Genomic DNA, 115,343 nt, shown 5'->3' with positions numbered 1-115,343 from the left:
AGTCCAAGCATCCGTTGCTGAACACGATGCTTCTCTTTGCCGTGGTAGCCCTCTGCTTCATCCCCGAGCTTGCATTCGCCCAGGACGATACCCGGGGCAAGGTCTGTGGGTTCTTCGGCAGCATCAAGACCATCCTGAATGCGGCGTCGATCGTCGTGGTGACGGTGGCCGTGATCTTCTCCGGCTACCAGATCGCATTTGCCCATAAACGCATTTCGGACGTCACTCCGGCCCTGATCGGTGGCGTGCTGATCGGCGCCGCCGCCCAGATCGCGAAGACCGTGGTCGGCAACAGCGATGCCGGTACGACGGATTCCTGCCCGGAAGTCGGCATGGTGATGCACGCCGTCCAGGTCGCCCTGAGTTTCCTGCATATCCATGCATAAGAACGTACTGTTCCGCGGCTGCACGCGCCCGCCCATGTTCATGGGCGTGCCCTACGTCCCATTTTTCATGGGTGCGGGTTCGTGCCTGCTGATGGCCATGTACTTCAATTACTTCTTCCTGCTGCTCATCCCCGTGGTGATCTTCATCATGCGGATGATGGCCAAGCGAGACGAGATGATTTTCCGTCTCCTTGGCCTGCGCCTGCAGTTCAGGACGCGAATCAGGAATCTCCCCGATCACGATGGCATGTGGGTGTTCACGCCCAACAACTATCGTGACCGCGCGAAGGAAAAGCGCAAAAAGTAGGCCCCCGCCCTGCACACCCTGCCAGGGCCTTTTCGAGCACCCACGGTACCGCCGCCATGTTCACGCCAGACGCACCGATCGCCACGCACATCACCCTGTCGAGCCACGTTTCCCCGACGGTCGTAAAAACGACCGGCGGCGACTACCTGTTGGTATGGCGCATGGATGGCCTTCCGTTCGTTGGGCGGGAAGAGTGGGAAATCGAGCACCGCCACAATTCGTTCAATCGCATGCTTCAGACATTGCGTGCGCCGGACTACCCGAACCTGGCGTTCTGGGTGCACGACGTGCGCCGCCGGCGCCCCATCCGCGATGCCTCCAAGTTCGGCCAGAAGTTCAACCAGACCCTGTCCGATGCGTACTTTGCGTCGCTGACCAGCCAGAAGCTCATGCAGAACGAGCTTTACGTCACCATGATCTACCGTCCCATCGTGGAAGGTAAGCGCTGGGTGGAAAAGAGCGCCAACATCGAACGGCTCGAGCAGGAACAGGCCCAGGCCATTTCGACCATCCTCGAACTGGCCGGCAACGTCGAGGCGGTGCTCAAGGACTACGCGCCCTACCGCCTCGGCTTGTACGAGGCGTCGAACGGCATCGTGTTCTCCGAGATCCTTGAGCACTTCGCGTACGTCCTGAATCGTACCGACGAGCCGGTGCCGGCACTCAAGGCACCGATCTACGATTACCTGCCCGTGAGCCGGCAGCGCTTCTCGGCGAAGACGGGCGACTTCGTTCTGACCACGCCCAGCGGCCAGAACCACTTCGGCGCGATCCTCAACCTCAAGGAATACGTCGAGGGGACCTACCCCGGCATCCTCAATGGCCTGAAGTACCTCGACTTCGAGTACGTCATCACCCACTCGTTCTCGCCCATGGGCCGCCAGAATGCGCTCTCGGCGCTGGAGCGGACCAAGGGCATGATGATTTCGTCGGGCGACAAGGCTGTCAGCCAGATCATCGAGCTCGACCACGCCATGGACCAGCTGGCTTCGGGCAACTTCGTGCTTGGCGAGTATCACTTCACGATGGCCGTCTACGCCGCGAGCCAGGAGCAGCTGTCGCAGAACCTGGCAGCGACGCGTGCCGAACTGTCCAACGCGGGCTTCGTCACCGTCAAGGAAGACCTGGCCGTCACGGCAGCGTTCTACGCCCAGTTCCCCGGTAACTGGAAGTACCGCACGCGCCTGGCCAACGTCAGCTCGCTCAACTTCCTTGGCCTGGCGCCCCTGCACAACTTCGCCACCGGCAAGAAGGACAACAATCCCTGGGGCCCCTGCGTCACCACGCTGCAGACCACCAACGGCCAGCCATACTTCTTCAACTTCCATGCGACCCACCCCGCCGAGAACTCCTTCGGTGAAAAGGCCATCGCCAACACCATGGTCATCGGTAAGTCGGGCACGGGTAAAACCGCACTCATCAATTTCCTGTTGAGCCAGGTGCAGAAGATGGACCCGGCACCGACGATCTTCTTCTTCGACAAGGACCGCGGCGCCGAGATCTTCGTGCGCGCCTGTGGCGGCAATTATCTTGCCCTCGAGAACGGGAAACCGACCGGCTTCAACCCGTTCCACTGTGAGCGCACGGAAGAAAACATCCACTTCCTTGTCGACCTCATCAAGGTGCTGGCGGGCAAGAGCGTCTACAGCTCGCGCGAAGAGGAAGAGGTCTACCGCGCCGTCGAGAACATGCTCGATACGCCGATGCACCTGCGCAGCATGACGAACTTCCAGAAGAGCCTGCCCAACATGGGCGACGACGGCATCTTCATCCGCATGCGCAAGTGGACGGCAGGCAACTCGCTGGGCTGGGTGTTCGACAACCCCCACGACACGGTCGACCTTACCCGCGCCAACATCATCGGTTTCGACTACACGGATATCATCGACAACCCGGAAGTCCGCGCTCCGGTGATCAACTATCTTCTGCACAGGCTGGAAGCCCTCATCGACGGGCGCCGGCTCATCTACGTCATGGACGAGTTCTGGAAGATCCTCGACGGCAAGGGTGGCCTGAAAGAGTTCGCGAAGAACAAGCAGAAGACCATCCGTAAGCAGAACGGCATGGGCATCTTCGCCACCCAGAGCCCGGAAGACGCGCTGGCCAGCGATATCTCGGCCGCGCTGATCGAACAGACCGCCACCATGATCCTGCTGCCCAACCCGAATGCGAGCCGGGAAGATTACGTGGAAGGCCTGAAGCTCACCGAAGCCGAGTACCAGGTGGTTGTCAGCCTGGACGAGCGCTCGCGCTGCTTCCTGGTGAAGCAAGGTCACGCCTCGGCCGTGTGCCAGCTGAACCTGCGCGGCCTGGATGACGCCCTCGCCGTCATCTCGGCCTCCACCGACAACATCGAAATCATGCACGAAGTCCTCAATGCACGGGCCGAGTCCGAAGGCGTCTCGCCGGACGACCTTCGCCCCGAGCAGTGGCTGTCCCTGTTCTACGAGAACCGGAAGGGCAGCGGCAAGGGAAGGCCTTCGCCCCGCCCCACCCCGACGTCCAAGCGCGTTGCGTAACGCCTGCCGGCCCGCCATGGAATCCAAGACATGAAGACCAAAACCTCATCCGCCTCCCGCCGTTTCATCGCCAAGAGCCTGCTCGCCGCAGCGCTGACGATAAGCAGCGTCTCCCACATCGACGATGCGAAGGCATCGGGCTGGCCCGTGGTCGACATCGCGGCGATCATGAATGCACTGCAGAACTACTACGACCAGTACGGCCGATGGATCGAGACCACGCAGCACTACGCCGCGACGATCGACCAGTACGCAAAGACGGTTGCCTTCTGGGACACCCAGTTCAACAAGCTCCAGCAGCTCAACTTCTCGCTGTTCAAGCTGCAGCATACGTTCACCGAAGTCGACCCCGACTTCGGCGCTGACGTCGAGTGCCCGGGTCGTGTGGCATCAAGTGGCGTGGCAGGCGTCCTTGACAAGGCGCTTTCAGTGCTTGTCCCGGACATGAAAGGCGATGTGGTGCAACAGCAGCAGAATATCTGCGTGCTGATCGTCGAGGCGAAAAATCAGAAGTACAACGACACCGTCAAGTATCTCAACGCGATCCAGGCGAAGGGGCAGGAGCTGGCCGCCGCGCAGTCCCTGGCAACGCTCACAGGCGGAAAGATGGGCAACATGACGGGCTTCCTCGGCCAGATCAGTCAGTTTGGTCAGACGCTAAACCAGTCGAAGAACGAGTGGGAAACCAACATGAAGCAGATCGACATGCAGATCGACATGCTGCTTACCATGCAGGCAAACCTCTCGCGACGCGCACTGAAAGGCTCGCCCAGTGTCATCGGGACGATCGTGAATGCCGGCGCACTCAAGGCTGCCTTCGACTAATAACCTGGCGCACGGAAAGCCCGAGCTCTAAGCACTCATCGCCGTCCCCCTCCTAAGGGGATGGCACAGGACAAGGCAGCATGCCAAATATCACTGGTTACATTTACTTTCGGCTGGTCTACGACTACCTCAACAAGAAGATCAACGACTTTGGTGTTGATCTCATGGGGAGGATGATGACGTGGGCGGCTGGCATTGCCATGATCCTGGTCACGCTCTGGATCATGATCCAGGGATACCGCCTTCTGACCGGCCAGTCGAAGGAGCCGCTGATGGCGACCGTCCTGAACATGGGACGCATCGCAGTGATCGTCGGCGCGGCCACGACCATGTCGGTCGCGGGCAAGGGGCTGCATGACTACCTCACCATCGGCCTCGACAAGGAGGTTCATGGTCTGTTTACCGGTGACGACAACAAGACGACCGCCGACTCCATCGACGCCAACCTGGCGTGGACGCAGCTGGCCCTGAGCGCCATCGACCAGGTACAAATCGTTCCAAATGACGCAGAAATGCTGTCCAGCAAGGAACGGACCACCTGGATCGCCACGTTCGGCAGCGCCAGCCCGCCGATGGCCGCCGGTGCCATGCTCCTGCTCTATCAGTTCGCCATGGCCCTGTTCATCGGCCTTGGGCCCCTGTTCATCCTCTGCCTGATATTCGATCAGACAAAGGACCTCTTCAGGCGCTGGCTCATGTACGGCATCGGCACCATTTTCTCCATGGCTCTACTCAGCGTGGTGTGCAGCATCGTCCTGGAACTCTCCGTCAAGATTGCGGAAGCCACCTGGGGCGCGCGAATCGTCAACAAGATCCTCGGCACGGACACCGAAGGCCTAAGCAGCCTCGCGATGCAGCAAGGCGGCATGGGCTTGCTTCTGACCACGCTGATCGTGTCGGTCCCGCCGATGGCGGCCATGTTCTTCCAGGGCACGCTTGGTAGCTTCCTGACCTACTCGGCATTCTCGGGTGCAGGCGGCGCGTTTGGGCCTAATGGGCAGCCGGCTGGGTCTTGGTCGTCGCATTCGGTTGCTAGAGACCCTGCGTCCACGATCGGAAATGATGGCGGCAAACAGTCAGCTGGCGCTTTTGCAAATCGCCACAGTGGTAACGCGCCCCCGCCGCAACTCGACCAAGTTAAGTCCGCCCCTCCGCAGTACCGAGTGTGATTTTATGAAGAACCTTTTTCTCGCATTTCTGCTGCTTGCGTATTCGGCATTGTCTTTCGCCGAGGGTGGGTGCCCACCTGGGCAGTATCCGCAACAAGGGCAGGGATGGAAGAGCTGCATACCTATTCCAGGACAATCGGGAGCGGTAGATGCACCTCAAGCTCGGTGGAGTGATCGGTGGCTGGCTTTCGCTACGGACACAGGACAGGGGATCCTCGGCACCTCGATCAACATGTCTACAATGAATCTCGCTGAGTCAGCCGCCATGGACAGCTGCAAAGCAAAGGGCGGTACGGCATGTAAAATTGCGCTCTCAATGTCTAACGGTTGTGGGTCGCTTGCTGTGGGCACCAAGGTATTGGTCACAGGCCACGGAGCGACGAGAGACGAGGCGGAGAAGGCAGCAATTACTAAGTGCTCAGAGGACGACACAAATTGCGCCACACTTGAATCTCTTTGTAGCATGGCCGTAAGGGTCCAGTGATCATTGGCGATTGCCACCGCTCGCTCTACGTATGTGCGGCCGAGCCGGCAATCGCTTTGGACGATCGCTCAATTACGATATCGGCACGATCCTCTCCATGGCTCTGCTCAGCGTGCTTGGGAGCATCGTCCTCGAATTGCCCGTCATGATTGCGGAAGCCACTTGGGGCGCACGAGTCGTCAACGAGATCCTCCACATCGGCATGGGAAGCGTAAGCAGCCTCGCGATGCATCGAAGCGGCATGGGCTCGCTGCTGACCACACTGATCGTCTCGGTACCCGCGATGGTGGTCATGTTCTCCCAGGGCACGCTTGGTAGCTTCCTGACCTACTCGGCATTCTCGGGTGCGGGTGGTGAATTTGGCACGAATGGGCAGCCAGCTGGGACGTGGTCGTCGCATTCGCTGAACCACAAGAATGATAGTGACTATGATTCGGGAGCTCGCAATGGTGGCAACCCTGGTGCACTCGGCTACCACGCAATGGGACCGACCACCGTCGGGGCACAGCCGGATCAAGTAAAAAGGCCAGGCCTATCATGAAATTCCTAGTTCTATCGATCCTCATCACTTTCGGGTTCATTCGTCCAGCATTTGCCGAAGACGGATGCCCGTCGGGGCAATATCCGCAACAAGGAAATGGATGGCGGTCTTGCGTTCCCGCCGGCAATTCAACCCCGCAAGGTAGCGATAGCCAGTTCGTGCAGCCGTACCGGGAAGCACGATGGATAGCGTTAACAGCAGATACGACGGAAGGTGTATTGGGCCATTCAGCTGATAGCCGAACCGAGGATGAGGCTGTGCGAAGTGCTATCGCTGATTGCACCGCGCAAGGCGGTCGTTCCTGCAAGGTGGTGACAAGCGCAAAGAACGGCTGTATTGCAATCGCGGTAGGCGATACACGTTTCGAGGCAGACAGCGGCCGGACGGCCGATGAAGCCAGCACGAAAGTCATCGACGAATGCACGAAATACCCTAGTAAGAACTGCAAAATTCTATATTCCGGCTGCGTGAAACCGGTTCTTCGCTGATCAAGACGAGTGACAAATATGCCGCAGATACTGCATCCAACGTATCTGTCGAATTAGGCCAATCAAGTAAAATCGCTCACACAATACCGTTTCTAGCCGATGAAGAAACTTTTACTCTTTCTCATGCTCCTAAGTTGCTCATCTGCGTGTTGGGCCGAAGGCGGATGTCCGCCTGGCCAGTACCCACAGCAGGGGCAAGGCTGGAGGAGCTGCGTCCCGATCCCGGGCCAATCAGGTGGTCAGAAGAATGAAGCTTCCGTACGTTGGCCTGAACGTTGGCAGGCCATCGCGACCGACACGACTAAGGCGATCCTAGGGACATCGAAAGACTTGTCATCGATGAGTGATGCTGAAAATTCGGCGATGGCCGACTGCAAGTCAAAAGGCGGAACTGATTGCCGCATCGCGATCTCATACGCAAACGGGTGCATCGCCATGTCCGTCGGAACGACGGTCCTCTCCACGGGCTATGGAATCTCAAAATCCGAAGCGGAGAAGTCGGCCGCGGCCGTTTGTACGAGGAAAGGCGATTCAACATGCTCCGTTTACTATTCTGAGTGTAGTTACGCCCAAAGACTGCAGTGATAGATGACGACTGATATGTAATGCGGGATCGATGATGAAACGCCTTGCACTACTTGTGCTTTCGTTCCTCTTCGCGCATGTCGCACACGCAGAGGGAGGCTGCCCACCCGGCCAATATCCGCAGCAAGGGAATGGTTGGCAGTCGTGCGTGCCTATGCCGCAAGGACCACCCGAGACACAAGGTCATCAGTTCGTCACACCGTACTACGAGGCCCGATGGGCGTCGCTCGCCGTGGATTCGACGAATGGGGCCTTTGGTAGCTCTGGTGAGAGCAAGACAGAAGGAGAGGCGCAAAAGAGCGCCGAGGCCGAGTGCGCCTCGAAGGGTGGTCGAACCTGCCACGCCATTGCTACATCAAAAAACTCGTGCGTAACAATGGTCGCAAGTGACACCGCCATCTTCGGTGACGGCGGACCCACGCAGAAAGCGGCTGAAGAGAAGGCCATGAAGAATTGCACAGCGTCGAATTCGACCAATTGCTATGTGTACTTCTCGAAGTGCGTAGAACCCGTCATCCGGTAGCGTAGCGTTCTTAGTAGTAGTACTGACCACCAATCAATCCTGACGATTCATGATGCAAGAGGTGGCCAAAGCTTAGTTCGGAGAGAGTGATGTTTTCGCTGGCAAGGCTTCCTTTTTTCATTCTGCTGATTGTCAGCTGTAGCACGTACGCAGAGGGAGGCTGCCCACCCGGACAGGTCCCACAGCAAGGGAACGGTTGGATGGCTTGCGTTCCATCTGGCAGTGCTTCACCAAGTGGATCGTCAAGTGAATTTGTCGGCCCTTCGTACGAGGCCCGCTGGATAGCCCTCGCAACCGACAACGCGAAGGCGCTTCTGGGTAAGTCGAGCGAAAGTAGGACCGAAGATGCAGCGAAAGGGAGCGCCATGTCCGACTGCGTGACCCAAGGTGGAACCGCTTGCCATGTTGTCGTAACCGCAAAAAATGGCTGCGTCGCAATGGTTGTTGGCGATCATCGACTAGCGACTGAATCGGCTCCCACAAAGAAAGCAGCCGAGGACAAGGCTACCCAATCGTGTGTCAGCAACCCGGATACCAACTGTAGCCTCTACTATTCGGCTTGCGTCGCTCCCATCCTTCGATGAAGCAGGCATGCTTTCAGTGTTCACCTGTTGTCGCAAGAAGTGGTCATATCGATGCGTCCATTGACGCAACATGTGAAGAGCCAAATCAATGACATCCCAGCAACCCTATAAAAGACCACACCAGGCACGTCATCGATGAACCGTCTACATATCGCGCTCGCTGCCAGCTTCGCCGTCGCCTCGCTCTCGGGCGTTGCCCAGGCAGCGGCCACCCTCCCCGTCCACCACCGCGACTACGCCACCGCCCCCATCGACGGTGGCCACCAATGCAAAGTCGGCATCGCCACCGATGCCGATGGCATGCACGCCAAGGGCCTGGTCTACGTCACGGATGGCAAATCCATCACGTGGTCGACCACCCTGAAGCTGCCGGAATTCACCGAGCAGGCGCGCGCCACGCATTGCGTGCAGTCGGGCAAGTCGCTCTACGTACTGGTACAGGGTGATACCAACACCTCTCCTTCCCTTTCGCAGACCCTGATGAACGTCGCGCAGCTTGATGCCACAACGGGCAAGGTGCAGGCCATGGAGTACGTGGACCTGGCTGATGTGAAGGGTGCTTTCAGCGCGTCGGTGGAAACCGACGCCAGTCATTTCCGGGTCACCACCCCGGAAACCATCGAAGTCACGGGCAAGTATGTCCTTACCGACGCACCGGACGCGTCTCACGACTTCAAGGTCACGGTGAAGATACCGCTGGCCAAGTAAACCCACCGATCCACCAGGAGTTACATCATGGGTAGCAAAGAACAGTTCATAGCCGACCTTTACCCGGCGGCGCTCAAGGTAAGCAAGGAAACCGGCCTCTCCGTGGAGCTCACGCTCGCGCAGGCCGCCGGCGAAACCGGCTGGGGCGAGAAAATCCTCCCCGGCACGCACAACCTGTTCAACATCAAGGCCGACCCCAGCTGGCACGGGCCGACCAAGACCTTCCACGTCTGGGAAATCGAACACGGCAAGAAGGTCTGGAAGGACCAGGACTTTCGTGTGTACGGCTCCTATGAAGAAGCCATCGCCGACCGTGCGAAGTTTCTCAAGGAGAACCCGCGCTACGGCAAGGCCGGCCTGTTCGACCCGGGCACCCTCGGCAACCTCGAGAAGGAAGCCGATGCGCTGAAGAAAGCCGGCTACGCGACGGACCCCGACTACGCCACCAACATGCGCGCGATCTACGCCGGCCGCACCATGCGCCACGGCATCGAGCTCGCCACCGGCCACGTGCAGGAAGCCGGCCACACCGCGCCCCATGCCACCACGAGCACCTCGCTCAAGCAAGGCGCCCACGGCGATCGCGTGCACGACATGCAGGCTGAACTTATCGCCGCGGGGTATGCCAAACAGCTGGGCAGCACCGTCGCCGATGGCAAGTTCGGCCAGCACACCGAGGAGGCGGTAAAGGCGTTCCAGCGCGACCATCACCTGAAGGACGACGGCATCGTCGGCAAGAACACCCAGGAAGCGATGCACAAAGCCGCGTCCCTTGCCGATCCCGCGCACGCAGGACACCCCGTGTTCCGCGATGCTCTGGCCGGTGTGCAGAAGATCGACGCGGAGCACCACCGTCCGTCCGGCCCAGACAGCCACCAGCTTGCCGGCGCGGTGGCGGCCACGGCCATCTGCACGGGCATGCAGCGCATCGACAGCGTGATGCTCGACGACCAGGCCACGCGCCTATTTGCCATACAGGGTGAGCTCAACTCCCCCTTCAAGCAGGTGGCCAGCGTGGATGTGCTGCAAGGACTGCAGACGCCCCTGGCGCAGAGCACGCAGCAGGTGGACCAGTACCTGCAGCAGGCACCGCAGGCGCAGCACACGCAAGGTCAGCAGCAGCCGGACGCGCCGCAGCCGCAACCTGCCCAGCCCGGCATGTGAGGTGAGAGGCTGTGAAGTCCCGACACGGCTCACAGCCTCGATCCATCGCTTCATCTAACCTAGGTCCACCCTGCCAAGCGGAGCCCATCACCACCATGAATTCCGGAACACGCCACCGCCTGGCAGCCCTCCTCCTGCTCTCCATGCCAGCCTGGGCCTGCGCGCAAATCGCCAACCCCTACGCCAAACCTGTCGCCGCACCGTCCGCTCCCCAGGATAAAGGAACCAAGATGGATGACCTCAAGTCCTTTGCGACGGGTGGCGCCAAGATCCTCGAATCGACGAAGGGCGACCTCACCGGCGATGGGCGCCAGGGTGCCGTGCTGATCATCGATCCGCCGGGCGGCGAGAACGCGAAGCTGGGTGAAGGCCCGGCGCGCGACGTGGTGCTGGTGGTCCCTGATACCGCAGGGCATTTCCAGAAAGCCGCATCGAACACACGCATCGTCCCCTGCGCCACCTGCGGTGGCGTCGCTGGCGATCCCTATGGCTACACAAAGATCACCAAGGGCCAGTTCACCATCGTCAACGGTGGTGGCAGCCGCGAGCGCTGGTCCGACGAATACACCTTCACCTGGTCGGCGGCTCGCAAGGACTGGCTGGCCAGCCACGTGCTGCGTAAGGTCACCGATAGCGACACGGGGAAGGAAAAGACCGTGGACCTCACGGCAAAGGACCTGGGCGACGTCTCCTTCAAGGACTTCGATCCGAGCCATCTCCCGGAGGCTACCCTGCCCTGATGCCACCCGTTCCACCACCGCCATGGCCGGCGGTGTGAAAGCCCAGGGCTGGGCCGCCTAGTAAGTAAAACAGGAGCTCCACATGGCGATTGATCGTGAAACACAAGTCCTTACCGACGCGTATGCGGCCGGTATCCGGGACCCGAAGGAACTGGCCAACTTCATGGCCCAGGTGACCCATGAGTCCAATGGGCTGAACCGGCTCGAAGAAAGCTTCCGCTACACCCGCAACACCCAGCAGATTCCCGTGCAATCGGCATGGCGCGAAGGCGCCGAGCCGCTTGAAGCCGCACGCAAGGAAGCCCTGCAAGGCAAGCCGGAAAAACTTGCCGAACTCATGTACGGCGGCCGCAACGGCAATGATGAGCCGGGCGACGGCTGGAAGTACCACGGCCGCGGCTACATCCAGCTCACCGGCAAGGACAACTACGCCGCGGCCGGCAAGGCGCTCGACCTCGACCTGGTCAAGCACCCGGAGCTTGCCGCCGAACCGCAGAACGCCTCGAAAATCGCTACCTGGTACTGGGAGAACCGCGTCCCGGAAGCGGCGCGCGATGACGTCAAGGCCGCCACCAAGGCCGTCAACGGCAAATACAACGGCCTCGAAGACCGCGAGCAGCGCTTCGCCGACTGGCAAAAGCGCCTCACCCCCGAGGTGATGGACCGCCTTGCCAGCGGCCAGGTCGGCCATGCGACTCCTACTCCCAGCGCCCCGCCTGCCGATCGCGCGCTCAAGGACGGCATGAACGGCGAAGACGTCCGCAAGCTCCAGGCTGACCTCGCCCGCCTCGGTTACAAGGACGCCCACGGCAACGATCTGCATACCGACGGCAAGTTCGGCCCCGGCACGAAGGCCGCCCTCGAATCCTTCCAGCGCGACCATAAGCTGGACGCCGACGGCGTGGCCGGCCCGAAAACCCGCGAGGCCATCGCTGCCCAGAAGCACATCGACAACCAGAAGCTCGACAAGGCGGCCCTGACGAACCCGGCCAACCCCGACAACGCGATGTTCGAGCAGGCCCGCAAGGGCGTCCACGCCATCGACGCCGCGATGAACCGTACACCCGACCAGGCCAGCGCCAACCTGTCGGCAGCCATTGCCGCACAAGCGAAGAAAGACGGCCTGAGCCAGATCGACCATGTTGTTCTCAGCGACGACGGCAGCAAGGCCTACGCGGTGCAAGGCGACCTGAACTCGCCACACAAGAAGATGGCCGAGGTGCAGACCGCCCAGGCTGTCAACACGCCGCTTGAGCAAAGTGCCTCGGCCATGGCTAACACCGTGCGCGCTCAGACTGAACCCAGCCAACAGCAACAACAAACGCAACAGCCTGGCCGGTAACCGGGTCGACCAATGAACTCGCCTCGCTCCCTCAAGGAATGCATCATGCGTCGACAGGCGACCTACCGCGCCATTGCAGGTCTTGCATTGCTCGCGGCGTTCCCAAGTGCGCAGGCCTCCGTCGATTCCTCGCTGTGCGAAAAGGGCGACGACGCCTTTATGTCGTGCCCCCTGGCCAAGGGCGGAAAAACCGTCTCCATGTGTGCAAAGGGCGGCCAGAGCTTCTATTACGTCTACGGGAAAGCAGGTGCGAAGCCCGAAATGCGCTGGCCCGCGCCAGGTACGCCCACCACGGGCCTGACCTTCTCTCACCTCTCGTATGCAGGTGCGACCGGCGGCGATGCCTTCGCCTTCTCCAGCAACGGCTACAAGTACATCGTTTACACGATCTCCGGCACCCAGATTGACGAAGGCGGCGTGATCGTTCTCAAGGATGGCGAAAAGGAGCCCATCAAGGACAGCGAGTGTGCGGCAGGCCGAAAGACAAATACCGAAAAGGACGATGTCTACAAAGCTGCGCGAAGCTTGCCTGACGATCAGGAAGTCTCAAATCACGGCCTGCCAAGGAAATAAGGAGATATGACGATGACTGCGGAACCCGCCAACTTCATGGGTCAGATGACCGTGGAATCCGGCAAGTTCACGAGCCGTTCGGAGGCCCGCCGTGCCGTGACAGCACTCGTCCTGACTGCAGCCCTGCTCTCGGCCGCCGTGGCCCAGGCCGCCACACCCACTCAGGCAGCGTCCGCCGGTGCGCGCCTCGCGAAGATGGCACCGGGCTCGACGAGCTCCTGCACGGTTGGCAAAAGCGGCAACCTGGATTGCCTGGTCGATACGGTACGGACCCGTGTTTCAGAGTGCGCCGGCGACTACGCATGGGGCCAGGTAAGTGAAAAAGATGGCGTGACCCTGGAATCCGCGTTCGATAAGGCCAAGGCAAAGCCCACGGTACACCTGGCCAGCCGCCAGTTCGTATGTGTGGCCGCCACCGCAGGCAACAACCAGATCCCCGACCGCTTCTACGTTATCGCCTTTCCGTTGAAGCGCGTACCTGGCTGCAAGGAGAACGATCTGTGCCAGGAACGCCAACAGACGTGGGTAGGCACGAAGCCCGAAGGCCCATGCCAATGGGTCGGCAAAGAGGGTGATTTCACCGGCGCATGCGCCGCGGGGTGGGTAAGCCCTGACAGCATCGAAGTCTTCTCGATGGGCCTTCAGTAAGCACACGAACACACAGGACTTACACATGAGCCGAATACTCCCCGGTACGCTACGCGTCGCACTTTTCCCGCTCGCTCTCATGGCGCTCCTGTCCGCCTGCCGGTCACCGGAGGCGCCGACGCCTTCCGCCGCTCCCGCGTCGCCGACTACCGTGGCGAGCGCGGTTGCGAATCCGACAGCAACGAACGCGCCCGGCGTCTGCCCGGCCCCCACGTTCGACGGTTTTCTCCCGGCCTTCATGCACAACGTCTCGGTGCAAGAACGCTACGCCGCCGATCCGCTCGAAAATGACACGATCGACCCGAACGCCGAACCGGAACCGGCGCCGGTGAAAAAAATGCTGACAAAGGCCCAGATCACGTTCCCCGTGATGCCTGACTCCGCTCGCCAGAAAAAGGATGGCCTGGTGTTGAAGCAATCGCCGGAGGGCGATGGCGGTTTTGCAGTCGAACTCGCGAAGCCGGATACCGATTACCAGATGACGTTTCACTTCCGATCGGCCGACGGCTGCTGGCAGCTGTATCGGACCGAGGATGATTCACTCTGACCAGGAGTTACACGCATGTCATATCAGGAAGTCATGGACACCATGCTACCCGCCCATGGGCGGACGGCACCTCACATCACCGGCCACTACGGCGAAGTGCGCCAGAAAGGCCCGCACGGCGGCTCGGACTTCAACTACGCCGGCGGCCAATCTGGCGTAAACCTTGAACACCCCGGCATCCACTCGCCCATCAGCGGCGAGGTCACCTTCGTCGGCGGCCAATACGGCACGATCAAGATCCGCGATGCCGATGGCAATAGCCATGAAATCCTGCACACCCAATCGCAGTCGGTAAAGGTGGGTCAGCACATCGAGGTAGGCGACGAGATCGGCCACATGGGTGGTCGCGGCCCGAAAGGCTCCGAGCAGTACGCGCAGCACGTCCACTACCAGATGAAAGACGCCAACGGGCACGCAGTAAATCCCGAAGAGTTCTGGCGCCACCGTTCGCCGGCGCACCCGGGCCACGCGCAACCGGTGCACGCAGCCGCAACGCATGCCGCGCTGCGCCACGGCGATAACAGCGAGCACGTGAAAGCCATCCAGACCCAGCTGAATCACCTCGGCTATCGCGACGAGCGCGGACACAAGCTCGTCCCGGATGGCGAATTCGGCACCCACACCAAAGCCGCCGTAGAAACCTTCCAGCGCGCCCACGGCCTCGAACCCGACGGCATCGTCGGCAAGAAGACCATGGACGCCATTCACGCGCAGGAGCGCCAGGGCCCGCGACTGGATTCGGAAGCGCATCCGGATCACCCGTTGTTCCGCCAGACCCAGGCGGCTGTCCACAAGCTGGACGCCGAACAGGGACGCACCCCGGACCACATCAGCGACCGCCTGTCGGCCGCGGCCGTCGTCGCCGCACGCAGGGAAGGCATGACCGGCGTCGACTCGGCCGTCCTGAACCAGGATGGCAGCAAGGTCTACGTCGTCCAGGGTGAGATGAACTCGCCGTTCAAGCAGCTGGCCGAAGTGAACACGCAGCAGGCGATCAACACCACGGTCGAACAGAGCTCGGTGCAGTGGAAACAGGTGGCCGACCAGCAGGCCGCGACCCAGGCCACGACACAGACGCCACACCAGCAAGCGACGCCCCAGCAGCAGCCCACACCGGGTCTGTAAAGGAGAAAGACTTGAACCTGAACCGATGGCGGCGACATGCCGCTACCGCCTCCCTGTTCCTTGCCCTGCCCTTTTCCGCTACCGGTGCCACCATGAACAAGCCTGACGTCAAGCTCAACCCGAACCCGCGCATGCGCTACGAGTTCACCGTGAAGGTGGATGGCGCGCCGGGCCCGTTCGATCGCATCGAAGGTGTCGTGGATTACCGCGTCGCCAACGAAGCCTGCGTACCCCTGACCCCGGTGGTGGGTGCCACTGTCGCACCCGAGAAGCGCGTGCCGATCACGCTGCAGCCGGCCGGCAATGGCCTGTACAAGGGCGAGATCTTCGCGGACCTGCTCCAGGACGAAGATTATTTCGGCAAGGGCGTGTGCCATTGGTCCGTGGTGGCCGCCAGCGCCAACCTGTTCGTCAAGCAGGTCGACTTCAGCGCCCCGCTGTTCAAGGACGAGCTGTTCAAGGGCAAGCCAGTCACCCGCTGGTACTCCAACCGTTCTTACGCCACCACGCAGATGGAACGCGTGGACACGGGCGAAGAGAACCGTGCCCAGTACCAGGATGAAGCCAGCGCGACGTTCTCCGTGACTGTCCATGCCGAGGAGATGCATCCGTGACGATCTCCTCCACTGACTACGCTTTACTCGCCCAAGACGCCTACCAGGATCCCGTCCTCAACAAGCCCAAGATCCTGGGCGGGGTGACGTACGAGGCCATCGATGCCGCAAACGATCCCGTCACCGGCTTTCAGGCGACGGCCTACCGGCGCTCAGATACCGGTGAAGTCGTCATCGCATACCGCGGGACGGAGTTCGATCGCGAACCCGTGCAGGATGGCGGTGTCGATGCAGGCATGGTGCTGGCCGGAATCAATATCCAGGCCCCGGAAGCCGAACTGTTTACCGCACGCGTCATGGAGAAGGCCAAGCTGGATGCTGACCTTCACCATCGCCCGCTGCAGGTGACCGTCACCGGCCATTCCCTCGGCGGCACCCTCGCCGAGATCAACGCCGCGAAATACGGCCTCCATGGCGAAACTTTCAACGCCTACGGCGCTGCCAGCCTCAAGGGCATCCCGGAAGGCGGCGACACGGTGATCGACCACGTCCGTGCCGGCGATCTCGTCAGCGCGGCCAGCCCGCACTACGGGCAGGTGCGCGTTTACGCGGCGCAGCAGGACATCGATACGCTGCAACACGCCGGCTATCGCGATGACAGCGGCATCCTCAGCCTGCGCAACCCGATCAAGGCCACGGATTTCGATGCCCACGCCATCGATAACTTCGTGCCCAACAGCAAGCTGCTCGGGCAGTCGATCATCTCACCGGAAAACGTGGCGCGCTACGACGCCCACAAAGGCATGGTCGACCGCTACCGCGATGACGTGGCCGATATCCGCAAGGGCATCTCGGCCCCGTGGGAAATCCCCAAGGCCATCGGCGAGCTGAAGGACACCCTGGAACACGAGGCCTTCGAACTGGCGGGTAAGGGCATCCTCGCGGTGGAGCACGGCTTCGAACATCTCAAGGAGGAGATCGGCGAAGGCATCCACGCCGTGGAGGAGAAAGCTTCCAGCGCGTGGCATACCCTCACCCATCCCAAGGAATGGTTCGAGCACGACAAACCCAAGGTGACCCTGGACCATCCGGACCACCCCGACCATGCCCTGTTCAAGCAGGCGCAGGGCGCGGTACACACACTCGATGCCTCGCACGGCCGCACTCCCGACAAGACCAGCGACCAGGTCGCCGGCTCGCTGGTGGTATCGGCACGCCGTGACGGCCTTGAGCGGGTAGACCGCGCTGTACTCAGCGATGACGCTAGCCGCCTGTACGGTGTGCAGGGTGCGGTGGACTCGCCGCTGAAGCAGGTCACCGAAGTGAACACCGCCACCGCCGCGCAGACATCGCTCCAGCAGAGCAGCGTGGCCTGGCAGCAACAGGCAGAGATCGCGCGCCGGACCCAGGCGACAAGCCAGGCTCAGCGCACGGACCAGCAGGTGCCGCCGCAGGCACCCGCGCACGGCATGTAATTCATACGGAAGAGAGAGATGAGTAAAACCAAGGGGTATTGGGCCGTTGGCGTGTTCGTGGCGGCCCTGTTGTCAGGCGAGCTGTTCGCGGGGTGGTTGACGCTACTGTTCCTGGGGCCGAGGGATGTCGCCCTCGGCTTCACCACGTACATTGCCCACCTGCGCGTGCTGGACGTGCCGCAGTGGGCGCCGTATGCATGGAAGATCAAGACCGCCGGCGCCGTCGGTTTCGGCATTCCCCTGCTTTGCTGGTTCGTCGTGCTGGTGCTGCTTCTCAGGAAGAAGAAGCAGGCCATGCACGGCGACGCCCGCTTTGCCCGCGCCGGTGACCTGCGCAAGCAAAAGATGCTCGATCCGGCCCCCAACGGCGTCCTCGTCGGCCGCTTCAAGGGCGACCTCGTCCGCCTGCCGGGCCAGCAGTTCGTGATCCTCGCCGCCCCCACCCGCTCGGGCAAGGGCGTGGGCGTCGTCATCCCCAACCTGCTGGACTACCAGGAATCGATCGTCGTCCTGGATATCAAGCAGGAAAACTTCGACCTGACGAGTGGCTGGCGCGCCAGCCAGGGCCAGGAGATCTACCTGTTCAATCCGTTTGCCGAAGATCGCCGCACGCACCGCTGGAACCCGCTGAGCTACGTCTCCAAGGATCCCGCCTTCCGCGTGTCGGACCTGATGAGCATCAGCTCGATGCTCTACCCGGATGGCTCCGACGACCAGAAGTTCTGGGTGAGCCAGGCCCGTAACGCCTTCATGGCCTTCTCCCTGTACCTGTGTGAGAAGTGGGACCACGACGAGGCCAACGGCCTGCCCGACATGCTCCGCGACAAGCCGACGCTGGGCATGATCTACCGCCTCTCGTCCGGCGACGGCACCGACCTGCGTGAGCTCTACAGCGCCCTGTCGCAGAAGCCGTTCCTCAGCGCCAACGCGAAGTCCGCCTTCGCCAACCTTCTGTCGCAGGCGGCCGAGACCTTCGCCTCCATCCTCGGCACCTTCAAGGAACCGTTGAACGCCTGGATCAACCCGGTGCTCGACGCGGCCACCAGCGAAGACGACTTCCTGCTCACCGATGTGCGCAAGAAGCGGATGACCATCTACATCGGCATCCAGCCCAACAAGCTGGCGGAAAGCCGGCTTATCGTGAACCTGTTCTTTAGCCAGCTCATCAACCTCAACACGAAAGAGCTGCCGCAGAACAATCCTGCCCTGAAGCACCAGTGCCTGCTCCTGATGGACGAATTCACCTCCATCGGCAAGGTGGAAATCATCGCCTCGGCAGTGTCGTACATGGCCGGCTACAACATCCGCCTGCTGCCGATCATCCAGAGCATGGCCCAGCTGGACGCTGTCTACGGTAAGGACGTCTCGCGCACGGTCATCACCAACCACGCCCTGCAGATCGTCTACGCCCCGCGCGAACAGCAGGATGCAAACGACTACTCGGAGATGCTCGGCTACACCACCGTGACCAAGAAGAACGTCACCAAGAGCAAGGGCGGCGACACCCACAGCAAGACGGAAGAAAAGCGCGCCCTCATGCTCCCGCAGGAACTGAAGGCCATGGGCACAGACAAGGAAGTGTTCTTCTATGAAGGCATCCCGCACCCGGTGATGTGCGAGAAGATCAAGTACTACCAGGACAAGTACTTCACGTCCCGGCTGATGAATAAGGCTGAGGTGCCGAAGCTGGCGGTGTAATACACGAATACCCACCTACCGAATGAATCTGCCGACCAGGAAATTGCCGTTGACGACCACGCGAGTCGCCTTGCTTTTCGCGCTCTGTTCGTGCGCCGCACTTTCTGCGTGCGGAAGCCGCGATTCGACGCCACAAATCACATCAACCCCCAATCCCAGGCAGGTGAACGTCGACATCGCCATCAAGGATGCACCGGGGCCGTTCGATTCGATGGCCGCGACCGCCTACTACGATGTTGGAAACATCGACTGCGCGCCGACTCGCCCTATCTCGGGTGCGCAGCTGGGGCCGCGAGAGCGCCTCTCCGTCGAGTTGCGCCAGACTGGCCCGCATCAATACGAAGCGACCATGCCGATCGATCCTTTCGTAGATCAGGACTACTACGGCCTCGGCGTGTGCCATTGGCGTGTGGTCGCGCTCACGGTCAAGGGCACACGGTTGAAACGGACCTTCTCGGCCATGCTGCCTGGTGATGAGCTGCTTGGTAGCGGTTCGTTCGCCACTTACTTTCAGAAGCAATCGTATCTTGATGCTGCAACACCCATGGACGTTCCGGGCGTCCACAACCTGAACCGGTTCGCGTCGCCGGACGACGCATTCTCTATCGACATCAGCGCCAGGGAGGCACGTAAATGACACAGGACACCGATACCTACGCCAGGCAAGCGTCCTCACGGCCACTGACATAAAAAAAGGGCGGCTGTGCGCCGCCCTTCTTGGTCCATGCGCAGGCGCTGGTTAGCGCGATACCGCCGGCTGACTCTGCTGCTGGCTCTGCTGTTGCTGCTGCTCCTGCGCCAATGGCGACGTGGCCTGGGCCGGCTGCTGCCAGTTCGCCCCGCTCTGCTCCAGCGGCTGCTTGACCGCCTGCGCGGTATCGACCTGCGCGATCTGCTTAAAGGGTGAGTTGAGGTCGCCCTGCACGGCGTAGGCGCGTGCGCCGTCGTCGCTGAGCATCACGTGATCGATCCGGGTCAGCCCGTTCGAGTGGGCCGCATTGGCCAGCGCCCCTGTGAGGTTGTGGCTTTGCTGATCCGTCGCACGTCCGTGCCTGGCGTCCAATCCGCTCACGCCCTTCAGGGCTTGCTGGTACATCGCGTTACCAGGATGCTCAGGGTCAGCGAGCGACGTGGCCGCTTTCGCCTGCGCGTGGTCGATGGCCTTGAGCGTGTTCCGGCCGGCGATGCCATCCACCGTCAGATGGTGATCGCGCTGGAACGCCTCGACGGCATGCTTCGTATTTGCGCCGAAGCCCGCATCCGGCGCCAATGGCTTGCCGTCGGCGCCTCGATAACCCAGCGCTGCCAGCTTGCCCTGCATGTCACGCACTTCTTGCGAATGATCATGCAGCCGCAGCGTGCCCTCTCTCTGCACGTGATCGACCCCGGCAGGTCCTGGCGCCGCACGCCCTTTGTGCTCGACGGTGACGCCATTCTCTTTCAGTACCCGATCCGCATCAGCCAGCCGGTCCAGGCTGGTTTTTTCATTCGCAAATCGCTCCTTCAGCGAGTCGTGCAACTCGGGCGACTTGCTGAAGAGCGTCTTGACGTGATTAATCTTGTAGTCCTGAACGGCGTCTACGATGTCCTTATCGCTTAGCTTCGAAAGATCGTAGTCCCTGCCAAATTTCTCTTTCATTCCGTTATCGAAGATGCCAGGCGTGAGGTCACGGCACTGCACCGACGTGCTCCAGAGCGCGTCCTGCACAGCCATGCCACGGCCCGACAAATCGATGCCTCGGCCCTTAAGGGCCGCCTCTTGTTCGCCATAGTGCGAACGCCCAATGAAGTCGTGCTGGTCGCGGCCGAAGCCGGGATCTGTCTTCGCCAGGTCGCGCCATTTGGCGTCAAACTCGGGCGTCGCCGGCGTCAGGCCTTTGAACTGCTGGCCATACGGCGACTGGTCAAGGTATTCCTTCAGCGTGCCCATCTTGGTTGAGAGCTGATAGGAGCCGTAGGAAACGCCGCCGTGGTCGCCCTTGCCGGTGGAGATGGTTCCCGCACCCGAGGGTCCTGATTCATAGCGCGCCGAGGTCTGGCCAAGATGCCAGCTTTCCGCGGTGCGCCGCGCCGCGTCGAGATCGTCCGTCATTCGCGTAACTCCTTCTTCCTATGCATCCGGCACCATGCCGGATGCTTTCTAACGGGTCATGCGGGCTTCGAGCGCGGCGGCACGCTGTGCCGTTTCGCGAAGATCGCATTGGTTCGAATCAAGCATCGATCCCGTGCCGCCATCCTTGTCGGGCGCGCAGGATGTGTCGCGGCTTGTGATCCACGCGCGCTCCTCGTTCCGAAGTGCCGTTCGCTGCACGTCGGTCATGGATTTGCGCAGGGCCTGGTATGCCGTATTGAGGCGCTTGTCCTGATAATCGTGTTCGGTGCCGATGCAGTCGTTCAGCGCCGCCGTGACGCCACCGGATGCCTTGACGCAAGCGTAATAGGCCGGGCGGAACGGCTTCGAATCATCAGTGGTGGTTTCGGCACCGGCAGCATGCGCGCTGAATGCGAGAAGCACGGTGGCGAAGGCCGCCATGCCAGGAACAGATGTGATCACGTAAAGCTCTCCCTATGCGTGTGTTTCGCCATGCCCCTGGATACTAGCGATCGCTGTCGCACTTCGTATCCTTCGGGACATCCCCGCCGTTGGGCTTGCGACCCAGAACGAGGTATTTGTTGAATTTCCCTTCGGCCGGCATGCCGGATGTGCGATACCAGACGAGTTGGCCGCCATAAGGGACCAGGTAACCTGATACATCGCTGAAGGCTGGGCATGCAGGGTAGCTGCCATCCGGTGAGTCTTCGGTACAAAAGCGGACGAAGAGCTTGCCGTCGCGCCATTGGCCCTTGAGCTGGCCCTGACTGCCGTCCTTCCGCGAGCCATCCGACCAGGTGCCTTCCACCTGGGGCGCCGTCGTCCGCAGGCTCATCTCGGCGTGATGGCCGAAACCGCAATCGCTGCGGTAAGCCCACTCACCGGCCAAGGACGTGCTGCCGCCCAGGCGCTTCTCGAGCTCATCAGCACGGAAGCTGGTTTGCGTGGTCGTGCACTCGTTCTTGACGAGATTGCCTGCCGAGACCTTGCACGCCGTATCGCGGCCTATGATCCACTGGCGTTCCTCGTTACGCAGCGCCTTGCGGCCTGCGTCATCGAGCGATTGCGAGAGCTTCTTGTAGGCCGCGTTCAGACGGATGTCCTGGGCGTCGTAGGCGGCGTTCGCCTCCTGGGGTGCCGGTGCGGCGGAAGCGGCGAAGGCCGTGGCAAGTGCCGTGGCACCAAGAAGCGAGAGCACGCGCATGAAAACTCCTGTAAATGCCCGAATATCACTATAGGAGCGAGGGTAGCAGAGCATGGGCTGAGGATTCCGTGACCATCCGGCCACTTCCTTCCCTCGGTGAAATCCTGAGGGCCGTAGGGGCCTGCCCGAGATGCGTCGCAGCCGAGGCCTACGGCGCCGGTGACCTGGCGCGATGTACCGTGGCGACGGCCCGGCGACGAGGCCAGCCACCCCTCACCCAGGAGCACGACATGACGATGGATCGCGAATCGCAGCTGGCGATATTTGCCTACAAGGCCGGCATGACCCACGCCACGGAACTGGCGAACTTCCTGGCCCAGGTCGGCCACGAATCCAACGGCCTCACCCGGCTGGACGAGAGCTTCCGCTACACACGGGGCATCGAGCAGATCCCGGTGCGCTCGGCCTGGCGCGAAGGTCCCGAGTTGCTGGACGAAGCGCGCCTCCGCGCCCTGCAGGGAAAGCCTGAGATGCTGGCCGAACTCATGTACGGCGGCCGCCTCGGCAACGACACGCCAGGCGATGGCTGGCGGTACCACGGCCGCGGCTACATCCAGCTGACTGGCAAGGCGAACTATCGCGCCGCATCGAAGGCGCTGGACGTGGATCTCGTACAGCGCCCCTGCCTTGCCGCCGAATCGGAAACGGCCGCGTGCATCGCCATCTGGTACTGGCTCACCCGTGTGCCCACCACAGCGCGCCGGGACGTCCGCGCCGCCACGAAGGCGATCAATGGTGGCTACAACGGGCTGGCCGATCGCACGACGCGCTTCCATGCGTGGGCTGGGCGGCTTACCCCCACGGCGATGCTGGCCATTGCAGCGGGGCGCGCCCTTCCGCCGGCGGCCGACGCTGCGTCGCGCCAGCCTGCCTACGCGCACGGCTAGCGCGCGGCGGGAAGCCGCAGGCGGCGCGTCGACCCGGTATCATGGTCGGCCGGCGCGCCATGGGCGGCGCGCCATCGTTACTAAGCGTCGGAAAATCATGGCTTTAGCAGAAGACATCGGCTCGGCAGCAGGGCATACGCCGTTCATGCGCCAGTACCTGGGCGCCAAGGCAGAACACCCGGACATCCTGCTGTTTTTCCGGATGGGCGACTTCTACGAGCTGTTCTACGACGACGCCCGCAAGGCGGCCCGCCTGCTCGATATCACGCTGACCCAGCGCGGCCAGTCGGCCGGTGCGCCCATCCCCATGGCGGGCGTGCCGTATCACGCCGTGGAAGGCTATCTGGCGCGGCTGGTCAAGCTCGGCGAATCCGTCGCCCTGTGCGAGCAGATCGGTGATCCGGCCCTGTCCAAGGGGCCGGTGAAGCGCGAAGTCGTGCGTATCGTCACGCCGGGCACCGTCACCGATGCGGCGCTGATGGAAGAGCGCCGCGACAACCTGCTGCTCTCCATCGCCGCCGGCCCGAAGGGCTACGGCATGGCCTGGGTGGACCTGTCCACCGGCCGTTTCCTGCTCACTGAAACCAACAGCGCCGAAGGCCTGGCCGCCGAACTCGCGCGCCTGCAGCCGGCGGAAACGCTGGTCAGCGAGGACGTGGCCTGGCCGAAGCTGGTCACCACCCTGCCCGGCGTGCGCAAGCGCCAGCCCTGGCACTTCGATGGCGATGCCGCCACGCGCGAGCTGTGCCGCTTCTTCAAGACGCGCGACCTGCGCGGCTTCGGCGTGGATGGCCTCCCGCTGGCCGTCGCCGCCGCGGGCTGCCTGCTCGGCTACGTGGAAGAAACCCAGAAAAGCGCGCTGCCGCACCTCACCGGCATGGCCGTGGAGAACGCCAGCGAGACGATCGCCATGGACGCGGCCACCCGCCGCAACCTGGAAATCGACACGCACCAGAGCGGCAACGTCGACAACACGCTGCTCGGCGTGCTCGATGAAACCGTCACCCCCATGGGCGCCCGCCTGCTGCGCCGCTGGCTGAACCGTCCGCTGCGCGATCGCACCCTGCTGCGCGGTCGCCACCAGGCGATCGGTGCGCTCATCGATGCGCGCCGCCATGGCAGCCTGCGCGAACAACTGCGCGGCGTCGGCGACCTGGAGCGCATCCTGGCCCGCGTGGCGTTGCGCTCCGCGCGCCCGCGTGACCTCTCCACCCTGCGCGATGGCCTGGCCGCCGCGCCGCGCCTGCGCGAAGAGATCAATGGCGTCGACAGCCCGCTGCTGCACGACCTGGTGCAGCGCATCGGCGACCACGCCGACACCGCCGCCCTGCTCGCCCGCGCCATCATCGAGCAGCCGCCGGTGCTGCTGCGCGATGGCGGCGTGCTGGCCGACGGCTACGACGACGACCTCGACGAACTGCGCCGCCTCTCCACCAACGCCGACCAGTTCCTGGTCGACATGGAAGAGCGCGAAAAGGCCGCCAGCGGCATCCCGACCCTGAAGGTCGGCTACAACCGCGTGCACGGCTACTACATCGAGATCACCAAGGCGCACGCCGAAAAGGCGCCGACGCATTACACGCGCCGGCAGACCACGAAGAACGCCGAGCGCTACATCACCGAAGAGCTGAAGCAGTTCGAAGACAAGGTGCTGTCGGCGAAGGAACGCTCGCTGATGCGCGAGCGCGCGCTGTACGAGTTGCTGCTCGACAAGCTCACCGAACAGCTGCCGGCCTTGAAGATTGCCGCCTCGGCCATGGCCGATCTCGACGTCCTGGCCAACCTGGCCGAACGCGCCGAGACGCTGGACTGGGCGCAGCCGGTGCTCACCGACGTGCCGGGTATCGAGATCGAACGCGGCCGCCACCCGGTGGTGGAGAAGGTGCGCGACGAGCCCTTCGAGCCGAACGACCTGAAGCTCGAGAAGACCCGGCGCATGCTGGTCATCACCGGGCCGAACATGGGTGGTAAATCCACCTATATGCGCCAGAACGCGTTGATCGTGCTGCTCGCCCACGTGGGCAGCTACGTGCCGGCATCGGCGGCGGTGATCGGCCCGATCGATCGCATCTTCACCCGCATCGGCGCGGGCGACGACCTGTCGCGCGGGCAGTCCACCTTCATGGTGGAGATGAGCGAGACGGCGAATATCCTGCACAACGCGACCGAGTGCAGCCTGGTGCTGATGGACGAAGTCGGCCGCGGCACGAGCACGTACGACGGCCTGTCGCTGGCCCGTGCGGCGGCGGTGCACCTGGCGGCGACGAGCTGCGCCTTCACGCTGTTCGCCACGCATTATTTCGAGCTCACCGAACTCGCTGGCGAATACCGCACCATCGCCAACGTGCACCTGGACGCCGTGGAATACGGCGACCAGCTGGTCTTCATGCACACGGTGAAGGAAGGCCCGGCCAACCGCAGCTTCGGCTTGCAGGTGGCCGCGCTGGCCGGCCTGCCGAAGACGGTGATTGCCGATGCGCGGCGTTACCTCTCGGCGCTGGAACAGGGTCACGAGGTGACTGCCGCGGTGGCCGCTCCGGCCACGCCCGCGCCGCAGATGGGCCTGTTCGCCCCGCCCTTGCCAAGCCCGGTGGAAGAGCTGCTGCGCAGCGTCGACCCGGACAACCTCAGCCCGCGCGAGGCGCTGGACCAGCTGTACAAGCTGCGGAAGATGCTGCGCTAAGGCGATTGACCGGATCTATCGGAACGATCCGAACAATCAAATTCCCCATGGACGGGGGCGGTTCTATAGTCCCTCCATCGCGGCATCCATCGACTCTCCATCATCGGTGCCGTGATGCCTTCCGCCCCGCCCTGTGAATTCAGCAGCCCGGGGGCCGGGGCGGGAGGCGCTCCTCAGTAGGGCTTGTTGCTGGTGACACCGCCCAGGCCGTACTGCCGGGCCTCGATCAGCGTCCGCATCAGCACGATGAACAGGTCCGCGCTGAACAGCGACAGGTAGTGCACGCCCCACAAGGTGTTGCCCTTGTCATCGAGCAGGCGCAGCGAGCCCGACGTCGTTCCCTCGTCCACCGACGCGATATCGGCGATGGGAATCAGGCGGTCCTCAAACTCGACGCCCAGTGGGCTCAGCAGGAACGGCTTGGCTTCCACGTTCGGTACGCTGCGTCCATCGCGCCGCGCCTGGCGTTCTTCGTCGGAGACGGTGTGGAAAACGATGCCCTCGCCCGCTTCAAGCGCGCGCAGCGTCAGGGGGCCGCGTTCGCGCAGCTGCCCTTCGATAATCGCGCCGCGCAACCGGAACGCATCGCCCACGTTGTCGAGCACGTCCACCCACGGTGCGAGCGCATCGCGGCGAAAGGCGAGCGCGTTGATCAGGCCACCCTGGTGGCCGGTGCGGTACAGATACAGATCGCCCATGGCGGCGAAGGGCACGAAGTCCTGCTTCTTCGTCCGCGTGTGCAGCACCACCACGCCACGATCGTGCAGCGCCAGCACCGTGCGCGGCTCCATCGCCTTCCACGCCACCGCCGCCAGCAGGCCGGCGACGCACAGCAGCGCGCCCACGGTGGTGATGGTCGGGTGGGCCGAGAGCTGGCCACCGCCAGCCACCGCCAGCGGTAAGCCGACGCCCAGCACCAGCAACAGCGCGGCCACGCCCAACACGACGGCATGCCCTCGCGTCCGGCCATGTCGACTGACGAGCCGGCCCGGTGCGATGCCTGACGCTGAAACCATGCGAATCCCTCCGCCGGTGGGGGACTCACCGGGATGCCCGAGGCTACAAAATCTCAGGCCCAAATGAAACCGGTAGCACCCCACCCCGCCTGACGATTACAAGGTCTTCTTGAGGTCCTGGATCAGGCGGCGGTCGCGCTTGGTCGGGCGCGCGTCAGGCCGCAGGAGCGCGCCGCCGGTGAGCCGGCGATCCTCACGCATGCGCGCCCGCTCGGCGATGCTCTCGTCGGTCTCCCGGTAGAGCTTCTGCGCCTCGGGGGCCGGTCCACGCTTCTGCGCCAGCGCCACCACCTCGCATACCAGCCGCTCCTCGCCACGACGAATCTGCAGCTCGTCGCCGGCCTGCACGGTCTTGGCCGGTTTGCAGGTCGTCCCGTTCACTTCCACCTTGCCGCCGACGATGGCTTCCTTGGCCAGGCTGCGGGTCTTGAAGAAGCGCGCGGCCCACAGCCATACGTCGGCGCGGACGCCCGTGTTTGTCGTTGCATCGGTCATGGGCGAAGTGTGCGGTCGCCGGGTGAGAAACCCAAGCGTCAGGCGGGCAGGAGCAGGTTGCCGAGTGGAATGGTGACCAGGGACAGCAGGATACCCGCGCCCAGCACGGTATTCGCCAGGCGCGGCTCCAGCCCGTGCTGGTCGGCGAGGATCGCCGCCGAAATCATCGGCGCCATCGCCGCCTGCAGCACGCCCACGGTGAGGATCACCCCACCCACGCCCGCCGCGAGGCCCAGGCCCAGCGCGATCAGCGGCGCCAGCACCAGCTTCCAGCCAAGGCCGGCGACGAGGGCGCCGATCTGGTCCTTCTGCAGGTGCAGCTTGAACTGCAGGCCCACGGAAAACAGGGCCAATGGCGTAAGGGTCTGGCCGATCTGCATCAGCAGCTTGTCCACCGCCGCCGGCCACCCGCCAAGCACGCCGACGATCACGCCCACCACCAGGCACAGGAACGGCGGAAACGTCAGCACGCGCTTCGCAATCATCGCGCCGCTCGCGCCCTTCCCCGAATACATCGAGGCGACGATGATCCCGCCAGCTGCAAGCAACGGAAAGCAGCCCAGCTGGTCGGCGATCACCGCCACTGAAAGGCCTGCCTTGCCGTGCAGCGCCTCCATCATGGGGTAACCCATGAAGGAGGTATTGCCGAGGCCGCACACCAGGGTGAGGCAGCCAATGCGCTGCGCCGACCAGTGGAACAGCCGGCCCAGCGTGGCGAACAGCGCCCACGAGCCGAAGAAGGTAATCCACATCGCCGCCACCGGAAACCACAGGTGCGGATCCACGGTGACATGCGGTACCAGCCCCAACACCAGGGCTGGCAACGCGATGTTCAACACCCACCAGTTAATGCCCGGGACGATGCCGTCAGGCAGGTTGGCGTACCGCCGGCAGAGGATGCCGAGGGCAAGGCAGACGAAGAGGATGAGCAGCGCGGACAGTAGTGTTAGCCCAGCAACACGCGATTCACACGCTGCACGAAACCGGCAGGATCCGCCAGCTGCGCACCCGCCGTGATCTCGGCCTGCTCAAGCAGCAGGTTGGCGAGGTCGCCGGCCTTGGTGTCGTCGGCTTCGGTGGCCAGGCGCTTTACCAGCGGGTGCTCGGGGTTGAGCTCGAGGGCGGGCTTCGATTCGGGCACGTCCTGGCCGGCTTCGCGCAGCAGGCGGGCCAGGTGCGGGGCGAGGTCGAAGTCGGCCAGCGCCAGGCACGACGGCGAATCGGTGAGGCGTGCGGAGACGCGCACGTCGCTCACCTTGTCGCCGAGCAGGCCCTTGGTGCGTTCCAGCAGCGGTGCCGCTTCCGTGTTGGCGGCTTCCTGCTTCGCCTTGTCGGCTTCGTCGAGCGGGAAGTCACCCTTGGCGACGTTGCGCAGGCGCTTGCCTTCGTACTCGGTGAGGTAGCCGAGCATCCATTCGTCGATGCGGTCGGACATCAGCAGGACTTCGATGCCCTTGGCCTTCAGCGCTTCGATCTGCGGGCTACCGGCGGCGGCGATGTAGCTATCGGCGGTGACGTACCAGATGGCATCCTGGCCGACGGCCATGCGGCCGATGTAGTCGTCCAGCGACACGGTCTTCTCCGCGCCCTCGCCCTTGGTCGACGCGAAGCGCAGCAGCCTGGCGATGCGCTCGCGGTTCGACGCGTCTTCCACGATGCCTTCCTTCAGCGTGTTGCCGAAGCCGGCCAGGAAGGTGGCGAATTTTTCCGGCTCGTCGCGCGCGATCTTGTCGAGCAGGTCGAGCACGCGCTTCGTGCACGCCGCCTTGATCTTCTCGAGCTGACGGTTCTGCTGGAGGATTTCGCGGCTCACGTTCAGCGGCAGGTCGTCGGCATCCACCACGCCGCGCACGAAGCGCAGGTAGTTGGGCAGCAGCTCTTCCGCGGCGTCCATGATGAAGACGCGCTTGATGTACAGCTTCAGGCCCTTGCGCTCGTCGCGGCCGCCCATCATCAGGTCGAACGGCGGCTGTTCCGGCACGTAAAGCAGCGTGGTGAAGCTCTGGCTGCCTTCGACGCGGTTGTGCGTCCACGCAAGCGGGTCGTTGAAGTCGTGGCCGAGGGCCTTGTAGAAGTTCTTGTACTCCTCGTCGGTGATCTCGCTCTTCGGACGCGCCCACAGCGCGGAGGCGGAGTTCACCGTCACCCATTCGGTCGGATCCGGCTTGCCGTCCTTCTCTTCCGGCATGCGGATCGGGAAGGCGACGTGGTCGGAATACTTGGTGACCAGCTGGCGCAGCTGCCAGGCCTTGAGGAACTCGTCCTCGTCGGCCTTCAGGTGCAGCACCACGGTGGTGCCGCGCTCGACGACGTTCATGTCCTCAAGCAGGTATTCGCCCTTGCCATCGCTTTCCCAGCGCACGCCGAATTCGGTGGGCTGGCCGGCGCGGCGGGTCACCACCGTGACCTTGTCGGCCACGACGAACGCGGAATAGAAACCCACGCCGAACTGGCCGATGAGGCGCGAGTCGGCCTTCTGCTCGCCCGAGAGGGCTTCCAGGTAGCGACGGGTGCCCGAGCTGGCGATGGTGCCGATATTGGCGACCACGTCCTCACGGGTCATGCCGATGCCGTTGTCGCGCACGCTGATGGTGCGGGCGTCCGGATCCCAGGTGACCTGGATGCGCAGCTCGGCGTCTTCGGTCACCAGGCCGGGGTTGGCGATGGCTTCGAAGCGGAGCTTGTCGCAGGCGTCGGAGGCGTTGGAGATGAGCTCGCGGAGGAAGATTTCCTTGTGCGAGTACAGGGAGTGGGTGACCAGGTGCAGGACCTGGGCGACCTCGGCTTCGAATTTGCGGGTTTCCTGGCTCACGGTGCCGTTCCTTCAAGGTAGGAAGACCCCGAATTATGGGGGCGGCCGGGCCATAAAAAAACCGCCCCGAAGGGCGGCTTGGGTTGGGTCAGCGAGCGTTCTGCAGCGCCGCGATCCGCTCCTCGATGGGCGGGTGGCTCATGAACAGCCGCTTCACGCCCGAGGCCAGGTGGCCGGAGATGCCGAAGGCCTGGATGGTCTGGGGCAGCGACGTATCGCCGTGGTTGGCCGACAGGCGCTGGAGGGCCGAGATCATCGACGCACGGCCGGCCAGGTTCGCACCGGCGGCATCGGCGCGGAACTCGCGCCAGCGGGAGAACCACATGACGATCATCGAGGCGAACAGGCCAAAGACGATCTGCAGCACCATCACGGTGACGAAATAGCCGATGCCGCCCTCGCCTTCGCGCTCGCGGCCGCCGCTCATCCAGCTGTCGATCAGGCGGCCGACCACGCGGGCCAGCACGATCACCAGCGTATTGAGCACGCCCTGGATCAGGGTCAGGGTGACCATGTCGCCATTGGCGACGTGGCCGATCTCGTGGCCGAGCACGGCCGATACCTGCTCACGATCCATCTGCTGCAGCAGGCCGGTGCTCACCGCCACCAGGGCGTTATTGCGCGACATACCGGTGGCGAAGGCATTCATTTCCGGCGCGTCGTACACCGCCACCTCGGGCATGCCGATACCCGCCTGCTCGGCGTGGCGGCGCACCGTGGCCAGCAGCCAGCGCTCGGTTTCGTTCGCCGGCTCGGTGATCACCTTGGCGCCGGTGCTCATCTTCGCCATCCATTTGGAGATGGCCAGTGAGATAAAGGCACCGCCCATGCCGAAGACGGAGGCGAAGATAATCAGGCCACCCAGGCCCATGCCGCGCTGGGCGGCCCACTGGTCGATACCCAGCAGGCGGCACACGATGGTGAGCAACGTGATGACGGCGAGGTTGGTGAGGACGAACAGGACAATGCGTTTGAACATGGTTGCTCTCTCTAAAAGCGGCTGGCTGTAGGGCGCCGCCTGCCCTAAGTTTTCGGGGCGAATGGGGAATGATTCAATCCCGGCAACCCGCACCGCCCGCCGCAAGCGGGCGGCGCCGGGTAGCGATCGCCTACACTGTGGCGATCTTCTCCCTGTCGCCGTGAGAAACGTCTCAACCCATGCCTGATTGCCTCGCATGAGCTACCGCGGACGCTTCGCCCCCTCACCCACCGGGGCCCTGCACTTCGGCTCCCTGGTGGCCGCCGTGGCCAGCTGGCTGGTGGCCCGGTACCACGGTGGGCAGTGGCTGCTGCGCATGGAAGACATCGATCCGCCGCGCGAGGTTCCCGGTTCGGCGGAACGCATCCTGGCGACCCTCGATGCGTTCGGCCTGGTGACGGATGCGCCGGTGCTTTTCCAGTCCACCCGGAACGACGCCTACGAGGCCGCCTTCGTGCGCCTGCGCGACGCGGGGCACCTGTTCCCCTGCTGGTGCAGCCGTGCTGACCTGGCCGTCCATGGCGGCCTGCATCGCGACGGCCACTGCATCGCCCCGCCCGACCCCACCCGGCCGCCCGCCTGGCGCCTGCGCTCACCGGACCGCACGATCCACTGGGTGGACGACCTGCAGGGCCCACAAGCGGAAAACCTGCGCGAGGTGGCCGGTGACTTCGTCATCCGTCGCGTCGAGGGCCTTTGGGCCTACCAGCTGGCCTGCGTGGTCGACGATGCCTTCCAGGGGGTGAGCCACGTCGTCCGCGGCGCGGACCTGCTCGAATCCACGGCCCGGCAGATCTACCTGCAGGAACTGCTCGGCCTGCCCACGCCGGGTTACCTGCACCTGCCCCTGGTGCTGGATGCCACCGGGCGCAAGCTCTCCAAATCGGACCAGGCCCTGCCCGTGGACCCGTCCCAGCCCTTGCCCGCCCTGCGCCAGGCCCTGGCCTGGCTGGGCGTGGCGGCCCCCGACGCCGCCGATTCGGCCGGCACGCTGGCGGCAGCGCTGGGGGGATTCAAGCCTGCGTCGCTTCGCCGCAGTAGTCTTACCGCCATCGGGACGTTATAAAACCCGATTGCCCGCAAGGCGGGCCACCCCTCTTACAGGACCCTGGCGAGACATGAAAAGCGGCACGACGCAACGCACGGCACTGGTCACCGGCGGCACCGGCGGCATCGGCACGGCGATCGTCCGTTACCTCGCCCAACAAGGCCACCGGGTCGCCACGAACTACCGTGACGAAGCCAAGGCCGCGGCGTGGCGCGAAGACATGATCCGCGACGGGATCGACGTGGTGATGGTGCACGGCGACGTCGCCGACCCGACCTCGGCGGCCAACATGGTCCGCGGCGTCGAGGAACTCGCCGGCCCGGTGGAGATCCTGGTGAACAACGCCGGCATCACCCGCGACACCACGTTCCACAAGATGGATTACCAGCAGTGGACCGAGGTGGTGAACACCAACCTCAACGCGGTGTTCAACGTGACGCGCCCGGTGATCGAAGGCATGCGCTCGCGCCAGTGGGGCCGCATTGTCCAGATCAGCTCGATCAACGGGCAGAAGGGCCAGTACGGCCAGGCCAACTACGCGGCGGCCAAGGCCGGCGTGCATGGCTTCACCATTTCGCTCGCGCAGGAAAACGCCCGCTTCGGCATCACGGTGAATACCGTCTCGCCCGGCTACGTCGGTACCGACCTGGTCATGGCGGTGCCCGAAGACGTGCGCTCGAAGATCATCGCGCAGATCCCGATCGGTCGCCTCGGCCGCCCGGAAGAGATCGCGCATGCGGTGGCCTTCCTCACCGCGGAAGAATCCAGCTGGATCACCGGCTCCAACCTGGCCATCAACGGTGGCCATTACATGGGTTGGTAAGCGGCCACGCCTTTACGACAGCTTGAGGTCGTCCAGGCTGGCCGGTTCCTTGATCACCACCTTATTGTGGTGGGCACGGAACTTGGCCATCACCTTGTAAGCGACGCGGCGCGCACGCATCACCGAGCCCAATGGTCGGTGGTCGACCACGCCATGCCAGGGGCTGAAGGCGAGGCCGTCATCGATGGCCGCACGGCGGGCGTCATCCCACGCTGGCTGCGGCTTCAGCACCAGTCGCGCGACTTCCAGATAAGGGCTCTTCTCTTCCGGCCACGGCACCGAGGCGTCTTCAATCGGCATGGTGTCCGCGTCCGTGTAGAACTGCACGCGCAGGTCCCACTCGCCGCCTTCCGCGGCGAAGTGCTCCACCATCGCGTCACGCAGGCCGTTGGGCTTGCCGTTGACGTTGAGCGTGGCATCGGTGAGCGCGGTGAGGTTGGGCGAGCGCGGCGCGACGGACACTTTCACCACGTAATCGCCAAAGCGCATCGGCACCTGGCTGTAGTAGGTGTCGCCGAGCGGATTGGTCTCCGGCTGGCCGCCGAGCGCGAGCAGCGTGGTGCTCTTGCCGCCAAAGGCTTCGATCACTTTCTCGGTACCGCGCAATACGGCCGACAGCGCTTTCTTCGCGCCCTCCGCCCGATCTGTCGTGGCGGCGGCGAGTTTCAGCGTGCTGGCAAATTTCTTCGCATTCGGCGCCTGGAACGCGGGCCCGTTGACCATGACGAAATCCTGCGTGGTCGCGTCTTCGCTGCCGGGCAGGCGCTCGCCTTCCACGCCGATGATCTTGATCGCCATGCCGCGCGGCGTGGACACGCTGTCGTCGAGGATGTCGCCCGGCACGGTGGAGAGGCGCATGACCACCGGGTAGGTTCCCGGCCTGGCGAAGATACCCTGCCCCAGTTCGCGCGGCAGATCGGCGGGGACGATGAGTTCACCGATGAGCAAGGCGTGGCTCTTCGCATGCACCGAGCGCACTGCGTGGCCTTCGTGTTCAAGCGTGGTCTGGTTGATGCCGGTGAGCGTCTCGATCAGCTCCTCCGCCGTTTCCATTTCGTCCGGCTCGATCTGCTCCAGCGTCTCGTGGTAACGCAACGGCGGCGGGGAGAGGGACAGGGGCATGGCGCGGCATCCGGACGGTGTGTCCTCCGATCGTCGCGCCAACGCCGTGAAGGCGCAGAAAATAACGGGCGTAACAGAGGTGTTACATGAGCTTGTAGCTGAACGTGAGGTTCCAGCGGGTCTGGCGGCTGTTCGTCTCCGGCGGCTTGTCACCCGTGGGCCGGGCCAGGGCAAAGTCGACGGCGTAGTGCTTGCCGTCCGAGGCACGCAGGCCCACCGCGGCGGAGTCCAGCCGATCGATCAGCGGGCGCGCGCCGTTGAGATACACGCGGGCGGCCTGGTAGACGACATAGGGCGTCAGCGCGGTGACCCACTTCGAGCTCACGGTGAAACCGCGATTGAGCTCGGCGGAGCCGGCCCAGCCACTGTCGCCGGCCGCGTCGCCGGGGTCGTAGGCATAGGCAAAACTCGGCCCACCAAAGTTGATCTGCTCGGTGGAGGGCAAGGCATCGTGGCTGTATTGCCCGGTGGCGCGGAACACCGTGCCGAAGCCATGCGGCCACGGATCGGCGATGGCGAGATTCATGGTGTAGCGGGTGAACTTCACGTCGGGCGTGGCGACCAGCAGCTGCACGGGAAGATTGGTGACCGCGCGCGAGTACGCGCCCAGCGCATCGAACCCGTGCGCCACCGCGATGCTGAACTGCCGCGTGCGCTTGCCGGTCACCTTCACCCAGCTGAGTTCCGCATTGGCGACACGCACGCTGGATTGCAGGGCGATGATGGCGCCGGAGTCGATGTTGCGGTAGCGATCGTCCTGGCGCGAGGCATACGCGCCGAGGGTGAGGTTCATGCGTTCGCTGTTGGTCAGCTTCAACGGATAGACGGCCGAAAGCGCGAGCCGATCCTGCGCCAGCCGATGGTCGAGATACGACGGCAACTGGTTGTCGGTATCGGGACGCCCCCAATAACGGCTCGCATCGACCCGGCCCTGCCAGCCATCGGAACCGAACGGTTCCAGCCAGCTGGCCGTGTAGAGACGCTGGCCACCGCCGTTGGGAAACAGCGTGGATACGCTGAGCTGCTCACCCAGCGGCGTGGCACCGTTTTCCAGCAGGCTGAAGATGCCTTGCGTGCCCGGGTGATTGAAGTCGAGGCCGTAGCTGAGGTCGTAACGCTGGCGGGTGACATCGAGCACCAGGGTGGTCGCGCCATCGGTGGTCGTGGGCGACGGCACGCTCGCGCTCACCTTCGCACCGGGCAGCTGGCCGAGCAGTTGCGTGTAGCGCTCGAACGTCGATTGCCGCAGGGGCCGCTCGCCGACGACATGCGCGGCGATGTCACGCATGCGCTTCGTCATATTGCCGGCGTCGCCACGCACGTCCACCTGGGCCACGTAGCCTTCGACGACGGTGACGCGAACCACGCCCTGGGCGAAGTCCTGGCTCGGTACGAAGGCGAACGACAGCGCGTAGCCGTGCTGGCGGTAGAGTTCGGTCACCTTGTTCGCAGCGGCGACGAGGTCGCCTACCGTGACGGCTTTACCGCGCATCGGCGCGAACAACGCGGCGACGTCGGCGAAGGGCACCGACTTCACGCCGACGACGTCAAAGCGCGACGGGGTGATCGGCGTGGCGAGCAGAGCTTCCAGCGCCGCGGTGGGGGCCTGCACGCTGACCTGCACGGGTGCCTGTTTCGGGGTTTCCGTGCGCGGCAGGGTCTGGAGGGGGTTGGCGGGAGCGCGCACCTGCGCCTGGATAGAGCTGACGACGGCCATGCCGAGCAGGCAACCGAACCACCGGTTCATGGAATTCCTTTACATGGACAGAGCAAGACCGGTGCCGGCGTTGCGCCGCCGGCACCGTTCCCTGAAGGCATGCGAGGACGGCGTTGCGCCGCCCCCGCCCTGCCTCACCGCGAGGCGGCGTCGCGGTGGAGGAGTCCCTTCACACCGCCTAACAGCCCGCCCAGCGGGTCCGTAGACCCTGCGCCGTTGTTGCCACCGGTTGTGTTGTTCAGCGAGGTGGCCGTGGCCACGCCGTTGACGACGGTGTTGAGCTTGTTGGTGAGTGGCGCGAGCGGTGCGCTCGATGCCACGGTGCTCACTCCGTTACCCACCTGCGTGACCGTCGTTGCGACCGCGTTGGTGACCGGAGCCACCGGCGCGAGCGCACCGGTGCCCACGTTGCCGACCACCGTACCCACTGACGCGACCGTGGCGCCGGTACCCACCAGGGTCGTGCCCACCGGGTTCGCATCGGGCGCCTTGCCTGCACCGGTGGCGAGCGTGCTGCCCAGCGTGTTCAGCGTGCCGCTGGTGGCATTCAACGTGTTACCCAGCGTGGTGCCCACGGCGCCTGCCGCGCCAGGTGCCTGCGAGGACGACACCGTCGAGGCGAGCGAGCCGACGCCGGTACCGAGGCCCTTGACCACCCCGCCACCACCGGTGCCAACCGCGGCGACCAGGTTAGTCGAGCTATCCGGCGTGGCCGCCGTGCCCAGCGAGGCAACGACAGGCGTGACAACATCGCTGACGGCCTTCGTGAGGGCGTTGGCCGAGCTGGTATTGAGCGCGCCGCCGAGCTGGGTGCCGAGATGCTCCACGCCGGTGCCTGCCGTCGAGACGACGGTACCGAGCGTGCTGGTGATCGGCGTGATTGGCGAGCCCGCGCCGACCGAGGCTACGCCGCCGCCGAGGTCATTCACCGCCGAGCCGGTCTGGGTGACCACGTTGCCGAGCGTACCGGTCGTGGTGCCCAGCGGGTCGCTGATGTTACCGGTCTGGCCGAGGCCATTGGTGACGCCATTGCCAAGCGTGGTGACCGCACCGCCGAGATCCTGCACGGCGTCGCCCACCGAGTTGGTGAGGCCGTTGGTGCCACCGAGCACCGTCGTGCCAGGCACCTGCACGCCGACGCCGGTGACCGTCGTGCCTACCGAGGCGATGATGCCGCCCAGGCCGGTCGCCACGGCCCCGACGGCGTTGCTGGCTGCCACTGGGGTGCCACCGGTGCCGCCGGTACCACCGCCTGTGCCGCCACCCGTACCACCACCGTTACCGCCGCCGGTGCCACCGCCATCGCCACCCCCGGTGCCGCCACCGGTGCCACCGGTGCCGCCGGTGCCGCCGGTGCCGCCGCCCGAACCACCGCCAGTACCGCCTGTACCTCCGCCGGAGCCGCCGCCGGTGCCGGTGCCGCCACCGTTGTCACCGCTGCCGCCCGTGCCGCCGGAACCGCCGCCTGCGTCGCTGCCACCGCCCGCGCCGCCCGGGTTAACGACGCTGCCGGAACCGCCGCCGGAATGCGTGGAACCGTGGCCGCTGCACGCCGCCATGGACATGGCCGCAGCGAATACCGCGCTGGCCAGCAACGTGCGGGTGAAGACCTTGCCGATCGACTGCTCGTTCATGATTCCCCTCCTCATGCCTCGGAATGTGCCCCCTGCCAGAGGAGGTCGCGAACCCATGAGACGGCCATCACAAAAACCCGCTTACGCAAATTAGGCCACTAGGTAAACATACGTAGCGCGTTTTCGGCCGCTTGTTTACGAACCGAGAAAGGCACAACACAGACGTGTCATGGGACCTTAGTTATGCCCTAGGAATCGCAGCTATCTGGCGATGAAAAGCCGCATGCGCCTCGCCCATGCGACGCAGGCCTTGCCGCGTCATGCCTGTGATCGCTTCAAGCGAGAGCGCCACCTGCTTGCATTCCACGCTGTCCGCATCGTGGATAAGGTCGGCCAGAAACTCCGACACGCTACGCGCGCACTGCACCCATTCCTTCGCTTCATTCATCAGCTGCTCGGCCGAGGGCTCATGGACCTTTTTCATGACTTACTCCTTTACTAACGCCACACCGCGTCCTGACGCGGCACGACAGATCACGCACCTGCCGTGCCGCGGACCATCGGACTCGCGGGTTCATCGGCTGTCCGTGTCCGGACACCGGGTGGCTTGATTGATGACGTTTTCGCGGCGACGTCCGTCCGTGAGGCGCACCAGGCATGGCGCCTGCCTCATTCGATCAAGAATTGCCTCAAAGAGAGGACGCGTCGCGGTGCTTCAACCGTGCCTGCGCGTCATGCAGGCGGCCCGTGGACCGCTGAGATGCCGCCTGGGGGATTCGGCGGGCGAGCTAGTACCGTATGATCAGTGGTAGCCACTGTTCAACTCCTTTCTAGTTGGATGTGGTTAGCGAGTCGGGGGTGTCTCACCACGCCCGGCTCGCGACTTTCACCGCCTTGAGCGATGGTTGCCTGCACGGTGCGAATCAACGTGAATGCAGGCAACGAAAACGACGTTAGCAAAACGATTCGTTGTTGTCTTTGAGAAAGAGGGACAACAGGCAAAAAACGCCTCAAAAAGCCCGCTTTCGCGAAATTCCTCATGCTCAGCGCGTCGTTTCCATAACGACGCCGCGTCGAAGTAGCTGTTTTCTTTGAGCCTCTACTTAATGCGTTCCGCGTAGTGCGAGCATCCGCCGAACGGATGACTTCACGGAACGGGCATGACGCTTGATTGGAAGCGCTTTGGGGCAGGCCTGGGAGGCCTTGGCGCGCTGCTGCTCGCCCCTTATCTCGCCGGCACGACTATTTTGCTGTCGCTCGGTTTATCGCTGGAGTTACTACGTTTCGACCTTGCGTGGTCGTACTGGCTCGCGCTGGATGTTCCAGCGTATGCGCGGTATGCGACGCGCATACGCTGGGCGGGATGGATCGGCTTTGCGCTTGGGCCCCTCGCATGGGTCATCGTCATCGGCCGCCCATGGTTGCGCGACCGACACCTACAGCCGCCAAAAAAACCACCGGCGTTTGCTTCGCGCTCCGCGCTTCGCGAGCTATGGCCGAAGGCGCATCCCGCACGCCTACCCGCGGATGCGTCGCTGTTGATCGTCGCACCCGACTACGGTGCGGCCGCTGCCGCGCTTCTTCCCGCCCTACGCGATAATGTCGAGCCGATGCTTGCCGTCGACATCGACGGCGCGTTGCACGCCATGGCGGCGACGTGGCGTGCGGCCCATTGCCCGGTGCATCAAATCGCACCGCTTGGCGGTGGCACACCCTGGAATCCCCTCGCCCACCTATGCCAGCACCACCGCCTCCAGCGTGACGATGCCCGCCAGCTGGTCGCCCTCTGGTACGCGCCCGACAAGGTGGACGTCTTCATCCACAGTCTCGTTGAAAACGCCTTCCTGGCACTCCTTGGCGTGGCTGATGACGTTCTCCGCAACGCGGGCGATGTGGCGGGGCCCGCCCCGGGCGACGTCGCACGCCTGGCAAACCTTCCGCTCACGCGCACCACCATCGATCGCCTTGCGCGTATTCCGGGGCTCCGGCCAGAAACGCTCGATGCATTACACGCGTGGCTGAGCGTCGACGAGGCGACGCTTGCCGAGGTCGCGCAACATCTGCGTGCGCCCCTCACTCTTTTCCTCGATCCCGTGATCGACCGACACACGCGGGGTCCGCTCCAGCCACTCGACGGAACGGTATTCCTGCACGTTCCGTACGCACGCCGCGCTGACCTTGCACCCCTGTACGACGCCCTACGGCTCCAGCTTCGCCAGGAGCGACTGCTGATCGTGCACGGCCTGGACCTGTTTCCGTCACCGCCTCTTATGGCGCGCCAGATCGCTACGATCGTGTCGTTGAAGCGAATGCTCGCCACCTGCGCACCCCATGCCGACACCTTCGCGCAACGGTTCGCTCTGTTGACTTGGCTAGGGCCCGGCGAACGCGCCGGCGCGGATCAGGAGATCGACGCCATCGCCACATTCCTCACCGCCCGCGGCCAGCACGGCAAGCGCGTCACGGGCGACGACACGCGTGCCGCCTTCCGTCGGCTGCGTGCAGGCCAGCAAGTCGTGATCTCGCCCCGCCTGGATCGACCCGTCCGCTGCAAGCCCGTCACCGCTCACGCCGAAACGCGCCGCCAAGCTCCCGATACCCCACAAGGAACGTCCGTGCCCGTACCCAAACCGATTGCCGCCCTGCTCGCTTCGTTTGCCGCTGTCGCGGTGGAGCAAGCCGTGGCCGCGCCCGCTGGTGGCTGGTTCACTCGTGAGCCTCCCGCTGAACAGCAAGCCACTCCGACGAAGGTAGTGAACCTCGGACCGCACCGTTTCCGCCTCCCGATGAATCTCTTTGACGGGCAGAACGGGTTCAATCCCGGCAAGACGGAGATATGGATGGCGTGGTCGTGGCCCGAACTCCAGCCGCTGCCGATGGGCGTGAACTACCACGACGACATGACGATGTTCATTTCGACTATCAAGGTGGGCGTCCATCATCTTGACGCGCTCGACGACGCGAAGTACGCACATCGCTTGCAGGCGTACATCGAACCGCATCTTTCCGACCCGATCCTCCGGCAGAATCCGGCGGAGAATCTGAACATGCGGATCAAGGGCGCCCCGGTGCACGGGCTCACACCGTACTTCATGGACTTCGAGCGGCTAAGCGCGTTCTACGCATCGCTATACGGCCCGGGGACGCCTGCCGCAGAACCCGGCGGCCTCAACGAGGACTGGTACCTACGCACGGACGCCAACGGCAAGCCGCTCACGGTCATCATGTGTGATCCGCGGGAGATCCCGAACGGGACGTACCTCGAGGGCGGCCGCATCGTCGATGCGCCGGTCAACGGCCGCCGGGCAACGTGCTCGCACGTATTCCTGCTACCCGACTATAAGGCCATCGTCAGAATTCGATATCAGCGCATTGTCCTCCATGACTGGCGCCGTATTGAAGACCTCGTCAAGCACACGCTGCGCCAGGCGCAGGTGTCCGAATGATGAACGCAGCGGGACTCTCCGACGCCGACATCAGCATTCTGGGCTACTACGCGCAGCAGGAGAACAGGGAGCTGTACTGGAACTACCTCGCCCAGCTCCCAGGCAATGATGGGTACGGCCGGCTTGCGCTGGGTGTGGTGCGTAACGACAACATGCCAGGCGCAACAGCCAACGCCTACGCGGCTGCCTACGCGCGCGACCACAACGGCCGAGTACTCACGGAACGCGAGTGGGATCAGTTTGGTGTCGACCTCGTCAAGCTAGACTATCAGGCCCGGGTGCAGCACATGGCTGACAGTCGTCGCGATCGCTCGCTGAATCTTCCGGCCAAAGACGTGCAGATCGCTCACGATGCTGCGTTCGACAAGATCCACGTCGACCCCAACGCCTGGACCCCCCGAAAGCTTCTCGAGGCTTCCCGCGCCCACGGCGAAGCGGAGGCCGAGAGGGTCTGGACGAACATGCTCAACAACGATGCGATGGGCCTGTACCGCGGCAAGGACACCCTCCTGCAACTCGCCACCCAGGAAGGCATGCCGGTCGCGGAGCGCCTTGAGTACGCGCGCGACATGGGCCAGGCCTACACTGCGGCGATCAACCAGCGTCCCAACGACAATCCCAATGTCATCGGGACATCGGACCATTACTACATGCGTGACCGTCAGGGCGAATGGGCGGAGCTGCATCACGCGTCGCCGACCATCGGCGTCCAGTTCAACCAGATGCGCGACGTGAACGACGCCGGTCTGCGCGACCGCCTTGAGGATACGCATCACCTGCGCATGGAACGCGGCGAGGCGCGGAAGGCGTTCCACCCCGACGACCCCAGGCAGCTGGTGTCATCACCCCACCCGCTCGCCGAGGCGCGGCCACGTAGCTCCCTGCCCAGGGCCGGCGAAGACCCTCTCTACGCCGCCATGCGTCGCCAACTGCCCTTCGACGTATCGGACGACAAGGTGGCCGAGGTGGCGCTCCAGGCGCGGCATGCAGGCATTCGCGAGCCACGCCAGATGGAACACATAGGCCTCTACGACAACACCATCATCTGCCAGCGCATTAACGCCGGACCCTGGGCCGAGGTAACCCTCAGTTCCCCCGCCCCGCCCATGGAACAGAGCCTTGCCCGGGCACAGCAGGTGGATCAGCAGGCGATGGAGGCCCAGATGCAGCAGCAACAGATGGCCATGCAGCAATCCGGCCCCGTCATGAGCATGTAGCAAAAAAAACGCCTCCCGAAGGAGGCGTTCCGCGAAGCGAACCGGTCTAAGCCGTTTTCAATGCACGGTGAAAAGCTTGTCGAAGCCCGCGATGCGCAGGGTGTTGCGCAGGTCCGCGCTGGCGTTGACGATGCGAATTTCCGCGCGCTCGCCGCCGGCGTGCTCGCGCAGCAGCATCAGCATGCCCAGCGCGGAGCTGTCCATGCCGGTGACCTGCTCCAGGTCGAGCACGTAGCTGCGCGACTGGGCCACGTCGCCCAGGCAGGCGTCGTGGAAGGCGCGGTGGATGGAGAAGTCGAAGCGCTCGCCCAGGTGCAGGGTGAGGCAGCCGTGTTCGGTATCGTTATGGATGGTGATGGACATGGTGCTTCCCCTTAGAACAGGTCGATGTCGCCGGCAGCCATGGACTGCTGCAGCGCCGGGCCACGCGAACGCAGGCGGGCACGCTCGCGCTGGTCGGCCAGGCGGGCACGCACGCGCTGGGCGCGGGAGCTGAGTTCGGCGGCGTCGGCCGGCGCGCAGGCCAGCTCTTCGATGTCGCGGGTGCAGTCAGCGGTGATTTCCTGCAGCTCGACCAGGCGCGAACGGGTCTGGTGGAGCAGCTGGCTGAGGATGTCTTCGAACTGCAGCGAGCGGATGGTGGTGGACACGTCGTTGCCGAGGCCACGGTTGATCGTGGCGGCTTCGTCGGCAGCCGCGCTGGTACGCGCATTGCTCTCGGTGATCGTCGACATCATCGTGTCGATGTCGCCCTTCGCCTGCAGGGCCACGTTCATGTCCTGCGAGGCCATGCGGCCGACCAGCTCGCGCAGCTGCTCCATTGCGGTGCGCGAACGCTCCACGTGGGTGCCGATCTTCTCGTTGAACTGGTTGCTGTGCTGGGCGAGGTTGCGGATCTCACCGGCCACCACGGCGAAGCCACGGCCGGATTCACCAGCGCGGGCGGCTTCGATGGCGGCGTTGAGCGCCAGCAGGTTGGTTTCTTCGGCGATGGTGTTCACGTTCTTGAGCAGCGCGAACACGGCGTCCATTTCCTTCGCCATGCCGTCGATGCGGTAGACGATGCGCAGGCTTTCGCGCGACAGCTGCACGATCAGGCCGACGAAGTGCTCCAGCAGGCCGGCGGTGCGAGCGGCGAAGTCCTGTACCGAGATGCCCTTGCCGCCGCCTTCGATAATTTCGCTGAGCAGCTTCTGCTGCTTGCCGGTCTTCTGCGACAGGCCGTTGAAGCCGCCGCCGAGCTCGGCCACGGCGTCGCGGACGAGGTCGAGGGCCTGGTGCAGCTCACGGCTGGCGTGGCCCAGTTCGTCGACGATGGCGCTGCGCACGTCTTCCATGGCTTCGCGCACGGACTGTGCGTCGGCCGGCAGGGTGTCATTCACCACCAGCTCCACCAGCGGCTCCTCGAAGCGCGGGCGCAGGGCGATCGCGATCCAGGTGGCGGTGAGCAGCGCAACCACCAGCGGCGCGACCCACGCGGCGTGGAACACCAGCACGAGGAGCAGCGCCACCGCGCTGACCGCGATACCGGTGATGCGTTCGTTCTTCGGAATGACCATGGTGATGTCTCTTCGTCCTTCAGGTGCCAACGCGTGCGACGGTGGCGGGGATGGGGGTATGGGCAAGCGCGAGCAGGCGCAGGGCGATCTGGTCCAGCGGCAGCATCTCGGCCGCCGCGCCAGCCTTCCAGGCGGCGCCAGGCATGCCCCAGACCACGGAGCTGGCTTCGTCCTGCACGAGGGTATGGGCGCCGATCTCTTTCAGCTCGGCGAGGCCGCGCGCACCGTCGTCGCCCATGCCGGTGAGCAGGCAGCCCACGGTGGCGGCGCCGACACTGGCAGCCATGGAACGGAACAGCACGTCCACGGCGGGCTTGTGCCGGTTCACCGGAGGGCCGTCGTGCAGGCGGCAGACGTGGCGCGCACCGTCCCACATCACCAGCAGGTGCTGGCTGCCGGGGGCAATGTAGACGTGGCCGGCCTGGATCGGCTGGCCGTCGCGCGCTTCGCAGACCTTCATGGCCGACACACCGTCCATGCGGGCGGCGAACGGACCACTGAAGGCGGCGGGAATATGCTGGGTGATGACGATCGGCGGTGCGGTCGGCGGCATCGCCTCGAGCACCACGCGGATGGCTTCGGTACCGCCCGTGGAGGCACCGATGGCGATGATGCGCTGGCCACCACGGCTGCCCGGGGTCTGCGCGCGCGGCAGCACGGCATCGGCGGAAAGGCGCGGGGCCACGTCCAGCTTCGACAGCGACAGGTCGAGCTTTTCAATCTTGGTGACGGTGGCGCGCTCGCGCGGGTTCGCGCCGGCGGCCAGGCGCACTTTCGCGCAGATTTCCGGCGCGTGCTCCATGAAGGTGTTGGCGAGGTCGGCGGCCGGCTTGGTGAAAAAGTCCACCGCGCCCAGTTCCAGCGCGCGCAGGGTCACGTCCGCGCCGCGCTCGGTCAGCGTGGAGACCATCACCACCGGCATCGGCCGCAGGCGCATCAGGTTCTCGAGGAACGTGAGGCCGTCCATGCGCGGCATTTCCACGTCCAGCGTCAGCACGTCCGGGTTCAGCGCCTTGATCTTCTCGCGCGCGATCAGCGGATCCGGCGCGGTGCCCACCACCTCGATGCCCGGATCGGACTCGAGCATGGCGGTCAGCACCTTACGGACCAGGGCCGAGTCGTCGACGATGAGAACGCGTACTTTCTGCATGGGCACTGGGAACTCGGGTGGCAAGGTGTCCCGCAGCGGCGAGGCGGCGGGACAGGAACGGGCGGGGGAACCCTTCGACGCTAAGCGTCAGAAAAGCTCGACATCTCCCTTTATCGGATCGTTTTCCAATCGCTTGAGGTATCGCTTCTCACGATCGGCGAGCTGGGTGTCGTGGACAGCGCGCAGCTGGCGCACCCGGACCTTGCCGCTGACCGGGAAAAACTGCACGTGGCGCGGGTAGATATCGCCGACATCGGCCGCGCAGAGCTTCAGTTTTTCGGTGGCGATATAGCGCTGCACGAAGGCGATATTGCGCTGGCCGATATCGGTCATGGTGGCCAGCACGCGCCCACCACCGAAGATTTTCACTTCGAGGTCGTCGCGACGGCCGCCGGCCTTGAGGATGGCGTTGATCAGCTGTTCCATCGCGTCGTTGCCGTAGCGCGCGGCGCGGCCCACGGTGGAACCCCAGCTATCGCGGTCGTTGTTGGCCGGCTCCGGCAGCATGAAGTGGTTCATGCCGCCAATGCGGCGGCGCGTATCGCGCACGCACGCGGAGACGCACGAACCCAGCACCGTGGAGATCATTTCTTCCTGCGTGCTGACGTAGTACTCGCCCGGCAGGATCTTCACCGTGACCACGTCCAGGGCAGGATCCCAGAACCGGCGGACGTGCTCAAACCCCGGCAGGACACTCTTTGGATCGAAGCCGGCGAAAGTGCGCGGCTGCGCGACGAACGTGTCGCTCATGTACGTTTCCGGTAGACCGTGCGACCGATCAGATCAAAGTCGTCGGATAGTCCGTACATGGATTCCGAGTGACCGAGGAACAGGTAACCCCGGCTTTCCAGCATGCCGGCGTATCTAGCGAACAGGCGCTGTTTCGTCGGTTTGTCGAAATAGATAACGACGTTGCGGCAGAAAATGGCGTCGAACTTGCCCTGCATGGGCCATTCATGGAGCAGGTTGAGCGGCTGGATGGTCACCAGCTCGCGCAGGCGCGGGTGCACCTGGGCGTAGCCGTCGTAAGCACCTTCGCCGCGCATGAACCAGCGGCGACGGCGCGCGTCATCCACGCCACCCAGGCGATCCACCGGGTAGACACCCTTGCGGGCGGCTTCCAGGGCCTGCGGCGACAGGTCGGTGGCGAGGATCTTCGCGTCCACCGTGGAACCGGTGCGCTCGATGGCCTCGGCCAGCACCATGGCGAGCGCATAGGGCTCCTCACCCGTGGAGCAGCCGGCGGACCAGATGCGCAGGCGGCCGCCGTTCTTTTTCTTGTCCTCGAGCCAGCGCGGGAGCAGGTCCGCCACGAGCATGTCGTAGTGGTGCATCTCGCGGAAGAACGAGGTGACATTGGTGCTGATGCAGCTGGCCAGTTCGCCCAGCTCGGCGTCCGGATCGCGGCGCAGCAGGTCGCAGTACGCCGCGAAACCCGGCAGGTTCAGCGCGCGCAGGCGGCGCAACAGGCGCCCCTGCACGAGCTGGCGCTTGTGGTCGCCCAGCGAGATACCGCATTGCTGCAGCACGAACTCACGCAGGAAGGCGAATTCCGCCTCCCCGAGGCTCGGACCGCCTACGCCCGCCTGTACGGCGGCATCGCCGTTAGTGACGAGCGCATTCATCGATCAGAATTCCTTCCATGCACCGGCGTCAGCCGCCGGCTCGGAGGGACGCTGCGCACGGGCGATCGGCTGGCTGCGCACGGCGGCAAACACGGTTTCCATCTCTTCCTTGGTCGGGTCCTTGCGCGCGGCCTTGGCCGCGGTGCCGCCCTGGCCGTTGACCTTGAAGAACGACACCTGGCGGCTGAGCTCCGTGGCCTGCTCGTGCATGGCACGGGCGGCAGCGGCGGACTCTTCCACGAGCGCGGCGTTCTGCTGGGTCATTTCGTCCATCTGCAGCACGGCATGGTTGACCTGGTCGATCCCGGCCGACTGCTCGGAGCTGGCAGCGGCGATTTCGGCCACGATATCGGTGACCTTCTTCACGCTATCCACGATTTCGGCCAGCGCCTTGCCGGACTGGTCGACCAGCTGCGAACCGGCCTGCACCTTGTTTGCGCTGTCGTTGATGAGCGCCTTGATTTCCTTGGCCGCATTGGCCGAGCGGCCGGAGAGGTTGCGCACCTCGGTGGCCACCACGGCGAAGCCGCGGCCCTGCTCACCCGCACGCGCCGCTTCCACCGCGGCATTGAGCGCCAGCAGGTTGGTCTGGAAGGCGATTTCGTCGATGAGGCTGACGATGTCGGAGATCTTCTTCGACGAGCTGCTGATTTCGCGCATGGCGATGACGGTCTGGGCGACGACTTCACCGCCCTTCTCCGCCTGCTCGCGTGCACCACGGGCCAGCTGGTTGGCGTGGCTGGCGTTCTCGGCGTTCTGCTTCACGGTGGAGGTCATTTCCTCCATCGACGAAGCGGTTTCTTCCAGGCTCGAGGCCTGTTCCTGCGTGCGCTGCGAGAGGTCGTCGTTACCGCGCGAGATCTGCTGCGCGGCCGTGCTGACCGAACCCGAGCCGTGGCGCACTTCGGAGACGATGGCGGCGAGGCGCTCGTCCATGGTCTTGAACGCGGACTGGAGCTGGCCCAGTTCGTCGCTGCGGGTCACCTTGATGTCGTGGCCCAGCTTGCCTTCGGCAATCTCGTGGGCGACGGCCACCGTCTTCGTGAGCGTGGCGATGATCGAACGCACCACCAGCACGCCGATGAGCAGGCAGATGAACAGGCCGACGGAAAGCGAACCGATCGACAGTGCGCGGATCGTCTTGTACTGCGCGGTTTCCTTCGCGTAGATGCCCTCGGCTTCGATGCGCTTGGCTTCGATCAGCTTGTTGAGCTTGTCCTGGCGATCCATCAGCAGCGGGCGAACCTGCAGCTCGAGCACGTCGGAGGCGCCGTTGTCGCCCTGCTTCAGGGCGTCGACCATGTCGGCCTTGGCCGAGTTGTAGTCGTCGTTCGTCGCCTGCCACTTGTCGTAGAGCTTCTTGATGTCGTCGGACATCGGCAGCTTGACGAAGTCGGCCTTCAACTTGGTCATTTCTTCCTGGTACTTGTCGAACTCGGCGAGCTTTTGGTTCACCTGGTCTTTCTGGTCAACCTTGGCGGCCGCTTCGCCGAGCACGACGAAGGCCATGAGGGCGCGGGTGTTCACGCGGCTCAGCATTTCCGACGGGGCGAGCTCTTCCTCATAGATCTGGCGCATGCCTTCGTTCTGGAAGTACATGGCACCCAGGCCGACGGCGGCACCACCGAGCAGCATGGCCGTGAGCAGGCCGAGCACGCCGTACAGGCGCCCGCGAACAGTCAGGGCGGGGATCTTCAGCTTCAACTTCTTCATTACGATTCCAGTTCGAGAGCTTAGGCAACGGCTTTGGTGTCGGCAGAAGCCAGCGCGGCTTCCAGCATCTGGGCGTCCTGCGGCTGCAGCAGGCGGTCCACGTCGAGCAGGAGCACCATGCGCTCGCCGGCAGACGTCAGGCCCTTCAGGTATTCGGTATCGACGGTGGTGCCCATGTCGGGCACCGGGCGGATGCCCGAGGCGACGACTTCGACCACGTCGGAGACGGCGTCCACGACCACGCCGAACTGGCGGCCGGCCACCATGACGATGACGCACACGGTGGTGGCGGTGTATTCCTCGCGGGCCAGGCCGAAGCGCAGGCGCAGGTCCAGCACGGGGACGATGGCGCCGCGCAGGTTGAGCACGCCGAGCACGTAGCTGGGTGCCTGGGGAATACGGGTGACCGGTGTCCAGCCACGGATTTCACGGACGGCGAGGATATCGACGCCGTATTCCTCGTTGCCGAGATTCACGGTGAGGTACTGCGCGGCTTCGTCGGCCACGGTGGCGGTGCTGGCTGGCTGGTTCATTCTGTTCCCACTGCGGATGGGGCGGCGTTCGGGACCCCTCAAAGGGGTATCGGCCAGCCCGCCCCATTCTTGAGGGGGAATTTGAGACAAAACCCAGCGGGTCAGGCGGCTTTGCGGCGGCCCTGGAGGCGGACGAGGCCCGCGATATCGGCGATCAGGGCGACGGAGCCGTCGGCCAGGATCGTGGCACCGGAAATGCCCGCCACGCGGCGGTAATTGGCTTCGAGGGACTTCACCACGGCCTGCTGCTGGCCAATGAGTTCATCGACGAACAGGCCAATGCGGGTGCCCTCGCCTTCCACCACGATGACGATGCCGGCGTCGACCGCGCGGCGCTCGCCTTCACAGCCGAACACGTCGTACAGGCGAACGATGGGCAGCCATTCGTCGCGGAAGCGGAACAGCTCGCCGCCGCCGACCACGCTGCGCACCGCGTCGGCCTTCACCTGCACCGACTCCACGATGGAGACCAGCGGCACGATGTAGGTCTCCTCGCCCACCGCGGCGGTGAGGCCGTCGATGATGGCCAGGGTGAGCGGCAGGGTGATGGTGAAGCGGGTGCCCTCGCCGGCGCGGCTGCTGATCGCCACCGTGCCACCAAGGTCCATGACGTTGCGACGGACCACGTCCATGCCCACGCCACGGCCCGAAAGGTCGGTGGTGGCGGCGGCGGTGGAGAAGCCCGCTTCGAAAATGAGGTCGGCCACCTGGTCGTCGGTCATGCCGTCGCCCGAGGTGATGATGTTGCGCTGGACGGCCTTGGCCACGATGGCGTCGCGGTTGAGGCCCGCGCCGTCGTCGCTGACTTTCACGACGATGGAGCCGCCACGATGGAAGGCCTCCATGCGCAGCGTGCCGGTATCGCCCTTGCCGGCGGCCAGGCGCTTCGCCGGCACTTCCAGGCCATGGTCGATCGCGTTGCGCACGAGATGGACCAGCGGATCGCCGATCTTCTCCAGCACCGTCTTGTCCAGCTCGGTGCCTTCGCCACGCATGTCCAGCACCACTTTCTTGTCCAGCTTCTGGGCCAGGTCGCGGACCAGGCGCGGGAAGCGGTTGAACACCGTGCTGATCGGCAGCATGCGGATGCTCATCACGCTTTCCTGCAGCTCGCGCGTGTGGCGGCCCAGCTGGGCAAGGCCCTGGCGGAGCATTTCCAGCTGCGATTCCTGCACGCCGTCGTGGAACTGGCTGAGCATGGACTGGGTGATCACCAGCTCGCCAACGAGGTTGATCAGGGTGTCGATTTTCTCAATGCCAACGCGGACCGAGCTGGCCTCGCTGTTGGCGGCCGGGTCACGCACGGCGCGGGGCGCCGCGGCGGGGGCCGGCGAAGCGACCGCGACAGCCTCGATGGCCGGCGCCGCGATACGCGGGGTAATCGTGAGGTCGCAATCACCGTCCACCCAGTCGAACACGCCTTCCACCGCGGAGCGCTTCGCGCCGGCCGCCAGGTGAAGCGTGTAAGCGAGGTACGACGACGACGGATCCATGTCCGCCAGCGACGGCAGCTTGGAGGCGTCGGCGGCGACGGTCAGCGGGCCCATGCCTTCGAGCTCGCGGAACATGCGCGCCGGGTCGTTACCGGTTTTCAGCAGGTAATCGAACGGACGGAACGCGATGTCCCAGCCTTCGATGGTTTCAGTCGGCGCAGCGGCCTTGGCCGCGGCGGCCGCCGGGGCGGCAGAACCACCCGAGACCATGGCCGACAGTTCGGCGAGCAGGCCCTGGCTTTCCGCCGTGGCGCCCGGCTGGCCGGCCATCTGCAGGGACAGCATGTCGCGGATGATGTCGCCCGAGCGCAGCAGCAGCTCCACCACGGCCTTTTCCATCGGACGGCGGCCGCTGCGGACCTCGTCCATCAGGTTTTCAGCGACGTGGGTGAACGCGGCGACGTCGGCAAAACCGAACGTGGCCGCGCCGCCCTTGATCGAATGGGCGGCGCGGAACACGACGTTGATCAGTTCCGGATCCTCCGCACCCTCGTCCAGCGCAAGCAGCGCCTGCTCCATGGCGTCGAGACCGTCGAGGCTCTCTTCGTGGAACGCCTTGTGGAATTGCGCCAGATCGACTTTGGACATGGAGGTGCCTTCGAATTACCGGAACGTCTGGATCAGTGGATTAACCGAGCACGCGGGCGACAGTCGCCAGCAGCTGGTCGGGGTCGAACGGCTTCACCAGCCAGCCGGTGGCGCCGGCGGCCTTGCCTTCCATCTTCTTGTTCGTGTCCGACTCGGTGGTCAGCATGAGGATGGGCACGCCGGCATAGCCGGACATGGTGCGCATCTCGCGGACCATGGAGATGCCGTCCATCACCGGCATGTTGACGTCGGCCAGCACCAGGTCGAACTTGTGCACACCGGCCTGGTCGAGCGCCGCGCGGCCGTTATCGGCCTCTTCGACATCGTGGCCCGCGCCACGCAGGGTGAAGGCCACCATGCTGCGCATGGAGGCCGAGTCGTCTACCGCAAGAATCTTAGCCATCGGTCACTACCTTCAGTTCACGCCGGCGTGGGCCGGCAGTTCAATCAATGCATGAAGCCCCAGCACCGCGACACCGCGGCGGAGGGTATCGCTGGCGCCCGTCCAGGCCACCGGCACGCTGGCGGCGCGGGCGTCACGGCTGAATGCCGCCAGCACCTGCAGGGCGGCCGCGTCCACCTGGGCCACCGCGCTGCCGTCAAGCTGCACGGCCGCACCGGCGTTGAGCGCCGCCAGCAGGGTATCGCGCAGGGCCGGCGCGGCGGTGAGGCGCAGGTCCGCTTCCAGCGCGAGAGGCGCCTGGGTCGCGTTTTGAGTCGATTTCTTTGCCATGGTCCTGCCGTGCCCGGGGGTCGTTCGGATGGCTTATCGGCCCTTGGGGGCAAACCTTTAGCGAGACCGAGGGGCATGCGACCTAGAACACATGCCGCCCGTCCGTCTGGGAGGACACCAGTTCGCAAAGTGGCCGCTCCGCCCGGTGCTTCCTGCCAACGTAGCGGCCAACCGATCGGCCATCGATCTGCGACGGCATCGCGTACAGCGTGGTGATGGAGAAAAATCCGACGCTGACATACTGAAGAACCATCAATGCGCCGTGGCCGACCGACAGGGCCAGCTTGGTCTTCGACGTCTTTTCGGCCTCGTAGATCGTGCCCGTCTGCTGAAGCTTGAGCCACGCGAGCTCTGCAACGGATAGAGGCTCCTTCCTGATCTGCCTTGCTACCCTCGCTACCCACCGGCCGTGGCGAGCCATGATGTGGACTTCGCCCCAGCCGGCGTTTCTTCCATGGTCGTGAAATCCGCGCGCGAGTCGGATGGGCATGTGCTCAGCCGGATAGTCGCCAGACAGATTTTTCGTATCCAGGAAACCGAGATCGGCACACCCGTTCACTTCCCATCTGTCGTTTAAATGCGGACTTGGCGCCGTGGCCAAGCCACCGGGCGCGAGAATTTGAGTCATCCCTGAGGTTCCGTTGACAATCCATGGGGTAAGCACTAATTTTTATATCAAACCCACCGACGATTTACCCACCCGAGAGGCTGTAGGGCGTGGTAGCTACTAGGGGTCTGGAGCCTGAGGCCGAAAGGTCCATCCAGTTCGAGCGAGGATCCGGATTTCCGGGTCGGTCAGCCATCTCCGTATGGCGACCGCGGGCGGCGCTCAAACTCTGAGGGGAGCCTATGGCTCCCCTCTCCTTTTGTGCTTCCCGCGTTTTCGTCGGCGCTCGCTCAGGGTGCCTTTGGCGGCAGGATCAGCATGGCGTCGCCGTAGCTGAAGAAGCGGTAGCGCTGGAGCACGGCGTAGCGGTAGGCATCCAGGATCACCTCTTTACCGGCGAGTGCCGAGACCAGCATCAGCAGGGTGGACTGCGGCAGGTGGAAGTTGGTGACCAGCGCATCGACGCTGGTGATCTTGTAGCCCGGGAAGATGAAGATCTGGGTTTCGCCGGCGAACGGGCGCAGCACGCCCTCAACGGTGGCGCTTTCCAGCGCGCGCACCACCGTGGTGCCCACGGCGATGACGCGATGGCCCGCCGCGCGGGTGGCACGGATTTTCTCGACCAGTTCGGCGCCGACGTTCAGCCACTCGCGGTGCATCACGTGGTCCTGCACGTTCTCCGCACGCATGGGCTGGAAGGTGCCCGCGCCCACGTGCAGAGTGACGTAGCCGAAATCCACGCCCTTGGCGCGAAGCTTCTCCAGCAGGGCTTCATCGAAATGCAGGCCGGCGGTGGGTGCGGCCACGGCACCAGGCTCGCGGGCGAACACCGTCTGGTAGCGCTCCATGTCGGTGTCGTCGACGCTGCGCTCGATGTACGGCGGCAGCGGCATTTCGCCGAGGCGGCTGAGCAGGCGCTCCAACGGCTCCTCGATGTCGAAGCGCAGGTTGAAGAACTCACCGTCGCGGCCCATCACCGTGATCCGGGTACCGTCGGCCAGCTCGATGATGCCGCCTTCTTTCGGCTTCTTGCTCACGCCCAGCTGGGCGCGGGCTTCGTGCGCGCCGGTGACGCGCTCGATCAGGATCTCCACGGCGCCGCCGCTGTCCTTGCGGCCGTAAAGGCGGGCCGGAAGCACGCGGGTGTCGTTGAAGACCATCAGGTCGCCTGGCTGGACCAGGTCCGGCAGGTCGTAGAACTTCCGGTTGGCCTTCGACCGGCCGGCCACGTCCAGCACCAGCAGCCGGCTCCCCGAGCGGCGCTCGAGCGGCATCTGGGCAATCAGGTCGGGCGGGAGATCGAAGTCGAAGTCGGATTTCTTCACGTACGGCGGCCGGGGGAACGGGGGGCTGGGATTATGGCGCAATCCGGCGGCGACGGCGGCGGACCACCGCCCAGCCCAGGCCGGCCACGGCCAGCACGGCCACGCCGATCTCCAGCGGCAGCCAGTGACGGACGAAGTGTTTCACCGCCCGGACCTGCTGCGCGCGCTTGAGCACCCGGGCCGCCGCGAAGTCCGGCTCTTCACAGGACCAGCCGAAATCGGACGCCCATTCGACGTACGGTCCCTCCTTCACGTAGCGGGCGTAGTAGGCCTGCGCACGGCGCTGGCGGTCGTTCAGCGGGTGGCCCAGGTCGCCGTCGCGCAGCTCGTCATAGTCGGGCGGCCCCTCGAGCATCCAGTGGGTGGCCTGGCACAGGGTGGCGGCGAACGCCTGCGAGCGCGGCGGCAGCAGGTCGGCGGCCGACACGGCGCGGTCGGCGGCGACGTAGCGGTAATGCAGGCGGTGGCCCACCGTGGGCGCGCTCCCCTTGAAGCGCTGGCGCTCGCCGTCGGTGACGTATTCGCCATTGAGCGACACGGCCGACTGGCCGCTGCCGCCCTGGAACAGGCCGCCATTGTCGAAGTAATCGGGGCCCTGCTCGTAGCCGAGCAGCTCCATGCCGTTCTCGCGGGCGATTACCGCGGCCTGGTAGCGGGCCTCGGCCTTGGTGATGTCGGACCAGGCGCTGTCGCCCTCGTGCACGGCTCGCGCATAGGCCTTGGCCTTCGCCACGAGGTCGACATCGCCGAAGCGCTCGTCGCCGGCGGCCGGCAGGTAGGCGTACGCGTCGTCATAGCGGCCGGCGCGCATCAGCCGGCGCGCGAGCAGGTAGCGCAGGTGGTCGTCGATCGTCGTGCCCGCATAGGACGCCTGGGCGTCACTGGCCTTGGGTGCCGGCGAATAGGCCTTCGCATGGTCGTCGACGAAGGTCTTCAGCTCCTCCACCGTCAGCACGCGCTCGGCGACGTACGCGGCGTCGTTGCCGTAGCCCATGCCGGTGCTGCTCAGCTCGTCGTAGGTGTTGCCGTCGCCACCGACCGCCCTGGCCGCTTCGTAAAAGCGCGTCAGCGCATCGATGTAGTCCCCGCGAGACAGCGCAAGCACGCCGCGCTCGCCCATCAGCCGGTGGATGCTACCCGGCGCCAGCGAGGCCTTGGGGTCATCGGCGGCCGGGAACGCTTTCGCGGCTTCCGCGTACGCCGCGGTGGCGGCGTTGCCGTCGCCCTTGCGCAGCGCCAGCTTGGCGCGCACCCACGCGGCGAGCGGGCCCTCAGCCTTGCCGACGAGCTTCTCGGCATCGTCGTAGCGCCCGGACTCGTAGGCCAGCGAGGCGAGGCGGTCCGCGGAGGCCACCTTGTCCGCGCCGTTAGCCATGATCGCCTCGACCAGCGGCGCCAGCACCGGCGAGGGCTGGCCCTTGTAGTTCTGCGGCTCGATGCGGGCGAGTGCATAGGCCACGAGCAGCCGCTGCGATACCGGACCATCGATGATCGACGCCGCCTGGCCATCGTTGGAGAGCACGGCGGCGGCGATCGCCTCCAGCGAATCCACTGCGTTGCCCGAACCGTGCCCGGCCTGCGCGGCGTACAGCGCGATGGCGTGCTTGAGATCGGCCGGGGCGATGTCGCGCGTGCAATCGTCGACGTGGGCGAAGTGGCTCCACGTGCAGGGCGTCTTGCCGGCGAACAGGCTGAGCCGCGCTTCTTCGCCGAAGCTCGCGACGCCCAGGCCCTGCGCATCGGACGCGCCGGCGAGCACACGCGCACGCACCTGCTGGAAAGCCCTGGCTGCCGCATCGCGTTCGGCGCCGAACGCCGGCGACCCCGCGGCCTTCGTCGCGCGCAACGCATGCGCTTCGCCGAGCATGTACGCGGCCCATGCGCCACGCGCCTTCGCCTGCTCCGCCGGCAACGCCAGCACCTTCTCGAAGCTGGCCTGCGCCGCATCCAGCGCCGAGGCATCGAACGTCGTGCACGGCGGCCGCGCCGTCGCGTCGCCGTACTCGTTCTGTTCGGCCGGCGGGCAAGACGCGGTCGCCCGGTTGTAGTCGACCGCACCAGCGACGTACTGGCGCACGTCGTCCGGGAGGCCATCGCCCGCGGCGTAAGCGGCCGCGCCATCCGCCGAGCCCATCAGCGACGCCACCTTCGCCTGCTGGTCGTCCGGCAGGTCCTGGCGCTTGGGCGCATCGCCGTATCGCGGTGTTTCGGCGGCGTCCATCGCGTCCGCGGCCGGGAGCAGGTGCTGCACTTCAAAGGTGAACGTATTCTGCGGCGCCGCCTTCAGCGATGTCGCGCGGTCGTCCAGCATCTGGGTGGGAAATTCCGGGCCACAGGCCCAGGCGACGGCACCGAGGGTGGCCAGGACCAGGCCGGCGGCGAGCGCGTTGTGCTTCAGCATCGTGGGCTTCATCAGGAAACAGGGATTCCGGGCAGGGTCATGGTGGTCAGCGTGCCGGCGCTGCAGCGCGCCCAGCCGATCGCACGGGTGGCGTGGCTGGGCACGGGGCGGGCTTGTGTAGTGACGAGGGAAAGCGTGGCGCCGGCTTTCGCGAGGCGGTAGCCGTCGATGCCGTCGGCGAGGGCGCAGCCCGCTGGCAGGTCGACGCGCAGCGGTGCCGTGGCATCGGTGCCGGCCGTGTTCTCGAGCACGACGTCGCGGGCGCCGTCGCCCGCGTCGCGCAAACGCAGGCGCAGCGGCGCGTCGTCGAGATGCCCGGCAACAACGCCTCGCCACGTGGCCAGGCTCCAGGCGCGGCTGTCGTCGGCGGTGGGCAAGCGGAACCAGACGATGCCTTCGAGGTGGGGCACGCGTGCCGCCTGCAGCTCGCGCACGAAGCCCAGGACGGTGCCGGGCGCCGCGTACAATTCCGACGCACCGGCTCCTCCGGCGAGCGCCGCCTTTTCGCTTTCGACGGCCAGCAACGACCCATCCGCGTTCCAGCTCACCCGCGAGGCGTAGGTCGGCAAGGCGACGCGGAACGGCTTGCGCGTATGGCTCGCGAATCGACGCACCCAACCGGCCGCGACGGCGGGATCGAACAGGCCGGCCTGCGGCGCCTGCACGGCATGCACCTGCACAACCGATGCATCAGGGACCGCCAGCAGGCCGTCCAGCGCGGGTGAGCCGAGCCAGGTGGGCAAGGCGGTGATCGACAACGGCGTGTCGCCCAGCGCGGGTTTCAGTTGCGCCAGGAAGGCGGTGTACGCGGGAAGGCGTGCCGTCGGGCAGTCGTAGTCGATCTCGATGCCCGCGGCGCCCGGCCATTGCCGGGCCAGTTGCGCGATGCGTTCGCGCAGCGCGTCGCCGTCGAAGCGATCCAGCCGGCCATCGATGCGCACGACGAGCACCACCGGCCGGCCGCTGGCGGCCAGCGCTTCCCGGTCAGGCGCGAACGCCTGCAGGCGCCCATCGCGGGCAACCTGGGCGAGCAGCACGCGCCAGGCGTGGACGAGATCGCGCGACGCAGCCACGGACTCCCGCAACGCGGGCGTCCACTGGCGCTGCCAGATGTAGGCGTCATGGGTGAACGGCACGGCCGGCCGCCCGCAACCGGCGAGCGCCAGGGCGACGAAGCAGGCTATGACGATGTGCAGCGTGCGCGCCAATCCGATGGCTCCCGTGAGATGTCGCGGACTTTAGCAGCGCGCATGCCATCCGATCTGTAGGCATGTGCCGCGACCCCGCGTCGGCACGCCCCCGAGCTTAAAGCCAGCCCTTCTGACGGGCCAGCCGGTAGGCCTCGATCCGGTTCGCCGCGCCCAGCTTGCCGATCGCCTCGGACAGATAGTTGCGAACGGTGCCGTGCGACAGGTTCAGCTGGGTGCCGATGTCGCTGGCCGACTGCCCTTCCCCGGCCAGGCGCAGCACCTGGCGCTCGCGATCGTTCAGCGGGTCCGCTTCGGACCACGCCTCAAGGGCTAGCTGCGGGTCGATCGCCCTGCCCCCGCGGTGGACCAGGCGCAGCGACTCGGCGAGGTTCTCCGCCGGCGCGTCCTTGAGCAGGTAGCCGCTGACGCCCGCGTCCAGCGCGCGGCGCAGGAAGCCCGGGCGCGCAAACGTGGTGACGATGACCACCTTGATCGGCAGTTCGTGGCGATGCACGCGCTGGGCGATTTCCAGGCCGGTGAGGCCCGGCATCTCGATGTCGGTGACCAGTACATCGGGCTTCAGCCGCTGCAGCTCGCGCCAGGCGGATTCGCCATCGGCTGCCGAGCCCAGCACTTCGATGTCGGATTCGAGGCTGAGCAAGGCCGTCAGCGCGCCACGCACCATGGCCTGGTCTTCGGCGAGCAGCACGCGGATCATGCGATGCGCTCCGCAAGCGCCGTCAGCTCAATGGCCAGCGCCGTACCCTGCTTCACCGGCGAATCGATGGCCAGGCGGCCGCCGATCTGGCGCACCCGCTCGCGCATGCCCGATACCCCATTGCCATGCGCGGCGAGGCCGCCGCAACCGTTGTCCGTGATGCGCATCGAAAAGACCTGTCCTTCCTGGGTAATGACAACCCGCGCCTCGGTGGCACGGGAATGACGATGGATGTTGGTGACCGCTTCGCGCAGCACCAGCGACAGCGCCGCTTCCGCCGGTGCGGGCAACGCGAGCTCGGCGGGCTTTTCGATCGCCAGCGCGATGCCGGAGGCTTCGAGCATCAGCCGCGCGGAGATCAGTTCGCAACCGAGGTCCCCGGCGCGCATGCCGGTCACGGCATTGCGAACCTCGGCGAGGGCGTGCCGCGCCACGCGCTCGACCTCGTCCATTTCCTGCTGCGCGCGTGGCGGGTCGACCAGCGCCACGCGCCGCGCCAGCTCGGACTTCAGCGTAATGAGCGACAAGGTGTGGCCGAGCAGGTCGTGCAGGTCGCGGCCGATGCGTTCGCGCTCGGCCAGCGTTGCCAGGCGGGTGATTTCAGCCTGGCTGAGGCGCAGTTGCACATCCCGGCGGATGGCGCGGGCGTAGAGGTAATTACCGACGCCCGTGATGATGCCGACGAAGGGCAGGATGTACGCCTGCACCGTCGGGATGTTGAACCAATGGACCCACAGCGGCGTCACCAGGCTGGCGATCAATGTACCGATCAGCCAGGGACGCGGGCTCGGGGCGAAGGCGAGCATCGACAACGCAATGACGATGTAGCCGATGGACACCGGATTCACGATCCACAGCGCGAAGCCCATCACGATGATGGCGCCGGCGTTCCACACCATGTCGCGCAACGGCCCGAAGAAGACGCGCAGGTAACAGGTGGCGTAGACAGCCATCGACAGCACGGACGGGAGGATCCACTCCCAGTGCACACCCTTGACGGCCCACGGCGCCGAAATCAACGCATACAGCCAGAACATCTGCAGGATGCAGGTCCAGCGAAGGTATATCGGCGAATTCAGCGTCCCCATCAACGAATCGGGGCGCGGATGCTTCCACCAGTTCACGACGCAAGCCTGCGCGGTTCACTGTTGAGGTCAGCCCGGTCCGCCGCGATAAGCGGCACGCGGATCTGCACGCGCGTGCCCTTGCCGCGCTCGGATTCGAAAGCCACCGAGCCCCCCAGTGCACGCACGCGCTCGCGGATACCGCTGATGCCGTTGCCTTCGGCACTCACGCCGCCGCAACCGTTGTCGGCGATGCATAGCGCCAGCTCCTTGCCGACCACCTGCACCTTCGCTTCGGCCACGGTGGCCTTGGCATGGCGGTGGATATTGGTCACTGCCTCGCGCAGCACCAGGGCCAGCTCGTTCTCCATGCGCGCGGGGAGCGCGGGAAGTTCGGTGATGTAATCGAAGCGGATGGACGATGCGCCGAGCAGCAGGCGCGCCGATGCGAGTTCGGCAGCCACGCCCGTGGCACGGATGCCCGTCACCGCGGAGCGCACTTCCGCCAGGGCGTGGCGGGCGACGCGCTCGGCGTCTTCCATCTCACGCCGGGCGGCGTCCACGTCGCGATCCAGCAGGCGGCGGGAAAGCTCCAGCTTCAGCGTGATCAACGACAGCGTGTGGCCAAGCAGGTCGTGCAGGTCGCGGCCGATGCGCTCGCGCTCCGCGGTGGCAGCCAGGCGGCGCACTTCGTCGTGGGAGAGCTTGAGCTCCCATTCCTTCTGGCCGTTTACCCGCCACAGCAGGTTGGCGACGCTGACGAACGAGTAGACCAGGCTGAGGATCAGCGTCGGCTGCCAGCCCCAGCGCTGCACCAGCGTGGCAACGGCGATGTAAGCGGCGAGGATCCCCACCACGCGCAACAGGCACACCAGCGGCCGGCCGGTGAACGCCATGAACGACCCGGCGAAGATCACGTACGAGGTGCCGGCGGAACCGTTGACGTTGATGGTGACAAAACCGAGCAGCGCCATCGCCAGCCCGTACCACACCGTGTCACGGCACGGCCGCGTATATGCCAGCGCGTACAGGGCGAGAAAGGTGGGGAACGACCACCCCGTCACCCACCACCAGTTGGCGTCGAGGGTCCGCTCGAAGCCGAGGTCGGCAAACGCCCAGACCACCCACACCAGGTTGAACAGCGAGGCAGTGCGCGCCTTGCCCCGGCCTTCAAGGCGGGTCCACAACGAATCAGGGGCCGGCTTGAACCACGACAGGAGCATGGGCGGATCCGGGGAAAGACGTTCAGCCATGCTACTTCAACCGACGCGGCGCAGGCGACGGGCGGCCAGGCTAAGGAACACCGCCGTGAAGCCGACCAGCACGAGCACGTGGATCCACTCCCCGCCTTGCCCCATGCCGATCGCCGAGAGCGCCAGCTGGTCCAGGTGGTAGGCCGGCCAGATGGGGCCAAGCGCCTGCAGCACCTTGGGCATCATCGACAGCGGGAACCACAGGCCGGACAGGAACGCCATCGGCAGGTAGATCAGGTTGACCAGGCCGGGGGCGCTCTGCCCCTTCGCCAGCGTGCCGACCAGCAGGCCCAGCGAGCAGAACGGCAGCACGCCGAGCACCTCGGTGACGAAGAACGCGGCGATATTGCCGGCACCCAGCTGCACGCCGCCAACGAAATGGGCCAGGCATAGCATCAATACGCTCACCACCGCGGCCATCATCATCGCCATGCACATCTTGCCCACGAGGTAGGCGGCCGGCGGCATCGGCAAGGCGCGTTTCAGGGTCAGCAGGCCGTGCTCGCGGTCGATCGCCAGCGACACGCCGAAGCCGAACAGGCCCGGTGCCATCACACCGAAGGTGCCGTACGAGGCCAGCAGGAAGCGCGTAGCGTCCGGCGAGTTGTGTGCGGCGAGCACGATGCCGAACATGAGGTAGAACACCGACGGGAAGAGCATGGTCGGCAGCAGGAACCCGGGCAGGCGCAGGTAGCGGATGATTTCCGCGCGCGCTTCCTGCACGTACGCGTTGACCAGCTGGCCGGTGCTCATCGCCGGGGTAGCGGTGCCATCGATGACGTTCATGCGGCCTCCTGCGCGGCATCGGCCGCTTCGCTGTCGCGGGTGATTTCGGTAAAGGCTTCGGCCAGGCCGGCGCGCTGCACTTCCAGTTCGCTGAGGTCGGCGTCGACGGCAAGCAGGCGACGCACGACCGCTTCGGCCTGGGTGGTGGCGATATTCAGGCGCCCCTGCTGCAGCGAGACGGTGTCGACCTCCGGCCACGCGGCGACGGTGTCGGCGGGCGTGGCGGTGATGCAGCGGATGCGGCGCACGGCGACGTGGGCGCGCAGGGCATCCACGGTGCCTTCGGAAACGACGCGGCCCTTGGCGATGACGCAGACCCGGTCGGCCAGCGCTTCGGCTTCTTCCAGGTAATGCGTGGTGAGCACCACCGACGCGCCGCTGGCGACCAGCTGGCGGATCGACGCCCACAGCGCCTGGCGCGAGGTGATGTCCATGCCGACCGTCGGCTCGTCCAGGAACAGCAGTTCCGGATGGCCGGCCAGCGCCATGGCGAACTGCACCCGGCGTTGCTGGCCGCCCGACAGCGCGACGTAACGGCGGTCCAGCAGGTCGGTGATGCCGGCCAGGCCCGCGCACTCGGCCACGGACCGCGGCTGGGGGTAGTAGCTGGCGGTAAGGCGCAGCAGTTCCTTCACCTTCAACGTGGGCGGCAGGTTGGCCGACTGCAGCATGACGCCGATCCGGCGGCGGGCGTCGATGTCCTGCGGGTCACGGCCGAACAGGCTGACGGTGCCGCTGTCCGCCCGGTGCAGGCCAAGCAAGAGGCTGATGCTGGTGGTCTTGCCGGCCCCGTTCGGGCCCAGCAGGGCGAGCAGCTCGCCGCGGTGGATGGTGAGGTCGATGCCGTCCAGCGCGGTGACCGCGCCGTACCGCTTGTGGACGCCTTCGAGGCGGGCGATGCAGGTGTCTTGGTTCATGGTGTCCTCCCTTGCGACGCAACATAAACCGGCGCAACCCGTTGGCGGCAGTCGATTGCGTCATTGTGCGGATGTGACAACCGTCACCCGGGGGTTACGGGGCCAAAAACCGCATGCTATGCTCGGCCAATAATCCCTTTAAAGATAGATAGTTAGAAGCACATTAAGGGATTCTCGGCATGCACTTATCTGGGCGAGGAAGGTTATGAACGTCATTGGTACCCTGCGCGAGATGCGCGACTTCGGCGGCAAGGCCCGCACCACCGGCCTGCCCGACGCGACCATCGAACGCTTTGCGGCCCATGACGCCAGCCTGCGCCGTGCGATTGAAGAAGCCGCCGTGTATCACAAGGCGCTGCGCGCCGACATGGACGCCTTCCTGCGCATGGACGAAGCCGACCAGATCCAGCACCTGCAGTGCGGCCTGGTGAACTTCTATCCGGACGACGGCGTGAACCCGTACGTGCCGGCCGCGGCGTTCGGCCCTTGGGTCGTCACGCTGAAGGGCGCCGTGCTCCACGACGACGGCGGCTACGGCATGCTCGGCTTCGGCCACAACCCGGAACACATCCTCGAAGCGATGTCGCGCCCGCAGGTGATGGCCAACGTCATGACGGCCAACGTCTCGCAACTGCGCTTGTGCGAAGCCCTGCGCAAGGAGCTGGGCCATGTGCGCGGCAGCAACCCGTACTCGCATTTCCTGTGCCTGAATTCCGGCTCGGAATCGGTGACGCTGGCCGGCCGCATCGCCGACGTCAACGCGCGCCTGATGACCGACCCGGGTGCACGCCACGCCGGCCGCACCATCAAGCGGCTCGCGGTGAAGGGCGCCTTCCACGGCCGCACCGAGCGTCCGGCCATCTACTCGGATTCGTCGCGCCGCAATTACCAGCAGCACCTGGCCAGCTTCCGTAACGAAGACACGCTGATCACGGTGGAGCCGTACAACGTTGCTTCGCTGAAGGCCGCCTTCGCCGAAGCCGACCGCAACGGCTGGTTCATCGAAGCCATGTTCCTCGAGCCGGTGATGGGCGAAGGCGACCCGGGCCGCGCGCTGACGCCGGAGTTCTACGCCGCCGCCCGCGAGCTCACCCGTGAGCACGGCACCCTGCTGCTGGTCGATTCGATCCAGGCCGGCCTGCGTGCGCATGGCGTGCTGTCGATCATCGATTACCCGGGCTTCGAGACACTCGACGCGCCGGACCTGGAAACCTTCTCCAAGGCGCTGAACGCCGGCCAGTACCCGCTCTCCGTGCTGGCCGTCTCCGAGCGCGTCGCCGGCCTGTACCGCAAGGGCATCTACGGCAACACCATGACCGCCAACCCGCGCGCCCTGGATGTGGCCGTGGCGACCATGGCCGAGCTCACCGACGAGGTGCGCACCAACATCCGCGAGCGCGGCAAGGAATTCCTGCAGAAGCTTGAAGGCCTGAAGTCCGAACTCGGCGGCCTGATCACCAAGGTGCAGGGCACCGGCCTGCTGTTCTCCTGCGAGCTGGCCCCGGAGTTCAAGTGCTACGGCGAAGGCTCCACCGAGGAATACATGCGCGAGCGCGGCATCGGCGTGATCCACGGCGGCGCCAACTCCCTGCGCTTCACCCCGCACTTCCGCGTCACCAGCGCCGAGGTGGACCTGATCATCGACGAGGTGCGCCACGCCCTCCGCGAAGGCCCGCGCCGCGCGGCCGAAAAGGCCGCTTAACGCCCGCTTGAGAAAAAGCGTAAGCTCCGTGACGCCGGCTTCCCGGCGTCACGTGGGGGTTTCGCCATGCGTACGCAGTGTCGTGTCGTTATCGTTTCCATCCTCTTCGTTTTCGCCGGTTCCGCGCTTGCGGCCCAGGCCAAGAAAGACCTGACACCGCAGCAGCAGCGGATGTCCACCTGCAACACCCAGGCCACCGGCAAAAAGGGTGACGAGCGCAAAGCCTTCATGTCCAGCTGCCTTAAAGGCGAGCAGCCGGCGGCCGCGCCCAAGATGACCCAGCAGGACAAGATGAAGAAGTGCAATGCCGACGCCTCCGCCAAGACCCTCAAGGGCGATGAGCGGAAGACGTTCATGAGCACGTGCCTGAAGGGTTGACCCGTTGCCGTAGGGGCGCACGCCGTGCGCTCCTACGACGGCGTGGATGTCGCGTGCGACAATGGGCGCATCGCCCCTGCTACGTCGCCTGCCCATGAAAATCGTCGAAGTCCGCCATCCCCTCATCCAGCACAAGCTCGGCCTGATGCGTGCCGCCGGCATCAGCACGAAGGAATTCCGTGAGCTGGCCTCCGAAGTGGCCGCCTTGCTGACGTACGAAGCCACGGCGGACATGGAAACCGAGTGCAAGATGATCCAGGGCTGGGCTGGCCCGGTGGAGGTCACGCACATCAAGGGCAAGAAGGTCACCATCGTGCCGATCCTGCGCGCGGGCCTCGGCATGCTCAGCGGCGTGCTGGAAATGATCCCCGCCGCCAAGGTGAGCGTGGTCGGCCTGCAGCGTGATGAAGAAACCCTGCAGCCGGTGGCGTACTACGAGAAGCTCAGCGGCCGCATGGATGAGCGCACCGCCATCATCGTGGACCCGATGCTCGCCACGGCCGGCACGCTGGTCGCGACGGTGGACATGCTGAAGGCGGCCGGCGCGAAGCGGATCAAGGGCCTGTTCCTCGTGGCCGCGCCGGAGGGCCTGAAGCGCATCGAGGCCGCCCACCCGGATATCGAGATCTACGTAGCCTCGATCGACGATCACCTGAACGAGCTGGGCTACATCCTCCCGGGCCTGGGCGACGCCGGCGACAAGATCTTCGGTACGAAACAAAAGGCGGAATAACGCCCTCGCCTACCGGGTCCGCCGTCACACCGGCTGTCACAAACTTGCGGCAGAATCCTGCGGCGGGCCTGACAGGGGGAGCGCCGCCGCAGGGGATTGCGGGCGTCTTGGGTCGCGTACAACTCAACGACTCGAGGGGATTTTCGAATGCGTTCGACCAAACAGCAGCGCGCCCTGTGGGCGGCGCTCGCCGGCCTCATGGCCGCATCGTCGCTCCAGGCGGCGGATCTTTCCATCACCCAGTTCCGCGTCCGCGGCCCCGCTGGCGGCAACGACGAATTCGTCGAAGTCCAGAACAGCGGCACGGCCCCGCTGGATGTGTCGGGCTACAAGCTCAACGCGTCCAACAACGCAGGCACGACGGGCACCCGCTTCACCTTCCCCGCTGGCGTGACCATCGCGCCGGGCTGCTACCTCCTGCTGGCAAATACGGCAAGTTCCGGCTACTCCGGCAGCGTCGCGTTCGACCAGAAGTATTCGACCGGCGTGACCGATGACGGCGGCCTCGCGCTGCTGGATGCCTCGGGCACGGTGATCGACCAGGTTGGCCTGAGCGCCGGCTCGGCCTACAAGCTGGGCACGCCGCTGGCGAGCCTGGGCAGCACCAACGCCGACCAGGGCTACGGCCGCAAGACCAGCGCCGCCGGGTTCCCGCAGTCCACCGGCGATAACTCCGCCGACTGGGTGAAGGTCGCACCGACCACCCCGCACAACAGCGCCAGCACCTGCGTGGCGCAGGGCCCCAGCCTGTCGATCGCCGATGCATCGGTGAGCCTGCGCAACGCCGATGACGTGCCGATGCCGTTCACCGTGACGCTGAGCCAGGCCGGCGCGGCGGACGTGACGGTGCATGCCGCGACCGCCGACGATACGGCCACCGTCGCCGCGGGCGACTACGACGCGGTGAACACCGACCTCACCATCCCGGCGGGCCAGACGACGGCCACCGTGACGGTGAACGTGCACGGTGCCAAGGCCGCTGGCGCGGACAAGGCGTTCAAGGTCAACCTGACCAACGCCTCGGGCGGCGTCGCCCTGGCCAAGCCCACCGCCGTGGGCGCCATCCTCAACGAGATCCCGGTCGCCGCCGAAATCTGGCAGATCACTGGCCAGGGCCAGGTGTCGCCGCTGCTCGGCAAGCGCGTGGCCACCACCGGCAACATCGTCACCGCGGTGGGCCCGGCCGGCTTCACCATCCAGACCCCGGACAGCCGCGCCGACAACGATCCGCTCACCTCCAACGGCATCTACGTGTTCACCAGCACGGCGCCGACGGTGAAGGCCGGTGACCAGGTGAATGTCGAAGCGACCGTCGACAACTACTTCAACCTGCCGGAACTGAAGAACGCCACCATCACCACCACCCTGCACGGCGCGCGCCTGCCGACCGCGGTGGTGTTCAACGACAAGGTGCCGTCGAACGATCCGAACGCCCTCTCCTGCGGCACGACGAACTACCAGTGCTTCGTGGGCATGCGCGTCACGATCAACAACGGCATGATCACCACCGGCAACCTGCGCTTCAGCAACGAGCCGTTCGCCGAGGTGTACATCACCGCCAACGGCCAGCGTTCGCTGCGCAAGCCGGGCGTCCGTTACACGGTGCCGGTGCCCGATGGCGTGAACCTGCCGAACTGGTCGGGTAACCCGGAAGTGCTGAAGATGAACACGGCCGATTTCGGCGCCGTGCCGGTCAACACGCCGTACAACGCCGGCACCACGTTCAAGGCCGAAGGCGTGATCTCGTACGCGTTTGGCGCGTACACCTTCATCCCCAGCAAGATCACCATCACCAAGGCCAACCCGCTTCCGCGCCCGGTCGACAACAAGCCGTTCTACGCCGTGCGCGTCGGCGCGTTCAACATGGAACGCTTCTGCGATTCGGACTTCAACACCACCTTCACCTGCAGCGGTGGCAGCACCGAGCCGACGCCGGACGAAGTGAAGCTGAAGACCCAGCGCCTGTCCGCGTATGTCGGCAGCGTGCTGAAGCTGCCGGATATCCTGTCGGTGGAAGAGGTGAAGAGCCTCGCCGTGCTCCAGGGCCTGGCCAAGCAGCTCGGTGATGACTACCCGGCGCAGTACGAAGCGTTCCTGCAGCCGGGCCACGACCCGAGCGGCATCAACGTCGGCTTCCTGGTTCGTACCGACCGCGTCCGCGTGGTGGATGTGCGCCAGCTCGACGCCGATGCCACCTGGGACGATGGCGGCACGCAGTCCTTCCTGCACGACCACCCGCCGCTGCTGCTCACGGCGGATGTGCCGTCGATCATCGGCCGCATGCGCATCAACGTGATCTCGGTGCACCCGAAGGCCCGCCAGAACGTCGACAAGACGGGCACCACGGCGGATCGCGACCGCCAGAAGCGCTTCCTCCAGGCCCAGTCGCTGGCCAAACAGGTGCAGGCGCTGCAGACCGACCGGAAGAACCTGCTCACCCCGATCATGGTGGTGGGTGACTTCAACTCGTACCAGTTCAGCGATGGCTTCACCGACGTGGTGGGCCTGGTCTCGGGCAAGTACGACGATAGCCAGAACCTGCTGAAGCTCGGCAAGAACATCGTGAAGCCGGCCCTGTGGAACGCCGTGGATTCGGTGCCCGCCCAGGATCGCTACTCGTTCCTGTTCACCGAGAACTTCGGCAACATCCAGGGCCAGGCCCCGCGCTCGGTGCCGACGCACCAGGTGCTGGACCACGCGCTGCTGAACACCGTGGCCCGTGGTCTGTTCCTGCAGATGGAATACGGCCGCGGCAACCTGGATGCCCCGGTGCAGACGCTGGATGATGCGGCCAAGGAAACCGGCGTGAAGAAGGCGCTGGGTTCGTCCGACCACGATGGTTTCGTGGTGGACCTGCTGACGCTACCGTCGATCCTGCTCTGATCGCGTGATGCAAAAAGGGGCGCCCGGCAAACACCGGGCGCCCCTTTTTTTGTGCGCCGGGTTATTTGGCGAACTGGTTGGTGGCGCGGACGAGCTCGCGGGTGATGCCCGGCTCGAACGCGGAATGGCCCGCGTCCTGGACGATGCGCAGCTCGGCTTCCGGGAAGGCACGGTGCAGGTCCCACGCACTGCGCACCGGGCAGACCACGTCGTAGCGGCCCTGCACAATCACCGTCGGGATATGCCGGATCTTGTGCACGTCACGCAGCAGCTGGCCGTCCACTTCGAAGAAGCCGGCATTGACGAAGTAATGGCATTCGATGCGGGCAAACGCGAGCGCGAACTCGTCTTCACCACTCGAGGCCATGTGGCCTTCGTCCTGGTAGAGATAGCTCGTCGCCGCTTCCCACACCGACCATGCACGCGCCGCGGCGACGCGCGTGGCGGCGTCCGGGCTGGTGAGGCGGCGATGGTAGGCGCTGATCAGGTCGCCATGCTCGGCCGGCGGGATGGCCGAGAGATAGGTTTCCCACGCATCCGGGTAAAGCTGGTCGCAACCGCCCTGGTAGAACCACTCCAGCTCGGTGCGGCGGAGCATGAAGATGCCACGCAGCACCAGTTCGCTCACCTGCTTCGGGTGGGTCTGGGCGTAGGCCAGCGCCAGCGTGGAACCCCACGAGCCACCGAAGACCTGCCAGGTATCGATGCCCAGGTGCTTGCGCAGGCGCTCGATATCTTCGACGAGATCCCACGTGGTGTTGTCGGTGAGCTCGGCGTGCGGGGTGGACTTGCCACAGCCGCGCTGGTCGAACAGGACGATGCGGTACTTCTTCGGGTCGAAGAAGCGGCGGCAGCGCGGGTTGGTGCCGCCGCCCGGGCCGCCGTGCAGGAACACCACCGGCTTGCCGTTCGGGTTGCCGCTCTGCTCGTAGTACAGCGTGTGCAGGTCGGAGACCTTGAGCGAGCCGACATCGTAGGGCTCGATCGCGGGGTACAGGTCGGTGGCGTCCGGGGCCATGGGGGCGTGCCTTGGGGAAATGGGAGGTGTTAAGGGTAGTGGCCCCCGGGTTAGGTGTCAGCTTTTCGTCAAAGCAGCTTCCCGGGGTTCAGGATGCCGTTCGGGTCCAGCACCTTCTTGATCCCGGCCATCAGGGCGATCTCGGCAGGCGAGCGGACGCTGCTTAGCCAGGGCTTTTTCACCAGCCCGATGCCGTGCTCGGCCGAGATGCTGCCCTCGTGCCGGGCCAGGGTGTCCACCAGCAGCGCCGTCACCTGCTCGCACTGGGCGACGAACGCCGGGTAGTCCAGGCCCTCCGGTTTGAGCACGTTGATGTGCAGGTTGCCGTCGCCGATATGGCCGAACCAGACCACATCGAAGTCCGGATAGCCCTCGGCGAGCAGGGCCTGCATCTCGGCCATGAACGCCGGGACCCGCGAGATGCGCACGGAAATATCGTTCTTGTACGGCTTGTACGCCGCCAGGCTCTCGGTGATGCCCTCGCGCAGCCGCCACAAGGCGGCGGCCTGGGCGTCGGACGACGAGATGACGCCATCCACGACCCAGCCCTCCTCCATGCATTGCTCGAAGAAGGCCAGGGCGGCGGCCTCGGCCTTCTCGTCCGCCGCATCGAATTCGGCGACCACGTAGAACGGGTACGCCTCGGCAAACGGGGCCTGCGCCCCGTGCGCCGTCACATGTTCCAGCGCCCGGTCGGTGAAGAACTCGAAGGCTTCCAGGCGCAGGCGGTGCTGGGCTTCGGCAAATACCTTCATCAGCGCATCCATCGCCGGCACGGCGAGCAGCATCACCTGCGACGCCGGCGGCGGCGACGTAAGCGCCAGCGTCGCTTCCACGACGATGCCCAGGGTGCCTTCCGAACCGATCATGAGGTGGCGCAGGTCATAGCCGGAGGCGTTCTTCACCAGGCCTTTGTTGAGGTCCAGCAGCTCGCCTGAGCCGGTCACCACCTTCAGGCCGGCGATCCACTGCCGGGTGTTGCCGTAGCGGATCACCCGGATGCCGCCCGCGTTCGTGGCGATGTTGCCGCCGATCTGGCAGGAGCCTCGCGCGGCGAAGTCCACCGGATAGATGAGGCCGTGCTCGCGGGCCGCGTTGTGCACCGCCTCAAGGGCGATACCGGGCTGCACCGTGAGCGTGCGGTCCACGGCGTTGAAGTCGAGCACCTTGTTCATCCGGTCCAGGCTCACCACCAGCTCACCCGCCGCCGCGACCGCACCGCCGGACAGGCCCGTGCGGCCGCCGGAGGGCACGATGGCCACGTGGTGGTCGTTGGCCCAGCGCACGATGCCCTGCACCTCGGTCGTATCCGCCGGATACGCGATGGCGATGGGCGCGGGGGTCCAGCGCCGGGTCCAGTCGCGGCCGTGGTGCTCCAGGTCGCCCGGGTCGGTGGATAGCTTCAGGCCGGGCAGCAGACGGGCCAGTTCAGTCAGGCGCGGATCGCTCATGGGGCTCTCGCAAAGGGTTCCACCCGAGGGTGCCAGTGCCGCCGCCAGCCGTCCACTGCACTGCAACATCCCGGTCACGTTCTGGCATAGTGGGGCTTCGTTCCGCAGCAAACCGGGCTGGTCATGAAGCGCACGTCGTACCCCAAAGAGGACATCAAGGTTCTGCTCCTGGAGGGCGTCAGCCGCAGTGCGCTGGATACCTTCCGCCAGGCCGGTTACACCCAGATCGAGTTCCACGAGAAGTCGCTGCCCGAGGACGAGCTGCGCGAACGCATCGCCGATGCGCATATCGTCGGCATCCGCTCACGTACCCACCTCAGCGCCGAGGTGCTGGCCGAGGCCCGACGCCTGATCGCCGTGGGCTGCTTCTGCATCGGAACCAACCAGGTGGATTCGGCCGAGGCCGAGCGGCTGGGCGTCCCCGTCTTCAACGCGCCCTACTCCAACACCCGCAGCGTGGCCGAACTGGTCATCGCCGAAACGATCATGCTGATGCGCCGCATCCCGGAGAAGAACGCCGAATGCCACCGCGGCGGCTGGTCGAAGTCGGCCGCGGGCAGCTTCGAGGTGCGCGACAAGGTGCTCGGCATCGTCGGCTATGGCCACATCGGCACCCAGGTCGGCGTGCTGGCCGAATCGCTGGGCATGCGGGTGATCTTCCACGACATCGAAGCCAAACTCTCGCTCGGCAATGCACGCCCTGCCTCCAGCCTGGACGACCTGCTCGAGCGCGCCGACGTGGTGACCCTGCACGTGCCGGAAACCGCCCAGACCAAGCTGATGATCGGCGCGGCCGAAATCGCCCGGCTCCGCCCGGGCAGCATGCTGGTGAACGCCTCGCGCGGCACCGTCGTCGACATTGATGCGCTAGCTGCCGCGTTGCGCTCGAAGCATCTTGCCGGCGCCGCCATCGACGTCTTCCCCGTGGAGCCCAAGGGCAACGACGATCCGTTCGTGTCGCCGCTGGTCGGCATGGACAACGTGATCCTTACCCCGCACGTCGGCGGCAGCACCGGCGAAGCGCAGGAAAACATCGGCATCGAGGTCGCCTCCAAGCTGGTGCGCTACAGCGATAACGGCAGCACGCTGTCGGCCATCAACTTCCCCGAGGTGTCCCTGCCCGGCCACCCGACCAGCCGCCGCCTGTTGCATATCCACCGCAACATCCCCGGCGTGCTTTCCCGGGTGAACGAGGTGTTCTCGCGCGCGGCCGTGAACATCGACGGCCAGTACCTGCAGACCTCGGCGCAGGTCGGCTACGTGGTGATCGACGTCACCACCACCGAGGAACACGCCGCTGCATTGAAGGACGAACTGGCGGCCATCGACGGCACACTGCGGGCGCGCGTCCTCTACTGAAGGCGCCGCTCAGGCGCCGTCGGCCACCACGCGGTGGCGGCCGCGTTCCTTCGCCAGGTAAAGACGGCGATCGGCACGGGCGATGAAGGGCAACACTTCATCGCCCTCCTTCGGGATGATGGTGTTGACGCCGGCGCTCAGGGTCAGGCGCTTGTCCGGGCCCACGCCCGCGTGCGGGATCAGGGCCTTGTCGAGGCGGTCCAGGCAACGCCACGCCATGGCCATGGCGGTGGCTTCGTCGGTGTTCGGCAGCAGCAGCACGAACTCTTCGCCACCGAAGCGACAAAGCAGGTCGTCCGGGCCACGGACGATGCCGGCCAACGCCTGGGCGACGCGCTTGAGGCACTCGTCGCCTTCCAGGTGGCCGTAGTGGTCGTTGTACTGCTTGAAAAAATCGATATCGAGCACGACGACGGACAGCGGCTGATGCGCCTGGCGGGTATCGCGCCAGCGCGCTTCCACCACCATGTCGAAGCGGCGGCGGTTGGCCACGCCGGTGAGGCCGTCCTTGAAGGACAGTTCTTCGAGTTCGCGCTGCATGTCGAGGAGTTTTTCCTCGGTGCGCTTGCGCTCGGAGATGTCGAACATGAAACCGATCAGCGCGTTCGGCGTGCCGTCCTCATTACGGACCACGTGGACCACGTCGCGAATCCAGACGAACTCGCCGTCCTTACGCAGGGCGCGGTAGTCGGCTTCGTGGTCGATACCCGCCTGCGACTGCGCCACGCAGAAATTGAAGACCCACTCGCGGTCTTCCGGGTGCATGCGATCGGCCCAGTCCTGCACTGTCTGCCACGACTGCGGCGCCCAGCCCAGCAGCTCTTCGATCTGCGGGCCGATGTAGGCGAAGCGCAGCGAGGCCCACTCGATTTTCCAGGGAATGGCGCGGGTGGATTCCAGCAGGGTTTTGTACACCCCGAGGTCTTCGGTAAGGATCGCGTCGTCAAGACTCATGCGGGGTGTCCGGGGATTCGGTGGGGTCTTCGGCCAGCGCCACGCCTTCGAGGGGCAGGCCGGCCAGCAATTCGAGGATAGCCAGGGTGTCATCCGGCGCGTGCTCCAGTGCCTCGACGCCGTCGGGTACCTGGATATAGATGCGCGGCGCGCCACCCTTCTCCCCGCGGACATTCTCCATGAGCCACATGACGGTCTCGGGGAGGGCGCGGTGGAGGCTGGGGTAGTCATAGCGGCCGCGCATGGCAGCGGGGCCGAGGTAGACCTGGGTGACGATGCTCGGGACGTCCCGGCCCTGCAGGGCCTGCTGGCAGGGCGACGGCGTATAGGCACCGGCGGCATCGACGCGACCCACCTGGGTCACGGCATGGCCGACCGCGGCCCAGCCGCCCACGGGCGCCTCGCCCAGGCACAGGTCCAGGAAAAACGGGTCCACCTGTTTGTGACTGGCCACCCTGGCCTTCACCTGCGCGAGCGCCTCACGCGCTCGCTGCCGTGCTTCCGTTCCAGTCATCATCTAACCCCCATGGCCCCCCGGCCATGCCCGAGTGTACCCCTGATTTATCGGCCCGGCTGGTCAATCCTTGAGCAGGTCGGGCCAAGCGGGTACCGTCGGCAGGCGCCCCAACGATCCGCCCCAACGGAGAGACAGCTCATGGCTAGTGGGAAAAAACGCGCCCTGGCACTGTGTGCCGCCGCCCTCTTCACCCTGCCCTTCGCGGCCCTTGCCCAGACGGGAGCGGGCTCAGCCGCCCGCTACGCCGAGCAGCAGCTGCACCAGAAATTCCTGCGTGCCGACAAGGACAAGGATGGCTTCCTGACCCAGGCCGAGGCCAAGGCCGGCAACATGCCGACCACGGCCGACCACTTCGCCGAGATCGATACCACGCAGCGGGGCAAGGTGTCGGAGAAGGAGATCCAGCAGTTCCTGCTGAAGCGCGCCGTCGATAAGTCCAACGCGGCCAGCGGGCACTAGCCCTCAGTGCAGCCCGGCGAAGCGGAACGGCTTCGCCGGGACGAACTGGCCGGAGACCTCGCCGGCAAAGGTGTGGCGCTGGTCGGGCCCGAGGTCGAGCTTGCGTACCGGCGTGCCCTCGGTGAAGTCCAACTTCTTCAGGTCCACCCAGAAGGTATTCGGGGTCATCGCCGATTCGAATACGTACAGCCGCCGCTTGTGATCGAACACCGTGCGCCAGCGGGTGGATGAGATGTTCGGCTGGTCGGGCGTGGAGATCCCCAGCGGGACGGAGGCATTGCGGATCACCGAGACCACGCTCGCCAGGGCGAGGTCGGGATCGTCATTCTTTGGAATCGCGTTGACGTAGAACGACGCGCGCGCGAAACGATCCGCAGAGCGGTTGGTCCCCGGCAACATCACCGTGCCACCGATCTCCTGCCAGTACGACTGCAAGGCCAGCTGCTCGTCGAACGTGGGTGAGTTGGTCATCACCTGGTAGCGGCGGTCGTGGTGGATGACCTGCTTGCCACCGATGTATTCCACGATGGCGCTATCACCGCTGGCGTCGGACATGGACAGGTGCAGCGTCGCCAGGCGCGGCTCGCCCGGCACCTCGTCGGTGACCACGACGAAGGGCTCTTTCTCCAGCGCCGCGACGGCTTCGTCCACGGTGGCGAAGTTATCCAGCACGTACTGCGCCCACAGGGCGATGCTCAGCGTCGCGTCGCCGGCTTTGGGCTTCGGGTACGACGACTCGACGAGCCACAGCACGTTGGCCATCAGGCCTTTTTCGTTGGCACCATCGGTGGTGGAGACGTCATAACCGCTGGCGATGACGCTGCCGTATTTCGAGGTCCACGTAATGGAGTGCGGCCCCGCTTCCCCGACGTGGTGCGTGCCACGCGGGAAGACCCACAGGTTCGTGCCCACGTCGACTTTCCAGTCCATCGAGCGGGCGGTGATGACGTCGTCGTTCTTGCCGAGGTAGACGACGCGAGTGCAGGCGTCTGATGCGAGCGGCGCAGCTCCGATCGTCAGGGCGATTGCGCATGCAGCCAGCCATGCGTTACGCATTTTCTTGGCCATCGTAGTGCCCTCGAGTAGCTCCCCCGCCGCCGGAATCATACGCCCGGTGCGACGATGCGAGACCTAAGAAAATCTACTTAGCACACGCAGCACGTCACTCACGCGTACTGAAAACGAGGCGATGGCGACATTCGGCAGTGACTACGAAAGTTCTGCTTTGACACGAAGAAATCCACTACCTAGCATTCGTCGCGTCGGGAACAATCGACCTGCGAGTCTGCAGCGAGGGGCCTTCGGGTTCGGCAGCTGCAGCAGGCGGAGATGCGATGACAAGCACCCCTAACCTGTTCCATTGCCTCGAAGCGAAAGCTTCCGTCGGCCTGGTCCTTCGAAGCCTCCACGCCCACGCGTGGGGGCTTCTTCGTTTCTGCTTGTGTATCGCTTGCTAGGGCATGTCGGGCATGGCCGGGATGGCCTTGGCTTCGCGGTTGAACTGGCGAAGGGCCAGTGCGCCGCGCAGGGCATTGAGGAATGCCAGCCAGAGCACCACCGCCAACACGATGCCGACAAGCGCCTTGGGCTGGGTCGTCCACTGCCACGCCTTTTCCAGCGTAAACAGGATCAGGCCGATCCACGCCGCGACGATGGACTGCCGCCACAGGAATACGCCGAGGACCGCGAAAATCGTCCCGTCGATGACGACCGAACCCGAAACGCCGAGCAACGCGGAGTGCCCTGCCCCTGACAGGAGCAGATAGCCCCCGATACCGAGGTTGACCAGGGCCACGAAGCCCGCTGCGAATGCCCCACCTTTCATAGCCTGCTGTGCGTCGGCACGATTGCCGATAGCCGGAATGAAACGGTTGTCCGAACGAATGGAACTGCGTGCCATTTCCTTTTCCCCCTCTCCGTGATGGTGCCGACTTTAGGGGCAAAGGACGGCCTCACGCCAGAGGGTCAGCGGTCTGATCACCGCACGGGTCAACGTAACGCGCTACGTCACGTTGGACATGACATACCCTAATCAGGACGACCCTCGATGCTCCATTTCCTTCCCTTGCGTGTCGTGTCGGCCGCCTGCCTGGTGGCGCTCGCCGCCTGCGCCACCGATGGCGTCAGGCTGACGTCGGCGCCGCTTCATCCGCAGGTGCTCGCTGGGCGTGGGTTTGACGGGCACTGGGTCGTGGACGTCTCACGCAGTGAAGACCCGGACGCTTCGCCGGGCACCAGCGGTTCGGGGCGTGGCGGCGGCATGAGTGGTGGCCACGGGCATGGTGGGGGTGGCATGGGTGGCGGTGGTGGCGGGATGGGAGGCATGGGCGGCGGCGGCCGACATGGTGGCGGCGGTGGCGCAGGTGCCGGTGGCGGCAACACCGCAGGCGGCGCGAATACCGGTGGCGGCGGCAACGGCGAGATGATGCGTCGTGCCCTCCTGCTGCCCAACACGCTGGACATCGCCATCCAGCCGGGTCACCTGTCCATCGCACCCGATGGCCACCCGCGAAGCGTGCCGATGGTGACGCCGACGAATAACGAGGCGGACACGACGCGAGCCGGCTGGGACGGCGACGACCTGGTGGTGATCGTCCACGGCGACGACAAGCGCGGCGACATCGTGCAGCGTTACACCATCGCGCCGGATCACTCGCGCCTGGTGGTGACGACCGAGTTCAAGCGGCGCTCGAAGACGGTGTCGGTCGTGCGGGAATTCACGGCGACGGCAGCACCCAAGCTGGGTGCCGCGCCGTAAGCCGGCCAAAGAAAAAGGCGCCCCTGTCGGGACGCCTTTTCGAATAATTGGTCGGGGTGGCGAGATTCGAACTCGCGACCACTACACCCCCAGCGTAGTGCGCTACCAGGCTGCGCTACACCCCGACGAGCTAACGATTGTAGCAGCTTCGCCCTGCCCTGCGGAAGCAGGATCAGCGGCGCAGCAGCGTGAGAACCTCTTCCAGTTCCAGGCGAACCTGGCGCACGATCTGGTGCGACATCGTGGCTTCAATGCGGGCCTGGGGGCCCTCAAGACGGGCGCGCGCGCCCGTGATGGTGAAGCCTTCGTCGTACAGCAACGAACGGATCTGGCGAATCATGAGCACGTCATGGCGCTGGTAATAGCGGCGGTTGCCGCGGCGCTTGACGGGCTTGAGGGCGGGAAATTCCTGTTCCCAGTAGCGAAGCACGTGCGGCTTGACGCCGCAAAGTTCGCTGACTTCACCAATGGTGAAGTAGCGCTTCGCCGGGATAGCCGGAAGTTCGGTGTTATTCCCTGGATCCAGCATAGCCCTCGACTCTTACCTTGAGTTTCTGGCCAGGACGGAAGGTGACAACCCGCCGGGCCGAGATGGGGATTTCTTCGCCGGTCTTGGGATTGCGACCGGGCCGCTGATTCTTCTGCCGCAGGTCGAAGTTGCCGAAACCCGACAATTTCACCTGTTCACCTCGTTCAAGGGCCTCGCGGACGACCTCAAAGTAGGCGTCTACGAATTCCTTGGCCTCGCGCTTGTTGAGGCCCACGTCGAGGAAAAGCCGCTCGGCCATTTCCGCCTTGGTCAGCGCCATCTTATCCTCGCAATCTCGCCTTGCATGTCTGCTCCAATGCCTTCACCGCGTCTGCCACGCAAGCGTCGGCATCGTCGTCGGTAAGGGTGCGTGAAGCGTCCTGTAAAATCAAGCCCATAGCGAGACTCTTTCGCCCTTCCTCGACCCCCTTGCCGACATAGCGGTCGAACAGGCGGACCTCCTTGAGGACCTCGCCCAGAACTCCGCGCACGGCGCCTTCCACACTGGCCCAGGCCACGTTTTCGGGCAGGTCCATGGCGATATCCCGGCGCACGGCCGGGAAGCGCGCCACGCGGGAGGCGCTCGGCATCCGCCGCGACAGGATCGGCTCGAGGGCCAGTTCCATCACGTAGACGTCGGGGCCGAGGTCAAGATCTTTCGCCAGGGCCGGGTGCAGGGCACCGAGGAAACCGGCCGGCTGGCCGTCGCGCAGCACGCGGGCGGCACGGCCCGGATGCAGCCATGCCGGCAGGCCGTCGGCATCCACGGACCAGCGCTGGGCCTCGCCCGTATGAGCGATCAGCGCATCGAGGTCGCCCTTGAGGTCGAAGAAGTCGACGGCGCGCGAGGCGTCGCCCCACTGCTCCGCCCGGACACTGCCCGAGGCGACGACGGCCACGCGGCCGATTTCGTCCGGGACACCGCCGGTGGCGTGGAAGCTGCGCGCCACCTCGAACAGGCGCACGCGCTCCTGCTGGCGGGCGCGGTTATGGCGCAGCGCCTCGACCAGGCCCGGCAGCAGCGAAGTACGCATCACGGCCAGGTCCGCCGACAGCGGATTGGCCAGCGGCACCCAGGCGTGGTCGAGGTGCCAGGTCTTCAGCAGGTCAGCGCTGACGAAGGACAGCGTGACCGCCTCGAAGTAGCCGCGGGCGGCGAGCTGGTCGCGCAGGGCCATCTCGGGCAGGCGCGCCTCGGCCACGGGTTCCAGGGCAATCTTACCGGCGGGCGTGGTGGTCGGGATGCGCTCGTAGCCGTGGATGCGGGCCACTTCTTCGATCAGGTCTTCTTCGGTTTCGATATCGAAGCGGCTGCTTGGCGGGGTGACCTGCCAGCCATCGACGATCTCGACCACGCCCATGCCGAGCGCGGTGAAGATGCGGGTGACTTCGGCACCGGCCACTTCGATGCCGAGGATGCGGCGCAGGCGCGCGTGGCGCAGCAGCACGGGGACATGCTCGCGCAGGTCCTCGGCGCGCTCGGCGACGGTCACCGGGCCCGCGTTGCCGCCGGCGATCTGGATCAGCAGTTCGGTGGCGCGCTCGATGGCCCGTGCCGGCAGCGCCGGATCCACGCCGCGCTCGAAGCGATGCGAGGCGTCGGTGTGCATGCCGAGCTTGCGGGCGCGGCCCATGATGGCGGCCGGCGCGAAGTGCGCGGCCTCCAGGAACACATTGCGGGTGGCGTCGGTCACGCGCGAGTCGAAGCCGCCCATGATGCCGGCCACGGCGAGGGCCTTCGCTTCGTCGGCGATCACCACGAAGGACGGGTCGAGCTTCGCTTCGCTGCCGTCGAGCAGCTTCAGCGTTTCGCCCTGGCCCGCGTGGCGCACGACGACGCTGCCGCTCAGCTGGTCGTTGTCGAACGCATGCAGCGGCTGGCCGAGTTCCATCATCACGTAGTTGGTGACATCCACCACCGGACTGATCGGGCGCAGGCCCGACCGGCGCAGGCGCTCGGCCATCCACAGCGGGGTGGCCGCCGTGGTGTCCACGCCTTCAATGATGCGGCCGAGGTAACGCGGCGCATCGGCACCCGCGTCCAGGCGCACGTTGCGCGTGCTGCCGATGGTGGCCGGCACGGTGCTGGCGCCCGAGGCGCGCACGCGGCTGCCGAACAGCGCGGCGACGTCGTGGGCCAGGCCATTCAGGCCAAGCACGTCCGGGCGGTTCGGGGTGATCTTCAGTTCGATGCTGGCATCGGGCAGGCCGAGGTACTCGGCAAGCGACTGGCCCACCGGTGCATCGGCCGGCAGTTCCAGCAGGCCGGACGCATCGGCGTCGATGCCCAGTTCCTTCGCGGAACAGAGCATGCCGGCGGATTCCACGCCGCGCAGCTTCGCCGCCTTGATCTGGATACCGCCGGGCAGCGTCGCGCCGACCGTGGCGAGCGGCACGCGGATGCCCACGCGGGCGTTCGGGGCGCCGCAGACGATCTGCAGCGGCGTGCCCTGCCCTGCGTCCACCGTGCAGACCTGCAGGCGATCCGCTTCGGGATGCTTCACGGCGCCGATGATTTCGGCCACGACCACGCCGCCCAGGCTCTCGCCCAGCGGAGTGACGTCTTCAACTTCCAGGCCCGACATGGTCAGCGCGTGCACCAGCGCCGCGCGGTCCGCGTCGACGGCTACCAGTTCACGCAGCCAGTTTTCGGAGAATTTCATGGGAGCGACTCGTATGCGTTGGGGGCGGCGAAGGTCAGGCGAACTGGCGCAGGAAGCGCAGGTCGTTCTCGAAGAACGCGCGCAGGTCGCTCACGCCATAGCGCAGCATGGCAAAGCGTTCCACGCCCAGGCCGAACGCGAACCCGGTGTAACGCTCCGGGTCGATGCCGCAGTTCTTCAGCACGGTGGGGTGCACCATGCCGCAGCCCAGCACTTCAAGCCAACGCGTGCTGCCATCTTCGGCGTCCCAGCGGATGTCCACTTCGGCCGAGGGCTCGGTGAAGGGGAAATAGCTGGGACGGAAGCGCATCTCGAAGTCGCGTTCGAAGAACGCGCGGATGAACTCAGCCAGCGTGCCCTTCAGGTCGGCGAAGCTGGAGGTTTCGTCCACCAGCAGGCCTTCGATCTGGTGGAACATCGGCGAGTGGGTCTGGTCCGAATCGCTGCGATAGACCTTGCCCGGCGCGATGATGCGGATAGGCGGCTGGCGCCCCTGCATCGAACGGATCTGCACCGGCGAGGTATGCGTGCGCAGCAGGCGGCCGTCACCGAAATAGAAGGTGTCGTGCATCGCGCGCGCCGGATGGTGCGGCGGGAAGTTCAGTGCTTCGAAGTTGTGCCAGTCGTCTTCGATTTCCGGGCCATCGGCGCGCTGGTAACCCAGGCGGCCAAAGATGTCGGAAATGCGCTCGAGGGCACGGGTAATGGGGTGGATGCCACCGTATTCGCCATCGCGGCCCGGCAGGGTCACGTCGATGCGTTCGGAGGCCAGGCGGCGGTCCAGCTCGGCCTGTTCCAGCGCCTGCTTGCGGGCAGCAATGGCGTCGGTCAGACGCTCCTTCACCCGGTTCACTTCCGCGCCGCGTGCCTTGCGCTCGTCGCCGGTGAGCTGGCCGAGGGCCTTGAGGGCGGCGGTGACGGCGCCGTTCTTGCCCAGCAGGGCGACACGCACGGTATCCAGCGCCTCAAGCGAGGCTGCCGATTCGATATCGCGCAGGGAGGCGTCGACGTTCTCGATCGATTCCATCGGTTTTCCTGGAGTGCAAAAAGAAATGGGGAGAAGGCAAGCCTTCTCCCCACGTCATCCATCTTCGCGCGATATGACTACCGCGCGTGGTAAAGCGGATTACGCAGCCAGACTGGCCTTGGCCTTCTCTGCGATAGCGCCAAACGCCTTGATGTCGTGCACGGCGAGGTCGGCGAGGACCTTGCGGTCGACCGAGATGTTCGCCTTCGCCAGGCCGTTGATGAGACGGCTGTACGAGAGACCGAACTGACGTGCGGCAGCATTGATACGGACGATCCACAGGGCGCGGAACTGGCGCTTGCGCTGCTTACGGCCGATGTACGCGTACTGGCCGGCCTTGATGACAGCCTGGTTAGCTACGCGGAAGACCTTGCGACGGGCGTTGTAGTAGCCCTTCGCGCGGCCGATGATCTTCTTGTGACGACGACGGGCGGTTACGCCGCGCTTTACACGTGCCATGACTTAGTCTCCCTTAGAGATACGGCAGCATCCGAGCCACACCCTTGGTGTCGCACGGCTTGACGTGGTTGGGAGCGCGCAGGCCGCGCTTACGCTTGGTCGACTTCTTGGTCAGGATGTGCGACTTGAAGGCGTGACCAGCTTTGAACTTGCCGGATGCGGTCTTGCGAAAACGCTTCGCAGCCGCCCGGTTGGTCTTGATCTTGGGCATCGGAGTGCTCCCTTTTCAGGTTTCTGACTGATCCGGCGGCGGGCCCTGGGGACCTGCTCTTTCCTTCCTGCCGGGGACGGTTCACGGCCCATCCATACGGGCCGAGCCGGCGATGATACAGGATAATTAAGGCCGTGTGTAGGCGCCCAGGGGCGGGCCTGCACAGGAAAAAGGGCGCCCTGGGGCGCCCTTCCGAGATCAGACCTTCTTCTTCGGGCCGATCATCATGACCATCTGGCGGCCTTCCAGGCGGGGGAAGGATTCCACCACGCCGTCTTCGCCGATATCGGTCTGGACGCGGCGGGCAAGGTTCTGCCCGAGGTCCTGGTGGGACATTTCGCGACCGCGGAAGCGAATGGTGACCTTGACCTTGTCACCTTCCTCAAGGAACTCACGCATCTTGCGGAGCTTGATCTGGTAATCGCCTTCGTCGGTGACGGGGCGGAACTTCACTTCCTTGATCTCGACCTGCTTCTGCTTCTTCTTGGCAGCCGAGGCCTTCTTCTGGGCTTCGAACTTGAACTTGCCGTAATCCATGATCTTGCAGACCGGCGGATCGCCGTTCGGCTGGATTTCGACGAGGTCCATGCCTAGCTCTTCGGCTGCCTTGATGGCATCACGGGTTTCCATGATGCCCATCTGCTCGCCTTCGGCGCCCAGCACCCGGACCCGCGGGACGCGGATCTCAGCGTTCTTGCGATTGCCCTTGTTATCGGTCGTAGCGATACCGCTATCCTCCAGAGGATTGATCTAATTACCGAACCCGCGCCTTAGCGGCGGGTCTCGGCGTCCAAACGTTCGACGAACTGGGCCACGGTCATGCTGCCGAGGTCCTCGCCGCCGCGGGTACGTACGGAGATGGTACCCGTTTCCTTCTCGCGGTCACCGACCACGATCAGATACGGGACCCGCTGCAACGTGTGCTCGCGGATTTTATATCCGACCTTTTCGTTGCGCAAATCAGCATTTACCCTGAAACGTTGTCCGACAAGGCCTTGGGTCACGTCTTGCACGTAATCGGCCTGAGCGTCGGTAATGCTGAACACTACGGCCTGAATGGGGGCAAGCCAGGTCGGAAGCAACCCGGCGTGATGCTCGATAAGGATACCAATAAAGCGCTCCATCGACCCCACGATGGCCCGATGCAGCATCACCGGGTGCTGGCGCTGGCTCGCTTCGTCCACGTATTCGGCGCCCAGGCGCTCCGGCATCATGAAGTCCACCTGCATGGTGCCGACCTGCCAGGCGCGGCCGATCGAGTCCTTCATGTGGTACTCGATCTTGGGGCCGTAGAAGGCGCCTTCGCCCGGCAGCTCTTCCCATTCCACGCCCGCGGCGGACAGGGCCTTGCGCAGGGCGCTCTCGGCCTTGTCCCACACCTCGTCGGCGCCGATGCGCTTTTCCGGGCGCAGGGCGATCTTCATGGCGATGTCGTTGAAGCCGAAGTCGGCGTACACCTGCATGGCCTGGGCGTGGAACGCCGCCACTTCACCCTCGATCTGCGACGGCGTGCAGAAGATGTGGCCGTCGTCCTGGGTGAAGGCGCGCACGCGCATGATGCCGTGCAGCGCGCCCGAGGGCTCGTTGCGATGGCAGCCGCCGAACTCGCCATAACGGATCGGCAGGTCACGATAGCTGTGCAGGTTGGTGTTGAAGATCTGGATGTGGCCGGGGCAGTTCATCGGCTTGAGCGCGTAGGTGCGCTTTTCCGACTCGGTGAAGAACATGTTCTCGTGGTAGTTGTCCCAGTGGCCGGACTTCTTCCACAGGCTCACGTCCATGATCTGCGGGCCACGCACTTCCTGGTAGCCGCTCTTCTTGTAGACGCCGCGGACGTACTGCTCCACGGCCTGCCAGATGGCCCAGCCCTTGGGGTGCCAGAAGATCATGCCCGGCGCTTCTTCCTGCATGTGGAAGAGGTCGAGCTGCTTGCCGATGCGGCGGTGGTCGCGCTTTTCGGCTTCCTCCAGCTGGTGCAGGTAGGCCTTCAGGTCCTTGTCGTTCAGCCACGAGGTGCCGTAGATGCGGGTCAGCATCTCGTTGTTGGAATCGCCGCGCCAGTAGGCGCCGGCCACCTTCATCAGCTTGAACGCGCGCAGCTTGCCGGTGTTGCCGACGTGCGGGCCGCGGCACAGATCGGTGAACTCACCCTGCGTGTAGAGCGAGAGCTCTTCGTTCGCCGGGATCGACTCGATGATCTGCGCCTTGTACTCCTCGCCCATGCCGCGGAAGAAGGCAATGGCGTCGTCGCGGCTCTTCACCGAGCGGGTGACCGGGATCTGTTCCTTGACGATCTTTTCCATCTCGGCCTGGATCGCGTCCAGGTCGTCGGGCGTGAAGGGACGCTCGTAGGCAAAGTCGTAATAGAAGCCGTTATCGACCACCGGGCCGATCGTGACCTGCGCGCCGGGGAAAAGGCGCTGCACGGCCTGGCCGAGAAGATGGGCCGTGGAGTGGCGCAGGATATCCAGCGCCTCGGGGCTCTTCTCGGTGATGATCTCGAGCTTTGCGTCGCGATCGATGTTGAAGCTGGCGTCCACCAGCTTGCCGTCCACCTTGCCGGCCAGGGTGGCCTTGGCCAGGCCGGCACCGATCGAGGCGGCGACATCCTGCACGGTAACGGGGTGTTCGAAGGGACGCTGGCTGCCGTCGGGGAGCGTGATCTGGATCATGGGTACGAATTCCGGACAAACAAAAAGGGCGCCAGGCGCCCTTCGGATTACAACGAAGACGTGGCGGGGGGCTCAGGTTGAAAAGCGCGTAGTCCGCATGTCACACACTCGGCCGACGTTACCGCGGGCCACCTTTTCGTTGGGTTACTACGGGAAAGCTAGTTCAGGCGCGGTCTTGTGTCAAATCGCAACGGCGTCAGCGCAGCCGGTCGAGCAGCCCCGAGGCGCGTCGCGTCTTGCGTGCCACGGCGTAGGCGAGGATGTCGGGTGCCGCCACCAGGGTGAAGTGGCGTCGCGCACGGGTGACCCCGGTATAGACCAGTTCCCGGGTCAGCACCGGTGACGGCTCCGGCGGGAGGGCGAGCGCCGTGTGCTCGAATTCAGAGCCCTGCGACTTGTGCACGGTCATCGCAAAAACGGTATCCACCGCCGAGAGGCGACTCGGTGCGACGAAACGGACGCGTTCGCCCCCGGCCCCGTCGGTGACCAGGAAGGCCACGCGGAGGGCGATGCCGCCCTGCCCGTCAGGCAGCGCCAGCGTCACCCCGATATCGCCGTTCATCAGGCCCAGCGCGTAGTCGTTGCGCACGACCATCACCGGCCGGCCTTCGTACCAGCCGGTGGCCGCGCGAACGAGGCCCCGGCTGAGCAGGGCCAGGGCGATGCGCTCGTTCTGGCTGTCCACGCCGTGGTCGCCGCGCTTCGTGGCGCACAGCAGCTGGAAACGGCGGTGCGCCTCCAGGGCACCGCGGCCCCATGCGGCCCAGGTGTCCTCGTCGGCACCGGCGGCCGGCCGGTGGGCCTGGATCCATTCGAGATAGTGGCGGTAACCGGGCGCGGGGGCGCGGCCATCGATCGCCAGCGCGGCCACGGCGGCCGGCGTGGCCGGCATGCGGGCAATGTCGTCAAACCGGCCTTCGAACACGCGTGCGACGGCCGCTCCGTTGCCTTCGTTGATGGCGCTCGCGAGAGCGCCGATGCCGCTGTCGGTGCCGAAGCGGCGGCTGCGGCGAAGCATCGTCACCCGCTGGTCGAGGGCCCACGGCGTGGTGGCGTCCCGCCACGGGCTGACGTCGACGCCGGCGGCGTCGCGCAGCCACGCCACGGTGGCGTCGTCATAGTGGCCGGGCTCCGCGCGCGCGCAGAGGTCGCCGAGCACCGCGCCCGCTTCTACGGACGAGAGCTGGTCCTTGTCGCCGAGCAGCACGATGCGCGCCCCTGCGGGCAACGCGTCCAGGGTCGCGGCCATCATTTCCAGGTCGATCATCGAGGCTTCGTCGATCACCAATACGTCGACGTGCAGTGGATTGTCGGCGTTGTGCTGGAAGGCGCGTGTGTCGGGCCGGCTGCCTAGCAGGCGATGCAGGGTCGTCACTTCGGCCGGAATGCCCTCGCGCACCGCTGCGTCAACGTCCAGCCGAGCTACCTGGGCGGCAATGGACGCGTTGAGGCGCGCCGCCGCCTTGCCCGTTGGCGCGGCCAGGCGGATGCGCAGGCGGGGCTCGCCGCGCTTCCAGGCCAGCGTCTGCAGCAGGCCAAGGAGGCGGACCACCGTCGTGGTCTTGCCTGTGCCGGGGCCACCGGTGATCACGGCGAAGGCGCTGCGCGAGGCGATGGCGCAAGCCACCTTCTGCCAGTCGACACCGTCGCCTTCCGCAGGGAACAGGCGATCGAGCTCGGCGCGCAGCCCGGGCGGATCGGGCAAGGGCGCAAGGCGCCCGAGGATCGCCGCCGCGACGCGTGCTTCGTCGCGCCAGAAGCGCCGCAGGTAAAGAAGGTTCGCATCGAGGACGAGTGGCGCAGCCTCATCACCACCGGGACGCGCGACCAGCGCCGATGCGCCCAGCCATGTCGACGCATCAGCCAGGGTGGGCTCCTGCTCGGCCAGCGCGCCGACATCCACGCAGATGTGCCCTTCTGCCAGTTCCCGGCTGAGCAGGGCCGCTGCCGCGAGGACGCGCGTGTCGGCGGCCGGATCCAGTGTGAACAGGAATCGAGCGAACGCACGATCCATCGCACGCAGGCGCCCATCGGCGGCGGCTCCATCCAGCCAGGCGTGGATGTCGGCGATCATGCGGTTGCTCCTTCGAACAGGCGATCCATGGCCTCGATCATGGCCCGGGGTGGACGTTCCACGTGCACGCCATGACCGCGGCCATCCACGCCGCGCAGGTAGACATACACCGCGCCACCGACATGCGTGTCGTAGTCGTACGCAGGCCCGAGGCGGGTGCGCAGCAGGCGATGCAGGGCCAGCAGGTAAAGGGCGTACTGAAGCTCATAACGGGAATCGAGGATGGAAAGGCGCATGGCGTCGGGCGTGTAGGCGTGTTCGTCAGCGCCCAGCCAGTTCGACTTGTAGTCGACGACGTACCAGCGGCCTTCGTGCTCGATGATCAGGTCGATGAAGCCCTTGAGCATGCCGTTCAGCGTGTCGCTCGTCAGCGCGGGACGCGTGGCACCGCCGAGCGTGTGTTCGCGCACGATACGGTCGAGCGCCAGTGTGTCCACGCGGCGCGCTTCGAAGAGGAACTCGAGCTCGGCGCGATACCGCGTGGTGTCATCGAGCTGACCCAACGCCAGTGTCGAGCCATCCGGCAAGGTCATCGGCGTGGCCAGGAGCACCAGCAACCAGTCGGTAAGCAGGTCGATCGCCCCGTCCCACCCGCGCCGTTCGCAACGGCGCGCCACGGTGTCGCGCAGGCGCGCCCGGTCGCAGGCGATGGCCGCGAATCCCTCGTCCGCGATCCATTCGAGAAGATCGTGCAGGAAGGTGCCGGCCTCGGCGCCGCGCTCGAAGCCGTGGATGCTGGAGGGGTCCGCGACCGTCGCCACCGGCTCGGTGGCGTACTCGACGATGACATCGTCGATGGCCGTTTCCGGCGCGGGCACATCCTCTTCCGCCTCGGCGTAGCGCAGGCCGCTGTAACTGGCGATGCGCCACGGCTCGGCTCGCGCGATCTCCGGCTCGCGCGGCGGGAGGAGCTTATCGTCACGGACCGGAGCGACATAACGGGTGTCATCGGGCGCCGGCATGTAGTCGACGGCAATGGACGGCTGGCCCTTCGCCAGTGCGGCCAGCAGCCCCGCGATGGCACCGTTGTCAATCTCTGCGCCGCCGGTGAGCAGGTGGCCGAAGGCGCTGCGGTGCACCTGGGGCTTCTTTGCATTACCCGCGGCGACCGGCGCGATGCCCAGCCAGCACGCGTGCCGTGCACGCGTAAGGGCGACGTAGAGCAGGCGCAGGTCTTCCTGCAGCGCGGCCCGCTCGGCGGCTTCCTTTGCTTCGCTGACAGCGACGCCGCCCTGCTTTTCACTGAGCAGCTCGAGCGACATGCCCTCGCCATCGTGATACCGGTAGCCCTGCCCCGCCCGGGCCTTGCCGGACGCGCAGACGAAGGGCAGGAAGACCAGCGGGTATTCCAGGCCCTTCGATTTGTGGATCGTGATGACCTTGACGAGGTCGTCGTCGCTTTCCAGCCGGACGATCTGGTCGTCGCCGTGATGGCTCGCTGTATCGGCAAGGCGCTCGGAGAGATAACGGATGAGCGCCTGCTCACCATCCAGCGTGGCAGCGGCCTGCTGGAGCAGCTCCGCCAGATGCAACACATTGGTCAGGGCGCGCTCGCCGCCATCCAGCGACAGGAGCCGCGCCGGGAGATCGAAGACGTGGAGCATGCGATGCAGCATGGCCAGCACGCCGGCATGCCGCCAGACATCGCGCAACGCCATGAACTGCTGGCCGCGCGCTTCCCAATGCCTCTCCTCCACGTTCAGGCGTTCCAGCTCGCCAAAGCCGAGGTGAAGGGTGCGGGTGGCGAGCGCCGCACGCATGGCGAGGTCAGACGATGGCTCAGCCACGGCGCGCAGCCAGAACAGGAGATCGGTCGCCTCGACGCTCTCCCATACCGAATCACGGTCGGAGAGAAAGACGCTGCGCACGCGGCGCTCGGCCAGCGCGGCGCGTACTTCCGCGGCCTCGGCATGGCTGCGCACGAGGACGGCAATGTCGGCCGGGCGCAAGGGCCTGGCAGGCCCATCTGACGGTGTGAACCCCGCTTCGCCCCGGGCGGCCTCGCCCAGGAGACGAACGATCTCGCTACCGCACGCGGCAGCCATTTCCTTGCGATAGATGCGCACGCCGACCGGCTGCTCGTCATCGAGTAGCCAGAGCTGGAGCGCGGGCTGGGTTTCCCCATGCCGCACGAAGTGCTCCGCGCGGCCATGTGCCAGCACCGGCGCGAACGGCAGGCCACGGTCCTCGAAATGGAAGGCGCCCGACGCGTGGCGCTCGCCATGCGAGAACACCGCGTTCACCGCGTCGACCATGCCCTGGGTGGAACGGAAATTGGTGTCGAGGCTGTAATGCGGCGGCGACGCCTCGGCGCGCGCGGACAGGTACGTATGGATATCCGCACCGCGGAACGCGTAGATCGCCTGCTTCGGATCACCAATCAGCAGCAGTGCGGTATCCGGTGCCGCGGCATAGACGGTCCGGAAGATGCGGTACTGGAGGGGATCGGTATCCTGGAACTCGTCAATCAGCGCGAGCGGGTACTGGCGTCGGATCGTCGCGGCCAGATCCACGCCGGAGGCGCCGGTGAGTGCGCGGTCGAGGCGAAGCAGCAGGTCGTCGAAGCCGATCTGGGCGCGTCGGCGCTTTTGCGTGGCGAAGCGTTCGCGAACGCGCTCCACGGCATCCGCAAGGATGACATGGCGTACAGCCACCCGCGAAGCCTGCCATTCGTTCCAGTGCTCCAGCGCGCCAAAGGCCGGATGTTCGGGTCGATCCTTTCCCTTGCCAGTGGCTTTCGCGAGGCGACTCGTCGCGTAACGGGCGATATCGAAGCCGCCGGGCTCAGCGGATTGAGCCCAGCGCCGCATCGCGGCCATGTCGGCGGGCATGCGGTCCGGCTTGTACCACCCGTTGTGCAGCGTCTTGCTGGCGACGGCGCCGACAAGGAGCGCGCTGAGGTCGTCCGCGTCATCCCGCCAGGCACGCGCGGCATCGCCCATCCGGCGGCTATCTTCGTCGTCCCACGCCTTTCGCTCGGCGAGCACGGCGTCCAGGCCATCCCCGTGGCCAAGGACGGCACCATCCACACGCAACGTGGCCTCGCCCGCACCCAGCAGCGGCTTCAGGGAGCGCAGCAGATCATCCGGCGTGCGCCACTCGGCCTGCACGGCCGCCAGTGTCGCTTCATCCAGCGGATAGAACGTCTGCCGCCAGTAATCGCGCACGCACTCGGCCAGCAACTCGCTTTCATCGGGTTCGAGGGTCTGCGCGAACGCATGGCCGCTACCAAACGCATGCTGGGTGAGCATGCGCTGGCTCCAGCCGTGAATGGTGAAAATGGCGGCCTCATCCATCCACTGCGCGGCCAGTTCAAGCCGGCGTGCGCAGGCGGACCGCTGCTCCGGTGCGTAAGCGGCGATCAGCTCACGCATCAACGGTTCAGTGGACTCGCCCGAGCGAAACGCGATGGCCGACGCGACGAGTCGTGCGCGGATGCGCTCGCGCAGCTCCTGCGTGGCTGCCTCGGTAAATGTCACGACGAGGATCTGTGGCGGCAGCAGCGGCTGGGGGACGCCGTGACCCAGCACGGCACGCACGTACAGTGCCGCGATGGTCCAGGTTTTGCCTGTACCGGCGCTCGCCTCGATCAGGCGCACGCCATTGAGCGGGAGCGCCAGCGGTTCCAGTGGTTCAACGGCGAACGTCATGCCTGCTCCACCCGTAAGGCCGCGCACAGATCCATATAAGGCTGGAGGTGATGCGCGAAGCCAGCCGACAGCATCCGGTCGAAGTCCGGCCATGCCCGCGCGAGGTATGGGTCGCCGTCCACCTCGCCGCGCGAAAAGTCATCCGCGGGCGAATACGCACGCCGCGCTGCGCTCTCGGCATCACGTTCGTCCGCGGCGATCCAGGCCAGTGCCGCTTTCATGGCCACCGGCAGCGGCGTCGCCATGCCCTCGCGCCAGGCTCGCACAAGGGTCTCGAGCGCTGCGCGCGCCTGATCCGTCGCGAGTGGCCGCATGACGATGGTGCCGTCAGGGCCGATGTATCGGGTTTCCACGGCGTGGCCGGCAGCCTGCGCCACGAGGTGGTCGACCCACGGCATCACTACCCGGTGCGCAAGCGGCCGCCCTTCGGCATCGAGGACGCCCGAGGGTGACACCAGCAGCGCCGCCAGATCGCCGGCTTCGTTGGCCCGCAACCCTGCCAGCCAGTCTTCGATAACCACACCCGCGCATGCCACGCGTACTTCGAACTTGTCGGCTTCCACCGGCCAGCGCCGGCGCTCGGCGACGTAGCGCCCGTACACGGCAGCCGCACCTTCTTCCAACTCGCGGCGAATGGGTGCGGCAAAGCCGCCCATGGGCAACTTGCCACTTCGCTGCAGGCGTGTCGTCGCGCCACTGATGGCGAGTTGTGACGGCTGCTCCTCCCGGAGCGCCGCGCGCAGTACCGTGTCGGTCATGGTGAAGCGATCCAGCCCGCCCAGGGCGAAGGGCTCCAGCGCTTCGCTCGCGACATCCGGCAGCTCGAAACGGACGCCCAGCCTGCCCTGGAAGAATTCGCGGACGGGATGACGCAGGAATCGCCGCAACGTGCCGAGGCCGATGGGGCGGTCCACGGACCAGGGCGGAAGGCCGTCACCTTCCGTCGCCGTGCCGCCGTCATGAACGTGGCGCCACTCATTGGCGTAGGTAAACAGGCGCGGATCGCCCGCCCTGAAATACGCCGGACTGAAGGGTTGCAACGCGTGGACCACGGTGAGGCGGTTGAGTACCTCCCCGCCCTCCTCGTCCGCCCAGGCGGCGCTGAGATAATCGCGCAACTGGCCCACCAGCACGGACGGCGCCCGCTCAGCGTTGTCGCGCGCGCTGCGACCCACCCAGCCAATGTGCAAGCCATCCCGCGCGGAAAGAAGCGCCTCGAGAAAAAGGTAACGGTCGTCTTCACGGCGCGAGCGGTCGCCAGGACGCCATGCGCCGGCGCGTGCCATCAGGTCAAAATCCATCGGCGGTCGCGCACGCGGATACTCGCCGTCGTTCATGCCCAGCAGGCAGACGAGGCGGAACGGAATGGCGCGCATCGGCATCAGGGTGCCGAAACTCACGGCGCCGGCCAGGAAGCGCTTGGACAGGCCGCCATCGTCCAGCTGGCCAAGCCACGCCTCACGCACGACGTCCACCGGCACGGGCTCGTCGAAATCCGCTTCGGCACAGGCACGCTCCCAGGTATCCAGCGCATCCAGCAGGCGCTGCTCGCGCATGCGGTCGTCCGGATCGGTCGGTGCGAAGAAGTCGCGCATCAACGCGCGCAACCGCTCGCCCCACGCGGCCGCCGGCACGGGTACCGCCATGGCGCGCCAGTGGCTGCCCAGCCGCTCGACCAGGTCGGCCAGCGGACCGACCAGCCCGGCATCGAGGCCACCCACTTCGCCGTACGGCTCGATCTCTCCCCATGCCTCGCCCTGCCCCACGGCATAGCCGAGCAACATGCGACGGAGACCAAACAACCACGTGTTCTGCTCGAGCGCAGGCAAACCCAGCGCCGCGCGCTGTTCGGCATCGAGGCCCCAACGGATGCCGGCCCCCTCCACCCAGCGATGCACGAGCGGCAGGTCGTCCACGCCGAGGCCAAAGCGTTCGCGAAGCGCCGGGACGTCGAGCAGGTCAGCCATGTCACCGGAGGCAAACCGCGACTCCGTCATGCCCATCAGCATGTCCAGCGCCATCACCATCGGCACCGTCCCGCGCGAGGCGCGATCGGCAATGCTGTAGGGGATGTAGCGGCGGTCATCGCGCGTCACGCGACCGAAGACGGCGTCGATATGCGGCGCGTAGGTGTCGATATCCGGCACCATCACGATCACGTCGCGCGGAAGGATCGGATCGCCTGCGCGTGCCGAGGCCTCGAATCGCGCCAGCAGCTGATCGTGCAGGATCTCGACTTCGCGCTGTGGGCCGTGCGCGACATGGAACGCGATGGACTCATCACCGGCGGCGAGAGGCGCGGGCTGGGCCGGAAGCGGATCGAGGTCCAGGATGGCCGCTTGCACCTTGCCAAGCAGGCTCGTGCTGGACGGCTCCTCGAACACGTCAATGCGCTGTTCCCATGCGGTGAAGCGCTCGCGATACGTTTCCGGATGATCGAACTCATCGAGCAGGCGAATGTAATCGCGCCCCTGCTTGCCCCATGCGGCGAGCAGCGGATTCGCGTACAGATGCAGGTCACCTTCGTCGGGCATCGGGGGCACACCCGGCTTGGCCTCCTGGCGGCGACGCTCCGCGCGCAGCAGCTCGCGGTCGTCGACGATGTCGGCCCAATAATGGCGGCATGGATTGAGGACGACGAGGACGACCTGCGACCAGCGCGACAACGCGGACAGCGCCTCGATGGTCTGCCTGGGAAGCGACGACATGCCGAACACGACAATGCGCCGGGCCAGGGCAGCGGGCCTTTCCGTGGCGGTGGACGCCGCATGGAGGAATCGGGCATGCACGGCCGCGCGATGCCCATGCGCGTCGTCGGGGCCCACATCGTCCAGTAGGCGTCGCCATAGCGCGGCCTGCCAGCGATCACTTTCACCCATGCCGGGTTCGCCGCCGCGGGCATCGCGCATGACGTCGCGCCCGGCGGCCCAGTCGTCCAGCCAGTCGGCACGATACACCTGGTAGCCGTCGTAGAGATCCGCCAGGCGCTCGGCCAGCTGATGGCATTTACGCGCATCCTCGCCGTCGCCCAGGAACGCCGCGAGCGGCTCGAAAACCGGCTCGCGCGCCAGCGCCGGCAGCAGGCGCATCAGGCGCCAGATCAGCCGTGATTTATCGAAGGGCGATTCCGGAGGCACCGCATCGCGACCCAGCACGGCACGGTACGCATCCCAAAGGAACCGGCCCGGCAGCTCCACGTTCACCGACGCCGCGATCCCGAGCCCGCCATCACCTTCCGCCCGCGCCAGCGCCAGCCGGAACCACTGCGCGATGCCATTGGACTGCACGAGGATGCGCTCGTCTTCCAGCGGGCGCAGGGGCGCACGCTTCAGCCACTGAACGAGGATGTCGCGGAGGTCTTCGAGGCGGTTACCGTGCAGGACCATCAGGCCCGGCGCGATCGGATGCGTATCGCTCAAGCATCAGCTCCGGCGGAGGAGTGAGGAACAGAGGCCATGATGGCCGACATGGGTCGCACGCCCCGAGACCTTAGAAAGGCTTGGCCACCACCAGGTAGACGATGGCCAGCAGCACCAGCACGGGCAATTCGTTACCCATCCGCAGGGCCTTCGCGGAAGGCAGCGGGCCGCCGGCGATGCTGCGCTTGAGTGCTCGGCCCGTCCAGATGAAGTAAGCCAGCATCAGGGCGACCAGGGCCAGCTTCGCATGCAGCCACCCGCCGGCGATGCCGAAATAGAGCCAGAGAATCAGGCCAAAGATCAGCGCCATGCCGAACATGGTGTGGCCGAAGCGGTAGAGTCGACGCCCCATCAGCTCCAGTCGCGCCTTGACCGCGGGTGGCTCACCCGTCGCTTCCGCGATATTCACCAGGATGCGGGGCAGGTAGAAGACCGTGGCCATCCAGGCGATGACAAAGACGATGTGCAAGGACTTGGTCAGCAAATAGGCCACGGGCGCCGCTCCCTTTGAAAGGCATGAGTGTAGCCCGGAGAACCCCGCCGCGAACTGCGACAGGTAGCCTCACGGCACGCGCGCGAGATGCTGGAGCGCCTGTGCGCCCACGAAGCCAAGCGTACCGCCAAGGGTGGCAATCGCCGTGGCCATGCCCCACAAGCGCTGGCGGCAGCCAAGCAGGTCGCGCAGGTCGGTCTCTGTGCCACGGAGCCGGCGATCGACTTCCCGGACGTCGTGCTGCATCACGGTGACATCGGAAGCCACCGCGGACATCGCCTGCCCCAGGTTTCCGACGCGGGCGTCGAGACGGTCCAGGCGGGTATCGACCCGCTGGAAGCCTTCATTCGTACGGCGCGCGTGCTCATCGAAGCGGGCCAGGAATGCGTCAAACCGGGCATCAGACCGGGCAAGGCGCTCATGCAGGCACGTCCACTCCGTGGCCGAGAGAGACAGGCCAGAATGACTCAGCGACTGGGAGGCCTCGGGAGAGCAAGAAGGGTTGACCATGAACAGGCTCCGAAACAAAGGGTGCCCAAAGAATCCATGGAACGGCGCGAGGCCGCCATCCGTCGAAGCTCAACAAAAACTGTAAGGCAAAGCTGACCTGGCTTAAGGCGTCAGAAGCGGTCGGTGGTTGCCATATAGCGCCACTGCCCCGGCTCCATGCGCGACATGGGAATCCGGCCGACGCGGATGCGCTTCATCCCGAGCACCTTCAGGCCAACCGCCTCGCACATCCGCTCGATCGTCGCCGGCGCGATGCGCTTCAAGGCAAAGCGGAGATGGCGCTCGTTCTGCCAGCTGACCTTGATCGGCGGCAAGGCGTAATTGTCGAAAACGAGTCCGTGGTTGAGCTTTGCCAAGCCGCTCGCCGAGAGCGCGCCTTCCACTTCCACCACCATCTCCTGCTCAAGGCGTTCGAAATCCTCGACCAGACGGCGCTTCACGCGCCAGTCCTGGGTAAATACCAGCAGGCCACTGGCCATGTCCGGCAGCGGCAGCGGCGATTCGAGGTGGTTGAAGTGTCGCTGCAGCAAGCGCACGCCCGACATGTCGTAGGGAGCGTGGCTTTCCGCGCGGATCATGGCCCGCGCCTCTTCGACGGTTGCCCCGGCCGGCTTGTGGAACAGCATCGATGCCGGTTCCGGCGGTGTCAGCTGCGCATTCGGGTCGATCTCGACCCGCTGGCCGAGCACCTTGAACTGCGGCTGCTCCACCGTCACCCCGTCCACGCGCACCCAGCCGCCTTCGATATACATTTCCGCTTCGCGGCGCGAGCACTGGGTCAGTGCGGCGACACGTTTGGCCAGGCGTTCGGGTTCGGGTTCGGTCATCAGGCGGGCCAGGGAGTCCTGTCGGGATTATAGGCAAGAAAAAAGGAGCCTCGAGGGCTCCTTCATCATCGTCTTCATGCCATTTCCCGATAGAGGGAAATGGTGGGCGGTACAAGGATCGAACTTGTGACCCCTACCATGTCAAGGTAGTGCTCTACCGCTGAGCTAACCGCCCGAAGAGCTGCGCAGTTTACCGATGCCCGGAGGCCGATGCAAGGGGGTCCGTGCCACGGGAATGCCCCCACCTCGTCAGCGCAGGGCCCGCTCGCGCAGCCGGTGGATCTCGTCGCGCACCTTGCCCGCCTCCTCGAACTCCAGGTTCTGGGCGTGCTTGTACATCCGCGTCTCCAGCTTCTTGATCATCGAGCCGACCTGCTCGGTGCTCAGCGCGCTGTAGTCCTCCGCCACCTCGGCCACCTTCTTTGCATCCTTACCCTTCTTGCCCTTCCCTCGCGAGCCCAGGTCGGAACGGGCACCTTCCATGATGTCGGCAATGCGCCGGACCACCGTCTTCGGCGTAATGCCGTTGGCCGTGTTGTATTCGATCTGCTTCTCGCGGCGGCGCGCCGTTTCGTCCATGGCCTCTTTCATGGAGCCGGTGATCTCATCGGCGTACAAGATCGCCTTGCCGCGCACGTTACGTGCCGCGCGGCCGATGGTCTGGATCAAGGACCGCGTGGAACGCAGGAAGCCTTCCTTGTCCGCATCCAGGATCGCGACAAGGGAGACCTCGGGCATGTCCAGGCCCTCGCGGAGCAGGTTAATGCCCACCAGCACGTCAAACTCGCCCAGGCGCAGGTCGCGAATGATTTCCGTGCGCTCCACCGTTTCGATATCGGAATGCAGGTAGCGGACCTTTACGTCGTGCTCGGACAGATAATCGGTGAGATTCTCCGACATGCGCTTGGTGAGCGTCGTGACGAGCACGCGATCCCCCATGGCGATGCGCTTACGAATCTCGCCCAGCAGATCGTCCACCTGGGTGCGCACCGGGCGCACCTCGACCTCGGGGTCGATCAGGCCAGTCGGGCGCACGACCAGTTCAACGATATTGTCGTCGGAATGCTCGAGCTCGTACTTTGCCGGCGTGGCCGATACGTAAATGGCTCGCGGCGCACGGCGCTCCCATTCGTCGAACTTCAGCGGGCGGTTATCCATCGCCGACGGGAGGCGGAATCCGAACTCGACCAGCGTCTCCTTGCGCGAGCGGTCGCCCTTATACATCGCACCGAGCTGCGGCACGGTCACATGCGATTCGTCGACCACCATCAGCGCATCCGGCGGCAGATAGTCAAACAGGGTCGGCGGCGGCTCGCCGGGGCCGCGACGGGTCATGTGCCGCGAATAGTTCTCGATACCCTGGCAGAAACCCACCTCGGCCATCATTTCCAGGTCGAAGCGCGTGCGCTGCTCCAGTCGCTGTGCCTCGACCAGCTTATTGTCCTTGTAGAGCTGCTCCAGGCGCTCGGAAAGCTCGACCTTGATGGTCTCCATCGCATTGAGCACGCTTTGCCGCGTCGTGGCGTAATGCGTCTTGGGATACACGGTGTAGCGGGGCACTTTCCGCAGGACTTCGCCGGTCAGGGGGTCGAATACCGAAAGGTTTTCCACGTCACCGTCGAACAGCTCGATGCGCAGGGCTTCCGCCTCGGATTCCGCCGGGAAGACGTCGATGATTTCGCCGCGCACGCGATACGTACCGCGGCGCAGTTCCATCTCGTTGCGGACATACTGCAGTTCGGTGAGCTGGCGGATCAGGGCGCGCTGGTCGACGTGGTCGCCGCGCGACAGGATCAGCCGGAGGCTCATGTAATCCTCCGGGTCACCCAGACCGTAGATCGCCGAAACGGTAGCGACGATCAGCGAATCGCGACGCGACAGCAGCGCCTTGGTCGCGGCAAGGCGCATCTGCTCGATGTGATCGTTGATGCTCGAATCCTTCTCGATGAAGGTATCCGAGGCCACCACGTACGCTTCGGGCTGGTAGTAGTCGTAGTAGCTGACGAAGTACTCCACCGCGTTATGCGGGAAGAACTCCTTGAACTCACCATAGAGCTGCGCGGCCAGCGTCTTGTTGGGCGCCAGCACAATGGTCGGCTTCTGGATCTTGTCGATCACATTGGCGATGGTGAAGGTTTTGCCGGAACCGGTCACACCAAGCAGGGTCTGCGAGGCGAGCCCCGACTCAAACCCTTCGGTGAGGCGCTGGATGGCCAGGGGCTGGTCACCCGCGGGCTGGTAAGGCGAGACGAGCTGGAAGCGATCAGTCATACCCGACCATATGCTGGCGAAAACCGTGAGTTTAAAGGCACTGCGCCTACACGGCGTGAGGTCGAAGCCTGACAGATCCGGGCCGCCGTGCGAGCCATCCTCCCGGGTACATCAAGGACCCTGCCATGCCTCGTCGCCAGCGCGCCTTCACCCTCATCGAACTGACCATCGTCGCCCTCATCGTTGCCGCCGGCGCCGTCATCGCCGTGCCCGCGGTGGGCCACGCCATCGCCGCCGCACAGGCGCGCACCGCCTCGCGGACCCTCGCGCACGACCTGGCAATGGCCCGGCGCGCCGCTATCGACCGGGACGGCCCCGTGGTCGCCTGCGCCAGCCGCGACGGCCTCCGCTGCACGCCGGGGGCCGCATGGCATCACGGATGGATCATCCAGCACGGCCGCGTCGTCCTCTCGGCGCACGATGCCCTGCCTCGCCGCGTGGCCAGCGACGCCTCGGACGGGCGGCCACAGATTCGGTTCGGGCCAGGCGGCACCGCCTTGGGAACCAATACAACGATCACCTTCTGCGCCCGGAACCGGCCGGGCACGGGACATTCGGCGGTGGTCTCAGGCGTTGGCAGGATCCACGGCGGCCCCGCCCAATCCGCCCATGGGGCCTCCTGCGCCGCCTCACGTGAAATTCGTCGTTAAGAATGCTTGACAGCCCCCTGCAACATCCACAAAATACGTGGCTCCCCGCCCGAATAGCTCAGCCGGTTAGAGCACTTGACTGTTAATCAGGGGGTCGTTGGTTCGAGTCCAACTTCGGGCGCCAGAATTTGAAAGGGCTTGCAGCGATGCAAGCCCTTTTCTTTTGCCTGCTGACAAATAGGTTAGAGTTCGCCCCTATGGCACCTCATCCCATTCCCGGTGGCCTGCTGATTGCCATCGAAGGCATTGATGGCGCAGGCAAGACGACGCTCGCGCACACCATTCGCGACGAACTGCTGCGCACAGGCGCCAGCGTGTCGCTGAGCAAAGAACCCACGACGGGCACCTACGGCATGCAGGTCCGCAACTCAGCGGCCAGCGGCCGGCTTACGCCGGACGAGGAACTGCGCCTCCTGCTCCTTGATCGGCGAGAGCACGTCGAGACACTGATCGGTCCGGCCCTGTCGCGCGGCGAAGTCGTCATCCTCGATCGCTACTTCCCGTCGAACGTCGCCTACCAGGGGGCTGCCGGCATCGATGTCGATCACCTGATGACCGCCAATGCGTTCGCGCCCCGCCCGGACCTGCTCCTGCTGCTCGACATCGAGCCGTCCGCGGGCCTGGCGCGCATTCGTGCGCGCGGCGACAAGCCCAACCACTTCGAGACGGCCGACAACCTGGCCCAGTGCCGCGAAATCTTCCGCGCCCTGGACCTGCCCCACTCCGTCGAGGTCGACGCCTCGGCCCCGGCCGATCGCGTGGCCGAGGTTGCCCTGGGGCACGTGCGCGAAGCGATTGCGCGGAAAACGGCTACGACCCAGAGCGCGACCCTGTAATCCGGCGTCGCCTAGGGGGTAGCGCCCTTCGCTCCCCCAACCGCCGCCACGTGCGCTTCCGGCCCGATGTTCGCATCGAGGAACTGGAGCATGCGGGCGTAGAAGTCTTCCATGTGCGCCTCGCCCATGATGCCGTGGCCCTCGTACGGGTATTCAAGGTACACCGCCGGATGCCCGGCTTTCTTCAGTGCATCGCGAAGGGCACGCGCATGTTCGATGGGCACGCGGCCGTCCGCCGTGCCGTGGGCAAGCATCACCGGCACGGTGATCATCGACGCCATCTGCACCGGCGAGCGGCTGGCGAGCTCCGCCTTGTCCGTACCGATCACGCGGTGCAGGTATTCGATGCCGTAGTGGTAGCGATGCGTGTCGCCCCACGAGTACATCTTGCCCAGGTCGTAGACCCCCGCCTCGCCGATGGCGCAGCGGTAAAGCGCCGGCTCGCGGGCCGCGCCCATGAGGGCGGCGTAACCGCCGTAGCTACCACCGAAGATGCAGACGCGCCGCCCATCGACCAGATGGTTGTCGATAGCCCAGTGCGTGGCGTCCGTGACGTCGTCCTGCATCGCCCCGCCCCACTGGCGATAGCCACGCTCCTGGAATTCCAGGCCAAACCCGCTTGAGCCACGGAAGTTCACCCGGAGCACGGCATAGCCATGCTGTGCGAGCAGCTGCACGTCGCGATCGTAGCCCCAGTCATCGCGCGTGTAATACGGGCCGCCGTGCACCATGACCACAAGCGGGGGCAGTGACGAGCCGTCGGCAGGCAGCGTCAGGAAACCGGACAGTGGCAGGCCATCGCGGGCCTTGAACGCGAAGTCGGTGGTGGTCAGCTGCTTCGCCGGGTCGATCCACGGATGGCTTCGAAACAGCAGCTGTGCTTTACGCGTCGTCTTATCGAAAAGGTAGAACGCACCGGGGTCGTGGTCGCTGCCGGTGGCAATCACAAGCAGGTTGCCATCGGCACTCGCACTGACCACCGTCTCGGCGCTATCCGGAAATGCGGCGTTCAGCGCCATGCGCCAACGGCTGTCGTCCTGCTTCGGGTCGAAGAAATGCTGCACCGGGCGGCCGGGGCCGAAGGTCGCGCCTATGGGTTCCTGCTGATCCATGCTGGCGACGAGCGACAGCGGATCGGACGTCGGATCGCTCAGCATCACCTGGCGCGAGCCATCGGTCAGGTCATAGCGTTCGACGACATTGGTGCCGTGCGCGCGCTCGGAAAGCAGGTAGGCGTAACGGTTGTCGCGGCTGATGCCAACCGGGGCGATATAAATGTGGCTCGTCTTGCTTTCGTTGAGCGAGGCCCATGTCCCGTCCGCACGCCATACGTCGAGCTTCTCTTCACCCTCCTCGTCCACGGCCCAGGTCAGCCGGGGCTGGCCCGCGTGGTCGATCAGGAATTCCGCGGCACCTTCCAGTGGCGACACGGCCACGGATTCGCCGCGACCGGTCAGGTGGGTGATGTCGAGCTTGCGCAGGTCGGTGTGCCATTTGCCGCCCACCAAGGTGCTTTCCTCGACCAGCACGTGCTTGTCGTCGCCCTCGATCGTGCCGACGTACGTGTCCGGCAACAGCTTCGGATGGGTCTCGTGGATATTCAGGAGGTAGAGCTGTGGCATCACCACCGGCATCGCGTAGCTGCCGCTGGCACGATTGGCCGAGATGAGCAGCTGATCCGAGCCGATCCAGCGCACGGCCTGGACTTCGGCACGGTCACCGGGATTGACCTGGCTGACTGGCGCCAGCGTCTTCCGGTCGACAACCGTGACCCGGGTGCTGTCGTCCTCCCGGTGGGCAATGGCCAGCAAGGCGCCATCCGGAGAAATCTGCACCTGCTCGTACTGGGCCCGGCGCAGGAGCCCCTTGGTCACCTCGTCCGCGACAACGGCGTTGCCCTGCACACTGCCGCCGAGCGCAAGGCCCAGCCACATCACTGCAAACATCGGAACCCCTCCCCTGAAAGGTCGGCAGACTATGCGGCAGGAGGGCCCGTGTGATCAACGGTTGAGCGCTTTCGCAAGAAAGGGAGGCCGGCAATACGCGCAAGAGCACGCCGAACGGCGCCACACCGAGGCCGAATTGACATACAGAAGCACGAGCTGGAGACTTCTCGGGCAGCCCCACAGCACCCCATGGTTCAGCGTCGCAAGACGGTCCGGGGGATCGCCGAGAGGGCTGTTTTTTTAGTTCCGCCGTAACGGAGCCAACCCTTTCGGGATCACGTCGTCGACGTAAACCTTTCCGTCCGCCGTCGTCCGGATTGGAACGATGATGTCGTACAGCTTCTCGCCGCACTCGCCACGCCACGCCGCGCGCAAATGGGGACGGCCGATCTGATCCGCTGAAATATCAGCATGATCGGCGCACCCCGCCGCTAGCCACGCTATGCACTGCTCGTGACTGTATCCGTCCTTTTCGATACGGCTCTGATAACCGTGCCTGGGTTTCAGGTCGAGCGAGCAGGGGCAATCCATCGGCCGCCCCCAGAATGCCGACACGTGGGCCGCCAGATCGAGCCGCTGGCGTGACGTCAGTTCGACGGCTTCCCTGACTGTCGCTTTGGGGGGTCCACAGTCCCCGACCGCCTCGCGGCAATAGCGAGCCAGCGCCCGAATGGCGGTGCACGTCAGGGCCATCCTTGAATCCTCGCTCGTCAGAATCAAACGAACGAGCGTAGGAATGGCCTCTTGTGGCGTCTGTCAGAGAAAGCCTCAGAATCTGCAGGCGATCACCGCGATCGTGTCGTGCCCCGATCAGCTATCCAGCTGCGTAATCGAAGACACCTTGCCGTCGATGATTTCGACCTGCACGCTCTTCTTGCCCTGAAAGTACTCCAGGCGGTAGCCGCGCAAGCCGCCCCTGCTGGTCTCGATCGGGGTTTCGCGATCGGGCTTGCCCGCGATGCTGCGCAGGCGGCCTTCACTGTCACCTGTACTGACCACCTGTGAGTTGACGCGCCAGGTCTCCGAGGCAAGCGCAGGGAGAGCAAGGGCTGCCAGCAGCAGCCCGATGATGACTCGCTTCATGCGTATCTCCTTGTCATGTGGACTCGAGCCTAGCGCCGCTGCATACGCACCCACAAGTTGCGAGAGGCACCACCGGGGTGCGACATTCAGGCCCCAGATAACGACGCGGCCCCTTCCATGCCCCGCCTCCGCCTGCTCTCACTGCTCGCCTTTGCGCTCCCTTTCGCCGCTGTGAGTGCAGAAACCTCGGGCACCCGCAGCGACAACCCAAAGCAGACGGCGATGGACAGGGCGGTGGATACTGCGGCAGCAACGTTCTTCGAAAGCCGCTGCCACGCGGGCCTTTCCATCGCCGTCGTCACCGCCTCGGGTGAGCACATCTACGACTACGGGTTTGCCGACCGGCAAAAAGGTACGCCGCCCATGCCGGACAGCGTGTATGAAATCGCCTCGGTCACCAAGAGCTTCACCGCCTCACTGGCCGCGGCCGCCGTCCACGACGGCAAACTGTCCCTCGACGGCGATATTCGCAAAGACCTTCCGGGAAGCTACCCAAACCTTATCGCCGGCGGCCGACCTGTCACCCTTGCCACGTTGCTGACCCATCGCTCCGGCATGCCCCGAGACATCCCTGACTCCGACGCGATCTTCGCGGCGAAGGATCCGCACACCCTTCCCGCCCAACTTCGGGCGCTGATGCGCGGGCAGGACGAAAAGCGTTTCCTCAAAGCTCTCCACGACACCCGCTTGCGCAGCACGCCCGGAACGGAAGAAACCTATTCCAACGCCGGATTCATCCTGATCGGCGCGGCACTGGAGCACGTGTACAAAGTTCCCTACGCAAACCTGCTGCAACAGCGCATCCTCACCCCTTTAAACATGACCTCCACGACGCTCACGCTCACATCAGCCCAGCAGGCGCGGCGCGTCATCGGCTATGACATGTTCGGCCAGCCCGCACCTGATCATCCGAGCAATGCCGGCGCTGCGTGGGGCTTATGGTCAACGCCGGCCGATCTGGCGAAGTACGTGCGGTGGCAGCTGGACGAAACGGATCCGGTGGTCGCCCTCTCGCACCAGCCCTTGGCCGACGGCAAGGACGAACGCATCGCCATGGCGTGGCACCTCGAACAGATCGACGGCCGGCCCGTCATCTCGCACGGGGGTGGAAGCTTCGGTGCATCCAGTCATGTCGTGCTTTTTCCGCAATCACATACGGGCTTCGCCTTGCTGGCGAACGACACGTGCAAAGGGACGGAAGGCGCGCTAAAGCAACTCGCGCTGACGGCGGAGAGACAGGCCGGCACCCGGCCATGACGCATCAAGGCTTCGAGACGTTCCGGTTGCCCGCCACGTACCACCGCCACAGCAGGTCCGTGCCTTCACGGATACCGATGCGCGCCGAACCCGGCACGTTTTCCGGCGGCGGCATGCCGTCGTCGAGCACGGTGTAGCCATCGCGCGCGCGGACGAGATCGATCCCGTTCTGTTCGCCGGTGATGCCCATGGCCTGGGTCAGGCGCGCAGGCCCGCTGCACAGTTCGCGATCCACGCGGATCTTTGGCCGCGCCGCACGCATCTGCTCGACGCCGGCGACCGGCTCCAGCGCACGGATGAGCACGCCGTTACCCTCGCCCACGTCACCGCACACCGTGTTCGCACACCAGTGCATCCCATAGGTGAAGTACACATACATGTGACCAGGCGGCCCGAACATGACTTCGTTGCGCTTGGTCTTCCCGCGAAACGTATGCGCCGCCGGATCAATCGCGCCGACATACGCCTCGACCTCGACGATGCGGCCGACGCGCCCATCGGCATTCGCAAGCAGCTTGTTGAGCAGCTCGGGGCCGACGATGCGGGCATCGCGATGGAAGAACGTACGGGGAAGGATCTCGCCGGGCCAGGCGGGGCGACGTCGTGGCGCCATCACGTCTCGGGCGCCTCGCCGTCGGTGTCGGGCTCGGGACCCGGGCGTTCCACCGGATCGTGATCGTACGGCGGTGGCGAGGTCCCCGGCGGTGACCGGTCGGTATCGGGTACGGGGCGGTGGGGTCGGGGCATGGGGTCTCCTCCTCGCGCCGCCACGGGGGCGCCGCGCATCCCACCATGCTACTGAAGGATGCGCGGCGGCGTGAGCACGACGTTAGAAAACGCCGAGCAGCCAGCAGACAAGAATGATGGCGAGGATGACGCCGATACCGCCGCTGGGGCCGTAACCCCACGAACGCGAGTAGCCCCAGGTGGGCAGGCCGCCGACAAGGGCGAGGACAAGAATGACGAGCAGGATGGTGACGAGCATGGGCGTCTCCTCAGAGGGGGTGACGCATCGTGGCCTCCGGGGCCGTCTAGGCCCCGTGACGCGGCCCATGGGGCCGCACCACCCGTTCAGGAAACGGCAGGGCAGCGCGAGGCCGCCCTGCCCGGTCGATCAGGTACGCACGACGTAGCAGGGTTCGTACGCGGTGCCACCCGGCAGCTTCATGCGGTGCTGCGCCACGAAGGCCTTCAGCAGGTCGTCCAACGCCCGCATGATCTCCGGCTCACCGTCGATGACGAAGGGGCCATGCTCGGCGATGGCGCGAACGCCTTCCGGCTTGACGTTGCCGGCGACGATGCCCGAGAACGCACGGCGCAGGTCGGCCGCCAGCTCATGGCGCGGGCGGTCGCGATGCAGGGCTAGCCCGGACATGGCGTTGTGGGTCGGCGGGAACGGCTGCTGGAACGGCAGCGGGATATCCAGGGCCCAGTTGAAGAAGAACGCGTCCTTGTTGTCCAGGCGATGGTTACGGACCTTGTCGACACCCGCCACCATCGCGTGGGCGACCGCGGCCGGATCGTCGATGATGATCTTGTAGTGCTCGGCCACCGAGTCGCCCAGGCACAGGCGCAGGAAGCGGTCGATCTGCTCGAAGTACGCAGCGGAATTGCGCGGGCCGGTGAAGATCAGCGGGAACGGAATGCCCTTGTTCTTCGGCAGCAGCAGGATGCCGAGCATGTAGAGGATTTCTTCCGCCGTACCGACGCCGCCCGGGAACACGATGATGCCGTGGCCAAGACGGACGAACGCCTCGAGGCGCTTCTCGATGTCCGGCATGATCACCAGGTTGTTCACGATCGGGTTGGGCGACTCGGCCGCAATGATGCCCGGCTCGGTCACGCCGATGTAGCGGTTGCCCTTGCGACGCTGCTTGGCGTGCGCGATGGTCGCGCCCTTCATCGGGCCCTTCATCGCACCCGGGCCGCAGCCCGTGCAGATGTCCATGCTGCGCAGGCCCAGCTGGTAACCGACGCGCTTGGTGTACTCGTACTCGTCGCGCGAGATCGAGTGGCCACCCCAGCAGACGACCAGGTTGGGATCCACCTGCGGGCGCAGGATGCGTGAGTTGCGCAGGATCTCGAACACGCTGTGGGTGATGCCCACGCTGTCGTCGAGATCGAAGGCGCCGGATTCGAGCTGGGTGGAGATGTAGACGATGTCGCGCATCACGGCCACGAGCAGCTCGTTGATGCCGCGGATGATGCGGCCGTCGACGAAGGCCTGCTCGGGCGCGTTCTTCAGTTCGATCTTGATGCCGCGGTCTTCCTGCAGCACCTGGATGTCGAAATCCGGGTACTGCTCGAACATCGAGCCCGGGTCATCGGAAAGGTTGCCCGAGGTGAGCACCGCCAGCGCGCAACGGCGCAGGAGCTGGTGCAGGCCCGACCCGCTGGCATCACGCAGGCGCGCCACTTCGTTACGGGAAAGGATATCGAGGCCGCCAGCGGGCGAGACCCGGGCGCTGACCGTCTTGCCGGTGATCGGCTCCCCGAAATGTTGAGCATTCATTGACTTACATGTCCTTCTGACCGCGAATTAGCGGCGAACCCCACTCCGGAACGGGAGCGGACTGCCTAGGATCACGCGGGGTCTGGCGGTGGTCAACCCCACGGCATGCACGTACAAAAAAACCGGCACCCTTTCGGGTGCCGGTTTGCGGTTCCAGGTCAGGCCAGGGCCCTTCTTAGAACGTGTAACGCACCGTCAGCGTGGCGGACCAACGCGAGACCGGGTTCAGCTTGGTCGCGCTGTTGTCGGTCGGGGCATCGTAGACAGCCTTCGAACCCGGGGCGTAATTGCCCTGCGAGTCGGTCGGCAGCTGGTAGATGTACTCGCCCTGGGCGTTCACGCCACCGAAGTTGGCCAGCGTGCGGGTGTACGGGAAGCCAACATACGACTGCTGGCCCCAGTCCTTGTTGACCAGGTTCAGGAAGTTATAGATGTCGAGACGGATCTCGCCCTTGTTGCCCTTGAAGATGCCCGGGATTTCCTGGCTCAGGCCGAGGTCGAGCTGGTTGACCCAGGCCGAGACCGCGTCGTTGCGGCGAGCCACCTTGCCCTGGTTCTTGCGCAGGTTGCTGTCGTTCTGGATGTAGTCGTAGAACTGGTTGACGAGCGCCTGCGAAGCCGCCGCGCCGGTCGTGGTGGTGAACACCGTGCCGTCGTTGCGGGTCGGGATGTAGGCCAGATCCTTCGAGTACGAGTCACCATTGGCGTCGTTACCGAACACCCAGCTATACGGCACGCCCGAATGGCCGTCGTAGAAGGCGCTGATCGTGGTGGCGTAGTCGCCGAAGAAGTTGTGCTGCCACGTCACCGACGCGTTCAGGCGCTGCGCGATGTTGGTGTTGGACGTGGAAGCGACGTCTTCGTTCGGGTTCCGCCACGCGCTGTTCGAGTAGTTCGAGGTTGCCTGGCTGGAGGTGCCCGGGTTCACTTCGGTGGCGTGGCCGCCGGTGGCCGACACGCTCCACGACCAGCCATTTTCCATCGGCTTGGTGAACGACAGGGTCACCGTGTCCGCACCACCCTTCGAGGTGTTGGTCAGGTAGGTGACGCCCTGGGCAAAGCGGTTATCGGCACGAAGGCGGGCCGTGTTACCGCTAACGGCACCGCCGTTACGCAGGTTGGCATTGGCTGTGCAGTTTGCGCCGGTGCCGCCGTTCAGCGGGGTCGAGCCGCCGATGCAGCCGTAGTACGTGTAGCGACCGTCCGGCATCTGGCCGGTCGGATTACCGATATTCAGGTTCTGGTAGAAGATACCGTCCTGCACGTCGAGATGCTGGTACTCGATGCTGGCGATGATGCCCTGCCACGGCAGCTCACGATCAAACGCGATCGACGACTTCCACACGCTCGGGAGCTTGAAGTCCTTGTCGACGGTATCCACTGCCTGCTGCGGGATGGTGCCCGGGCCGCTGGTGTTCTGCTTGAGCGGATCGGCGCTGAACGCGGGGCACGGCAGCAGCTGGGAGCCCAGCTTGCAGGTGACGCCGTCCGGCTGGCGGTCGTACGAGTAGGTGACGATGTTGATACCGTTGTTCTGGTACGGGTTCGTCATCCACACGGTCGGCGGATCGGACTGGAAGAGGCCAACGCCACCACGCAGCTGGGTCTTGTAATCGCTGTCGAAGGTGTAGTTGAACGACAGGCGCGGCTCGACCAGCTGGCTACCGTTGACGGTATTGGCGTTGCTGAAGCCATAACGCTGCGCGAACGTCGCGTTGTACAGCGGCTTGTCGTCAGTGAGGTACTTGTTGACGCGGAAGCCGAACTGCACCGAGAGATTCTCGGTCGGCTGCCAGGTGTCCTGCAGGAAGAACGTGTGGCGACGCAGCTCCCACTGGGCAGCGATGTCGTTCAGGCTGTAACCCGGTGCCGGCTGGTACAGCGAGTAGTTGCTGTACAGGCCATTGGCAAAGCTGTTGATGCCGTTGCCGAAGGTGTACGCGCCGAACTCGGTGCGGCCGAACAGGTTGTAGATGCGGTTACGCTCCCACTCGAAGCCACCCTTGACGGTGTGGTCGTCGAGGTACAGCGTGCCGGCCCACATCGCGGTCAGCGTCTTCACCGATGCCGCGTTGTAATGCGAGAACTGGTCTTCGCCCAGGTTGATCGTCGGGCCGGTGTTCAAGACATTGTTGTTCACGCGCACGCCGATCTGCGGCTGCTGCGTGTCCACCGAACGGTTCAGCGAGTAATCGCTGTAGCCGACCTTGGCTTCCGACGAGAACACGTCGTTCCAGTCGTCGAACGACTGCAGCGTGTAGTTCTTGTTGTCGGTGTTGACGGTGTACCAGTAGCTGGACAGGCCGATCGTCGAGGCGCCGTTACCCTGCGGGTTGGGCTTCACTTCCTTGGTACGCTGGTACGCAAGGTTCATGCGGTGGCCGTCGGTGATATTCCAGTCGAGCTTGGCGATGTAACGCTTGTCGTTCAGCGTGCCGCCATTCGCGCCCAGCGTACCCGGGACCAGGCCGAGGCCGCGCGCGGCATCGATGGTGCGCTGCAGGTCGGTCGACGAGACCTTGTTGTTGGTCGACGTGGCGATCGACGGGTCGAGGCCGTTGACGGCGCCCGAGCTCAGGCCGGTCACTTCTTCCTTCTCGTAACCGGCGAAGAAGAACAGCTTGTCCTTGATGATCGGGCCGCCGACGGTGGCACCGGCCTTCCAGTTACGGTCGAACTCGGTGTAGTCGCGGTCAGCGCCGTTGTTGAGCCAGCCGGCTTCGCCGACCATGCTGGAGGCATTCTTGAAGCCGTAGTACACCGAGCCGTGGAACTCGTTGGTACCCGACTTGGTGACGGCGTTGATGTCCGCACCGATGGTGTCGGAGCCGACGTCGTAGTTGGCGGTCGAGATGTTGAACGAATCCAGCGTGTCCATCGAGACCGGCGAGCCGACGGTCGGCAGGCCGGTGCCGTTCAGGCCGAACGGGTCGCCCACGCCAAGGCCGTCGACCTTGATGGTGTTCATGCGGGCGTTCTGGCCGTTGGCCGAGATGGCGCCGGTGCCGTGGTCGACGTTGACGCGCGGGTCGAGGCGGGCGATGTCAGCGATGTTGCCGCTGGGGGTCGGCGTGGCCTTCAGCTGCGCCTGCGAAATGTTGGTGCCCAGGCCCTTGTTCTCCGACGAGAACTGGCCCGACACAGCGGACACCGTCACGGCGCCCAGCGCGGTGGCATCAGCGGCATTGGCCGCGGCGCCGGCGCTCAGGTTCACCGAGGTATCGGCACCCAGCTGCAGGTAGACGTTGTCCTGGCGGGCAGACGGCGTGCCGTCCTTGGTCGCGGTCACGTCGAACGGACCGCCGACGCGCAGGCCCTGGGCCGCGTAACGGCCGTTGGCGTCCGTGGTCGTCGTCTTGGTGGTGCCCGACGGCTCGTGGACGATGACGACGGTGGCGTTGGCGACCGGCTGGCCGGCGCTATCAAGGACACGGCCGCTGATCGTCGACGACGTTTCCTGGGCGAAGGCGGCAGGCGCGGCGATAAGCGACGCAATGGCCAACGGCAGGAGTTTGGCGCGGATACGCTTCTGCATGTAACGAACCTCACAATTTCGCGAGAAAAAAAGCTGGAAAGACGGGGCGTCGCAACACGCCCGTCCTCTGGAAGGCAACAACGATTTCTTCGGTTTTCCCCTGACCCGAGCGGCATCGCCCAGCGGTCTCGGAAGGACAGCGGTCCGTAAAGACTAGATGAAGTTTATTACATCGCCGTAACAAGTTGCGATAGGAAAAGGTCCGACCCAGCACGCGAAAACGACTATCTTTAGATCGATAAAGTACTTATAAGTATATGATTTTACGATATTTGTGATCCGTGAACGCGCAAGCGTCACGATCTTTCGCCCTTCGCAGGGCTCAATGTCATATGAGACCCCGACGTTAAGAATTCACCTTCCGGTGGGCAAAAAAAAAACGCCCCTCGGGACGAGGGGCGTCTTGCGGAGGCCGCCACCTGCGGAGACCGCAGGCGGGGCCGATGGCACGGGCGACTTAGAAGAACGAGGCGCCGAAGGTGACCATGAAGGTGCGTTCCTGCAGCACCGAGTAATACGGCGCCGAGGCGTACAGGGTGGTGCCGTTCGCGTCCTTGATCTTGTCCGGGTTAGCGGCCAGGAACGAGGTGACGTTGCTGGCGTACGTGAACGCCTTGCGGTCAGCCAGGTTGAACAGGTTGATCTTGATGTACGGGCTGCGGAACGACGGCGAGAAGTCCGGGAAGTTCCAACCCGCATTGAGGTTCAGCGTGGTGTAGCCGCCGATCTTCTGCGTGTTGGACCAGTCACCCCAGCTCGCACCCTGATACTTGGCATTCAACGACGCCCAGAACGGGCCGTTCTTGTAGTTCACCGCCATGTAGCCGGTGTTCAACGGCGCGTTCAGCAGGGTCTTGCCCTTGGTGTAGTAGATGCCGTCGCCCAGCGAATCCAGGTTCGCCTGCATGATGGCGCGGGTGTAGTTGTAGTTGGCGTAGAGCGACCAGTTCTCGTCGAACTTGTAGCTGCCCTCGGCATTCATGCCGCGCATGTGCACCTTCGGCAGCTGGGTGTACACCGTGAGGCCGGTGACCTCGTCGTAGCCCGACACCTGCTTGTTGTTGAAGTTGGATGCGTAGGCGTCGACGCTGGCCGAGACGCTGTCACCGTAGAAGCGCCAGCCGAGATCACCCGTCACCGAGGTTTCCGGCTTGTTCGGCAGCGGGTTGGCCTGGGCCGTGCCATTGCCGTACAGGGCGTTGGAGAGGATGGCGCCGTTGATCGGTGCGCGGAAGGTCTTGCCGATGCCGAAGTAGAACTGGTTCTGGTCGTTCAGCTGGTACTTGATGCCGCCGGTCGGGGTGAACTTGTGGAAGGTCTTGTCCGGGTTGGCGGCGTAGGCGCTGTTGGTCGCCGTGACCTTGCCGGCCGTGCTGATCGAGCCGAGCGAATCCGGGTATTCCGCCACGAAGCCATCACGCTTGGACCAGACGTAGGCCAGGCTGCCCGTGAACGTCCACTTGTCGTCCGGCGTCCAGTTGTCGGTGATGAAGGCCTTTTCGTTGGTCGTCGTCGTGTAGTTGATGTACGACTTCTGCACCTGGCCGTCCGGGTACTTGATCAGGCCGCTCTTCGCCCACGTGTCGACCGGCTCACCCGTTTCCGGGTCCACCTGCACGAACACCTGGTCCTGCTGCTGGCGCGGACGCTCCCACCACAGGCCGTATTCCAGGCTGTTGTTGTCGGTGAGGTCCTGGTTGAGCTTGGCGATGACGCCCGGGCGATACGTGGTGGAGTTGCTGAACGAGTTGACCAGCTTGGTGCCGCTGACCTTGCCGTCGCCGTCCAGGTCGTAATCCACCGAGTGGTAGTAGTTCTTGGTGGCCAGCGGGTTCTCGGTCACCGTGCTGCCGGAACCGCCGCCGCCGTAACCGTACTGGAAGTACGGCACCACGCTCAGGCGCAGGCTGTCGGTGAAGGTGAACTCACCGTCGGCGCTGGCGAGGTAGTTACGGAACGGGTTCTGGTGCAGCGCGTAGAAGTTGCTGCTGGTGCTGCCCGGCGTGTAGACGCTGCCGTAGCTCTGCTTGTATTCCTGGGCCACCTGGGCCTTGGTCAGGCCTTCGTAGTTGGTCTTCACTTCGCGGTTGTACTGCACCGAGAAGGTCACCGAGTTACGGTCGTCGATCGTCCACACCGACTTGCCGTCGACCTTGGTGATCTTCGCCTTGCCGCGGCCACGCCACAGCTCGGTTTCGTTGTTCGAGTACGACAGCCAGGAACGGACCGGGCCGGTGTCGCCGGTGTTCAGGCGGACGAAGGTGCGGTGGTAGCTGTTCTGGCCAAGCGACTGGCTGAAATCGAAGCCGGCGGTGTGCGACGGATCGACCGTGACCCACGCGATGGAGCCACCGGCCGCGCCGGCGATCGGCGTGTCGTTGTCCGGGTAGCCCTGCTGGACGGTGATGTCGCCCATGTTCTCGGTGTCGCCGTACTCGGTCGGGTAGATCTTGTAGTTGCCGCTGTCGTTGATCGGGGCGCCGTTGACGGTCACGCCCACTTCGTCGATGGGAAAGCCACGGATGGTGACGTTGCCGTCGTTGGTGCCGGTGACGTCGTCGGTGGACGACACGACGCCCGGGATCGAATCAATGGCCTGGATGAAGGTCGCACCCGGCGCCGCCTGCTTGATGGCGTCACGGGAAATGGTCGACACGGCCTTCGGCGCGTCCTGGATGGACATCAGGCCGCCACCCAGCGACAGCGAATCCGCACGCACGCTCACGGCGCTCATCTGCTCCGCGGCGCGGCGCGTGGCGTTGTCGTTGGTGGTGTTCGACGTGGTCGAGACGTTCGAGCGCTGCGTGGTGGTCGTCGCGGCCGGGGTCTGCTCCGTCTGGCTGTCCTGGGCCACGGCGCCGCCGGCGACGAGGCACAGCGTCATGGCGATCGCTGCCGAAAGGGTATTGCGATTCATCGACTGGTTTCCTGATGTGATGCGTAGTTATGGGTAACGGGTAAATCGAAATAAACTGCTAATGACGTAATTAATTGCGTATTATCAGGCGCTCGTTTTTTATTACGCCCACGCAAGAAAAAACGGTTTCTCCGGACACGGCGAAGCAGCCGGTACGAGTACCGGCCGCGAAAATCCCTTGTTAGCGCCGCCCGCCGCGGCAACCCTGGTTTACAGCGGGATGTCCCTGCCCTGAGATAATCACTAGGCTAGCATCACACAATGACAATTTGTCGAAACGTTCATGCTTTTTTTATACGAACGATTCGGCTTTTCCTACGCCCGGCTAATAATCAACCGGGCACAAAAAAGCCCGGCCAGCGAGGTGCTGGCCGGGCTTTTTCAAACGACGATCAGGACTTGCCGAGGTAACGCGCGCGCTTCGCCGGCTTCAGGCTCAGCAGGTCCAGCATCACCAGTCCATCCACGCAGCCGGCGAAATCCGGATCCTCGCCGAAGGCCAGGAACTGCACGCCTTCCGGGTCCACCAGGTCCACGTACTGGCGATAGAGCACCGGCAGCGTCACGCCCAGCGCATCCAGGCGATTCTTCAGCTTGCCCAGGCCACCGGCGGCATCCAGGCCTTCCAGTTCCGCGCGCACCGATTCAATCGTTTCCTGCGGAATCACGAACGGCTGGCGTGCGGCAGCGAGCCCCTGCACCCCGAAGAAATGCTGGTGGGCCGCGGCGATCCACTCACGCGCCTCGCGCGGCATGGCCGCCGACATGCTCACCGGGCCAAACAGGTAGCGCACGTCCGGGTGGCGCTGCAGGTACAGGCCAATGCCCTGCCACAGCTGGTCCAGCGCACGCGACCAGCGCCAGTACGCCGGGGCGATGAAGCTGCGGCCGAGCTCGAGGCCCTGCGCCAGGCGCGATTCCAGCGCCGGCGAATAATCGAACAGGCTGGAGGTATACAGCGACGACATGCCGCGTTCGGCGATCAGCTTGCCGCCGTGGCCGAAGCGGTACGCACCGACGATGCGCAGCGCCTTCGCGTCCCACAGCACGAGATGCTCGTAGTACGGATCGTAGGCGTCGAGGTCGCGGCGCTTGCCGGTGCCCTCGCCCACCCGCCGGAAGGTCAGTTCGCGCAGGCGGCCGATCTCGCGCAGCACGGCGCTGTCGCTGGAACCCTGGACGAGGAACGCTTTCTTGCCGTCGGCCAGTTCAGCGAGCACCTCGGCCTTTTCCAGCTCGGCGACGACGCGTTCGATCGGTTCCGGATGCGCCAGCGGGGTCTGCCCACCGAACACCAGGCCACGCTGCTGGCCCACGCGATACACGTGGCGGCGCATCAGCTTGGCGGCGCGCTCGGACGAGCCTTCGCTTACCCGCTTCAGTTCCTCGGCTTCCACCAGCTTGCCGATGCGGATGCTCGGGCGCTGCTTGCCGGAGGTGGCCTCGCGCGGGAGCATCGCGGTGCTCAGCGGCTTGGCCAGCATCGAGAGGCCATAGAACGCCACGGAGTTGCGCGCATTGATATGCACCGGCAATACCGGGATGCCGGCCTTCACGGCGATGCGTGCGAAACCATCGGACCATTTGCCGTCGCGCACGCCGCTGGCGCGCACGCGGGACACTTCGCCGGCCGGGAACATCACCAGCACTTCGCCTGCCTCGATGCTGCGGAACAAGGCACGCATGCGCGAGGTGGCGCCCTTGCCGAAGATATCGACGGGCAGCAGCAACGGCGCCATCTGCGGCACGGCCGACAGCACTTCATTGCCCAGCACGCGGATATCACGGCGCACCGAGGCAATCAGCTGGACCAGGGCCATGGCGTCGACCATGCCCAGGGGGTGGTTAGCCACCACCACCAGCGGGCCTTCGACGGGAATATTTTCGCGCTCGCGTTCGGTGACGCTGCAGCTCACCCCAAGGTGCTCAAGCACGCGCTCGGCGAACTCGATGCCCTGGGTATCGCGTAGCGCGTCCAGTACGCCGTTGAAGCGCTGCTCGTGCGCCAGGCTGCCGAGCAGGCCCGCCAGCGGCTTGCGCAGCTTCGGGTGCTGGGCCAGCCATGGCATGCGTTCCTGGAGGGCGCGGTCGATGCTCAGCATGCGGTGGCTCCCTTAGACGTCAGACGGTGCAGACCGTGCGGGCGTGTTGCGGAGTCGTGGTTTGTCATATCGCCTTCAACACCCTTTTGGCCCCTGCCTGGGGCTTTGGCCATGCCCGGTGCCGGGTCAGTCCCGGCCCCGCCCATGCTCGCGGGCAATTATGACAGCTACCCTACCGCTACGTATGTTCATACGGCAATGTGCAGATAGGAGGACAGGCCGCCGAGGAACATCTGCACCGAGAGGGCGATGAGCAGCATGCCCATCAGGCGCTCCATGGCCGTCAGGACGCTCTCGCCCAGCCATTTGAAGAGGAAGGTGGAGCTGAGCAGGATGATCGAGGTGGTGAGCCAGGCCAGGAACAGGGCGATGCCCCACTCCACCGTGCGGCCGGGCTGGGAATTGGTCAGCAGCAACAGGGCGGCCATGGCCGACGGGCCGGCCACGCCGGGGATCGCCATGGGCACGATGAACGGCTCGCCCTCGCCCTGCTTGCCGAACACCCCGCCCTCCACGGGCGGGAAGACCATGCGGATGCCGATCAGGAACAGCACGATGCCGCCGCCGATGCTCACCGACTCCTGGCGCAGCTGCAGCACCTTCAGGATGAACTGGCCACCGAGCAGGAACGCGACCAGCACGGCCAGCGCGATCAGCAGCTCGCGCACCATCACCTTGCGGCGGCGCTGCGGGGGCACGTCCTTCAGCAGGGCAAGGAACAACGGGATATTGCCCAGCGGATCCATGATCAGGAACAGCAGGATGCCCGCGGATAACGTCGTCATCTGCGTTTCCATGGGGAGGTACTCCTAAAAGCGGTAAGTCAGTGGGTCTGGCGAATATCCAGGACGGCCCCGCGCGCGTCGGCGCCGGCACCGGAAAGCAGATAGACGATGGCCTCGGCCGAGGCCGTCGGCAGCGGCCTCTCGAGGGTGTTTTCGCCGTAGTACGCGGCGCGGCGCAGGGCCGTGCGCATCGGCGGGGGCAGCAGCGCATGCACGCGCATGGCGCCACCCCGGTGCTCGGCATGGAGCACGGCGGTCATGCGCTCCACGGCCGCCTTGGAGACGCCGTAGCCACCCCAGTGGGCGCGCGACACCAGCTCCGGGTCGTCGAGGACGAACACCACGGCACTGTCGTCGCCGCGGTTGAGCAGCGGCATGCAGGCCTGGGTCAGGGCAAACGGCGCGGAGACGTTCACCTGCATGGCACGCAGCCAGTCGTCCGGCTTGTGCATGGCCATGGGGGTGAGTTCGTTGAAATGCGCGGCGGCGTGGACCACGCCGTCGAGGCGGCCGAACTCAGCCTCCAGGCCATCGGCCAGCGCGGCGTAATCGGCCGGCGTGGCACTTTCCAGGTCCAGCGGGTGGATCACCGGCTCGGCGCCGCCCAGGGCGACGAGCTCGTCGTAGAGTTTTTCGAGCAGCCGGACCTTGCGGCCGGTGATCACCACGGTGCCGCCGGCGCGAACGATGGCGCGGGCCGTTTCACCGCCCAGGCCGCCCGTGGCGCCGGTGACGACAAACACACGGCCATCCAGGGCACCCGGCGCGGGCGACCAGCTTCCGGGCAGGCGGGCGGTGGGTAGCATGCTCACGAATCCGCCCCGGCCACCTCGGCCGCCATGCGCTTCAGTTCACCTGCTGCATGCAGGTCTTCCACGATGTCGCAACCGCCGATGAACTCCCCTAGCAGGAACAGCTGCGGGAACGTGGGCCAGTTGGAGTAATGCG

General features: G+C 65.2%; 104 protein-coding genes and 3 tRNA genes (2 of these 107 cut by a window edge). 40 read left to right on the top strand and 67 right to left on the bottom strand.

Annotated elements, in window-relative coordinates:
- From FIV34_RS06790 to FIV34_RS06680, 23 genes are all read left to right on the top strand, one after another.
- Nucleotides 1-386, top strand: the 3' portion of a protein-coding gene (locus FIV34_RS06790; RefSeq protein WP_139980924.1) for a TrbC/VirB2 family protein. 34 nt of this gene lie to the left of the window's left edge; only the last 386 of its 420 coding nucleotides appear in the window; its start codon lies beyond the left edge, outside the window; it ends in the stop codon at nt 384-386.
- Complete coding sequence (locus FIV34_RS06785) at nt 379-693, top strand: VirB3 family type IV secretion system protein (RefSeq protein ID WP_139980922.1); 315 nt, start codon at nt 379-381, stop codon at nt 691-693. The genes FIV34_RS06790 and FIV34_RS06785 overlap by 8 nt, the downstream gene beginning before the upstream one ends.
- Before the next feature lie 56 nt (nt 694-749).
- Complete coding sequence (locus FIV34_RS06780; RefSeq protein ID WP_139980920.1) at nt 750-3,212, top strand: VirB4 family type IV secretion/conjugal transfer ATPase; 2,463 nt, start codon at nt 750-752, stop codon at nt 3,210-3,212.
- A 30-nt stretch (nt 3,213-3,242) separates the two neighbouring features.
- Nucleotides 3,243-4,037 carry a hypothetical protein gene (locus FIV34_RS06775; protein ID WP_139980918.1) on the top strand — a complete coding sequence of 265 codons (795 nt, stop codon included), beginning with the start codon at nt 3,243-3,245 and terminating at the stop codon, nt 4,035-4,037.
- A gap of 80 nt (nt 4,038-4,117) precedes the next feature.
- Entirely contained in the window at nt 4,118-5,206 is a 1,089-nt protein-coding gene (locus FIV34_RS06770; protein ID WP_139980916.1) for a TrbL/VirB6 family protein, read from the top strand.
- A complete protein-coding gene (locus FIV34_RS21495) occupies nt 5,097-5,690 on the top strand; it encodes a DUF4189 domain-containing protein (RefSeq protein WP_139980914.1) in 594 nt (197 codons plus the stop codon). Before FIV34_RS06770 ends, FIV34_RS21495 begins: the two co-directional genes overlap by 110 nt.
- A gap of 97 nt (nt 5,691-5,787) precedes the next feature.
- On the top strand, nt 5,788-6,231 hold the full coding sequence (locus FIV34_RS06760) for a hypothetical protein (protein ID WP_139980912.1): 444 nt from the start codon (nt 5,788-5,790) through the stop codon (nt 6,229-6,231).
- Nucleotides 6,228-6,719: a DUF4189 domain-containing protein gene (locus tag FIV34_RS06755; protein ID WP_139980911.1), complete on the top strand. Its 492-nt coding sequence runs from the start codon at nt 6,228-6,230 to the stop codon at nt 6,717-6,719. The genes FIV34_RS06760 and FIV34_RS06755 overlap by 4 nt, the downstream gene beginning before the upstream one ends.
- 99 nt (nt 6,720-6,818) lie before the next feature.
- Entirely contained in the window at nt 6,819-7,304 is a 486-nt protein-coding gene (locus FIV34_RS21490) for a DUF4189 domain-containing protein (protein ID WP_139980909.1), read from the top strand.
- A 31-nt stretch (nt 7,305-7,335) separates the two neighbouring features.
- Nucleotides 7,336-7,827 carry a DUF4189 domain-containing protein gene (locus tag FIV34_RS21485; RefSeq protein WP_139980907.1) on the top strand — a complete coding sequence of 164 codons (492 nt, stop codon included), beginning with the start codon at nt 7,336-7,338 and terminating at the stop codon, nt 7,825-7,827.
- Between the two features lie 89 nt (nt 7,828-7,916).
- Nucleotides 7,917-8,411 (top strand): DUF4189 domain-containing protein, encoded by a 495-nt coding sequence (locus FIV34_RS21480; RefSeq protein ID WP_139980905.1) that lies wholly within the window; start codon nt 7,917-7,919, stop codon nt 8,409-8,411.
- A gap of 135 nt (nt 8,412-8,546) precedes the next feature.
- A complete protein-coding gene (locus FIV34_RS06735) occupies nt 8,547-9,119 on the top strand; it encodes a hypothetical protein (RefSeq protein ID WP_139980903.1) in 573 nt (190 codons plus the stop codon).
- A 27-nt stretch (nt 9,120-9,146) separates the two neighbouring features.
- Nucleotides 9,147-10,283: an XVIPCD domain-containing protein gene (locus FIV34_RS21335; protein WP_139980901.1), complete on the top strand. Its 1,137-nt coding sequence runs from the start codon at nt 9,147-9,149 to the stop codon at nt 10,281-10,283.
- A 230-nt stretch (nt 10,284-10,513) separates the two neighbouring features.
- On the top strand, nt 10,514-11,023 hold the full coding sequence (locus tag FIV34_RS06725; RefSeq protein ID WP_139980899.1) for a hypothetical protein: 510 nt from the start codon (nt 10,514-10,516) through the stop codon (nt 11,021-11,023).
- Nucleotides 11,024-11,105: 82 nt separating this feature from the next.
- A complete protein-coding gene (locus FIV34_RS06720) occupies nt 11,106-12,365 on the top strand; it encodes an XVIPCD domain-containing protein (protein WP_139980897.1) in 1,260 nt (419 codons plus the stop codon).
- Between the two features lie 45 nt (nt 12,366-12,410).
- Nucleotides 12,411-12,938: a hypothetical protein gene (locus tag FIV34_RS06715; RefSeq protein WP_139980895.1), complete on the top strand. Its 528-nt coding sequence runs from the start codon at nt 12,411-12,413 to the stop codon at nt 12,936-12,938.
- Between the two features lie 12 nt (nt 12,939-12,950).
- The gene (locus FIV34_RS06710) at nt 12,951-13,586 is read left to right on the top strand and encodes a hypothetical protein (protein ID WP_139980893.1); all 636 of its coding nucleotides are present in this window, start codon (nt 12,951-12,953) and stop codon (nt 13,584-13,586) included.
- Nucleotides 13,587-13,611: 25 nt separating this feature from the next.
- Nucleotides 13,612-14,133: a hypothetical protein gene (locus FIV34_RS06705; protein ID WP_139980891.1), complete on the top strand. Its 522-nt coding sequence runs from the start codon at nt 13,612-13,614 to the stop codon at nt 14,131-14,133.
- A 15-nt stretch (nt 14,134-14,148) separates the two neighbouring features.
- Entirely contained in the window at nt 14,149-15,258 is a 1,110-nt protein-coding gene (locus FIV34_RS06700) for an XVIPCD domain-containing protein (RefSeq protein WP_139980889.1), read from the top strand.
- Nucleotides 15,259-15,269: 11 nt separating this feature from the next.
- The gene (locus FIV34_RS06695; protein WP_139980887.1) at nt 15,270-15,872 is read left to right on the top strand and encodes a hypothetical protein; all 603 of its coding nucleotides are present in this window, start codon (nt 15,270-15,272) and stop codon (nt 15,870-15,872) included.
- Entirely contained in the window at nt 15,869-17,287 is a 1,419-nt protein-coding gene (locus tag FIV34_RS06690; RefSeq protein ID WP_139980885.1) for an XVIPCD domain-containing protein, read from the top strand. The genes FIV34_RS06695 and FIV34_RS06690 overlap by 4 nt, the downstream gene beginning before the upstream one ends.
- A gap of 18 nt (nt 17,288-17,305) precedes the next feature.
- On the top strand, nt 17,306-18,985 hold the full coding sequence (locus FIV34_RS06685) for a type IV secretory system conjugative DNA transfer family protein (RefSeq protein WP_139980883.1): 1,680 nt from the start codon (nt 17,306-17,308) through the stop codon (nt 18,983-18,985).
- A 22-nt stretch (nt 18,986-19,007) separates the two neighbouring features.
- On the top strand, nt 19,008-19,622 hold the full coding sequence (locus tag FIV34_RS06680; RefSeq protein ID WP_139980881.1) for a hypothetical protein: 615 nt from the start codon (nt 19,008-19,010) through the stop codon (nt 19,620-19,622).
- Between the two features lie 102 nt (nt 19,623-19,724).
- Here the strand turns inward: FIV34_RS06680 and FIV34_RS06675 are convergent, their stop codons facing one another.
- The 3 genes from FIV34_RS06675 to FIV34_RS06665 form a co-directional block, all read right to left on the bottom strand.
- Complete coding sequence (locus FIV34_RS06675) at nt 19,725-21,077, bottom strand: peptidoglycan-binding domain-containing protein (protein WP_139980879.1); 1,353 nt, start codon at nt 21,075-21,077, stop codon at nt 19,725-19,727.
- Between the two features lie 48 nt (nt 21,078-21,125).
- Nucleotides 21,126-21,518 (bottom strand): lysozyme inhibitor LprI family protein, encoded by a 393-nt coding sequence (locus tag FIV34_RS06670; protein WP_139980877.1) that lies wholly within the window; start codon nt 21,516-21,518, stop codon nt 21,126-21,128.
- Between the two features lie 64 nt (nt 21,519-21,582).
- A complete protein-coding gene (locus FIV34_RS06665) occupies nt 21,583-22,281 on the bottom strand; it encodes a lysozyme inhibitor LprI family protein (RefSeq protein ID WP_170207528.1) in 699 nt (232 codons plus the stop codon).
- A 230-nt stretch (nt 22,282-22,511) separates the two neighbouring features.
- Here FIV34_RS06665 and FIV34_RS06660 point away from each other — a divergent pair, with 230 nt between their 5' ends.
- Together FIV34_RS06660 and mutS are read left to right on the top strand one after the other, a co-directional pair.
- Nucleotides 22,512-23,168 (top strand): glycoside hydrolase family 19 protein, encoded by a 657-nt coding sequence (locus tag FIV34_RS06660; protein WP_139980873.1) that lies wholly within the window; start codon nt 22,512-22,514, stop codon nt 23,166-23,168.
- A gap of 97 nt (nt 23,169-23,265) precedes the next feature.
- Nucleotides 23,266-25,851 carry a DNA mismatch repair protein MutS gene (gene mutS, locus FIV34_RS06655; protein ID WP_246058769.1) on the top strand — a complete coding sequence of 862 codons (2,586 nt, stop codon included), beginning with the start codon at nt 23,266-23,268 and terminating at the stop codon, nt 25,849-25,851.
- Between the two features lie 173 nt (nt 25,852-26,024).
- Here mutS and FIV34_RS06650 read toward each other — a convergent pair whose 3' ends face one another.
- The 5 genes from FIV34_RS06650 to htpX all read right to left on the bottom strand — a co-directional run bounded on the left by FIV34_RS06650 (nt 26,025) and on the right by htpX (nt 31,153).
- Nucleotides 26,025-26,867, bottom strand: coding sequence for a hypothetical protein (locus tag FIV34_RS06650; protein WP_139980871.1), 843 nt, complete (start codon nt 26,865-26,867; stop codon nt 26,025-26,027).
- A gap of 96 nt (nt 26,868-26,963) precedes the next feature.
- Nucleotides 26,964-27,362, bottom strand: a complete 399-nt coding sequence (locus tag FIV34_RS06645; RefSeq protein ID WP_139980869.1) for an RNA-binding S4 domain-containing protein — start codon at nt 27,360-27,362, stop codon at nt 26,964-26,966.
- Nucleotides 27,363-27,400: 38 nt separating this feature from the next.
- A complete protein-coding gene (locus FIV34_RS06640) occupies nt 27,401-28,294 on the bottom strand; it encodes an AEC family transporter (protein WP_139980867.1) in 894 nt (297 codons plus the stop codon).
- A 14-nt stretch (nt 28,295-28,308) separates the two neighbouring features.
- Nucleotides 28,309-30,174, bottom strand: coding sequence for a molecular chaperone HtpG (gene htpG / locus FIV34_RS06635; protein ID WP_139980865.1), 1,866 nt, complete (start codon nt 30,172-30,174; stop codon nt 28,309-28,311).
- Nucleotides 30,175-30,262: 88 nt separating this feature from the next.
- The gene (htpX, locus tag FIV34_RS06630) at nt 30,263-31,153 is read right to left on the bottom strand and encodes a protease HtpX (protein WP_139980863.1); all 891 of its coding nucleotides are present in this window, start codon (nt 31,151-31,153) and stop codon (nt 30,263-30,265) included.
- 196 nt (nt 31,154-31,349) lie between these two features.
- Between htpX and gluQRS the strand changes: the two genes are divergently transcribed.
- Nucleotides 31,350-32,219, top strand: coding sequence for a tRNA glutamyl-Q(34) synthetase GluQRS (gluQRS, locus tag FIV34_RS06625; RefSeq protein ID WP_139980861.1), 870 nt, complete (start codon nt 31,350-31,352; stop codon nt 32,217-32,219).
- Between the two features lie 52 nt (nt 32,220-32,271).
- Nucleotides 32,272-33,024 (top strand): acetoacetyl-CoA reductase, encoded by a 753-nt coding sequence (gene phbB / locus FIV34_RS06620; RefSeq protein WP_139980858.1) that lies wholly within the window; start codon nt 32,272-32,274, stop codon nt 33,022-33,024.
- Nucleotides 33,025-33,036: 12 nt separating this feature from the next.
- Here phbB and FIV34_RS06615 read toward each other — a convergent pair whose 3' ends face one another.
- The 4 genes from FIV34_RS06615 to FIV34_RS06600 form a co-directional block, all read right to left on the bottom strand.
- Nucleotides 33,037-34,146 carry a catalase family protein gene (locus FIV34_RS06615; protein ID WP_139980856.1) on the bottom strand — a complete coding sequence of 370 codons (1,110 nt, stop codon included), beginning with the start codon at nt 34,144-34,146 and terminating at the stop codon, nt 33,037-33,039.
- 82 nt (nt 34,147-34,228) lie between these two features.
- Nucleotides 34,229-35,893 (bottom strand): ShlB/FhaC/HecB family hemolysin secretion/activation protein, encoded by a 1,665-nt coding sequence (locus FIV34_RS06610; protein WP_139980854.1) that lies wholly within the window; start codon nt 35,891-35,893, stop codon nt 34,229-34,231.
- A gap of 104 nt (nt 35,894-35,997) precedes the next feature.
- Nucleotides 35,998-37,497, bottom strand: coding sequence for a collagen-like triple helix repeat-containing protein (locus FIV34_RS06605; protein WP_139980852.1), 1,500 nt, complete (start codon nt 37,495-37,497; stop codon nt 35,998-36,000).
- A 181-nt stretch (nt 37,498-37,678) separates the two neighbouring features.
- Nucleotides 37,679-37,921: a hypothetical protein gene (locus FIV34_RS06600; protein ID WP_139980850.1), complete on the bottom strand. Its 243-nt coding sequence runs from the start codon at nt 37,919-37,921 to the stop codon at nt 37,679-37,681.
- Nucleotides 37,922-38,597: 676 nt separating this feature from the next.
- Here FIV34_RS06600 and FIV34_RS06595 point away from each other — a divergent pair.
- Both FIV34_RS06595 and FIV34_RS06590 read left to right on the top strand, forming a co-directional pair.
- A complete protein-coding gene (locus tag FIV34_RS06595; protein ID WP_139980848.1) occupies nt 38,598-40,883 on the top strand; it encodes a hypothetical protein in 2,286 nt (761 codons plus the stop codon).
- Nucleotides 40,880-42,100 carry a hypothetical protein gene (locus FIV34_RS06590; protein ID WP_139980846.1) on the top strand — a complete coding sequence of 407 codons (1,221 nt, stop codon included), beginning with the start codon at nt 40,880-40,882 and terminating at the stop codon, nt 42,098-42,100. Before FIV34_RS06595 ends, FIV34_RS06590 begins: the two co-directional genes overlap by 4 nt.
- Before the next feature lie 57 nt (nt 42,101-42,157).
- On the opposite strand, the gene FIV34_RS06585 is transcribed toward FIV34_RS06590, so the two are convergent.
- From FIV34_RS06585 to FIV34_RS06495, 19 genes are all read right to left on the bottom strand, one after another.
- Entirely contained in the window at nt 42,158-42,463 is a 306-nt protein-coding gene (locus FIV34_RS06585; RefSeq protein WP_246058768.1) for an STAS domain-containing protein, read from the bottom strand.
- Nucleotides 42,464-42,474: 11 nt separating this feature from the next.
- Nucleotides 42,475-43,659: a methyl-accepting chemotaxis protein gene (locus FIV34_RS06580; RefSeq protein WP_139980844.1), complete on the bottom strand. Its 1,185-nt coding sequence runs from the start codon at nt 43,657-43,659 to the stop codon at nt 42,475-42,477.
- 19 nt (nt 43,660-43,678) lie between these two features.
- A complete protein-coding gene (locus tag FIV34_RS06575) occupies nt 43,679-44,809 on the bottom strand; it encodes a protein-glutamate methylesterase/protein-glutamine glutaminase (protein ID WP_139980842.1) in 1,131 nt (376 codons plus the stop codon).
- An 87-nt stretch (nt 44,810-44,896) separates the two neighbouring features.
- Nucleotides 44,897-45,559 carry a chemoreceptor glutamine deamidase CheD gene (gene cheD, locus FIV34_RS06570; RefSeq protein ID WP_139980840.1) on the bottom strand — a complete coding sequence of 221 codons (663 nt, stop codon included), beginning with the start codon at nt 45,557-45,559 and terminating at the stop codon, nt 44,897-44,899.
- Nucleotides 45,556-46,434 carry a CheR family methyltransferase gene (locus FIV34_RS06565; RefSeq protein WP_139980838.1) on the bottom strand — a complete coding sequence of 293 codons (879 nt, stop codon included), beginning with the start codon at nt 46,432-46,434 and terminating at the stop codon, nt 45,556-45,558. The genes cheD and FIV34_RS06565 overlap by 4 nt, the downstream gene beginning before the upstream one ends.
- Nucleotides 46,435-46,437: 3 nt before the next feature.
- Nucleotides 46,438-48,147: a methyl-accepting chemotaxis protein gene (locus tag FIV34_RS06560; protein ID WP_139980836.1), complete on the bottom strand. Its 1,710-nt coding sequence runs from the start codon at nt 48,145-48,147 to the stop codon at nt 46,438-46,440.
- Nucleotides 48,148-48,167: 20 nt separating this feature from the next.
- On the bottom strand, nt 48,168-48,680 hold the full coding sequence (locus FIV34_RS06555) for a chemotaxis protein CheW (RefSeq protein ID WP_139980834.1): 513 nt from the start codon (nt 48,678-48,680) through the stop codon (nt 48,168-48,170).
- Between the two features lie 101 nt (nt 48,681-48,781).
- Nucleotides 48,782-50,761, bottom strand: coding sequence for a chemotaxis protein CheA (locus FIV34_RS06550; protein WP_139980832.1), 1,980 nt, complete (start codon nt 50,759-50,761; stop codon nt 48,782-48,784).
- Between the two features lie 40 nt (nt 50,762-50,801).
- A complete protein-coding gene (locus FIV34_RS06545; protein ID WP_139980830.1) occupies nt 50,802-51,164 on the bottom strand; it encodes a response regulator in 363 nt (120 codons plus the stop codon).
- A gap of 12 nt (nt 51,165-51,176) precedes the next feature.
- A complete protein-coding gene (locus FIV34_RS06540; RefSeq protein ID WP_139980828.1) occupies nt 51,177-51,494 on the bottom strand; it encodes an STAS domain-containing protein in 318 nt (105 codons plus the stop codon).
- A gap of 82 nt (nt 51,495-51,576) precedes the next feature.
- Nucleotides 51,577-52,122, bottom strand: coding sequence for a hypothetical protein (locus FIV34_RS06535; protein ID WP_139980826.1), 546 nt, complete (start codon nt 52,120-52,122; stop codon nt 51,577-51,579).
- Nucleotides 52,123-52,391: 269 nt separating this feature from the next.
- Nucleotides 52,392-53,426 (bottom strand): tRNA preQ1(34) S-adenosylmethionine ribosyltransferase-isomerase QueA, encoded by a 1,035-nt coding sequence (gene queA, locus FIV34_RS06530; RefSeq protein WP_139980824.1) that lies wholly within the window; start codon nt 53,424-53,426, stop codon nt 52,392-52,394.
- Nucleotides 53,427-53,457: 31 nt separating this feature from the next.
- Nucleotides 53,458-55,839: a hypothetical protein gene (locus tag FIV34_RS06525; RefSeq protein ID WP_139980822.1), complete on the bottom strand. Its 2,382-nt coding sequence runs from the start codon at nt 55,837-55,839 to the stop codon at nt 53,458-53,460.
- The gene (locus FIV34_RS06520; RefSeq protein ID WP_211352719.1) at nt 55,839-56,963 is read right to left on the bottom strand and encodes a DUF3142 domain-containing protein; all 1,125 of its coding nucleotides are present in this window, start codon (nt 56,961-56,963) and stop codon (nt 55,839-55,841) included. Before FIV34_RS06520 ends, FIV34_RS06525 begins: the two co-directional genes overlap by 1 nt.
- Nucleotides 56,964-57,132: 169 nt before the next feature.
- Nucleotides 57,133-57,735 (bottom strand): response regulator transcription factor, encoded by a 603-nt coding sequence (locus tag FIV34_RS06515; protein ID WP_139980820.1) that lies wholly within the window; start codon nt 57,733-57,735, stop codon nt 57,133-57,135.
- Nucleotides 57,732-58,859 (bottom strand): sensor histidine kinase, encoded by a 1,128-nt coding sequence (locus tag FIV34_RS06510; RefSeq protein WP_246058767.1) that lies wholly within the window; start codon nt 58,857-58,859, stop codon nt 57,732-57,734. Before FIV34_RS06510 ends, FIV34_RS06515 begins: the two co-directional genes overlap by 4 nt.
- Nucleotides 58,856-60,052, bottom strand: coding sequence for a sensor histidine kinase (locus FIV34_RS06505; RefSeq protein WP_246058766.1), 1,197 nt, complete (start codon nt 60,050-60,052; stop codon nt 58,856-58,858). The genes FIV34_RS06510 and FIV34_RS06505 overlap by 4 nt, the downstream gene beginning before the upstream one ends.
- A 6-nt stretch (nt 60,053-60,058) precedes the next feature.
- A complete protein-coding gene (locus FIV34_RS06500) occupies nt 60,059-60,838 on the bottom strand; it encodes an ABC transporter permease (RefSeq protein WP_139980818.1) in 780 nt (259 codons plus the stop codon).
- On the bottom strand, nt 60,835-61,755 hold the full coding sequence (locus FIV34_RS06495; RefSeq protein WP_139980816.1) for an ABC transporter ATP-binding protein: 921 nt from the start codon (nt 61,753-61,755) through the stop codon (nt 60,835-60,837). The genes FIV34_RS06500 and FIV34_RS06495 overlap by 4 nt, the downstream gene beginning before the upstream one ends.
- 205 nt (nt 61,756-61,960) lie before the next feature.
- On the opposite strand from FIV34_RS06495, the gene FIV34_RS06490 reads away from it, so the two are divergent.
- The 4 genes from FIV34_RS06490 (at nt 61,961) to FIV34_RS06475 (ending at nt 67,451) form a co-directional block, all read left to right on the top strand.
- Nucleotides 61,961-63,457, top strand: a complete 1,497-nt coding sequence (locus tag FIV34_RS06490; protein WP_139980813.1) for an aminotransferase class III-fold pyridoxal phosphate-dependent enzyme — start codon at nt 61,961-61,963, stop codon at nt 63,455-63,457.
- A gap of 66 nt (nt 63,458-63,523) precedes the next feature.
- The gene (locus FIV34_RS06485; RefSeq protein WP_139980811.1) at nt 63,524-63,835 is read left to right on the top strand and encodes a PsiF family protein; all 312 of its coding nucleotides are present in this window, start codon (nt 63,524-63,526) and stop codon (nt 63,833-63,835) included.
- A 94-nt stretch (nt 63,836-63,929) separates the two neighbouring features.
- On the top strand, nt 63,930-64,568 hold the full coding sequence (gene upp, locus FIV34_RS06480; RefSeq protein ID WP_139980809.1) for a uracil phosphoribosyltransferase: 639 nt from the start codon (nt 63,930-63,932) through the stop codon (nt 64,566-64,568).
- Between the two features lie 147 nt (nt 64,569-64,715).
- Entirely contained in the window at nt 64,716-67,451 is a 2,736-nt protein-coding gene (locus FIV34_RS06475) for a lamin tail domain-containing protein (protein ID WP_139980807.1), read from the top strand.
- Between the two features lie 61 nt (nt 67,452-67,512).
- On the opposite strand, the gene pip is transcribed toward FIV34_RS06475, so the two are convergent.
- Both pip and FIV34_RS06465 read right to left on the bottom strand, forming a co-directional pair.
- The gene (gene pip, locus FIV34_RS06470; RefSeq protein ID WP_139980805.1) at nt 67,513-68,469 is read right to left on the bottom strand and encodes a prolyl aminopeptidase; all 957 of its coding nucleotides are present in this window, start codon (nt 68,467-68,469) and stop codon (nt 67,513-67,515) included.
- A gap of 68 nt (nt 68,470-68,537) precedes the next feature.
- The gene (locus FIV34_RS06465) at nt 68,538-69,920 is read right to left on the bottom strand and encodes an FAD-binding oxidoreductase (protein WP_139980803.1); all 1,383 of its coding nucleotides are present in this window, start codon (nt 69,918-69,920) and stop codon (nt 68,538-68,540) included.
- A 123-nt stretch (nt 69,921-70,043) separates the two neighbouring features.
- Here FIV34_RS06465 and serA point away from each other — a divergent pair, with 123 nt between their 5' ends.
- The gene (serA, locus tag FIV34_RS06460; protein ID WP_170207527.1) at nt 70,044-71,279 is read left to right on the top strand and encodes a phosphoglycerate dehydrogenase; all 1,236 of its coding nucleotides are present in this window, start codon (nt 70,044-70,046) and stop codon (nt 71,277-71,279) included.
- Nucleotides 71,280-71,288: 9 nt separating this feature from the next.
- On the opposite strand, the gene FIV34_RS06455 is transcribed toward serA, so the two are convergent.
- A complete protein-coding gene (locus FIV34_RS06455; protein ID WP_139980798.1) occupies nt 71,289-72,233 on the bottom strand; it encodes a GGDEF domain-containing protein in 945 nt (314 codons plus the stop codon).
- Nucleotides 72,223-72,750 carry a hypothetical protein gene (locus tag FIV34_RS06450; RefSeq protein ID WP_139980796.1) on the bottom strand — a complete coding sequence of 176 codons (528 nt, stop codon included), beginning with the start codon at nt 72,748-72,750 and terminating at the stop codon, nt 72,223-72,225. The genes FIV34_RS06455 and FIV34_RS06450 overlap by 11 nt, the downstream gene beginning before the upstream one ends.
- 138 nt (nt 72,751-72,888) lie before the next feature.
- Between FIV34_RS06450 and FIV34_RS06445 the strand changes: the two genes are divergently transcribed.
- Complete coding sequence (locus FIV34_RS06445; protein WP_139980794.1) at nt 72,889-73,209, top strand: EF-hand domain-containing protein; 321 nt, start codon at nt 72,889-72,891, stop codon at nt 73,207-73,209.
- Between the two features lie 3 nt (nt 73,210-73,212).
- Here the strand turns inward: FIV34_RS06445 and FIV34_RS06440 are convergent, their stop codons facing one another.
- Entirely contained in the window at nt 73,213-74,277 is a 1,065-nt protein-coding gene (locus FIV34_RS06440) for a linear amide C-N hydrolase (RefSeq protein ID WP_246058765.1), read from the bottom strand.
- A gap of 385 nt (nt 74,278-74,662) precedes the next feature.
- Complete coding sequence (locus FIV34_RS06435; RefSeq protein ID WP_139980792.1) at nt 74,663-75,109, bottom strand: hypothetical protein; 447 nt, start codon at nt 75,107-75,109, stop codon at nt 74,663-74,665.
- 147 nt (nt 75,110-75,256) lie between these two features.
- Here FIV34_RS06435 and FIV34_RS06430 point away from each other — a divergent pair, with 147 nt between their 5' ends.
- Nucleotides 75,257-75,967, top strand: a complete 711-nt coding sequence (locus FIV34_RS06430) for a hypothetical protein (protein ID WP_139980790.1) — start codon at nt 75,257-75,259, stop codon at nt 75,965-75,967.
- Nucleotides 75,968-76,015: 48 nt separating this feature from the next.
- Here the strand turns inward: FIV34_RS06430 and FIV34_RS06425 are convergent.
- The 17 genes from FIV34_RS06425 to uvrB form a co-directional block, all read right to left on the bottom strand.
- Nucleotides 76,016-76,092 (bottom strand) — tRNA-Pro (locus FIV34_RS06425).
- 47 nt (nt 76,093-76,139) lie between these two features.
- Nucleotides 76,140-76,496: a MerR family transcriptional regulator gene (locus tag FIV34_RS06420; RefSeq protein ID WP_139980788.1), complete on the bottom strand. Its 357-nt coding sequence runs from the start codon at nt 76,494-76,496 to the stop codon at nt 76,140-76,142.
- Complete coding sequence (gene ihfA / locus FIV34_RS06415; protein ID WP_036114917.1) at nt 76,477-76,776, bottom strand: integration host factor subunit alpha; 300 nt, start codon at nt 76,774-76,776, stop codon at nt 76,477-76,479. The genes FIV34_RS06420 and ihfA overlap by 20 nt, the downstream gene beginning before the upstream one ends.
- A 1-nt stretch (nt 76,777) precedes the next feature.
- Nucleotides 76,778-79,159: a phenylalanine--tRNA ligase subunit beta gene (pheT, locus tag FIV34_RS06410; protein ID WP_139980786.1), complete on the bottom strand. Its 2,382-nt coding sequence runs from the start codon at nt 79,157-79,159 to the stop codon at nt 76,778-76,780.
- A gap of 34 nt (nt 79,160-79,193) precedes the next feature.
- Nucleotides 79,194-80,186, bottom strand: coding sequence for a phenylalanine--tRNA ligase subunit alpha (pheS, locus tag FIV34_RS06405; RefSeq protein ID WP_139980784.1), 993 nt, complete (start codon nt 80,184-80,186; stop codon nt 79,194-79,196).
- 99 nt (nt 80,187-80,285) lie between these two features.
- Nucleotides 80,286-80,645 carry a 50S ribosomal protein L20 gene (rplT, locus tag FIV34_RS06400; protein WP_072322974.1) on the bottom strand — a complete coding sequence of 120 codons (360 nt, stop codon included), beginning with the start codon at nt 80,643-80,645 and terminating at the stop codon, nt 80,286-80,288.
- Nucleotides 80,646-80,658: 13 nt separating this feature from the next.
- Entirely contained in the window at nt 80,659-80,856 is a 198-nt protein-coding gene (gene rpmI / locus FIV34_RS06395) for a 50S ribosomal protein L35 (protein WP_045831437.1), read from the bottom strand.
- Between the two features lie 198 nt (nt 80,857-81,054).
- Nucleotides 81,055-81,582, bottom strand: coding sequence for a translation initiation factor IF-3 (gene infC / locus FIV34_RS06390; protein WP_425462919.1), 528 nt, complete (start codon nt 81,580-81,582; stop codon nt 81,055-81,057).
- A 44-nt stretch (nt 81,583-81,626) separates the two neighbouring features.
- A complete protein-coding gene (gene thrS / locus FIV34_RS06385) occupies nt 81,627-83,528 on the bottom strand; it encodes a threonine--tRNA ligase (protein WP_139980780.1) in 1,902 nt (633 codons plus the stop codon).
- Nucleotides 83,529-83,724: 196 nt separating this feature from the next.
- On the bottom strand, nt 83,725-85,602 hold the full coding sequence (recD, locus tag FIV34_RS06380) for an exodeoxyribonuclease V subunit alpha (protein WP_139980778.1): 1,878 nt from the start codon (nt 85,600-85,602) through the stop codon (nt 83,725-83,727).
- A complete protein-coding gene (gene recB / locus FIV34_RS06375; protein ID WP_139980776.1) occupies nt 85,599-89,252 on the bottom strand; it encodes an exodeoxyribonuclease V subunit beta in 3,654 nt (1,217 codons plus the stop codon). Before recB ends, recD begins: the two co-directional genes overlap by 4 nt.
- Nucleotides 89,249-92,671, bottom strand: a complete 3,423-nt coding sequence (gene recC, locus FIV34_RS06370) for an exodeoxyribonuclease V subunit gamma (protein ID WP_246058764.1) — start codon at nt 92,669-92,671, stop codon at nt 89,249-89,251. Before recC ends, recB begins: the two co-directional genes overlap by 4 nt.
- A gap of 70 nt (nt 92,672-92,741) precedes the next feature.
- Nucleotides 92,742-93,164 carry a CopD family protein gene (locus FIV34_RS06365; RefSeq protein ID WP_139980774.1) on the bottom strand — a complete coding sequence of 141 codons (423 nt, stop codon included), beginning with the start codon at nt 93,162-93,164 and terminating at the stop codon, nt 92,742-92,744.
- A gap of 69 nt (nt 93,165-93,233) precedes the next feature.
- The gene (locus FIV34_RS06360; protein ID WP_139980772.1) at nt 93,234-93,674 is read right to left on the bottom strand and encodes a hypothetical protein; all 441 of its coding nucleotides are present in this window, start codon (nt 93,672-93,674) and stop codon (nt 93,234-93,236) included.
- 110 nt (nt 93,675-93,784) lie between these two features.
- A complete protein-coding gene (locus FIV34_RS06355; protein WP_139980770.1) occupies nt 93,785-94,501 on the bottom strand; it encodes an rRNA pseudouridine synthase in 717 nt (238 codons plus the stop codon).
- Between the two features lie 100 nt (nt 94,502-94,601).
- Nucleotides 94,602-94,676 (bottom strand) — tRNA-Val (locus FIV34_RS06350).
- A gap of 74 nt (nt 94,677-94,750) precedes the next feature.
- Nucleotides 94,751-96,772, bottom strand: coding sequence for an excinuclease ABC subunit UvrB (gene uvrB, locus FIV34_RS06345; protein WP_139980768.1), 2,022 nt, complete (start codon nt 96,770-96,772; stop codon nt 94,751-94,753).
- Between the two features lie 125 nt (nt 96,773-96,897).
- On the opposite strand from uvrB, the gene FIV34_RS06340 reads away from it, so the two are divergent.
- From FIV34_RS06340 to tmk, 3 genes are all read left to right on the top strand, one after another.
- The gene (locus FIV34_RS06340; protein ID WP_139980766.1) at nt 96,898-97,422 is read left to right on the top strand and encodes a GspH/FimT family pseudopilin; all 525 of its coding nucleotides are present in this window, start codon (nt 96,898-96,900) and stop codon (nt 97,420-97,422) included.
- A gap of 47 nt (nt 97,423-97,469) precedes the next feature.
- Nucleotides 97,470-97,546 (top strand) — tRNA-Asn (locus tag FIV34_RS06335).
- Nucleotides 97,547-97,619: 73 nt separating this feature from the next.
- Nucleotides 97,620-98,258 (top strand): dTMP kinase, encoded by a 639-nt coding sequence (tmk, locus tag FIV34_RS06330; protein ID WP_139980764.1) that lies wholly within the window; start codon nt 97,620-97,622, stop codon nt 98,256-98,258.
- Between the two features lie 11 nt (nt 98,259-98,269).
- Here tmk and FIV34_RS06325 read toward each other — a convergent pair whose 3' ends face one another.
- The 3 genes from FIV34_RS06325 to FIV34_RS06315 all read right to left on the bottom strand — a co-directional run bounded on the left by FIV34_RS06325 (nt 98,270) and on the right by FIV34_RS06315 (nt 101,287).
- Nucleotides 98,270-100,204: an alpha/beta hydrolase family protein gene (locus tag FIV34_RS06325; RefSeq protein WP_139980762.1), complete on the bottom strand. Its 1,935-nt coding sequence runs from the start codon at nt 100,202-100,204 to the stop codon at nt 98,270-98,272.
- 240 nt (nt 100,205-100,444) lie between these two features.
- Entirely contained in the window at nt 100,445-100,897 is a 453-nt protein-coding gene (locus FIV34_RS06320; protein ID WP_139980760.1) for a hypothetical protein, read from the bottom strand.
- Nucleotides 100,898-101,014: 117 nt separating this feature from the next.
- Complete coding sequence (locus FIV34_RS06315; protein ID WP_139980758.1) at nt 101,015-101,287, bottom strand: DUF2845 domain-containing protein; 273 nt, start codon at nt 101,285-101,287, stop codon at nt 101,015-101,017.
- Nucleotides 101,288-101,404: 117 nt separating this feature from the next.
- Here FIV34_RS06315 and FIV34_RS06310 point away from each other — a divergent pair, with 117 nt between their 5' ends.
- Nucleotides 101,405-102,544, top strand: coding sequence for a serine hydrolase domain-containing protein (locus FIV34_RS06310; protein WP_139980756.1), 1,140 nt, complete (start codon nt 101,405-101,407; stop codon nt 102,542-102,544).
- A gap of 4 nt (nt 102,545-102,548) precedes the next feature.
- Here FIV34_RS06310 and FIV34_RS06305 read toward each other — a convergent pair whose 3' ends face one another.
- The 10 genes from FIV34_RS06305 to grxD form a co-directional block, all read right to left on the bottom strand.
- Nucleotides 102,549-103,157, bottom strand: a complete 609-nt coding sequence (locus FIV34_RS06305) for a DNA-3-methyladenine glycosylase (protein ID WP_139980753.1) — start codon at nt 103,155-103,157, stop codon at nt 102,549-102,551.
- Complete coding sequence (locus FIV34_RS21330) at nt 103,157-103,291, bottom strand: hypothetical protein (protein WP_281286834.1); 135 nt, start codon at nt 103,289-103,291, stop codon at nt 103,157-103,159. Before FIV34_RS21330 ends, FIV34_RS06305 begins: the two co-directional genes overlap by 1 nt.
- 82 nt (nt 103,292-103,373) lie before the next feature.
- Nucleotides 103,374-103,529, bottom strand: a complete 156-nt coding sequence (locus tag FIV34_RS06300; RefSeq protein WP_139980751.1) for a DUF3309 family protein — start codon at nt 103,527-103,529, stop codon at nt 103,374-103,376.
- 129 nt (nt 103,530-103,658) lie between these two features.
- Complete coding sequence (gene ppnN / locus FIV34_RS06295; protein ID WP_139980750.1) at nt 103,659-105,056, bottom strand: nucleotide 5'-monophosphate nucleosidase PpnN; 1,398 nt, start codon at nt 105,054-105,056, stop codon at nt 103,659-103,661.
- Nucleotides 105,057-105,231: 175 nt separating this feature from the next.
- Nucleotides 105,232-108,591 carry a TonB-dependent receptor gene (locus FIV34_RS06290; protein WP_139980748.1) on the bottom strand — a complete coding sequence of 1,120 codons (3,360 nt, stop codon included), beginning with the start codon at nt 108,589-108,591 and terminating at the stop codon, nt 105,232-105,234.
- Between the two features lie 457 nt (nt 108,592-109,048).
- The gene (locus tag FIV34_RS06285) at nt 109,049-111,508 is read right to left on the bottom strand and encodes a TonB-dependent receptor (RefSeq protein ID WP_139980746.1); all 2,460 of its coding nucleotides are present in this window, start codon (nt 111,506-111,508) and stop codon (nt 109,049-109,051) included.
- Nucleotides 111,509-111,900: 392 nt separating this feature from the next.
- Nucleotides 111,901-113,610 (bottom strand): bifunctional ornithine lipid synthase OlsF, encoded by a 1,710-nt coding sequence (gene olsF / locus FIV34_RS06280; protein ID WP_139980744.1) that lies wholly within the window; start codon nt 113,608-113,610, stop codon nt 111,901-111,903.
- A gap of 188 nt (nt 113,611-113,798) precedes the next feature.
- On the bottom strand, nt 113,799-114,395 hold the full coding sequence (locus FIV34_RS06275; protein WP_139980741.1) for a YhgN family NAAT transporter: 597 nt from the start codon (nt 114,393-114,395) through the stop codon (nt 113,799-113,801).
- A gap of 38 nt (nt 114,396-114,433) precedes the next feature.
- Nucleotides 114,434-115,201 carry an SDR family NAD(P)-dependent oxidoreductase gene (locus FIV34_RS06270; RefSeq protein WP_139980739.1) on the bottom strand — a complete coding sequence of 256 codons (768 nt, stop codon included), beginning with the start codon at nt 115,199-115,201 and terminating at the stop codon, nt 114,434-114,436.
- Between the two features lie 2 nt (nt 115,202-115,203).
- Nucleotides 115,204-115,343 carry the end of a Grx4 family monothiol glutaredoxin gene (gene grxD / locus FIV34_RS06265; protein ID WP_139980737.1) on the bottom strand. 184 nt of this gene lie beyond the right edge of the window, so only the last 140 of its 324 coding nucleotides appear in the window; the start codon falls outside the window, past its right edge; the stop codon is at nt 115,204-115,206.

It is taken from the genome of Luteibacter pinisoli, assembly GCF_006385595.1.
Classification (GTDB): Bacteria; Pseudomonadota; Gammaproteobacteria; order Xanthomonadales; family Rhodanobacteraceae; genus Luteibacter; species Luteibacter pinisoli.
This window is presented reverse-complemented; position numbering and strand designations above follow the sequence as displayed.

Coding starts and splice junctions, on each gene's coding strand:
- FIV34_RS06670 (WP_139980877.1), bottom strand. CDS start 21,518: ATGGCGGCCTTCGCCACCGTGCTTCTCGCATTCAGCGCGCATGCTGCC.
- ppnN (WP_139980750.1), bottom strand. CDS start 105,056: ATGAATGCTCAACATTTCGGGGAGCCGATCACCGGCAAGACGGTCAGC.
- FIV34_RS06340 (WP_139980766.1), top strand. CDS start 96,898: ATGCCTCGTCGCCAGCGCGCCTTCACCCTCATCGAACTGACCATCGTC.
- pheT (WP_139980786.1), bottom strand. CDS start 79,159: ATGAAATTCTCCGAAAACTGGCTGCGTGAACTGGTAGCCGTCGACGCG.
- FIV34_RS06615 (WP_139980856.1), bottom strand. CDS start 34,146: ATGCCCCTGTCCCTCTCCCCGCCGCCGTTGCGTTACCACGAGACGCTG.
- rplT (WP_072322974.1), bottom strand. CDS start 80,645: ATGGCACGTGTAAAGCGCGGCGTAACCGCCCGTCGTCGTCACAAGAAG.
- serA (WP_170207527.1), top strand. CDS start 70,044: ATGAAGCGCACGTCGTACCCCAAAGAGGACATCAAGGTTCTGCTCCTG.
- FIV34_RS06715 (WP_139980895.1), top strand. CDS start 12,411: ATGCGTCGACAGGCGACCTACCGCGCCATTGCAGGTCTTGCATTGCTC.
- FIV34_RS06575 (WP_139980842.1), bottom strand. CDS start 44,809: ATGCAGAAAGTACGCGTTCTCATCGTCGACGACTCGGCCCTGGTCCGT.
- phbB (WP_139980858.1), top strand. CDS start 32,272: ATGAAAAGCGGCACGACGCAACGCACGGCACTGGTCACCGGCGGCACC.
- FIV34_RS06660 (WP_139980873.1), top strand. CDS start 22,512: ATGACGATGGATCGCGAATCGCAGCTGGCGATATTTGCCTACAAGGCC.
- FIV34_RS06505 (WP_246058766.1), bottom strand. CDS start 60,052: ATGGCTGAACGTCTTTCCCCGGATCCGCCCATGCTCCTGTCGTGGTTC.
- FIV34_RS06580 (WP_139980844.1), bottom strand. CDS start 43,659: ATGGTCATTCCGAAGAACGAACGCATCACCGGTATCGCGGTCAGCGCG.
- FIV34_RS06450 (WP_139980796.1), bottom strand. CDS start 72,750: ATGATGACTGGAACGGAAGCACGGCAGCGAGCGCGTGAGGCGCTCGCG.
- FIV34_RS06540 (WP_139980828.1), bottom strand. CDS start 51,494: ATGGCAAAGAAATCGACTCAAAACGCGACCCAGGCGCCTCTCGCGCTG.
- FIV34_RS06725 (WP_139980899.1), top strand. CDS start 10,514: ATGGATGACCTCAAGTCCTTTGCGACGGGTGGCGCCAAGATCCTCGAA.
- FIV34_RS06305 (WP_139980753.1), bottom strand. CDS start 103,157: ATGGCGCCACGACGTCGCCCCGCCTGGCCCGGCGAGATCCTTCCCCGT.
- FIV34_RS06435 (WP_139980792.1), bottom strand. CDS start 75,109: ATGGCACGCAGTTCCATTCGTTCGGACAACCGTTTCATTCCGGCTATC.
- FIV34_RS06500 (WP_139980818.1), bottom strand. CDS start 60,838: ATGAACGTCATCGATGGCACCGCTACCCCGGCGATGAGCACCGGCCAG.
- FIV34_RS06775 (WP_139980918.1), top strand. CDS start 3,243: ATGAAGACCAAAACCTCATCCGCCTCCCGCCGTTTCATCGCCAAGAGC.
- FIV34_RS06650 (WP_139980871.1), bottom strand. CDS start 26,867: ATGGTTTCAGCGTCAGGCATCGCACCGGGCCGGCTCGTCAGTCGACAT.
- FIV34_RS06565 (WP_139980838.1), bottom strand. CDS start 46,434: ATGAATGCGCTCGTCACTAACGGCGATGCCGCCGTACAGGCGGGCGTA.
- cheD (WP_139980840.1), bottom strand. CDS start 45,559: ATGAGCGACACGTTCGTCGCGCAGCCGCGCACTTTCGCCGGCTTCGAT.
- thrS (WP_139980780.1), bottom strand. CDS start 83,528: ATGATCCAGATCACGCTCCCCGACGGCAGCCAGCGTCCCTTCGAACAC.
- FIV34_RS06430 (WP_139980790.1), top strand. CDS start 75,257: ATGCTCCATTTCCTTCCCTTGCGTGTCGTGTCGGCCGCCTGCCTGGTG.
- FIV34_RS21330 (WP_281286834.1), bottom strand. CDS start 103,291: ATGCCCCGACCCCACCGCCCCGTACCCGATACCGACCGGTCACCGCCG.
- FIV34_RS06555 (WP_139980834.1), bottom strand. CDS start 48,680: ATGAACCAGCCAGCCAGCACCGCCACCGTGGCCGACGAAGCCGCGCAG.
- FIV34_RS06685 (WP_139980883.1), top strand. CDS start 17,306: ATGAGTAAAACCAAGGGGTATTGGGCCGTTGGCGTGTTCGTGGCGGCC.
- tmk (WP_139980764.1), top strand. CDS start 97,620: ATGGCACCTCATCCCATTCCCGGTGGCCTGCTGATTGCCATCGAAGGC.
- FIV34_RS06680 (WP_139980881.1), top strand. CDS start 19,008: ATGAATCTGCCGACCAGGAAATTGCCGTTGACGACCACGCGAGTCGCC.
- FIV34_RS06605 (WP_139980852.1), bottom strand. CDS start 37,497: ATGAACGAGCAGTCGATCGGCAAGGTCTTCACCCGCACGTTGCTGGCC.
- FIV34_RS06285 (WP_139980746.1), bottom strand. CDS start 111,508: ATGAATCGCAATACCCTTTCGGCAGCGATCGCCATGACGCTGTGCCTC.
- FIV34_RS06755 (WP_139980911.1), top strand. CDS start 6,228: ATGAAATTCCTAGTTCTATCGATCCTCATCACTTTCGGGTTCATTCGT.
- pip (WP_139980805.1), bottom strand. CDS start 68,469: ATGGCCCCGGACGCCACCGACCTGTACCCCGCGATCGAGCCCTACGAT.
- FIV34_RS06465 (WP_139980803.1), bottom strand. CDS start 69,920: ATGAGCGATCCGCGCCTGACTGAACTGGCCCGTCTGCTGCCCGGCCTG.
- FIV34_RS06485 (WP_139980811.1), top strand. CDS start 63,524: ATGCGTACGCAGTGTCGTGTCGTTATCGTTTCCATCCTCTTCGTTTTC.
- FIV34_RS06490 (WP_139980813.1), top strand. CDS start 61,961: ATGAACGTCATTGGTACCCTGCGCGAGATGCGCGACTTCGGCGGCAAG.
- gluQRS (WP_139980861.1), top strand. CDS start 31,350: ATGAGCTACCGCGGACGCTTCGCCCCCTCACCCACCGGGGCCCTGCAC.
- FIV34_RS06600 (WP_139980850.1), bottom strand. CDS start 37,921: ATGAAAAAGGTCCATGAGCCCTCGGCCGAGCAGCTGATGAATGAAGCG.
- mutS (WP_246058769.1), top strand. CDS start 23,266: ATGGCTTTAGCAGAAGACATCGGCTCGGCAGCAGGGCATACGCCGTTC.
- FIV34_RS06495 (WP_139980816.1), bottom strand. CDS start 61,755: ATGAACCAAGACACCTGCATCGCCCGCCTCGAAGGCGTCCACAAGCGG.
- FIV34_RS06645 (WP_139980869.1), bottom strand. CDS start 27,362: ATGACCGATGCAACGACAAACACGGGCGTCCGCGCCGACGTATGGCTG.
- olsF (WP_139980744.1), bottom strand. CDS start 113,610: ATGCTGAGCATCGACCGCGCCCTCCAGGAACGCATGCCATGGCTGGCC.
- FIV34_RS06525 (WP_139980822.1), bottom strand. CDS start 55,839: ATGAAGCCCACGATGCTGAAGCACAACGCGCTCGCCGCCGGCCTGGTC.
- FIV34_RS06455 (WP_139980798.1), bottom strand. CDS start 72,233: ATGAGTCTTGACGACGCGATCCTTACCGAAGACCTCGGGGTGTACAAA.
- ihfA (WP_036114917.1), bottom strand. CDS start 76,776: ATGGCGCTGACCAAGGCGGAAATGGCCGAGCGGCTTTTCCTCGACGTG.
- FIV34_RS06585 (WP_246058768.1), bottom strand. CDS start 42,463: ATGTCCATCACCATCCATAACGATACCGAACACGGCTGCCTCACCCTG.
- FIV34_RS06320 (WP_139980760.1), bottom strand. CDS start 100,897: ATGGCCCTGACGTGCACCGCCATTCGGGCGCTGGCTCGCTATTGCCGC.
- pheS (WP_139980784.1), bottom strand. CDS start 80,186: ATGGAATCGATCGAGAACGTCGACGCCTCCCTGCGCGATATCGAATCG.
- FIV34_RS06275 (WP_139980741.1), bottom strand. CDS start 114,395: ATGACGACGTTATCCGCGGGCATCCTGCTGTTCCTGATCATGGATCCG.
- FIV34_RS06420 (WP_139980788.1), bottom strand. CDS start 76,496: ATGCTGGATCCAGGGAATAACACCGAACTTCCGGCTATCCCGGCGAAG.
- rpmI (WP_045831437.1), bottom strand. CDS start 80,856: ATGCCCAAGATCAAGACCAACCGGGCGGCTGCGAAGCGTTTTCGCAAG.
- recD (WP_139980778.1), bottom strand. CDS start 85,602: ATGATCGCCGACATCCACGCCTGGCTGGATGGAGCCGCCGCCGATGGG.
- FIV34_RS21485 (WP_139980907.1), top strand. CDS start 7,336: ATGATGAAACGCCTTGCACTACTTGTGCTTTCGTTCCTCTTCGCGCAT.
- FIV34_RS06700 (WP_139980889.1), top strand. CDS start 14,149: ATGTCATATCAGGAAGTCATGGACACCATGCTACCCGCCCATGGGCGG.
- FIV34_RS06325 (WP_139980762.1), bottom strand. CDS start 100,204: ATGTTTGCAGTGATGTGGCTGGGCCTTGCGCTCGGCGGCAGTGTGCAG.
- FIV34_RS06610 (WP_139980854.1), bottom strand. CDS start 35,893: ATGAACCGGTGGTTCGGTTGCCTGCTCGGCATGGCCGTCGTCAGCTCT.
- FIV34_RS06770 (WP_139980916.1), top strand. CDS start 4,118: ATGCCAAATATCACTGGTTACATTTACTTTCGGCTGGTCTACGACTAC.
- FIV34_RS06710 (WP_139980893.1), top strand. CDS start 12,951: ATGACTGCGGAACCCGCCAACTTCATGGGTCAGATGACCGTGGAATCC.
- FIV34_RS06310 (WP_139980756.1), top strand. CDS start 101,405: ATGCCCCGCCTCCGCCTGCTCTCACTGCTCGCCTTTGCGCTCCCTTTC.
- FIV34_RS21495 (WP_139980914.1), top strand. CDS start 5,097: ATGATGGCGGCAAACAGTCAGCTGGCGCTTTTGCAAATCGCCACAGTG.
- FIV34_RS06785 (WP_139980922.1), top strand. CDS start 379: ATGCATAAGAACGTACTGTTCCGCGGCTGCACGCGCCCGCCCATGTTC.
- FIV34_RS06315 (WP_139980758.1), bottom strand. CDS start 101,287: ATGAAGCGAGTCATCATCGGGCTGCTGCTGGCAGCCCTTGCTCTCCCT.
- FIV34_RS06705 (WP_139980891.1), top strand. CDS start 13,612: ATGAGCCGAATACTCCCCGGTACGCTACGCGTCGCACTTTTCCCGCTC.
- FIV34_RS06560 (WP_139980836.1), bottom strand. CDS start 48,147: ATGAAGAAGTTGAAGCTGAAGATCCCCGCCCTGACTGTTCGCGGGCGC.
- FIV34_RS06300 (WP_139980751.1), bottom strand. CDS start 103,529: ATGCTCGTCACCATCCTGCTCGTCATTCTTGTCCTCGCCCTTGTCGGC.
- FIV34_RS06590 (WP_139980846.1), top strand. CDS start 40,880: ATGATGAACGCAGCGGGACTCTCCGACGCCGACATCAGCATTCTGGGC.
- FIV34_RS21490 (WP_139980909.1), top strand. CDS start 6,819: ATGAAGAAACTTTTACTCTTTCTCATGCTCCTAAGTTGCTCATCTGCG.
- FIV34_RS06780 (WP_139980920.1), top strand. CDS start 750: ATGTTCACGCCAGACGCACCGATCGCCACGCACATCACCCTGTCGAGC.
- FIV34_RS21480 (WP_139980905.1), top strand. CDS start 7,917: ATGTTTTCGCTGGCAAGGCTTCCTTTTTTCATTCTGCTGATTGTCAGC.
- FIV34_RS21335 (WP_139980901.1), top strand. CDS start 9,147: ATGGGTAGCAAAGAACAGTTCATAGCCGACCTTTACCCGGCGGCGCTC.
- upp (WP_139980809.1), top strand. CDS start 63,930: ATGAAAATCGTCGAAGTCCGCCATCCCCTCATCCAGCACAAGCTCGGC.
- FIV34_RS06270 (WP_139980739.1), bottom strand. CDS start 115,201: ATGCTACCCACCGCCCGCCTGCCCGGAAGCTGGTCGCCCGCGCCGGGT.
- FIV34_RS06445 (WP_139980794.1), top strand. CDS start 72,889: ATGGCTAGTGGGAAAAAACGCGCCCTGGCACTGTGTGCCGCCGCCCTC.
- FIV34_RS06550 (WP_139980832.1), bottom strand. CDS start 50,761: ATGTCCAAAGTCGATCTGGCGCAATTCCACAAGGCGTTCCACGAAGAG.
- FIV34_RS06545 (WP_139980830.1), bottom strand. CDS start 51,164: ATGGCTAAGATTCTTGCGGTAGACGACTCGGCCTCCATGCGCAGCATG.
- FIV34_RS06535 (WP_139980826.1), bottom strand. CDS start 52,122: ATGACTCAAATTCTCGCGCCCGGTGGCTTGGCCACGGCGCCAAGTCCG.
- FIV34_RS06720 (WP_139980897.1), top strand. CDS start 11,106: ATGGCGATTGATCGTGAAACACAAGTCCTTACCGACGCGTATGCGGCC.
- FIV34_RS06360 (WP_139980772.1), bottom strand. CDS start 93,674: ATGGTCAACCCTTCTTGCTCTCCCGAGGCCTCCCAGTCGCTGAGTCAT.
- FIV34_RS06595 (WP_139980848.1), top strand. CDS start 38,598: ATGACGCTTGATTGGAAGCGCTTTGGGGCAGGCCTGGGAGGCCTTGGC.
- FIV34_RS06475 (WP_139980807.1), top strand. CDS start 64,716: ATGCGTTCGACCAAACAGCAGCGCGCCCTGTGGGCGGCGCTCGCCGGC.
- FIV34_RS06665 (WP_170207528.1), bottom strand. CDS start 22,281: ATGCGCGTGCTCTCGCTTCTTGGTGCCACGGCACTTGCCACGGCCTTC.
- FIV34_RS06440 (WP_246058765.1), bottom strand. CDS start 74,277: ATGGCCAAGAAAATGCGTAACGCATGGCTGGCTGCATGCGCAATCGCC.
- recB (WP_139980776.1), bottom strand. CDS start 89,252: ATGACGTTCGCCGTTGAACCACTGGAACCGCTGGCGCTCCCGCTCAAT.
- FIV34_RS06675 (WP_139980879.1), bottom strand. CDS start 21,077: ATGACGGACGATCTCGACGCGGCGCGGCGCACCGCGGAAAGCTGGCAT.
- FIV34_RS06515 (WP_139980820.1), bottom strand. CDS start 57,735: ATGATCCGCGTGCTGCTCGCCGAAGACCAGGCCATGGTGCGTGGCGCG.
- uvrB (WP_139980768.1), bottom strand. CDS start 96,772: ATGACTGATCGCTTCCAGCTCGTCTCGCCTTACCAGCCCGCGGGTGAC.
- FIV34_RS06355 (WP_139980770.1), bottom strand. CDS start 94,501: ATGACCGAACCCGAACCCGAACGCCTGGCCAAACGTGTCGCCGCACTG.
- FIV34_RS06735 (WP_139980903.1), top strand. CDS start 8,547: ATGAACCGTCTACATATCGCGCTCGCTGCCAGCTTCGCCGTCGCCTCG.
- FIV34_RS06760 (WP_139980912.1), top strand. CDS start 5,788: ATGGCTCTGCTCAGCGTGCTTGGGAGCATCGTCCTCGAATTGCCCGTC.
- FIV34_RS06290 (WP_139980748.1), bottom strand. CDS start 108,591: ATGCAGAAGCGTATCCGCGCCAAACTCCTGCCGTTGGCCATTGCGTCG.
- htpX (WP_139980863.1), bottom strand. CDS start 31,153: ATGTTCAAACGCATTGTCCTGTTCGTCCTCACCAACCTCGCCGTCATC.